Origin of the sequence: Burkholderia aenigmatica, from assembly GCF_902499175.1 — a bacterium.
Lineage (GTDB): Bacteria > Pseudomonadota > Gammaproteobacteria > Burkholderiales > Burkholderiaceae > Burkholderia > Burkholderia aenigmatica.
The window spans coordinates 1-114995 of the sequence record NZ_CABVQC010000008.1 but is presented as its reverse complement, the minus strand read 5'-3'; the positions used below and the strand labels follow the sequence as shown (position 1 = coordinate 114995).

Below are 114995 nucleotides of genomic sequence, written 5' to 3'. Positions count from 1 at the left end.
TTGAGCATGTGCGAGAAGCTGATCGCGCCGAGCACCGGGTAGACGGTGCGGGCGACGGGTGGCGCGGACGGTTGGGTGGCGGCTGCGCCGGCGGAGCCGGTGTCGAGGCTGGTTTCCATGTGAGAGCTGAACGAGTTGAGGTGGCGGGCGCGCTCTGCTGGGGATCGGCGCGTCTTGAATCGTTGCTGCGTCAAAGAAGTGTAATGTGGCGTATTGGGAATGTCAGGACAAGTTTTGTCGTGAATCGGACATTCATCCGACGGATCGGCCGATGCCGGTTTTTTTGACCGGGTATAACGCTGGCGGCGCGCCCGCCTGTCGGCAGGGGCGCGCGCCCTGGGCCGGTGCGTGGTTTACCGGACTCAAGAAACGGTGATGGCGGCCGTAGAACGACCCAATGACAACAGGCGCGCCGCGTCCGGCACCGGCTATCCGCCGTGCGGGCGCAGGACGCGCGGCATGGCCAGCCATCGCGGGAACGCCGGGACCGACCTTTCCGGCCGCGTGATCAATACGGGGATAGTTCGATGAAAGCAGCATCTTTGCATCCACAGCCCGGTGCGGCCGCCGCCGCACCCGACGTTACCGCCGGTCGCACCGCCCGGCGCCTGCGCGCGGCGCGTCGCGAGCGCCGGCCGTGGACCGTCAAGGCGACGTTGCGCGCCGCATTCGCGATCCTGCTCGCCGGCACGCTGGCGATCGGCATGTTTTCGCTGTGGCAGATCAGCCGGCTGAACGCGTCGATCGCGTCGGTCTACGAGCAGGGCCACGTCGCGAGCCGCGCGGCCGAGGAGGTTCGGGCCGAAGTGCTGCGCGCGAGCCGTGCCCAGAAGATGCTGCTGACGGCGAGCACCGCGAAGGAGCGCGACGAATTGGGCGCCGAAGTCGGCGCGGGGCTCGCGTCGATCGGCCAGGCGCTCGGCACGCTGCAGCGCTACGCGGATCCGGGCGACGTCGACGATTCGGCGCGGCTGCGCGCCTTCTCGACGGCGGTCGGCACGTGGAGCACGCATCTGCGCGATTTCGTCGCGCTCGTGCGCGCGCAGCCGCTCGACCTGTCGCAGATGAACTGGCAGGTCGGCACGCAGGACGTGTCGTTGCTGGTCGAAACCGGCAAGCTCGAGAAACTCGTTGCCGAACTCGTGAAGACGCGCGGCGCGAAGTCGAAGGCCACGCTCGATGCGTCCGCCACCATTTTCTCGTCGTCGTTCGCGATGATCGCGGCGATGACGGCTGCGCTGATCGTGCTCGCGATCGTCATCGCCGAGCGCGTGGTGCGCCGTCTCGCGTCGCAGCTCGGCGGCGAGCCCGCGCATGCGAAGGCGATCGCCGCGGACATCGCGCGCGGCGACCTGACGCGACCGATCAAGCTGGGCCGGCACGACCGCGACAGCATGGTGCGTGCGCTGGCCGAGATGCAGACGGGGCTCGCGGCGACCGTCGGCGAGATCGCCGTCAGCGCCGAGGCGATCGCGGCCGCGTCGGGCGAGATCTCCACCGGCAACCTCGATCTGTCGAAGCGCACCGAGCAGCAGGCCGTCGCGCTCGAGCGCACCGCGGCCAGCATGGAGCAGCTCACGTCGACCGTACGGCAGAACGCCGAGAATGCGCGTCAGGCGAGCGCGCTCGCGGCCAATGCGTCGGCCGTCGCGGAGACGGGTGGGGAAGTCGTCGGGCGTGTGGTGGCGACGATGAGCGAGATCGACGACAGCGCGAAGAACATCCGCGACATCATCGGCACGATCGAGGGGATCGCGTTCCAGACCAACATTCTCGCGTTGAACGCGGCGGTCGAGGCGGCACGTGCCGGCGAGCAGGGGCGCGGCTTCTCGGTGGTGGCGGGCGAGGTCCGCCTGCTCGCGCAGCGCGCGGCGACCGCAGCGAAGGAAATTCGTGCGCTGATCGGCGCGTCGGTCGAGCGCGTCGCGAACGGTGCGGCGCTCGCGCACGATGCGGGCCGCACGATGGGCGACGTCGTGCGCGCGGTCAAGCGCGTGACCGACATCATCGGCGAGATTTCCGCCGCATCGGACGAGCAGAGCGCCGGGATCGACGAGATCGGCCGCGCGGTCACGCAGATGGACGCCGGCACCCAGCAGAACGCGGCACTCGTCGAGCAGGCGGCCGCCGCGGCGAACGCGCTCGACGAGCAGGCGCAGGCGTTGAAGTCGCTGGTCGGGCGTTTTCGCATCGCGGCCTGAGCGCGCCCGGCCGTTCGGGTATTACGACTTCTTCTGCTTGTCGGGATCGATGATGACCGTGCAGGTCGTGCCCGCCGACAGCACCACGTCGGCCGGGACTTCGTCGATCCTGATGCGCACCGGCACGCGCTGCGCGAGGCGCACCCAGTTGAAGGTCGGGTTCACGTCGGCGACGAGGTCGCGGCTTTGCGGGTTGTCGCGATCGTAGATGCCGCGCGAGATGCTCTCGACGTGGCCCTTCATCACGCCGCCGCTCATCAGCCGCATCTCGGCCGGCGCGCCGATCTTCACGCGCGGCAGCTTGGTTTCCTCGAAGTAGCCGTAGACCCAGAACGAGTGGCTGTCGACGATCGCGAGCTTGGCCTGGCCGGCCACCGCGTAGTTGCCCTTGAAGGTCTGCAGGTTCGTGACGTAGCCGTCGACCGGCGCGACGACGCGCGTGCGTTCGAGGTTGAGCTTCGCGGCGTCGAGCGCGGCGATTGCCTGCTGGTACTGCGCATCGGCGCTCGATGCGCTGTGCGCGGCGTTCTCGCGGTTTTCCTTCGACACGACGAGCGCGTCGAGGTCCGCGCGGCGGGCCGCGTCGTCGCGGCGCATCTGCAGTTCCGCGCGACGGGCGGCGACGGCTGCCTGCGCCTGCTCGACCGCGATCTGGTAGTGCGACGGGTCGATCTGCATGATCAGGTCGCCTTTCTTGACGAGCTGGTTGTCATGCACGGGCAGCTCGACGATCGCGCCCGACACGTCCGGCGCGACGTTGACGATCTCGGCGCGCACGCGCCCGTCGCGCGTCCATGGATCGTCCATGTAGTGCACCCACAGCGAGCGCCCGATCAGGATCGCGACGATGAGAATGACGGCGGTCGCGACGAAGCCGAAAAGTTTTCTGAGCATCATGATTGTTCTGGATCAACGATAAACGGCAAGACTCAGTCCGCCGCAAATACAGACGAGAAGGCAGGCCCGGAACAGCGACGGGTGCCAGACGAGACGGTAGAGGCCCGTGTAGGCGAGCAGGCGATCGACGGCCCACGTGGCCAGCGCGCCGATGACGAACATCAGCACCACCGTGGGCATGTAGGCATCGAGAATGGCGATTTCACGCGGCATCATGACGAGGCTCCGGGTTGGGTGCGCGCGGTCGTGGCGCGGTTTCGGTTGAGCGCATCGAGCGGCGATTCGGGATCGAGCAGCGCCGTGCGCACGAAATGCAGGTGGCTCAGGATGCGCTGCAGCCGGTGGCGTTCGTCACGCGTCGGCGTGAACGCGTCAAGCGTCTGCCGGGTCGCGTCGATCGCGTCGTTCACTGCCGCGAGCGTCGCGTCGAAGCGTGCGGCGTCGGGCTTGGTGAACAGCGACGACAGCGCGGTGCGCATCGTCTCGATCGCACGTCGCCACGGCATCGTCGGCGCAAAACGCGGGTCGGACGGCAGTGCCGCCAGCTCGTGGCGCAGGTCGATCGACGCGTTGCCGGTCTCGAGCACCGCGAACATCCAGCGCAGCGCGTCGCGCTGCACGTCGGGCTGGTCGGCCGACAGCGTGTGCGCCTGGTACATCAGGTCGCGCGCGCCGCTCTCGAAGCGCGTGCGCAGGCCGGCGAGCCGCGCATGACCGGCCGCGACGGCCTGGTGGCGCAGGTCGGCGAACAGCCGCTTCTTGAGCCACGGCGCGGTCGGCGGGAACAGCACCGCGAACGCGATCGCCGATACCAGCATCGACAGCACGAGTGCGAGCGCGTCGTTCATGAAGCTCGACGGATCGTAATGCGTGATGTTGTCCGGGCCTGCGAGGAAGCAGAAGAAGATCAGGTAGCCCATCCCGTAGCCCGCGAGCTTCGGCTTCAGCGTCATGTAGATGCCGATCGCGAGCAGCGGCGCGAGCGCCACGCACAGCAGCACGAAGCCATCGATCCGCGGATAGATGCCGAACATCAGCACGAAGCCGGTGCAGACGGCCAGCGCCGTGCCCATCCCCATCTGGGCGGACATCGCGGTCGGGCGCGGCGTCGACGACGCGAGCGCGCAGGTCGCCGCCGCCGTCAGCACCAGCGTGACGCCGTTCGGCCAGGCCGTTTCGATCCAGAACCAGCCGAGCGTGAGGATCACCACCGCGGTGCGGATGCCCGCGATCAGCGCGGCCGTCATGTTGGTGCGCGGCTCGTAGCGTTCGATCCAGCGTTCACGCTCGTGCGTCGCGCTCGACAGCGACGCGTAGGTCGCCGCGTATTCCTGCAGGTCGGTGATGAAGCGGTACAGCAGTTCGGCCGCCGTATCGAAGTCGAGCAGCGGGAAGTCCGGGCGCGTTTCGAGTTCTGCGCGCGTCGCGCGGATGCGGCGCGGCAGCGCGTCGCGCCACGCGAGCAGCTGCTCGGCCGCGTGCGCGGCGTCGACCGACGTGCGCACGGGTTCGCCGTTGCGCGTGAGCAGCGGCGCGATTTCACGGAAATACGGTTCGATCGCGTCGATCGCGGCTTGCGCGCCGGCCGCGTGCAGCCGGTTCATCAGCTGATGCAGCGCGTGGAAGCGGCTCGACGCGCTCATGAACTCGCTGTTCAGCCGCGCGAGCCGGCCGCTGCGCATGCGCGTGCCGGGATCCTCGAACACCGCCATGCTGCGCGCGGCCTCGAAGCCCACCACGTCGGCGACGAAGCGCGTATGAATGGTCTCGATGTGCGCGCGGTCGAGCTGGCCCGACAGCGCCGACGCGACATAGTCGACGAAGCTGCCGAAGCGCTTGCGGACCGTCGTGCGCATCTGCTCGCCCGTGTACTGCGGAAACACGAGCGCGCTGACGACGCCGGCCGACACGATCCCGATGATGACCTCGGACACGCGCGTCATCGCGCTCATGAAGGCGCCGTCCGGGTGTTGCGACGCGGGCAGGCCGATCAGCGCGGTCGTATAGCCGGCGAGCAGGAAGCCGTAGCTGCGGAAGTTGCGGTTGCGTGCGGCGCCGGCCGTGCACAGCGCGATCCACAGCGCGATGGCCAGCAGGAACAGCTGCGGCTGCTGCGGGAACAGCCCGACGAACGTGAGCGTCGCGATCAGCCCGAAGATCGTGCCGGCGACGCGGTAGAAGCTCTTCGCGAGCACCGCGCCGCTTTGCGGCTGCATCACGATGAACACCGTGGTCATCGCCGTCTTCGGCGCGGGCAGGTCGAGCCGCATCGACACGCCGGTCGCGATGAACGCGGCGAGCAGCGCCTTGAACAGATAGAGCCACGCGGCGCCGTCGGTACGGGCCCAGTCGCCGAACGCGGCGGTCCAGGCCGCGAACGGGCCGCCGGCGTGCGTGGAAGCGGGGGAGGAGGCTGACATGGCGTCGCTCCGCGTTATCGTGCGGCCGGCACGCCGGACGCACCGGCGGCCGCGACCTGCGCGGGCCGGGCGGCGGCTGCCACCGGCTTCGCATTCGACGCGGCGGCAGGCCCGGCTGCGCCCGCGGCGGATTCGTCATGAGGCACATCGGTACCCGTCTCGACGCCGCCGCCGAGCGCGGCCATCAGCTGTGCGTGCGCGGCGAGGCGTTCCGCGTCGATGCGGGCGGCCGTCTCCTGCGCGCGCAGCAACTGCTGCTGCGCGACCAGCACGTTCACGTAGTCGGTCAACCCGCGACGGAAGCCTTCGCGCGACAGCTGGTAGCTGCGGTCGTTGGCGGCCACCGAGCGTGCGGCGTCCTTCTTCTGCGTATCGAGCGAACGGATCCGCACGACCTGGTCGGCGATGTCCTTGAGCGCGCCGACGATCGTCTGGTTGTAGCGCTCGACCGCCTGGTCGTAGCCGGCGTTGGCCGCACCGAGCTGCGCGCGCAGCCGGCCGCCTTCGAAGATCGGCAGCGACAGCGCGGGGCCGGCCGTCCAGCCGCCGTTCATCGCGCGCAGGAAGTCGGTGAACGGCGCGGTCACGCCGAAGCCGCCGACCGTCGCGAGCAGGTCGATGTTCGGGTAGAACGACGCCTTCGCGACGTCGATGCCGCGCGCCTGCGCGTCGACCGTCCAGCGCGCCGCGACGACGTCGGGACGGCGGCCGAGCAGGTCGGCCGGCATCGCCGACGGCAGGCCGGCCGGTGCGTCGAGCGCCAGCTGCGGCCGCTTGATCGTGTCGCCGGCGCCCGGGCCCTTGCCGGCCAGCGCGGCGAGCTGGTGCCGCGCGAGCTGGATCGCTTCCTCGTAGCTGTCGATCTGGCGCTCATAGTCGGGCAGCGTCGACTCAGCCTGGCTCACTTCGAGCTGCGTGCCGAGGCCGGCCTGCAGCCGCTTGCGTGCGAGATCGGCGAGCGAGCGCTGGCGTTCGAACGTTTCGTGCGCGAGGTCGAGCAGTGCGTAGTTCATCGACATCTGCACGTATGCACGCACGACGTTGACTTCGAGCTCGAGCTTTGCCGCACGGGCATCGGCGGCGGTCGCGTGAGCGGTGTCGAGCGCGCGCTCGGTCGCGTTCTTGTCCTTGCCCCACAGATCGAGGTGGTACGACAGGCCGAGCGTGCCGGTGTTGTTCCAGGTATCGGCGTTCGCGAGCGGGCCGGGGCCGTAGTACACGTTGTCCGGCCAGTGCTCGCGCATCAGCGACAGGTTGCCGTTGATCTGCGGCAATTCGGCCGAGCGTGCCACGCGTGCCATTGCCTGCGCTTCGCGCACCCGGGCCTCGGCGGCCGCGAGCGTCGGGTTGCCGGCCTGGGCATTGGCGATCCAGGCGTCGAGTTGCGGATCGCGGTAGGCGCGCCACCAGTCGGCCGCGGGCCAGCCCGCGTCACGGTCGGCCGCGCGGATCGCGGCGCCGGCATCGAGCGCGTTCGCCTCGATGCGGGCCGACTGCGGCTTGTTGTCGCCCATGCTCGCGCATCCGGCCATTATTAATGAGACTGCAAGAACCGCCAGTGCGAGCGTCCCTTTTTTTGCCGGAGACTGCACGATTTTCTCCCTTTCGGATATAGATGAGTCGGATGCGATTATATTTTTCAGCGATTCCTGAATAAATGGACAAGGGTGCAAGTCATTTTTACGAATCCTGAGACAATACTTGTTCGCCTCTGTGCAACAATCCGTCCGGATTCAAACGGGTAATGGGATGGATACGTTACAAAACATGCGGGTGTTCGTCCGCGTGGTCGATGCGGGAAGCTTTACCGCAGCGGCCCAGCAGATGAATTCGACCACTGCCTACGCGTCGCGCGCGGTCTCGGATCTCGAGGCGCACCTGCGCACGCGCCTCCTGAACCGCACGACGCGCCGGATCGCGCTGACCGAAGCCGGCGAGCGCTATCTGCAGCGCTGCGAGCAGATCCTCGCGTACGTCGACCAGGCCGAAGCCGAGGCGGGCGACGCGCATGCGCGCCCGTCGGGCAAGCTGAAGGTTCATTGCTTCACGAGCCTCGGCCAGCACTACCTGGTGCCGGCCATCGCGCGCTATCGCGAGCGCTACCCGGACGTGCACGTCGAGCTGACACTCGCGCAGCGGATGCCAGACCTGCTCGACGAGGGGTATGACGTCGCGATCGTCGTTGGCCGCGACCTGCCGGATTCGGGGCTCGTGTCGCAGCGGCTCGGCGAGAGCCACAGCGTGGTGTGCGCGTCGCGCAGCTATGTCGATGCGCATGGCGTGCCGCAGCGGCCCGCGGATCTCGCCCAGCACATCTGCCTCGGGATGGCCGCGCCGGGCTTTCAGTTCGACGAATGGGCGCTGTCGGGGCCGAACGGCGACGAGGTCGTCCCGATCGCGGCGCCGCCGTTTCGCGTGAACGTCGCCGAGGCGCTCGCGGTGGCCGTGCGGGAAGGGATGGGGATCGGCGGCCTGCCGCTCTATTCGGCGATCGGCTGGTTGCGCAGCGGGCACATCGTGCGCGTGATGCCCGAATACCGGTCGCACGTGATGAACATCTACGCGCTGTATCCGTCGCGCCAGTACCTCGACGCGAAAATTCGCACCTGGGTCGATTTCCTGCGCGACGAACTGCCGGCCACGCTCGCCGCCGACGAAGCCGCGCTCGAGCAGTACACGCGTGCGACATGACGGCGCGGTTGACCGCAATCTGACGAGATTTGTCCTTCACGCAACATTTTTTTACGAACGCGTGTCAGACAGTTTGATATTGTGGGAATTAACGAGATACGCAACCCCGGAGCAGCAATGGATACGCACCTGATGATCGGCCTTGGAGTCCTGCTGGGCGCGGCCGCGGCCGCCGCGGCGACTCGCGACCTGCTGCGCGCGATGAAGGCGAAGGCGCAGATGAAGCCGGTGCCGGTGCGAGTGCGCGAGCCGCGTCGCCCGGGCCGCTGACCCGCGGTCACGCTCCGGGTCGAAACAAGGCCGCGCAATGCGGCCGGGCGGGCCGGCGTTCAGCCGAGCTCGACGACCTTGTCCCACGCGAACGCGGTATTTTCCAGTTCGCCGGTGCGCCGGTGGATGTAGCCGCGCGGATTGCACACCACGCGTGTGCCACCGTCCGCCACATAATCGAATGACGTATGCGTGTGGCCGTGGAGCCACAGATCCACCGGCGGCCGCACGAGTTCCGCCATATCCGTGACGAATCCCGCCGACGCCAGATCTTCCGCATAGCGCTCTGCCAGCGAGCGCCGGTGCGGCGCATGGTGGGTGACGACGATCGTTTGGCCCGCGAACGGCGTCGCGAGCTGCGCTTCCAGCCAAGCACGGCTGCGTCGATGCAGCGCGATTGCGTCGGCCGGCGAGAAATCCCGTTCCGGCGTGCCCGGCGCCGCATGCAGCGCCGCGTCATGCGGCCAGGTCACCTGGATCAAGCCCTTGAAATCGAGCATCACGCGCAGCCCGGCCTCGATCGAGCCGGCAAGGCTGGCTTCGTCGGCGCCGAACAGCGAAAAATCGGCCCAGAGCGTCGTGCCGAGCACGCGGAAACGCTGCCCGGGATCGACGTAGACGTCGTTGTTCAGGTAATGCACGTTGTCGAGCGCCTGCGCCGCGTCGCGCATCGCCGTCTCCAGCGCGCCGAATTCCCCGTCGTAATACTCGTGGTTGCCCGGCACGTAGACCACCGGCACGGCCGGGTCGAACGTTTCGGCGGCCCAGCGCAGGCCTTCCGCGTGATTGTGGATGTCGCCGGCCAGCACGACGAGATCCGCATCGGCATGCGGGATCGCGTCGGGCAGGTTGCTTTCGAGATGCAGGTCGGACAGGACGCGGATTTTCACGGGCTTGGCTCCGGGGTGGGCGGCTTCAGCGCAGGACCTTGCCGGGATTCATCAGGCCGCGCGGGTCGAGCGCGGTCTTCAGCGTACGCATCAGCGTCGTTTCGACCGGCGACTTGTAACGCTGCGCGTCGTCGATCTTCAACTGGCCGATCCCGTGCTCCGCGCTGATCGTGCCGCGGTGGCGGTGCACGTTGTCGTAGACGATCCGGTTGATCGGCGCCTGGAACGCGGCCAGGAACGCTTTCGGATCGCCGCCTTCGGGCATCTGCACGTTGTAGTGGAGGTTGCCGTCGCCGAGGTGGCCGAACGTCACCATTCGCGCGCCCGGCGCGGCCTGCTGGATCGCCGCGTCGGTCTCGTCGATGAAGCGTGCGATCGACGAAATCGGCACCGCGATGTCGTGCTTGATGTTGAGCCCCTCGTCGGCCTGCGCGAGCGGGATGTGCTCGCGCAGGTCCCAGAACGCGCGCGACTGCGCAAGATTCTCCGCGACCACCGCGTCGACCACGAGCCCGGCCTCGAACGCTTCTTCCATCAGCTTCTCGAACAGCGCGCGCGCATGCGATTCGCTTTCGTTGTCGGACAGTTCCAGCAGCACCGTCTGCGCATGCGTCTGCGCGAACGGGTAGCGTAGTTGCGGGTAGTGCTTGCCGACGAGCTGCATGCAGAAGTCCGACATCAGCTCGAAACCGGTCAGCAGCGGCCCGGCGGCGCGCTGCGCGAGCGCGAGGAAGTCGAGCGCCGCGTGCGGCGATTCGAGCGCGGCGAGGGCCGTGACCTGCGCGGCCGGCAATGGGTGCAGCTTCATCACGGCCGCCGTGATGATGCCGAGCGTGCCTTCCGCGCCGATGAACAGGTCGCGCAGGTCGTAGCCGGTGTTGTCCTTGCGCAGTCCGCGCAGTCCATCCCAGATCTCGCCCTGCGGCGTCACGACTTCGAGCCCGAGACACAGCTCGCGCGCGTTGCCGTAGCGCAGCACCGCGGTGCCGCCCGCATTGGTCGACAGGTTGCCGCCGATCGTGCAGCTGCCTTCCGCCGCGAGGCTCAGTGCGAACAGCCGGCCGCCTTCGCGGGCGTGCGCCTGCACGTCGGCGAGGATTACGCCGGCTTCGACGGTGATCGTGTTGTTGTGCGGATCGAGTTCGCGCACGCGGTTCAGCCGCGCGACGCTCAGGACGGCCTGGCTGCCGCTCGCGTCGGGCGTGGCGCCGCCGGCGAGGCCGGTGTTGCCGCCTTGCGGCACGAGCGCGATGCCGTGTGCGTTGGCCAGCTTGACGAGCGCGGCGACTTCGGCCGTGTTCGCGGGCTTCAGCACCGCGCACGCGGCCCCCTTGTAACGGCGGCGCCAGTCGGTCAGGAACGGTTCGGTATCGTGCGGGTCGGTCAGCACATGATCGGCGCCGATCGCATCGCGGCACGCGGAAACGAAAGCTTCGGAGGACATCATCACCTTGTCGCGTAAGGGTCAGGGCGCGGCGCGCGATTTTTTCGCCGCGCGCTTGAACGGCGCGACGTACGCCAGCGCCGCCACGAAGAAGCCGACGGCGAGCGCGGTCTCGCACCAGCCGAGCGTCGCGGATAGCCCGCGATCGGACATGCCGCGCACGACGCCTTCGGCGAAATAGGCGAGTATCAGCATGCTCGCCCACTGCATCGTATAGATGTTACGCCGCCAGACGCCGGGCAGCGCGAGCGCGAGCGGGACCGCCTTGAGCATCAGCGCGGAGCCGCCCGGACGCAGCGGCGCGAGCCACAGCTCCCACGCGAGCGACAGTGCGATCAGCGCGACGAGGCACGCGGTGGCGATCAGCGCGTAGCGCGGCCGGGCCGCGACGGCGGGGCGGGCGGGGGCGTTCATGCGGCCTCGGCGGCCTGGGCGCTGGAGAGGGCGGCCGCTGCGCGTGCGAGCCGCACGCCGAGCGCGGCCGCGAGCGCCTTTTCGTCCGCCGACAGCCCGGCGGCTGCCGAGCGGTCGTGCTGCGCGACGTGCGACGCGCCGTACGGCGTGCCGCCGGTGCGCGTCGTGGTGAGCGCGGATTCCGTGTACGGAATCCCGACGATCATCATCCCGTGATGGAGCAGCGGCAGCATCATCGACAGCAACGTCGATTCCTGGCCGCCGTGCAGGCTGCCCGTCGACGTGAACACGCTGGCCGGCTTGCCGGTCAGCGCGCCCGACAGCCATTGCGGTGTGGTGCCGTCGAGGAAATACTTGAGCGAGGCGGCCATGTTGCCGAAGCGGGTCGGCGAGCCGAGCGCGAGGCCCGCGCATTCCTCGAGATCCCGTAGTTCCGCGTACGGCGGGCCATCGGCGGGGATGTCGGGAGCGGTGGCTTCGCAAACGGCCGACACGGGCGGCACGGTGCGGATGCGGGCCTGCATGCCCGGTACGCTGTCGATGCCGTTCGCGATCGCGAGCGCGAGATCGCGCGTGGCGCCGTGACGGCTGTAATAGAGGACGAGGATGTCTTTCATGGGCGACGGAGCCGCGTGCGGCCGCGCGCGTGCCCGGTGCAGTCGGCCCCTGCTGGAATCGAGCGGCTATTATAGGGGCTGAAGCCGTCGCGCAGCGCGGCGGCGGCGCGCCGTCGGGCGCGCGGCATCAAGAAGGAGAAGTCGTTTGCCGAAGTTGAGCGTCGATCTCGACACCATCAAGCGCCTCGCGCAGTTCGCGGCCCGGCGCAGCGCCGAGGATCGCATCCCGCAAGTGGCGGGCAGCCTGACGTTCACGACGATGCTGGCCCTCGTGCCGCTCGTGACGGTCGCGTTCGCGCTGTTCACCGCGTTCCCGATGTTCGCGTCGTTCCAGATCTCGCTGCAAGGGTTCCTCGCGGATCACCTGATGCCCGCGCAGTTCAACATCCAGATCTTCAAGTACCTGAACCAGTTCGCATCGAAGGCGAAGGGGCTGACGACGGCCGGCCTGATCGTGCTCGTCGTCACGTCGGTGATGACGATGATGACGATCGAGTCGGCTTTCAACCTGATCTGGCGGGTGCGCAAGCCGCGACCGTTCGCGCAGCGCGTGCTCGCATACTGGGCGCTGATCACGCTCGGCCCGCTGCTGTTCGGCGTGAGTCTGTCGATCTCGTCGTACCTGTTCACGCAGTCGCTGGCATTTACCGGTGCCGCACCGTCGACGTCGATCGTCGAGTGGCTGCTCGCGCTCGTGTCGCTGCCGCTGACGGTGCTCGCGTTCACGCTGCTGTACGTGTACCTGCCGAATTGCACGGTCGCATGGCGCGACGCGGTGATCGGAGGGCTGTTCGCGGCCGTCGCGTTCGAACTCGCGAAGCGCGGCTTCGGCTACTACGTGCGGCGCATTCCGACCTATACGGCGGTCTACGGCGCGTTCGCCGCGTTGCCCGTCTTCCTGCTGTGGGTGTACCTGAGCTGGTTCATCGCGCTGCTCGGCGCGATGGTGGCCTCCGCGCTGCCGGCGATCCGCGTCGGCCAGTTCCACCGCATCCACTATCCGGGCAGCGACCTGCTCGACGCGCTGGAAATGCTCGCGCGGCTGGCCGAAGCGCGCGCGGCCGGCAAGCGCGGCTACACGGCGATGCGGATCGCGGCCATGCTGCGCTGCGACATGGAAACCGCGCAGCGCTTGCTGACGACGATGGAGGAGCGGGAATGGATTGCGCGGCTCGACGGCGGTGGCGAGACTACGCTGCGCTACATCCTGCTCGCGAATCCGGAGCAGTTGACGCTCGCGCAGCTGTTCGACGTGCTGGTGATCGACCGCACGAAACTCACTTACCAGTTGCAGCGGCGCCGCAGCCATGTCGATGGCGCGGCGCTGCTCGCGGTGCTGTCGAGCGACCGGTTCGACGTGTCGCTCGCGTCGCTGATCGCCGCCCACCGGCCCGCTGGCGCACAGCCAACGGGTGTTCCGGGGCAGGCGCCGAGCGGCGTGTCCGATCCGCATGCGCGGCCGCCGCGGCCCGCGTGAGCGGGGCGCCCGGCCATTACAGCGGGATCTTGCCGGTGCAGATGTCCTTGAACATCACCCAGTCGCCCATCAGGCTGTAGATCGGGTGCCGGAACGTGGCCGGTCGGTTCTTCTCGAAGAAGAAGTGTCCGACCCACGCGAACCCGTAGCCGCAGACGACCGCTGCCGGCAGCCACAGCCAGTCGCCGGTCGCGATCGCCATCGCGACGCAGCCGATCACGCCGAGCGAGCCGATGAAGTGCAGCCGCCGCGAGGTCAGGTTCTGGTGTTCATTCAGGTAATACGGGTAGAAATCAGCGAAGCTGGCGAATTGCTCCGAATGCGTATGCGCCATGGCCGTCTCCTCGGGCCGCTGTTCATGGGGCCATTGTGCTGCCGGCGGCCCGCTTCCGCAAGCGGGGGGCGGCCCGCCGCGCGGGCTCGCGCTTTCCTTTTGACAGGCTTTCCGATAGGATCGAAAGAGGTTTTGTATTCAAGCATGAGGGGACTACGATGCGCGTCAGCGATATTCTGAAAGTGAAGGGCAACACGCTGTTTACGGTGACGCCCGATATGCCGCTGCGCGAAGCGGTCGATACGATGGCCGAGCACGACATCGGTTCGCTCGTCGTGATGGAGTACGGCGATCTCGTCGGGATGCTGACGTTCCGCGAGATCATCCTGCGCCTGCATGTGAACGGCGGCGCGATCGGCGACGTGCAGGTGCGCAAGGTGATGGACGAGCCGCTCACGTGTACGCCGGAAACGGACGTCAACGAAGTGCGCCGGATGATGCTCGAGCGCCACGCGCGCTACATGCCGGTGCTCGACAAGAAGGTGCTGATGGGCGTCATTTCGTTCTACGACGTCGCGAAGACGGTCGTCGAGGCGCAGAGCTTCGAGAACCGGATGCTGAAGGCGTACATCCGCGACTGGCCGGAATCGGAAGCCGAAGCGCACAAATCGTGAATCACGCCGCGCCCGTCGCCGTCATGCGCGGGCGCCGCCACCCGGCACGCGGCGGCGCAGGCTTGTCCTGCGCCGCCGTTTTTTCAACGACCACACAAGGCCCGCGCAGCGTCGCCCAGATGGCGCGCGCGTATTCCGCATGAGCGATCAAACGCAAGCCACTTCCCGGCAGCGTGACGACCAGCACGCCCACGCGTCGCAGTTCGACCTGCTGCGCGAGCGCCGTTTCGCGCCGTTCTTCACGACCCAGTTCCTCGGCGCGCTGAACGACAACGTCTTCAAGATCGGCTTCACGTCGCTCGTCACCTATCACACCGCGCGATTCTCCGGCGTTGATGCGAAGACGGCCGCCTTCCTGATTTCCGCGATCTTCATCCTGCCGTTCGTGCTGTTCTCGGCGACGTCCGGCCAGATCGCCGACAAGTACGACAAGGCGACCCTCACGCGCTTCGTGAAGACCTTCGAGATCGTGCTGATGCTGGTCGGCGCGGCCGGCTTCGTCACGCACAGCGCGACGCTGCTGTACCTGTGCACGTTCATGATGGGCATGCACTCGACGCTGTTCGGGCCCGTCAAGTATTCGTACCTGCCGCAACATCTCGGCGAACATGAGCTGGTCGGCGGCAACGGCCTCGTCGAGATGGGCACGTTCATCGCGATCCTGATCGGCACGATCATCGGTGGCGCGGCGGCGGGCATCGAAGGCAGCGGCGAGCGCGTGCTCGCGGCGAGCGTCGTCGTCATCGCGCTCGCGGGGCGGCTCGTCGCGCAGCGCGTGCCGTCCACGCCGGCGCCGCAGCCCGATCTCGTGATCAACTGGAATCCGGTCAGCGAGACCTGGCGCAACCTCGGCCTCGCGCGCCAGAACCGCACCGTATTCCTGAGCCTGCTCGGCATCTCGTGGTTGTGGTTCGTCGGCGCGACGTTCCTCACGTCGTTCTTCAATTTCGCGAAGGACGTGCTGTCCGCGAGCCCCGACGTCGTCACGATCCTGCTCGCGACGTTCTCGGTCGGCATCGGCCTCGGCTCGCTGCTGTGCGAACGGTTGTCGCAGCGGCGCGTCGAGATCGGCCTCGTGCCGCTCGGCTCGATCGGCATCAGCGTGTTCGCGATCGAGCTGTATTTCGCGAGCCACGCGCTGCCGTCGCCCGGGCACCTGCTGTCGGTCGGCGAGTTCCTGGCGGGCGCGCGCCACTGGCGTATCCTCGCCGACCTGTTCCTGCTCGCGATGTTCGGCGGCTTCTACAGCGTGCCGCTGTACGCGTTGATCCAGAGCCGCAGCGCACCCACGCACCGTGCGCGGATCATCGCCGCAAACAACATCCTGAACGCGCTGTTCATGATCCTGTCGGCCGTGATGGCGATGGGGCTGACCAAGGCCGGCGTCGACATCCCGGGGCTGTTCCTCGTCACGGCGCTGCTGAACGTCATCGTCGCCGCGTATATCTATCTGCTCGTGCCCGAGTTCCTGCTGCGCTTCGTTGCGTGGGTGCTCGTGCACACCTTCTACCGGATTCGCCTCGTGCATGCCGAGCGGATTCCGGCGGAAGGGGCGGCCGTGCTCGTGTGCAACCACGTCAGCTACGTCGATGCGCTCGTGCTGGCCGCCGCGAGCCCGCGCCCGATCCGTTTCGTGATGGATCACCGGATCTTCAAGACGCGCTTCGCGAGCTGGGTGTTCCGGCATGCGAAGGCGATCCCGATCGCGCCGCGTCACGAAGATCCCGCGATGCTCGCGCGCGCGTACGACGCCTGCGAGGCTGCGCTGAAGGAAGGCGAACTCGTGTGCATCTTCCCCGAAGGCAAGCTCACGAAGACGGGCGACATCAACACGTTCCACCACGGCATCACGGAGATCCTGAGCCGCACGCCGGCGCCCGTGATTCCGATGGCGCTGCGCGGGCTGTGGGGCAGCTATTTTTCGCGGCATTCCGATGCGCGGATGCCGCGCCCGATCAAGCGCGGCGTGATGAGCCGGCTGACGCTGGCGGTCGGCGAGCCGATCCCGGCGTCGGTCGCGACGCCCGAGTCGCTGCAGGCCGCGGTCACCGAACTACGCGGTGCGCGGAAGTAGGCGGGTGGGGCGGGCCCGGCAGGATCGTGCCGGGTCGCGCCGCCGCGTGCGAACGGCCCGTTCGAACGGAACGGCGCGGATCGCCGACCGTCGCGCCGGGCCGTTTCCGTGGCCGGCCCGTGTGGTCTGAACGGTTCACACGACCCGCGGGCCCGGGACGGCTGGCATAATAGCGGTTTACCTCTTTTTCTCGACCGGCGAACGATCGGCCTGCCTGCAGCCCTGGCAGCGCATCGGTTTGCGCATTTCTCATTGGGCGGTTCCATCATGTCCGGCAATACCCTCGGCACGCTTTTCACTGTCACGACCTTCGGCGAATCGCACGGTCCCGCGATCGGTTGCGTGATCGACGGCTGCCCGCCGGGAATGGGGCTGACTGAAGCCGACATCCAGGTCGAACTCGATCGCCGCAAGCCCGGCACGTCGCGTCATGTGACGCAACGGCAGGAGGCCGACGAGGTCGAGATCCTGTCGGGCGTGTTTGAAGGCGTGACGACCGGTACGCCGATCGCGCTGTTGATCCGCAACACCGACCAGCGCAGCAAGGACTACGGCAACATCGTCGAGACGTTCCGTCCCGGCCACGCCGACTACACCTATTGGCAGAAATACGGCATCCGCGACTACCGTGGCGGCGGCCGTTCGTCCGCGCGCCTGACCGCGCCGATCGTCGGCGCCGGTGCGGTCGCGAAGAAGTGGCTGCGCGAGCGCTTCGGCGTCGAGGTGCGCGGCTACATGAGCGGCCTCGGCGAGATCGACGTGCCGTTCGTCGACTGGTCGCACGTGCACGAAAATCCGTTCTTCTCGCCGAATGCGGCGGTCGTGCCTGAGCTCGAGGCGTACATGGATGCATTGCGCAAGGACGGCGATTCGATCGGCGCGCGCATCGACGTCGTCGCGTCGGGCGTGCCGGTCGGTTGGGGCGAGCCGGTGTTCGACCGTCTCGATGCGGACATCGCCAAGGCGATGATGAGCATCAACGCGGTGAAGGGCGTCGAGATCGGCGCGGGTTTCGACAGCGTCGCGCAGCGCGGCTCGGTGCATGGCGACGAGCTGACGCCGGGCGGTTTCGTCGGCAACCATGCGGGTGGCGTGCTCGGCGGGATTTCGACGGGGCAGGACATCACCGTGTCGATTGCGATCAAGCCGACGTCGAGCATCCGCACGCCGCGCCGTTCGATCACGAAGGCGGGCGATGAGGCGACGGTGGAAACGTTCGGGCGCCACGACCCGTGCGTCGGCATTCGTGCGACGCCGATCGCCGAGTCGATGCTCGCGCTGGTGCTGATCGATCATGCGCTGCGCCATCGCGCGCAGTGCGGGGACGTCGAGACGCCGACGCCGAAGATCGCGGGCAGCGCGACCTGACACAAGCGGGCGTGGCGCAGCGCGTCTCGCCCGGCAGGGGTGCGGAGCATGCAAAACGGGGCGCTGCTTGAAGCAGCGCCCCGTTTCGTTTGCGGCAGCCAAAAAAACGCGCCGCTCGTGGCGGCGCGCTTCGGCAATTACATGTTCGGGTAGTTCGGTCCGCCGCCGCCTTCCGGCGTGACCCACACGATGTTCTGCGTCGGGTCCTTGATGTCGCAGGTCTTGCAGTGCACGCAGTTCTGCGCGTTGATCACCAGGCGGTCGCTGCCGTCGTCGTTCTTCACGAATTCGTACACGGCCGCCGGGCAGAAGCGCCCCTCCGGCCCCGCGTACGTACGCAGGTTCACGTTCACCGGCACGCTCGCATCCTTCAGCGTCAGGTGCGCCGGCTGGTTCTCCTCGTGGTTCGTGTTCGAGATGAACACCGACGACAACCGGTCGAACGTCAGCTTGCCGTCCGGCTTCGGGTACTCGATCGGCTCGCATTGCGACGCCGGCTTCAGCATCTCGTGATCCGCATGCTTGTGGTGCAGCGTCCACGGCACGTTGCCACCCATCACCTTCTGCTCGAGCCCGACCATCAGCGTGCCGAGATACAGCCCCTTCGCCATCCACTGCTTGAAGTTGCGCGCACGATACAGCTCCGTGTACAGCCACGACTGCTTGAAGGCGTCCGGATAGGCGTTGAGCTCGTCGCTCTGGCGGCCGGCCTGCACCGCGTCGAATGCGGCGTCGGCCGCGAGCATGCCGGTCTTGATCGCCGCGTGGCTGCCCTTGATCCGCGATGCGTTCAGGAAGCCCGCGTCGTCGCCGATCAGTGCGCCGCCCGGGAACACCGTCTTCGGCAACGACAGCAGCCCGCCCGCGGTGATCGCGCGCGCGCCGTACGACACGCGCTTGCCGCCTTCCAGGAACGCACGGATCGACGGGTGCGTCTTGTAGCGCTGGAATTCCTCGAACGGCGACAGGTACGGGTTCGTGTAGCCGAGGCCCACCACGAAGCCGACCACCACCTGGTTGTTGTCCATGTGATACAGGAACGAGCCGCCGTACGTATCGGACTTCAGCGGCCAGCCGGCCGTGTGGATCACGAGGCCCGGCTTGTGCTTCGCCGGGTCGATCTCCCACAGCTCCTTGATGCCGATCCCGTAAGCCTGCGGATCCGCGTTCGCGTCGAGCTTGAACTTCGAGATCAGCTGGCGGCCCAGGTGGCCGCGGCAGCCTTCGGCGAACAGCGTGTACTTCGCGTGCAGCTCCATGCCGAGCTGGAAGTTCTCGGTCGGCTCGCCGTCCTTGCCCACGCCCATGTTGCCGGTCGCGACGCCCTTCACCGAGCCGTCGTCGTTGTACAGGATCTCGGCGGCCGGGAAGCCGGGGAAGATCTCGACGCCCAGGGCCTCGGCCTGTGCCCCAAGCCAGCGCGTGACGTTGCCCAGCGAAATCACGTAGTTGCCGTGGTTCTGGAAGTTGGCGGGCAGCGCCCAGTTCGGCGTGGTGACGGCGCCCTTCTCGGACAGGAACAGGAAGCGGTCTTCCGTCACCTCGACGTCGAGCGGTGCACCGCGTTCCTTCCAGTCGGGGAACAGTTCGTTGATCGCGCGCGGGTCCATCACCGCGCCCGACAGGATGTGCGCGCCGATCTCGGAACCCTTCTCGAGCACGCACACGCCGATCTCGGTGCCTTTCTCGGCGGCCAGCTGCTTGAGCCGGATCGCCGCCGACAGCCCGGCGGGGCCGCCGCCGACGATCACGACGTCGTATTCCATCGATTCGCGCGGGCCGTATTGCTCGATGAGGCTTGCGGGGGTCATGGGCGTTCCTCTAACCGTTAGAATGCTTTTATTCGGGAGCGTATTGTCTGCGAAACGAAACGCTTGCCGCAACAGCATGCGGCTAGATTAGCACGATCGTTCTATTTTCGTGCTAGGGTAATGCCGCTCGGGCCGTACTGTCCGTGGCGGCGAAACGACATCGAAAGGGGAAGTGCAAATGGGTCGGTCGATCAATCTGGAAGGCAAGGTTGCGCTGGTCACGGGCGCGTCGAGCGGCCTCGGGCAGCGCTTTGCGCAAGTGCTGTCGCAGGCCGGCGCGAAGGTCGTGCTCGCAAGCCGTCGTGTTGAGCGCCTGAAGGAACTGCGTGCCGAGATCGAGGCGGCGGGCGGCGCCGCGCACGTCGTGTCGCTCGACGTCACCGACGTCCAGAGCATCAAGGCGGCGGTCGCGCACGCGGAGACTGAGGCCGGCACGATCGACATCCTCGTGAACAACTCGGGCGTGTCGACGATGCAGAAGCTCGTCGACGTGACGCCGGCCGATTTCGAGTTCGTATTCGACACCAACACGCGCGGCGCGTTTTTCGTCGCGCAGGAAGTCGCGAAGCGAATGATCATGCGCGCGAACGGGAGCGGCAACGGCAAGCCGCCGTGCCGGATCATCAACATCGCGTCGGTGGCCGGGCTGCGCGTGTTCCCGCAGATCGGGCTGTACGCGATGAGCAAGGCCGCGGTCGTGCAGATGACGCGTGCGATGGCGCTCGAGTGGGGGCGCCACGGGATCAACGTCAACGCGATCTGTCCGGGCTATATCGATACCGAAATCAATCATTACCTGTGGGAAACCGAGCAGGGCCAGAAGCTGCAGTCGATGCTGCCGCGCCGGCGCGTCGGCAAGCCGCAGGATCTCGACGGGCTGTTGTTGCTGCTCGCGGCCGACGAGTCGCAGTTCATCAATGGCTCGATTATCTCCGCCGACGACGGCTTCGGCCTCGCCTGAGCGGATGACATTCAGCAACAAAGAAGACTGCAATGAGCGATTATTCCCCCGTTTTTGAGATGTCGATGCCGATCCGCTGGGGCGACATGGATGCGTTCGGCCATGTGAACAACACGGTCTATTTCCGCTACATGGAGCAGGCACGGATCTCGTGGTTCGAGGAGCTCGGCATTGCCGGCGGCAACGGCGAGGGGCAGGGGCCCGTCATCGTCACGGCGTCGATGGAGTTTCTGAAGCAACTGCACTATCCGGGCGACGTGATCGCGAAGATGTCGGCTGCGAAACCCGGTCGTAGCAGCTTCGACACGGGTTTCGAGCTGACGCGCGCCGACGATCCGCAGCATGTCTATGCGCGCGGCAATGCGCGCTGCGTGTGGGTCGACTACGCGCTCGGCAAGTCGGTGCCGCTGCCCCAGTTGCTGCGCGACACGATCGAGCGTGCGCTCGCGACGAAGGTCGGCTGAGCGTCGATACGGCGAGGCCGGCGCCAGGGCGCCGGCGGCACGCGATGCCCGTTGTTTCCCGAATCGGCCGCCATGCGCGGCCGATTGTCATCCGGGAGCCGTCATTCACTGCCCGAGCAGGCGCTGCAGCAGCTCCGGCGTATTGTTGGTCCCGTACTTGCGCATCAGCCGCGCGCGGTAGATGTCGACCGTGCGCGAGCTGATGTCGAGCACGCGCCCGATCTGCTTGCTGGTCTTGCCGGTCGCGAGCTGCGCGGCGATCTCGCGCTCGCGCGGGGTCAGTTCCACGGCGACCCGGCGCGTCGCACTCAAGTCCTCGAAGGTCCAGACGCCCGCCGCGAGCGGCGCGGTGCGGTCGAGTGCGCGGCCCGTCACGTGGCACCAGAACAGTTCGCCATCCGCGCGCTTCATGATTCTGTCATCCGAGTAGATACCGTTCGCGGCCATCACGCGCGCGATGCGTTCGCCGATTCGCTGGAATTCGTCCGTCGACGGGTAGAGCACCTCGTACGATTTCCCGATCAGGTCGGCCCGCACGCAGCGGAAGATCGACGCGAGCGCGTCGTTGCAGTCCTCGATCACGCGGTCGCGCGACAGGACGAGGCCGAGCGGCGCAAGGTGGAAGGCGGTCTGGTAATCGAGGGCGGTCATGGACGCGGGCAGACGATGGCAAATGCTTATGTATTTTTGCGTATTGTGCCGCATCCGCGCCGCATCGTACCCTTTCAGGCATCTCGCGGCGGTTGGCTGCGACATAAAAACAGCGCGCCTCGACGCAGGCATCGCCGTGCATGCATAGAATGATGCGGCGGGCTTGCGGGCCACGTGGGCGCGTGAACCGGTTTCGCTGGTTTCCATAGAGGAAGGGACAACAGATGAACAAAGTCTATCCAAGCGCGGCTGCCGCGCTGGAAGGGATCGTCCGCGACGGACAGACCTTCGCGGTGGGCGGCTTCGGCCTGTGCGGGATTCCGGAGGCGCTGATCGCGGCATTGCGCGATTCGGCCGTCAAGGGCATCACCTGCATCAGCAACAACGCGGGCGTCGACGGCTTCGGCCTCGGCCTGTTGCTGGAAACGCGCCAGATCAAGAAGATGATCTCGTCGTACGTCGGCGAGAACAAGGAGTTCGAGCGCCAGTACCTGGCCGGCGAACTTGAACTCGAATTCACGCCGCAGGGCACGCTGGCCGAAAAGCTGCGCGCGGGCGGTGCGGGCATCCCGGCGTTCTTCACGAACACGGGCTACGGCACGGTGATCGCGGAAGGCAAGGAAACGCGCCAGTTCGGCGATCGCCACTACGTGCTCGAGCCGTCGCTGACGGCCGATGTCGCGCTCGTGAAGGCCTGGAAGGCCGACAAGTCCGGCAACCTGATCTTTCGCCGCACCGCGCGCAACTTCAACCCGATGTGCGCGATGGCCGGCAAGATCACCGTTGCGGAGGTCGAGGAGATCGTCGAGAACGGCGAGTTCGATCCGGACCATATCCACACGCCGGGGATTTTCGTGCAGCGCATCGTGCTGAACGCGACGCCCGAAAAACGCATCGAACAACGCGTCGTACGCGCGAAAGGAGACTGACATGGCCTGGAATCGTGACCAGATGGCCGCGCGCGCGGCGAAGGAACTGCAGGACGGCTTCTACGTGAACCTCGGCATCGGCCTGCCGACGCTCGTTGCCAACCACGTGCCGGAAGGCGTCGAGGTGTGGCTGCAATCGGAGAATGGCCTGCTCGGCATCGGTCCGTCGCCGACCGAAGACGAAGTCGACGCCGATCTCATCAACGCCGGCAAGCAGACCGTCACGACCCTGCCGGGCTCGTCGATCTTCTCGTCGGCCGATTCGTTCGCGATGATCCGCGGCGGCCACATCAACCTCGCGATCCTCGGCGCGATGCAGGTCAGCAAGCAGGGCGACCTCGCGAACTGGATGATCCCCGGCAAGATGATCAAGGGGATGGGTGGCGCGATGGATCTCGTCGCTGGCGTGAAGCGCGTCGTCGTGCTGATGGAGCATGTCGCGAAGGGCGACCAGCACAAGATCCTCGAGGAATGCAACCTGCCGTTGACGGGTGTCGGCGTGGTCGACCTGATCATCACCGATCTCGGCGTGATCGAAGTGACACCGAACGGCCTGAAGGTCCTCGAACTCGCCGACGGCGTGAGCGCAGACGAGATCAAGGCGAAGACGGGCGCACCGCTCGACGTGAGCGCGGTGGGCTGAGTTTTTCGGCGCGAAGCGATTCGCCCCGCATGCCGGCAGGCATGCGGGGCGTTTTCGTTTCCGGGCCGCTGCAGTGGCGCTCCGGAGGTTGCGGCGGACGCGTCAGACGGCGACCCGCAACGAGGCGACGCTGCGCCCGGTTGCCGGCGTGTCGTCGTCGGCGTCAGGCGAGCCGAGCTGCAACGCATGAAACAGGAAGCGCTGCAGCGTGGCGGCCGCCGACGTGCGGTCGCCGGCATCTGCATGGCTGAATAGACCGAAGTCGGCGGCAGGCGGTGTGGGTAGCCCGGCGGCCTGCGGGTCGAGCACGTGCATCGTGTCGCCGCGCACGTTCCGGTCGAGCAGCACTGCGACGCCGAGGCCGGCTTCGACCGCCGACTGGATGGCGGACAGGCTCGTGCTCGTGCAGACGACGCGCCACGCGAGGCCGGCTTCACGCAGCGCCGTGAACAGTTTCTCCTGCCACGGGCACGTGCCGCCGAATGCGACGATCGGCAACGGTTCGTCGCGCGGCAGCGCGTCCTGCGCACGTGCGGCGGCCCAGCGAAGCGGATGCCGCCAGGTGGCGAGCGGTTCGGCCCGGATCAGCGCGGGATCGCCGATGACGAAGTCGAGCGTATGGGTCGCGAGCCGCTGCGACAGCGAGGGGCTCGAATCGACGACGATCTCGAGCGCGACGCGCGGAAACGCTGCCGCGAACTGCCGCAGCGCATGCGGCAGATGGCCGACGGCGATGTCCTCGAGGATGCCGAGCCGGACGGTGCCTGAGATGTCGCCGGCATTGAGCGCGGCGCGCGCGGCGAGCCCGACGTCGAGCAACCGGTGCGCATAGGGCAGCAGCACGCTGCCGGCCGCCGTCGGCTTCACACCGCGCGACGAGCGTTCGAGCAGGCGCTGGCCGACTTCATCCTCGAGTCGGCGCAGCGCCATGCTGACGGCTGCCTGCGTGCGATGCAGCGCCGTCGCCGCATCGCTGACGCTGCCTGTTTCGACCACCGTCACGAACGTGCGCAGCAGCGTGCTGTCGAGATCGCGGATCATCAATTTTCCTGATGCGAGCATAAGAATTATCAGCTTATATCAAGCGTGCGACCGCGGTTAGCATCGTCGTGTCAACGATCTGGAGCGACCGAATGAGCGACGAATTGAGCACCGCACGACCGAATGGCGCCGAGCGCGCGGCCCCGTCGTTTGCGCATGCGGTCGCGCCGTTGCTTGCCGTTGCGTCGATGTGCAGCGTGCAACTCGGCGCCGCGCTGTCGCGGCCGGCGACGATCGAGTACGGCACGGTCAGCACGACCTGGTTGCGGCTTTGCTTCGCCGCCCTCGCGCTGGCGCTCGTCGTGCGGCCGCCGCTCCATACGTATTCCCGGCAGCGCTGGATTGCCGCGATCGCGCTCGGCGGTGCGATGGCCGCGATGACGCTGTGCTTTTTCGCGGCGGTCAGGCGCGTGCCGCTCGGGCTGGCCGTTGCGATCAACTTCCTCGGGCCGTTGGCGGTCGCCACGTTCGGCGTGCGCAAGCCGGCGATGCTGGTGTGGCCGGTGCTTGCGCTGACGGGCGTGCTGCTGCTCGCGCGGCGGGACGGCATGTGGGTGGCGACGCCGGCCGCGCTCATCTTTCCGGTCGGCTCGGCGCTCGGCTGGGCCGCGTACATCCTGCTGATGAAGCGCGTCGGTACGCTGTTCGACGGATTGCAGGGGCTCGCCACGTCGCTGATCGTGGCCGCGCTCGTGACGACGCCGTTCGGGCTCGCGCAGAGCGGCGGCCATCTGCCGGCCGGGCAACTGGTCGATGCCGCGTATCTGGCGGTGCTGGTCCCGCTGTTCCCGTATGTGCTGGAACTGATCGCGCTGCGACGGATGAGTGCGTCGGCATTCGGCATTCTGATGAGCGCCGAGCCCGCGATCGCGGCGGCGATCGGCTTCGTCGTACTGGCGCAGCCGATGGGGGCGCTGCAGATTGCCGGGACGCTGTGCGTGGTCGGCGCGAGCATCGGCGCGGTCGTGCAGAAGTGAAGATGAAGTAGCCGGGACGTTCGGGCCATGGCAAGCCGGCGCGAGGACGGTGCGTTCGCGGCGCTGTGCGTGCAGCCGCGCAATCTTTTTCCTGTCGGATTCGCGATCGGTACGACGCTGCGCAGCTTCCGTAACACGCCGGCCGGCGCCGCGGTGCCGAGCCGTCGGGGCTGGCCGCGCGACCGCTTGGCGGAAGCGCCGCTCGCGACGGCATGGGCGAGGCACGGCGGGACGCGAGGAGGAGGCAGCGTGTCGCCGCCCGCCGGTTTCTTTCTACTCCGCCGAGCATGCAGTACGACGCCCGACTCGCCGGTGCCGGATGTGACTCGAACGCCTGCGGGCGCGATGAACCGACTCGCGATCCGGAACGGGTTTACAATCGGTTGCGTCCCCGCCCACCCTTCGGGCCGGCCCGGCGCACGTCATCGCGTCGCACCGCACCGTTCGACAGGATGCCTCCGATGCCCACTTCTTCCGTGAATTCCTCGATCCCCCGCCAGCGGCGCGTGCAGTGCGCGAGCGCGGCCGGCCTTCACCACGTCGCCTATACCGAATGGGGCGACCCCGCCAATTCGCGCGTGCTGGTCTGCGTGCACGGGCTGACCCGCTCGGGGCGCGATTTCGACCGGCTCGCCGCGGCGCTGTCCGATACGTATCGCGTCGTGTGCCCCGACGTCGTCGGGCGCGGTCGCTCCGACTGGCTCGCCGATCCGCGGCTCTATGCAATTCCGCAATACGTGGCCGACATGGTGACGCTGATCGCGCGCACCGGCGCCGAATCGGTCGACTGGTTCGGCACGTCGATGGGCGGCCTGATCGGCATGGCGCTCGCGGGGCTGCCCGGTACGCCGGTGCGCCGGATGATCGTCAACGACGTCGGCCCGCGCATCGAACCCGATTCGCTCACGCGCATCGGCGAGTATCTCGGCGTGCAGCCGCGCTTCGCGACCGAGCAGGAGGGCGTCGACTACCTGACGTCGCTGTCGCTGCCGTTCGGCGCGCTGACCGGCGACGAGTGGCGCGAGATCAACGCGCCGCTGCTGCGTCAGTTGCCCGAAGGCGACTGGACGATGCGCTACGATCCGCGCATCGCCGAACCGTTCAAGACGACGACGCCCGAACTCGCGGCGCTCGGCGAGGCTGCGCTGTGGCGTGCGGTCGAGACGACCGAAGCGTCGCTGCTGGTCGTGCGCGGTGCCGAGTCGGATCTGTTGTCGCGCGAGACCGTCGCCGAGATGGTGCAGCGCGGCCGCCACGTGACGCAGGCGGAAATTCCCGGCACCGGGCATGCGCCGGCGTTCCTGAATGCCGACCAGATCGCGCTCGCACGACGGTTTTTCGTCGAAACCGGCGCATAAACGCGTCATAATATGCGGTTCGACGGCGCGCGGGCCGCGTCGTCGCCGAACGCTTCACTCATTCATCAAACGACCGGAACATTCCATGGCAGTCATTCGTCATCACGTCGGGGCCCGTCTCTCCGAAACCGCGATCCACAACGGTACCGTGTATCTGGCCGGCCAGATCGCCGAAGACACCACGCAGGACATCAAGGGCCAGACGCGCGAAGTGCTCGGCCACATCGATCGCCTGCTCGCCGAAGCGAACAGCGACAAGGCGCATCTGCTGTCCGTGCAGATCTACATCTCGGATCTGGCGAACTTCGACGGCATGAATGCGGAGTGGGATGCATGGGTCGCGCAGGGCAACACGCCGCCGCGCGCCACCGTCGAGGCGAAGCTCGCGGATCCCGCGCTGCTCGTCGAGATCGTGGTGGTCGCCGCGCAGCGGAGCTGAGCTGAACGTAATCCGACGATGACCGCATTCCGCCAGGCCGAGCAATGACCGAGTCCGTTTCCGCTTCCCCCGTCGCGGCGCCGTCGTTCGACGACGTGCTCGCGTTCGTGCGCGAGCGGGCCGGCGACGTGCGCCTGTCGTCGGGTGAACTGCTCGCCGATCACTCGGCGGGCACGGCGTCGATCATGCGCACGCTGAATGTCGATCCGCCCGCGATGCAGGCGGCCGCGCTGTTCGTGCTGACGCCGCACCTGAGCGACCCCGAGCGTGAACTCACCGAGCGTTTCGGCGACGAAGTGGCGCGGCTCGTGTCCGACGTGCGCAAGCTGTTGCGGCTCGGCACCGTCAGCCTGCGTGCCGCGCAGAACGCGGTGCCCGACGCGGGGCGCGACAGGGCGGAAGAGCGGCGTACGCAGATCGAGGCGCTGCGCAAGATGCTGCTTGCGTTCGCGCAAGACATCCGCGTGGTGCTGATCCGGCTCGCGTCGCGCTTGCAGTCGCTGCGCTACTACGCGGCCGCGAAGATCGATCCGCCGCCCGATGTCGCGCGCGAGACACTCGAGATCTATGCGCCGCTCGCGAACCGTCTCGGTATCTGGCAACTGAAGTGGGAGCTCGAGGATCTCGCGTTCCGCTTCGAGGATCCCGTCACCTACAAGCGGATCGCGAAGCTGCTCGACGAGAAGCGCATCGAGCGCGAAGCGTACGTCACGCAGGCGATCGACCGGTTGCGGCAAGAGCTGGCGGACGCGCACATCCAGGCCGACGTGAGCGGCCGGCCGAAGCACATCTACAGCATCTGGCGCAAGATGCGCGGCAAGGAGCTCGATTTCTCCGAGCTGTACGACGTGCGCGCGTTTCGCGTGATCGTGCCGGACATCAAGGATTGCTACGCGGTGCTCGGCATCGTGCATCACCTGTGGCAGCCGGTGCCGAAGGAATTCGACGACTACATCTCGCGGCCGAAGCCGAACGGCTACAAGTCGCTGCACACGGTCGTGATCGGCGACGACGGCCGTGCGTTCGAAGTACAGATCCGCACGCAGGAGATGCACCGTTTCGCCGAGTACGGCGTCGCTGCGCACTGGCGCTACAAGGAGGCAGGCGCGCGCGGCTACGGCGGCCAGTTCTCGGCGAGCGACAAGTACGACGAGAAGATCGCATGGCTGCGCCAGTTGCTCGCGTGGAAGGATGACGTCGAGGACGGCGCGGAAAAGTCGGGCGACAAGGCGTGGGCGCAATTGCGCGAGACGTCGCTCGACGACGACCACATCTACGTGCTGACGCCGCAGGCGCGCGTGATCGCGTTGCCGCAGGGCGCGACGCCGGTCGATTTCGCGTACCACCTGCACAGCGAACTCGGCCATCGCTGCCGCGGCGCGCGCGTCGACGGCGCGATGGTGCCGCTCAACACGCCGCTTGCCAACGGTCAAACGGTCGAGATCGTCGCGGTGAAGGAGGGCGGGCCGTCGCGCGACTGGCTGAACCTGCAGCTCGGCTATATGAAGAGCCCGCGCGCGCGACAGAAGGTGCGTGCGTGGTTCAACTCGATCGAGCAGGAAGAAAACGTCTCGCACGGCCGCGCGCTCGTCGAAAAGACGCTGCAACGCGAGGGCAAGACGTCGGTCAATCTGGACAACCTCGCGGCGAAGCTCGGCTTCAAGTCGCCCGAGGAGCTGTTCTCGGTCGTCGGCAAGGAAGAGTTCAGCCTGCGTAATGTCGAGCACGCGCTGTCCGATGCGCCGCCGCCCGAACCGGCGCCCGAAGCGCCTGCCGATTTCGAGAAGCGTAGCAGCGGCGCGAGCGTCGCGCACGGCGCGTCGACTGGCGTGCTGGTTGTGGGCGTCGATGCGCTGCTGACCCAGCTCGCGCGCTGCTGCCGTCCGGCGCCGCCCGATCCGATCAGTGGTTTCGTCACGCGCGGCAAGGGCATGTCGATCCACCGCACCGATTGCCCGACGTTCCGCCGGATGGTCGAGCGCGCGCCGGAGCGCGTGCTGCAGACGACCTGGTCGGCCGACGTGCTCGGCGGGCGCGGTGCGTCCGTCTATCCGGTCGACCTGATGATCGAGGCGAGCGACCGGCAAGGGTTGCTGCGCGATATCTCCGAAGTGTTCGCGCGCGAGAAGATGAACGTGGTGGGTGTGAAGACGCAGAGTCGCCGCAATGCGGCATTCATGCAGTTCACGGTCGAGGTGTCGAATTCGGCACAGGTGCAGCGCGCGTGCACGCTGCTCGGTGAGATACAGGGTGTCGTGCGGGCCGGGCGGAAGGCGTGATGTGGGGTTCGAGCACCGTTATTTTGCTGCGACCGCATAAAAATACTTGCCAAGCGGGTAGCGGCTCCATATAATCTTAGCTTCACTAGGCTCGTAGCTCAGCTGGTTAGAGCACCACCTTGACATGGTGGGGGTCGTTGGTTCGAGTCCAATCGAGCCTACCAACGAATTGAGAATGCCCGGTCTCCGGGTGTTCGATGCAGCAAATAACTCAACGCGAACAAGGCGAATACGGTTATGACACCGCGAACGTTGACCGAAACCTTTTCGGAGCGACGCTAGTCGAGGAACCCTTTCGCCCTTTCAGTTTGAGTGAAGTATCGAATGCGGCCCCTCGAAAGCGGGGCCGCATTTTTTTTGTCGCGAAATTTTCCCGCGTGATTTTTGAATCGCGTACCTGGTCTGCCGCCCACTGTCGGCATCACGGAGATTGCTATGGTTTCGATACGCTTGCCTGACGGCTCAGTTCGACAATACGAGCATCCGGTGACAGTTGCCGAGGTTGCAGCCTCGATCGGTCCCGGCCTTGCGAAGGCTGCGCTTGGTGGCAAGCTCGATGGCGAGCTCGTCGATACGTCGGCCGTGATCGACCGCGACGCGTCGCTCGCGATCGTGACGGACAAGGATGCCGATGGCCTCGACATCATCCGCCACTCGACGGCGCACTTGCTCGCGTATGCGGTGAAGGAGCTGTATCCGGACGCGCAGGTGACGATCGGTCCGGTGATCGACAACGGCTTCTATTACGACTTCTCGTACAACCGTCCGTTTACGCCTGAAGATCTGGAGAAGATCGAAAAGCGCATGCAGGAGCTCGTGAAGAAGGATGAGCCCGTGACGCGCCGTGTCGTGTCGCGCGACGAAGCGGCGGGCTACTTCCGCAGCATCGGCGAGAAGTACAAGGCCGAGATCATCGAATCGATTCCGCAAAGCGACGAAATCAAGCTGTATTCGCATGGCGGCTTCACCGATCTGTGCCGCGGCCCGCACGTGCCGTCCACCGGTAAGCTGAAGGTCTTCAAGCTGATGAAGGTCGCGGGTGCGTACTGGCGCGGCGACTCGAAGAACGAGCAGCTGCAGCGCATCTACGGCACGGCCTGGACGAAGAAGGAAGACCAGGACCAGTACCTGCACATGCTCGAGGAAGCGGAAAAGCGCGACCACCGCAAGCTGGGCAAGCAGCTCGACCTGTTCCACATGCAGGAAGAGTCGCCGGGCATGGTGTTCTGGCATCCGAAGGGCTGGGCGCTGTGGCAGCAGGTCGAGCAGTACATGCGCCGCCGCGTGAATGAAGCCGGCTACCTTGAGATCAAGACGCCGATGATCATGGACCGCTCGCTGTGGGAAGCGTCGGGCCACTGGCAGAACTACCGCGAGAACATGTTCACGACGGAGTCGGAGAAGCGCGACTACGCGATCAAGCCGATGAACTGTCCGGGGCACGTCCAGGTGTTCAAGCACGGCCTGCGCTCGTACCGCGACCTGCCGCTGCGTTATGCGGAATTCGGCTCGTGCCACCGCAACGAAGCGTCGGGCGCGCTGCACGGCCTGATGCGCGTGCGCGGCTTCGTGCAGGACGATGCGCACATCTTCTGTACGGAAGAGCAGTTCATCTCCGAGTCGATCGCGTTCAACACGCTCGCGATGAGCGTGTACAAGGATTTCGGCTTCGAGCATATCGACATCAAGCTGTCGCTGCGCCCCGACCAGCGCGCGGGTACGGACGAAACCTGGGATCGTGCCGAGCAGGGTCTGCGCGATGCGCTGACGGCCTGCGGCCTCACGTGGGAAGAGCTGCCGGGCGAAGGCGCGTTCTACGGCCCGAAGATCGAGTACCACATCAAGGATGCGCTCGGCCGTTCGTGGCAGTGCGGCACGCTGCAGCTCGACATGGTGCTGCCGGAGCGCCTCGGCGCCGAGTATGTCGCGGATGACAGCAGCCGTCGGCGTCCGGTGATGCTGCACCGTGCGATCGTCGGTTCGATGGAGCGTTTCCTTGGCATTTTGATCGAGCACCACGCTGGTGCGATGCCGGCCTGGCTCGCGCCGTTCCAGGCAGTTGTGCTCAATATCGCCGAAAGTCAGGCTGAATATGCACAATCTCTGGCCCAATCGTTGCAAAAACAAGGGGTTAGAGTGGCGGCCGATTTGCGTAACGAGAAGATTAGCTATAAAATACGCGAGCACACGCTGGAAAAGGTGCCTTATCTCCTCGTCGTGGGCGATAAGGAGCGTGATGCGCAAACGGTAGCCGTGCGTGCCCGTGGCGGCGTCGATCTTGGCGTGATGCCGGTCGAAGCCTTCGTTGAGCGTCTGCAGGAAGACCTGCGCTCGTTCAAGTAACCGCCCTGGCAGCGCGGCTCGTTTTTTTAATTTTTAGAGGAAACGTAACATCGCTACTGATAAGTCGTCGCATCGCATCAACGGTGAAATCACTGCGCCGGAAGTGCGTCTGGTCGGGCTCGAGAACGAACCGCTCGGTATCGTAAAACTCCTTGATGCTTTCCGTAAATCGGAAGAACTTGATGTCGATCTGGTGGAAATCGCGCCGCAAGCGGTTCCGCCGGTCTGCCGCCTGATGGATTACGGCAAGTTCAAGTATCAGGAGTCGAAGAAGCAGCACGAAGCAAAGCTGAAGCAGAAGGTCATCCAGGTGAAGGAAGTCAAGTTCCGCCCGGGTACCGATGACGGGGATTACAACGTCAAGCTCCGCAACCTCGTGCGCTTCCTTGAGGAAGGCGACAAGACGAAGATCACGTTGCGTTTCCGCGGCCGTGAAATGGCTCACCAAGAGATCGGCATGCGGATGCTTGAGCGTCTGCGCACGGATCTCGAGGAAGTCGGCCAGGTCGAGCAGATGCCGAAGATGGAAGGGCGCCAGATGATCATGGTGCTCTCGCCGAAGAAAAAGAAGTAACGAGCCCGCGCGCTTCGCGCGCAGGTTCGAAGTGGTTCGGCGCGTGGCCCGGTCAGGGCGGCGCGTCAACAATGACGGCGGCTGCGCAAGCGGTTGCCGTACACAAGTGGACTGGGTTTCGAAGGGCGGGTCAAGGGCGCAAGCCAACCGCACACCCATCGCCATCTAATAAACTGGAGTTGTTCGTCATGCCTAAGATGAAGACCAAGAAGAGTGCTGCAAAGCGCTTCGTGGTGCGTCCGGGCGGTACCGTCAAGCGCGGTCAAGCCTTCAAGCGTCACATCCTGACCAAGAAAACCACGAAGAACAAGCGTCACCTGCGCGGCGCAACGGCAGTTCATGATTCCGATCTGAACTCCGTCCGCGCGATGCTGCCGTTCGCGTAACCCCTAACTGATACTCTAAGGAGAGAAACATGCCTCGAGTCAAACGTGGGGTAACCGCACGGGCCCGCCACAAGAAGATCATCAACCTGGCCAAGGGTTATCGCGGCCGCCGCAATAACGTCTACCGCATCGCCAAGCAGGCGGTGATGCGCGCTGGTCAGTACGCGTACCGCGATCGCCGCAACAAGAAGCGTGTGTTCCGCGCACTGTGGATCACGCGTATCAACGCGGCAGTTCGCCAGCACGACATGACCTACAGCGTGTTCATCAACGGCCTGAAGAAGGCGTCGATCGAACTCGACCGTAAGGTGCTGGCCGACATGGCGGTGTTCGACAAGGCTGCTTTTGCTGCGATCGTCAAGCAGGTGAAAGCCGCCGTTGCAGCCTAATTGCGAAATTAGCACTGCGTGGTTAGTTGCAGCGACGTTCCGGTAGTCTCGGCCGCTGCAGCGAAAACGGGGCTCTTCCGAGCCCCTTTTTTGTTTGGTGGGCGATTTCGCTCGCCAAGACCGAATGACGTTGGAAATGATGGGATCTATGGATCTGGACCAGATTGTCGCCGACGCGCAGCAGTCCTTCGAACAGGCTGCCGACATCACCACGCTCGAAAACGAGAAAGCCCGATTTCTCGGCAAGTCGGGTGCGCTGACCGAGTTGCTGAAGGGCCTCGGCAAGCTCGATCCCGAAGCACGCAAGACCGAAGGCGCACGCATCAACGTCGTGAAGCAGCAGGTTGAAGCCGCGCTGACCGCGCGCCGTCAGGCACTCGCCGACGCGCTGCTGAACCAGCGCCTCGCTGCCGAGTCGATCGACGTGACGTTGCCGGGCCGCGGCGCCGGTGCAGGCAGCCTGCACCCCGTGATGCGCACGTGGGAGCGTGTCGAACAGATTTTCGGCTCGATCGGCTTCGATGTGGCCGACGGCCCCGAAATCGAGACTGACTGGTACAACTTCACGTCGCTGAACAGCCCGGAGAACCATCCGGCGCGTTCGATGCAGGACACCTTCTACGTCGAAGGCAAGGATGCCGACGGCCGCCAGCTGCTGCTGCGCACGCACACGAGCCCGATGCAGGTGCGTTACGCGCGCATGAACCGTCCGCCGATCAAGGTGATCGCGCCGGGCCGCACGTATCGCGTCGACAGCGATGCGACCCACTCGCCGATGTTCAATCAGGTCGAGGGGCTGTGGATCGACGAAAACATCAGCTTCGCCGATCTCAAGGGCGTCTATACCGACTTCCTGAAAAAATTCTTCGAGCGCGACGACATCCTCGTGCGCTTCCGTCCGTCGTATTTTCCGTTCACGGAACCGTCGGCCGAGATCGACATGATGTTCGAGCAAGGCAAGAACGCCGGCAAGTGGCTCGAAATCTCCGGTTCGGGGCAGGTGCATCCGACCGTGATTCGCAACATGGGCCTCGATCCCGAGCGCTACATCGGCTTCGCGTTCGGCAGCGGCCTCGAGCGCCTGACGATGCTGCGCTACGGCGTCCAGGATCTCCGGCTGTTCTTCGAGAACGACCTGCGTTTCCTGCGCCAGTTCGCGTAACGCCGCGCGCCGCGCCGACCTGTGCCCGTGCACGCCCCGACGGACGATCCGACGGGGCCCGGGCGTCGATCTAACCTGTTTCGAACGTAGACATCCATGCAATTCCCTGAATCCTGGTTGAGAACCTTTGTCGACCCGCAGCTGACGACCGACGAACTGTCGCACGCGCTGACGATGGCGGGGCTCGAAGTCGAATCGCTGAGCAAGGCTGCGCCGCCGACGTCGAAGATCGTCGTCGGCCGCGTGCTCGAAGTCGTCAAGCATCCGGATGCGGACAAGCTCAATGTCTGCCAGGTCGACGCCGGCACCGGCGCGACGCTGAATATCGTCTGCGGCGCACCGAACGTCGCGCCCGGCATCAAGGTACCGGTCGCGCTGGTCGGCGCGGAACTGCCGCCGGCAGAAGAGGGCGGCAAGCCGTTCGCGATCAAGCTGTCGAAGCTGCGCGGCGTGGAGAGTCAGGGGATGCTGTGCTCGGCGCGCGAACTGAAGCTGTCCGAGGATCACAGCGGCCTGCTGGTGCTGCCGGAAGACACGCCGGTCGGCCAGGACATCCGCGAGACGCTCAATCTCGACGACACGATCTTCGAAATCAAGCTGACGCCGAACAAGGCTGACTGCCTGTCCGTGTTCGGTATCGCCCGCGAGACGGCCGCGATCACTGGCGCGCCGCTGACGCCGGTCGACATCCGCCCGGTGCGCGTCGAGCTCGACGAAACGCTGCCGGTGCGCATTGCCGCGCCCGATCTGTGCGGCCGCTTCTCGGGGCGCGTGATCCGTGGCGTGAACGCGCATGCGAAGACCCCGCAGTGGATGGTCGAGCGCCTCGAGCGTTCCGGCCAGCGCAGCGTGTCGGTGCTCGTCGACATCTCGAACTACGTGATGTTCGAGCTCGGCCGTCCGTCGCACGTGTTCGATCTCGACAAGATCCACGGCGGTATCGAGGTGCGCTGGGGCAAGCGTGGCGAATCGCTGAAGCTGCTCAATGGCAACACCGTCGAACTCGACGAAACGGTCGGCGTGATTTCGGACGACCGCCAGGTCGAAAGCCTGGCCGGCATCATGGGCGGCGACAGCACGGCCGTCACGCTCGATACGACCAACATCTACCTGGAAGCCGCATTCTGGTGGCCGGACAGCATCCGCGGCCGTGCGCGCAAGTACAACTTCTCGACCGATGCGGCCCATCGCTTCGAGCGCGGCGTCGATTACGCGACGACCGTCGAGCACGTCGAGCGCATCACGCAACTGATTCTCGAGATCTGCGGCGGCAAGGCCGGCCCGGTCGACGATCAGTCCGTGAACCTGCCGCAACGCGCGCCGGTGAAGATGCGCGTGTCGCGCGCGAACCGCATCATCGGCGTGCAGATCGGTGGCGACGAGATCGCCAGCATCTTCACGCGCCTTGACCTGCCGTTCGAGCGTGAAGACGACGCGTTCCTCGTCACGCCGCCGTCGCATCGCTTCGACATCGAGATCGAAGAAGATCTGATCGAGGAAGTGGCGCGCATCTACGGCTTCGAGAAGATCCCGGCGCGTCCGCCGGTTGCGACGAGCGAAATGCGCGCGACCAACGAAACGCGGCGCTCGATCCACAACATCCGTCACGCGCTCGCCGCGCGCGACTACGCGGAAACCGTCAACTTCAGTTTCGTCGATGCGGAGTGGGAGCAGGATTTCGCGGGCAACGATCAACCGATCCGCTTGCTGAACCCGATCGCGAGCCAGCTATCGGTGATGCGCACGACGCTGTTCGGCAGCCTGATCTCCGTGCTGCGCCACAACCTGAACCGCCGTGCAGATCGCGTGCGCGTGTTCGAGGCCGGCCGCGTGTTTCTCACCGATGCGTCGGCGAAGGCCGGTGAGCTGACGGTCGAGGGCTATGTGCAGCCGAAGCGTGTCGGTGCGCTTGCCTACGGTCCGGCGCTCGACGAGCAGTGGGGCGTCGCGACCCGTGCGGTCGATTTCTTCGACGTGAAGGGCGATCTCGAGGCGCTGTTCGCGCCTGCCGCTGCACGGTTCGTGAAGGCGGAGCATCCGGCCCTCCATCCTGGCCGCAGCGCGCGCATCGAAGTCGAAGGCCGTGCGGTCGGCTGGATCGGCGAACTGCACCCGCGCCTGATGCAGAAGTACGAGCTGCCGCACGCGCCGGTGATGTTCGAGGTCGATGCGGACGCGCTGATTGCGCGTGCGTTGCCCGCGCCGACCGATGTGTCGAAATTCCCGCCGGTTCGTCGCGATATCGCCGTGGTCGTCGATCAGGCGGTCGAGGTTCAGGCACTTTTCGACGAAATGAAGAAGGCGCTTGCCGAAGAGGCCTGCCGATTCGTTCAGAAGGTTGTACTCTTCGACGAATTTCGTGCAAAATCAAATACTTCCGGTGGTCTTGCCGCGCACGAGAAGAGCCTTGCCTTCCGCGTGACGCTGCAGGACGCGGCTGGCACGCTACAGGATGAGGTCGTCGATCAGGCGATCCAGACGCTGGTCGAGCGGATGGCTCGTGCTGGTGCGCGTCTGCGCGGCTAAGGAGAAGGTCCGCCCGCTCGCGGGCGGCTTTTTCCGATCGTAAGTTTTGATTTAACGCGCTGTATGGCAGATATGAACGACATGACCTCGAGTGAATTCGAAGCCCTCCTGACGGCGCAACGCAGCGCCATGAACCGCGACGCTTCAGCGCCGGCGTCCACCGAGACGCCCACGCTGACGAAGGCGGAACTGGCGGAGCTGCTGTTCGATAGCGTCGGGCTGAACAAGCGTGAAGCGAAGGACATGGTCGAGGCGTTTTTCGAAGTGATCCGCGACGCGCTCGAAAACGGCGAAAGCGTCAAGCTGTCGGGGTTCGGCAATTTCCAGTTGCGCGACAAGCCGCAGCGTCCGGGCCGCAATCCGAAGACGGGCGAGGCGATTCCGATCGCGGCCCGCCGGGTGGTAACCTTCCACGCGAGCCAGAAGCTGAAGGCGCTGGTCGAAAACGGCGCGGAGTAAGCCCCGCGCGCTGACGTCCCCGCGCGGCCGCCGCGCACCCTTTACCGACGGTTAACCGACGATGACCACTACGGTTGAGAAAGTCGTCTTGCCTCCGATTCCCGCGAAGCGCTACTTCACGATCGGTGAAGTCAGCGAACTGTGCGGGGTCAAGCCGCATGTGCTGCGTTATTGGGAACAGGAATTTACTCAACTGCGGCCGGTGAAGCGGCGCGGCAATCGTCGGTATTACCAGCACCACGAAGTGCTGCTGATCCGGCGGATTCGCGAGTTGCTGTACGAGCAGGGATTCACGATCAACGGCGCGCGCAACCGGCTCGATTCGCCGGGCGGCGAGCGAGGTGCGGCGGCACCTGTCGAACCGGAAGTGCAGGCCACCGATGCGCGCGTGTCGGCCAAGCCGGGCGTATCTGTCGACGTCACTGCGTTGCGGCAGGCGCTGCTCGATGTGATCGACGGACTGAAGCACGACTGAGCGCGAAGCGCGAATGAGATGAAACAAAAAGCCCGGTTGGCGATGTGCCAACCGGGCTTTTTCATGGGCGTTGCCCATGCGCATCAACGCGACGCGAGCGGATTCTTTTGCCCCATGTCGACGACCAGCGTGCCGTCCGGCAGCATCCGCACCGAGCCTTGCGCGACCTGGCTGCGGTAGCCGTACAGGTCGAAACGCATCGGGCCGGCCTCGGCCGAATTCCGGATCAGCGCGCGCACGTTCAGTTCGAGCACGTTGAACATCTTCATGTCGCCGCCTTCCATCCACATGTAGCTCGGCGCATCGATCTGCGGCCGTTGCGGTGCGGGCGCGCCGGCCAGGCGCTTGAACGTGAGGCGCAGTCCGTCCCGCTCGACCGTTGCCTGTCCGAGCTTGCCGTTCAGCATGGGTGGCGGGAACACGGTGTATTGGTCGAGCACGAGCGTGTCGCCGCGCAGTTCCGCGCCGCGCCGCTGCAATGGCGTCAGCGAAGCGAGCTCGATGCCGAGCGAACGCAGCAGCTTCGCCTGCGGGATGCCGAGCACCGACACCTGGGACGGGTTGAACGCGAGGTGCCGGTCGTCGAGCACGGACAGCGAACCCTTCATGTCGGTCGGCAGCCAGACGCCCGGCACATGGTTCCACAGCTTGATGCCGCCCTGGACGCGCAGATTGGTGCCGTCCGCGCTCAGTTGCAGGTCGTTCAAAGAACGCGGCGCGTAGTCGAGCAGATAGTTGTTGAAGAGCGCGGACATCGCCTTCCACGACTCGACGACCGTGCCGCCGAGAATCCGGATGTCGTACTGGTTCGGATCGTCGAGGTCGACGGGTTCGCCGGGCCGCCTCGATACGAGTTCCACGTCGAGATCCTCGACGTGAAAGCCGATATCGCCGGACAGGTTGAAGTCGACGTTGCGCAGATGGATCGTCGGGTTGCGGTTCGACACGTGCCGTTCGTTGAACGGCGTGGTCGACGTGCGCCGCATCGCGACCTTCTGCATGCCGGGGTGAACGGTGTTCGCTGCGAGTGCGTAGGCTTCCCAGTGCTGGCGAATGTCGCGCAGCGCATTCTGCTGCGCGGCGAGGAAGCTGTCGTTCAGGCGCGCGGCCGCGTTGCCGAGCAGCGCGCCACTGGCCGGGCCCGCGTACGAAGGCATCCGGATCGCCATCGCACCGTTTTCGTCGAAATTGAAGTAGCCGGCCGAGACCTGGTCGCGATAGTGATACAGGTCGAACACGAAAGTCTGGTCGCGCTTCGCTGGATCGACCGGGCCGATCAGGATGTCCGCGTTCATCGGCATCGAGCGCATGAACTTCACGTCGCCGCCGCGAATGTACATCGCTTGCTGCGGTGCGTTTGCGGGCATCGCGAAGCCGGCATGCGTGCCGTCGTCGAGCTTCAGGTCGAGGCCGGCCGGCGTTACGCGCAGCGCGGTGATCGTGAGCTTCAGGCGTGGCGGCGGCATCAGCTTGTCGACCGACATCACGAGATCGTCGCCGGCGAGCTGCGCGATCGGCGTCTGGACTTTCAGCAGGTCGGCCATCTTCACGTTGGCCGCGTGCATCACCGGCTGCGCGTTGATGCCCGAGACGCGCACGCCCGTCGGATGGAACACGAGTTGACTGCCGTCGCAGATCGCGAGCGTGCCGGTCAGCGAGAACGGCACCCAGCCGTCGCGCTGCATCTCGCCTTGCAGGTGAATCACGCCGTCGCCGGCCGACACGGCGAGCTTGCGCAGCGGCGCGTTGCGATAGCCGAAGATGTAGGTGTTGAAGAGGGCGGTCAGCTTCGCGTTGTCGAGCGTGACCGTGCCTTCATGCACGTCGATCTCGAAACTCGTCGGATCATCGAACACGATCGGCGCACCAGCCTGCGTCGGCACGAGTGTGGCTGACAACTGATGGATGAAGAAGCCGAGGTTGTTGACGATGCGGAAGTCGACATCGCGCAGGAACGTCATCGCGCCATTCTGGCCTGAATCGCGTAGCGTGAACGGGCGCGGCTGCGTGAGGTTGATCGATGCGAGCGACGGTACGGTGCGAGCGACCTGCTGCTCGCGGGCGAGGCGTTCGGCTTTCGCGCGTTCGATTTTGGTCGACGCGATCGACGTGTTGCCGTCGCGCTGCGCGGACGATTCCGCGCAACCGGCACACAGCAGCGCGAGCGCCAGCACACCGCAGCCGAACACGCGGGATGGCTTGGGCGAGATGGGGCGGGCCGCGCGATGCGGGCCGGAAATCCAGTCGAAAATTGCCAAAGGCGAGCGATGGCCGCGCCGGACCGCATTCCGCATCGTCTGTCTCCATGTCTTGTCGTGATCGACGGCAGCGCGCGCCATTGCACGGCGCGAGCGTCGATGCCGTGCAGTGTGGCATAGCGTGCTAGAGCGGCGTTACCAAACAACGGCCGCCCGGGCAGGGTAGGCCGGCGGGCTGCGGGGCAACGGATTCGGGGTGGTGGGGCGGCCAGATCAAACGGTCGTTTGGTTTGCGCGGTCGGTCGTCGGCGGATGTTTCCGCGCCCGGACAAACCCGCTCCAGCCTTGACCAGTGCGGGTTTCGCCGGATACGAGGTTTGAGGGGCAGTGCGGTCGAAGCACGGATGCGATCCGGCCCCGACGCAGCGGCCCGCGGGCCGACCAGGTCAGCATGTGCTCCCGGATCGCGTTCAGCGTCACCTGGTCGAGTTGCAGGCCGTTCGCGATATACGACGTCGTCGAGCCGTACGATGCGATGACCTGGTTAGCGATTTGCGGCGAACCGGCCATCGTCCTTTTCGATGCGGGCGGAGTGCGCGTTGCCGGAATTGGCTGCGCGTCGGGACGGATAGGAGCGGTGGCGCCGGCAAGGTAAGATCGGCATCAGTGGCTGGACGACCAAAGCACAGTAGCCATCACGGGGAAACGTCATGGATCTCAAGGAAGTCGACGTATTGGGTGCGGGCGTGGGCGATCACTGGTACTACGCGTCGAAGGCGAGTGCGATCCGTCGATTCCTGGGGGCGCCGGGCGCGAACCGGATACTCGATGTCGGTGCAGGCTCCGGATTCTTCTCGAAGCACTTGCTCGAGCGTACGCAGGCGTCGGAGGCGTGGTGTGTCGATACGAGTTACGTCGACGATACCGACGGCGAGGCGGCTGGCAAGCCCATCCACTTCCGGCGATCCGTTGATCGATTCGACGCCGATCTCGTGTTGCTGATGGACGTGCTCGAGCATGTCGACGACGATGTCGGCCTGCTGATGCAATACGTAAAGGGCGCGCCGTCGGGCAGCCGGTTCCTGATTACGGTTCCCGCGTTCCAGTTCCTCTGGAGCGGCCATGACGATTTTCTCGAGCACAAGCGCCGATATACGCTCGGCAGTCTCGAGGACGTGGTGCGTCGCGCGGGGCTCGACGTCGAGCACGGCGCCTACTATTTCGGTCTCACGTTTCCACTTGCGGCAGCGTTGCGGCTTGGCGAGCGGGCGCGTCGGCATCCGCGCGAGCCGGTATCGCAATTGCGCCGCCACCATCCGGTCGTCAACGGCCTGCTCAAGACGATCTGCCGGATCGAGTTGCCGATGTTTCGCTTCAACCGCGTCGCCGGCCTGACGGTCATCTGTGTCGCGCGCAAGCAGTGACGGGATGCGGGGCCGTGCGGGCCGTGCGCAAGTCGCCAGGCCATGCGCGTCGTTGCTTGCATCGGCGCTGTCGCGCAAAAAAATTCACAAGAACATTCACAAAATGCATGCGACCCGTTCTAAATCGGGAAACCGTCTGTTATACTTTCTTTCTTTCGGGGCGTAGCGCAGCCTGGTAGCGTACCTGCATGGGGTGCAGGTGGTCGGAGGTTCAAATCCTCTCGCCCCGACCAGACAAGAACCCGCACAGCGTAATGCTGTGCGGGTTTTTTATTTGGTGCTCATTTTTTGGGCAAATTAGAGACCATATTGGAGAATCTCTAATATCGGGCTGCATCCTATGCCGATTTCGGCGTCGGCAGGGGCGGGACGACATTCGATCGCGGCACCTCGGGCGACTTGATGTAGGGCTTGGTCGTCGCGGTGTCGGTGTGAGCGCCGGCGATGCGCTGTTCCTCAATCGCGTAGCCGGCCGGCTTCGCGTCCGTCGGCGCCTTCGCGCGGATATATTTGATCGACGCATCAAACTTTTCGACGCGCTCGATGGCGCCATCCCATGCGTCGCAGTAAACCTGGTTCGCCTTCGGATTGCCTTTCTTGCCTCTGATCACGAACGAGGCGACGCACGTCGCGTTCGATAGTCTGAATGGGGCAACGATTGTGCGAGTGCCAACCGACTACGCGGGTTCCTTCGAACGACGCATGGCGGTCGTGGCGCGGCAACGCCATCTACAACGATGGATATACCGTAACCGCTTCCGTTCCGGGTGCCGGTCCCGCGATGACTGATTCGATGGAGTCCATGACAAACGCCCGGTGAAATTTTTTGCAGGACGTGATTGAATATGTGCCAACAGGGCGGACCCACCGTCAATAACAATTATGGCCGGGGAAAATATGAAAATGAGGGTATTGGGGGCGTTTTCGATTGCGTGGATTCTGACCGTTGTAATGTTCGCTGTCGATTTCGCGACCATGGGCCGGTTTGGGCTATCCATCATTCCTGAATGGTATCTGCAATCGGTCGAGACATGCTTCATGACGCTGCTAATTTGCGGTGTCCTGGTCGGTATCGGACGTATCCCGCGATACCGGATAGTTGCGGAGAAACTTCGCTGCCAGGATGTCGCGCTTTCGATCCTTTGCTTTCGGATTATCGCAATGTATGGGCAGGCTGTAGCGGTTGCGACGTATATCGGAGCGGCCGTTGGCCGTCCCGAGGTTCAGGATGCGCTTCTGGCGTGGGAGCAATCATTTGGATTCGATTGGTTGAGAGCCTATCAATGGATCGTCCGCTCCAATATTCTTCAGCAGGTGCTTGAGTTTGCATATCGAAGCATGGCATATCAGATGGTTTTATTATGCTTCTTGTTCGGAATACTGCGTCGTAGGCAAGAGCTTTGCGAGATGATGTTGATATTCGTGATTTCGCTGCTATTCGTGGTTGCGATTTCGACATGGTATCCGGCGGCGAGTGCGTTCCCGCATTTCGGTATTAAAGATTCGGGGCCGGCATCTCATCTTTCGGATTACTTCAGTGCTAGAAGTGGTGCGCCCATGGTAATGAATCCTATGGCGATGCAGGGAATCGTTTCGCTGCCGTCATTTCACGCGGTCGTCGCGCTGATGTTGATCTTTGTCACGCGTAACCTGCGCTTCATTTTTCCCGTCACGCTCACGCTGAATTTTGTAATGTTGGTATCGACGTTCTCGATAGGTGGCCATTACCTGGCAGATATCGGTGTCGGCGTGATCGTGGGTATCGTGACGATAGGGCTGGTGCGTCGCTGGTTCTCGGTATATGGAACGGTGCGGCGACCGATCCTGACGTAATCTCCTACCTGCTGCATGCAGACACGTGCGCGATCAAATGATTCGCGCACGACGCATTTTTTGCCGCACAGGTGATAGCGCTTTTGAGTGGCCGCATGGGCCACCGAGGGCATCTTGGGTTCCTCGTGTACAGGGAACTGCGCGGAGCGTCTTCTAATATTGACATCTGTGTTTCCCGGAATGCTGCGTCGCTTCGTGCCTGTTTTTTGTGCAATTGATTGGAGGTGGAAGCGAACAACCCTATACAGATCGGCTTCGATGGTCGGTGCAGGCAATTTCGATACAGCGCGAAGAGGCCTGCTTACGCGGGTGCGTCACCGTCCGGCGAGGCATCGCAGCTCACTTATGAGTATGACGCCATTGGGCGCCAACCGGCCAAGATCCAGTCGCATCACGGTCGCGTCTGACGGCTACAACACCGACTGGGCCCGGTGGTAGGTCGCAAGGAAACGCATGTTGTGGGCATGAGTGCCGTGGCTTGCAGCGTTACGGTAGCGGTCATATCCATGGTCTTTACGGAGTTTTCCCTGGAGACTCCTGGGGTGGCGTTTCAGTCTGTCGAATACGTGCATCAACTGTTCGGTGGTTTGCCTGGGCAATGGAAATGAATCTAAAGTATAAAATTCTTTATGTTCTCTCAGCTTTAATTTGTTTGGTATTTGTTTTTGTGGGGCGAGAGGATTTTGTAAATTTTTTGATTGGAGCGAAAAAACGAGATCGCGATTTCGACGCTCAAGATGGAGTTTGGCAAGATAAAAATCCGTGATGGAGATAATTGGAGTTATTTCCCGCAATCGTTCGAGAAAAATTCGGTCAACGCTGTGAGTGGTCATCTTCAGTCGAGCGCTGGCGTAAATGATGTCTTGGGCTATTGCAGAGCGACTTTGCCTGGGTTGGGCTGGATCGAATCTGGTGAGAAGGATAAATATGGCGAGAAAACCGTTAATTTCTGCAAGGGCGGGATGAGTCTTAACATCATTGCCTCGCGTGATGCCGCTGGGGTTGATTATTATATGGGGGTGGCATGGACGGCATCGAAGGGGCTTGATTCATATTTTCCGCAATAAAGTAAGCGATTTTTGGAAAATTAATGGTATTGGCTGCGCTGAATTCCGGTAAGCCGTCAAAAATTTCCATGCTGAGCACATTGTTTGTGTTCGTATATCTCGCATCTGGCGACGGAAAATATTGCTGCTGTGAAAGCCATTGTTCGTAAAGGTGACTCTACAAATCACGGTGGTATTGCGCTCGAAGCTGCTGGCCATGCGAACCTGGATGGCATGGCCTGCGACCGGTGCCGGTCACATGGTTTCGTGCCCTAAATGCGGCGACTCCTATCCGATTGTCCAAGGGGCGAACCGGTGCGCGATAGATGACGGCGCCGTGGCGCTGGATGGCATGAAGACGGCTTGTGGGGCCAAACCAAAGCGGGTGACGCCAATGGATCCGGAGCAGTAATCGATACGACCGGGCGCGGTGACAAGGTGATTTCGAGAGGAGTCCATCGTCGACCCGAGGCACGACAGAGGTTCTCATTGCAAGCAAGGAGAACCGCGGACTCCACCTACTTTGAGCGCCACGCCTGCTTGAGATTGCGGAGGGCTTGGATGGTGGGATTTCGGGCCGCCGATGACCCTCGAGGGCCATAAGACGACCATCGATGAGAGGGGGTCCCGTGCCAAGGTGTGCGACTCCGTGTCAATTGCCATGACGGCCTAGGCCGACGCACCGCCCGGAAAGCCTTGTCCCAACGAGGGTTTGATGAGGTTCAAATCCTCTCGCCCCGACCAGACAAAAAACCCGCGTCAGCTCAGGCTGACGCGGGTTTTTTCTTGCCGGTCGCTTTTTTGCACATCGCGGCGCGGCCCCGGTAAAATGCAAGGTTGATCCACGGAAAGCGCCGTGATTTAGCGGAAGAGGATTCCCCGAACATGACTGATCTTCGTCTTACCATGCGGTTCGCTGCAGTGCTCGCCACCGGCGCGCTCGTCGCCGGTTGCGGTACATCGTCGCCCACGAAAGTGGACTACAAGAGCGATTCGAAATCGAAGGAAGCGTCGCTCGCAGTGCCGCCCAACATGCTCGACGAGACGGCCGATCAGCGTTCGCTGCCGCCCCAGGGCGGCGCGACTTCCCTGTCCGCGCTTCACCAGGTCCAGCAGGCGGCGCCTGCGCTGGATACGGTCGCTCCGGCCGTGGCCGGCATGCATATCCAGCGCGACGGCACCGAGAGCTGGCTCGTGATCGACGGCAAGCTGCCGGCCGATGTCTGGCCGCAGGTCCGCCGCTTCTGGCAGGAGCAGGGCTTCCTGCTCGTCGTCGACCAGCGCGACAAGGGCGTGATGGAAACCGACTGGAACGAAACCCATCCGCAGATCAACGACGGCCTGATCCGTAGCGTGATCTCGAAGGCGATGGGCAACTCGTACGTGACGGCCGAGCGTAACAAGTACCGCACGCGTCTCGATTCGGCACCGAATGGCGGCACTTACGTGTTCATCAGCCAGAAGGGCATGCGCGAAGCGATCACGGGCGCGAACAACGATTCGAGCAAGTGGGAACCGAAGCCGAACGATCCGGCGCTCGAGACCGAATACCTGAAGCGGTTGATGGCCGTGCTCGCCCAGAACGAGCAGCGTGCGAAGAACGGCGAGCCGCCGATCGCGAACATCAAGGACAACACGGTAGCGAAGGACAAGAAGGCCGACACCGACGCATCGTCGAAGGCCGCTGCAGCGATTGCCGCGCAAAACGTCACCCGCACGTCGGCGCAGGGTAACGATGCGGCCGACGCCGCCGTGCCGTCGGAAGTCACGCTCGGCGAGCCGTACGACCGGTCGTGGCTGCACGTCGGTCTCGCACTCGATCGTGCGAACTTCACGGTTGACGATCGCGATCGCACGAAGGGCCTGTATTTCGTGCGCTATGTCGATCCGAAGGATCTGAGTTCGGCCGAGCAGGGCTTCTGGAGCCAGCTGTTCCACGGCAAGAAGGAAAAGCAGGCGAAGCAGTACCGTGTCAATGTGAAGGCGCTCACGGCCGACCAGACCCGCGTTGCGGTCGTCGACGATTCGGGTTCGGTCGACACGTCGTCGGCGGCTCGTCAGATCATGGGGCTGCTCGTGAATCAGCTTCGCTGATTTCGACGTTTCTCCGTGCCCGTGAAAAGCCCGCCACATGGCGGGCTTTTTTCATGGCCGCTCGTCTGCGCACGCGTGTGCGGGAGGTTCGGTCCCTCCTCGTGACGTTACGTAACATCCGCGCGTTACGGCGGCAGAACGTCTGCCACATTGTCACCAACAAAAATTTTGTCCTTATAAATCAATGGGGTGCTCGGCGTGTGGTGGCTGGCATGCAATCTGCTTTATATGTTGGAATCGTTGGAACAGGGAGGATGGCGTCAGATGCCGGGGGTGCGCCGCGAGCGCCCGATCAACGGGATCGACGTCCTCGAATGCCGATGCGACAAGCATCGGCGCAACAGATGACGATCCGCGCCAGCGTGCGGATCTCGATGGCCCCGTCGCCTATCCTCGTAGGGCGACGGTTTCGCCCGCGCTTCTCTGAAGCGCGGGCTATTTTTTTGGGGCCGTCGTGCGGTGCCGTGCTGGCGTAGCCGATGCGCGATTCGCGTATTCTGGAACTTTTCCAGATGAAGGGGGCGGGAATGGCAGAAATTGCAGTCGTGGCGCTGATCGTGGCGAAGCCGGGCGCCGAGGATATGTTGCGCGCCCAGCTCGAAGGGATCGTCGAGCCGACCCGCAATGAAGCAGGCGCATTGCAATACGACCTGCATCGGGACCTGAAGGAGCCCGCGCGGTTCGTATTCGTCGAGCGCTGGGAAAGCGAGGAGGCACTTGCCGCTCATGCGCGCTCCGCGCACATTCTCGCTTATCGCGAAGCGGCCGCGAACTGGATCGAACGTTCCGAAATCCGCGTGCTGTCGAAGCTCGTCTGAGCCGGGTGGGGCGACCGGACGCGTCCGGTCGCGGGGTGCGTCAGTGCGACGTGTTGGGTACGTCGAGGATCAGGATGATCGTCCAGTCGGCGTCGCCGTCGTGATGATACTGGCGCTCTGCGACGATGAACGGTTGCTGCTTGCCTTGGGGGCCGAGGAAAAGCACGTCGCCCTCCATCGGCAGGCACTCGATCGGCGGCAGCGCGAGGAACGCGTCGGCCGAGCCGCGGGGCATCAGTTGCTTGATCTGGCGAGTGGCGGCTTCGGTCCACTCGATGTCGAGTTGAATGTTGCTCATGCTGTCCTCCGCACCGGGGTGCGCACGGGTGGAAAATTTCGGTGCGCGACTTTAGCACAGCGCACGGGCACCGCAACCAAAAAAGCCGAACCCGGTTGCCCGGATTCGGCTTTTCGCTTGTGCGGTGCCGCCGAACTTACTGGCTGGCAGCGTCTGCGGCCTTGGCAGCCTTCTTGCCGGCCTTCTTCGCTGCTGCCTTGTGATGAGCAGCCTTCTTGCCATGATGATGCTCTTCCTGCATCGCCGGCTGTGCGGCTTCGGCCGCTTGCTGCTGCTGCAGTGCTTGTGCGCGCTGCTCGATCTCGGAGATCTTGGCCGGATCGGTGATCGTCTTGATTTCCGTGCTCTCTTGCGCATACGCTGCGCCAGTCAGCGCCGACATCGCTACCAGGATAGCCAGGGACGTCTTCTTCATTGCTTTACCTCCGCTAAGTGGTGATGAACCCGAGTGTTGCCGTTTTGTCTGGCGACTGCAATCGAGTGCGTGTCGAGTGTAACAAAAGTGACGGATCAATGTGCATCCGATCGCGGCACGACGCAAGGCCCCGTTGAAGTCGCGCAACACTTCGTGCAGTTCGTCACGCGCCTGCCATCCTGGGCGCCGCCGCCTTTTTCGTTCCGGTTTGTGCGAGTTGTCAGAACCATCCGAGCCATCGATAGACGTGGAATTGCGCGATGCCGATCAGTTCGTGCAGCGCCTGCTCGGCGTTGGCCACATTGCGCCAGCGCGGTAGCCAGCCCGTTTGCGCGCGTCGGCGATTCGCGTAAACGGGCTGCGGATCGATCCCGAAACGGTGGAAATCGAGCAATGCGCGGCGCATCTGATACGACGAGGTGACGAGAATGCGCGCGTCGTCATACTGTGAGCGTAGTATAGATGCAGTGAATTTCGCATTTTCGTAGGTTGTGCGGCTATCCGGTTCCAGAACGAGATCCGTGGGAGCGATGCCTTCGGCGACGAGTTGGCGCCCGTATACGGCCGCCTCGGTTTCGCCGTGATGCTGCGGGTCACCACCCGACATCACCACGGTGCAGCGCTCGGCCTGCTGCCGGCAAGTGCGATAGAGCGCCGCGACCTTGTGGATGCGTGCGGCTCCGTCAGGCGGTGGCCTTAGCCCGGTGTCGGTGCGCTGCGTTCCGGCGCCGATGAGAATCAGTGTGGTTCGCCCATGCATGTCCGGGTGCTCGACGGGTACGACACCCGCCTCGGTCCAGGCGATCAGCGGCGCGGCGAGCCAGCCTGTCGCGAGCAGCCAGAACACCACAACGGCAACGATCGAGATGATTCGACGCCGCTTGTGGCAGAGCATGAAACAGATGAAGAGAAGTACAAATGAATCGAACAGAATCAATTTGATTGGGGTATGGTGTCTTTTTATGGACGGCTGACGATCCGGCCCTGACGCGACGCCGAACGTCGGCCTCCAGAATCGGTGGCGGTATCGGCTGGCGGAGATTCCGTCCGGCGCGCCGCTTCGCATTGTCGCTGCACTTTAAGAAAGAATCGAGATGGCCACGTATTCCAACGAAGCGGTGCTCGACGCATTGAGACGAGTGCAGTACCGCCAGGTACCGTGGGCACGCCGCCCGGGTGTGTTCGAGTATCTCCGTTCACTCGGGCTGATGGACACGGTCAGGCAGAAAACCGTTGCTCCCGCGCCGGGCTTCCACGCACCGGTCGACATTGCCGTGCTGACCGAAAGCGGTCGAGCCGAATTCTCGCGCCTCGAGCGCGACGAGAAATTACTTTCCTGGACCGATCGCCGCATGGCCGACTACGCATTGAGCGAAGCAAGTGCCGTGGCGATTCTCGAAAGTCGCCTGTAGCGGCCGATCATCCCGTCGCGCGCATCGCCGGGCGGCGGCTGGCGATGCCAAAAAAAAGCCCGTATCGCGAGGATACGGGCGTACCGGATACTTTTGCTGTTGCCACGCTGTGCTCATGGCAACGTTGTGACTCGTCGCATGCGGCGCAGTTCCCGACTGCGGGCATTTTCTTTGGCGAAATCCTTAAATTGGCAGGACTACGGATGGCGCGGTCCGTCGGACGGCTGCGAGCCAATGCGTGCCCGCGCATTGTTGGCGATGTCGCCGCGCAGATCGCCACGCGGCACGGTCTGCCGGCTGGGCGAGTTGGCGGACGGTGGCTGGCGGACGGTGTTCCGGTGATCCTGCTGATGATGGGGCGGCTTCGCGCGATCATCGGCCCGGGCTGGAGCGGACAGCGCCAAGGAAATGACAATGCCGCATGCAACGAGCAGTGACATTGGTTTCATGGCGGGGCTCCCTTCAAGCCGTCGACGCGGCCTGTTGATATGTCGCTAAGGTAAGCGTGGGAGTGCAGGCTTGCTGTAAATATTGGTAAATAGATGTATCTCGGCACGACAACGGTAATCGACGGCAATGCAGGCGTCGCGAACGGGTCGCGTCGCAGAAAGAAACCGGGCGGCCGTAGCCGCCCGATCGAGCATTCGTTACGCCATCTTGACGGGCGCGCGCCAGGATTCCGGATTGGTCCAGAAGGCGCCGCGCAGCCGGTCGCGGCTCGGCGGTGCGGGCGGCTTCGCCGCGCTTGCGCCGATACGCCCGCGCAGGGAGATCTGCCGGCCGCTCGTGCCGAGTCGCTTCACGATTTCGGCGAGCGTGCCGTCCGCCTGCCATTCGTCGAAGCGACGACGGCAAGTCGGCGGCGACGGATAGCGGCCCGGCAGCTTCGACCAGCCTTCACCGGTCGACAGCACCCACAGCACGGCGTTCACCACCGAGCGGGCTTCCACGCGGGGGCGGCCGCGCCGCTCACTCCGTGCGGGTTCCGAGCAAAACAGACCCTCGACCAGCGCCCACTCGTTATCTCTCAAATCGTCGAACAGCATCATGTCCTCACCTCAGCGAAGCTAACTCCGGTGCGCTGCCCTGCGCCGCGCACTCTTCAAGCACTCGATCCTCGAGTGCCGGGTGGGGGCGTCCGGTTGGCCGGCAGCGGCGTTTCTGCTCTTCCGTCCGACGAAACCTGCGCCCTGTGCGCCAGGTAATGCACGAAGCGTGCCATGTCGGAGGTAATTCCCTCGAGAGCCGCTTGGCAGCGAGCTAACGGCTAAGTCAGCTAGGGGCGTATAAGACGCCAAAATAACCCGCCAGCAAATCGGGACAATCACCAATCTTGTGCAGTTCGCCCGCGCCACGTGCGTTCGCGGTTGTATTGCACCGCAGCGAAACATGTGGGGCAGGTGCCTGATTCGCACATCGAAGCCGGATTCGCGCATTAAAATCACGCATCGATATCGACGATTGATGAGGTCGGGAAATGAACGTCACGCTGCGCCAGCTTCGCGTTTTCATCGAGGTCGCGCGGCTCAAGAGCTTCAGTCGCGCGGGCGGCGAGATCGGACTCACGCAGTCCGCGGTCAGCCGCTGCGTGCGCGAGCTCGAAGCCGAGCTCGGGTTGAAGCTGATCGACCGCACGACGCGCGACGTGCAACTGACCGATGTCGGCGCGAACCTGATCGCGAGCGTGTCGCGTCTGCTCGACGATCTCGACGACACGCTGCGTGAGATTCGCGAGATCGGCGAGCAGCGCCGCGGGCGCGTGATCGTCGCGGCCAGCCCGACGATCGCATGCCGGCTGATGCCGCGCGTGGTGGCGTCGTGCGAGCGCCAGTTTCCGTTCGTGACGCTCGGCTTGCGCGACGACGTGCAGAGCGACGTGTTGCGCAAGGTGAAGTCGAGCGAGGTCGATTTCGGCGTCGTGATCGGGCCGCTCACGGTAGCCGATCTCGTCTGCGAATCGCTGATGACCGATTCGTTCTGCCTGGTCGCGCGCGCCGACCATCCGCTCGCGGCGCGTGCCGAGGTGCCCTGGACGGCACTGGACGGCGAGCGCCTCGTGCTCCTCGATCATGCGTCGGGAAGCCGGCCGCTGATCGATGCCGCGCTGGCTGCCCATCGCGTCAACGCGACGGTCATGCAGGAGCTCGGGCATTCGGCGACCGTGTTCGGGCTCGTCGAGGCCGGCGTCGGTGTGAGCGTACAGCCGTGGCTGTCGCTGCCGCTGCCTGCCGGCTCGACGCTCGTCGCGCGGCCGCTCACGCCGCGCACCGAGCGCACGGTCGAGTTGGTGCGCCGCCGCGACCGGTCGTTGTCGCCCGCTGCGCAGGCGATCTGGGAACTCGTGCGACAGATGCCGGCAAGGGCGGAGGATCTCGACTGACGCACAGCGCAGCGCCGCGCGCCGGTCCGGCTTGCGGGCCGGTACACTACGCGGATCGTGTTCCTCGATGGTGGTGCTCGATGACGCATTCCGCAGACTTTCTTCCGGTGGCCGGCGCGCCGGCGGCGCGCGACGCGGTGCACGCGTTGCGACCGTCGTTGATCCGGGAGGTGGCAAACGCCGGCTTTGGCGTGCCGGACATGCTGCCGTTCTGGTTCGGCGAATCCGATCGCGTGACGCCGGACTTCATCCGCGACGCCGCAGCCGCGGCGCTGCGCGATGGTGCAACCTTCTACACGCACAACCTCGGTACTGCGCCACTGCGCGACGCGATCGCGGCCTACGTCAGTGCCCGTCACGGCGCGACGGCGTCCGATACCGTGGCCGTGACGAGTTCGGGCGTGAGCGCGCTGATGCTGGCCGCGCAGATGCTGGTCGGTCCGGGTGAGCGGGTCGTCGCGGTCACGCCGCTGTGGCCGAATCTCGTCGAGATTCCGAAGATCCTTGGCGCGCAGGTCGAATGCGTGCCGCTCGGCTATGGCGATGCGGGCTGGCAACTCGACGTCGGGCGGCTGCTTGCGGCGCTGACGCCCGATACGCGGATGCTGCTGATCAACTCGCCGAACAATCCGACCGGCTGGACGATGTCGCGCGACGACCAGCAAGCCGTGCTCGCCCATTGCCGCCGCCACGGCATCTGGCTGGTTGCCGATGAGGTGTACGAGCGGCTCGCGTTTGGCGCGGGCGGCGCGCCATCGTTCCTCGACATCGCGTCGCGCGACGAGCGGGTCGTCGTCGTGAATTCGTTTTCCAAAGCGTGGGCGATGACGGGTTGGCGCCTGGGGTGGCTCATCGCGCCGGCAGTGGTGATGGGCGACTTGTCGAAGCTCGTCGAGTACAACACGTCGTGCGCGCCCGGCTTCGTGCAGGCCGCAGGCGAAGTCGCGCTGCGCGATGGCGAGCCGTTCGTGCGATCGTTCGTCGCGGCGCTGCGCGATGCGCGCGATCACCTGGTCGCTGCGCTGCGCACTCTGCCGGGCGTCGAGGTGCCACCTCCACCGGGCGCGATGTACCTGTTCCTGCGCCTGCCGGGCGCGGCCGACAGTCTGGCGTTCTGCAAGACACTGGTGCGCGATGCGGGGCTCGGCCTTGCGCCCGGGCGGGCATTCGGCCCGGAGGGGGAAGGGTTCGTGCGCTGGTGCTACGCATGCGATCCGGCGCGACTCGACGCGGGCGTTGAACGGCTGCGCCGGTTCCTCGCGCGCGGCGGAGCCGCCCGCTGAAGCGGGGCCGGAGCGGACACGGCGCGCTGGCGGCAGCCCGTTCGGCTCATCTTTACGCACCGGGCAATTTTGCGTAATATGGCGCTCAGTCACGCGGTTCCGTCGTTGAGCCGTGCTGTTCCGTCCGGTTTGGGCCTGGCCTGAAGTTGGTTCGCCGCCCCCGGTTCGTGCTCCCATCAATATGACCGATCAGAATCGGGCGAGCGCGTCTTCCGTTCCTTTCGTCTGTTTGTTGATCCGGTTCGTTTGACCACAGGGTCTGACCTAGCTGCATGAATACCCAAGAGGCGAAGATCGTCCTCGAGACTGCTTTGATCTGCGCGCAGGAACCGCTGAAACTCGGCGATTTGCGCAAGCTCTTTGCCGACGGCGTGTCGGCTGACACGGTCCGCACGTTGCTCGAAGATCTGAAACAGGATTGGTCCGGCCGCGGCGTCGAACTGGTGGCGCTGGCAACCGGATGGCGCTTCCAGAGCAAGCCGGCGATGCGTCATTATCTGGATCGCCTGCATCCCGAGAAGCCGCCGAAATATTCGCGCGCGGTGCTCGAAACGCTCGCGATCATCGCGTACCGGCAGCCCGTCACGCGCGGCGACATCGAAGAGATTCGCGGTGTGACGGTCAATACGCAGGTGGTCAAGCAACTCGAGGATCGCGGCTGGATCGAAGTGATCGGCCATCGCGACGTGCCGGGGCGCCCGGCGCTGTATGCGACGACCAAGCAGTTCCTCGACGACCTCGGCCTGAAGGCGCTCGATGATCTGCCTGCGCTCGAAGAGCCGGCCGCGAACATCGAGGCTGCGCTGCTGGCTCAGCAGGCAATGGATTTCGACGAGGGCGTGCCGGTTGCCGACGATGCGGCGGGCGATACGTCGCACGCGGACGAGGCATCCGCCGGCCAATCGGCGGGATTGCCGGATGGTCCCGCGGCGGACGTCGCGTCGACGCAGGAAATTCCGAGCCGCGATACGCTCGATGCTGGTCGCGGGCAAACGGAACAATTGGAACAGGCTGGCGCCGAAGCAGTGCCTGCCGGTGTGCAGCCCGAGCCGCTGCGCGCGGATTGGAGCGAGGAAGATCGCAAGCCGGCTGCCGAAACGGTTGCCGGAGACGGAGCGGAAGCGGCCGGCGACATGCCCGGCGAGGCCGGCCAGGCCGACGCCTCCCGTTCCCGTCCCGCGGACGGCGAGATGCTGGACGATACGTCCGACAGTCTCGCCGACGCCGTACGAAGCGCCAGTGCACCGATCGGTGCCGACGCGCTGTCGGACGACGAAGCAGAACCCGAACAGCGTCGCGCCTGATCGCGGCCAACTTCTTGCCGCGCCCGAGCCGGGCGCGAGACCTGACATTTTGAGGTTGTTTTGACAGATATCCACGATATTGAATCGTCCGCGCCTGCCGTGCAGGCAGCGCGTGCCGACGATGCGCCGGAGCAGGGCGCTTCGGCCGAGGGTGGCGACGAGCGTCCCCGCCGCGGTCTGCGGCGAGGCCCGCGTAGCCTGATCGCGCGGCGTCGCGCGGCGGCCAAGTCGAAGGGCGCCGAAGGCGAGCCGCAGAGCGGCGAAAGCGCTGACGCGCAGCCGGCCGAAGCCGACGAAGCGCAGCAGCCGGCGCGTGCGCCGCGCAAGGAAGGGGCGGCCAAGGGTGCTCGCAAGCCTGCTGCCAAGCGCGAAGGTGCGGCCAAGGCCCAAGGCAGCCAGGGTGGCCAGGGCCGTCGCGGCGCTGCGGCGAAGGTTGAAAGCGGCACGGTGAAGGCGGAAGGCGATGCGTCCCAGGACGAGCTGTTCGCCTACGTGACGTCGCCGGCATTCGATGCGGACAATTCCGCGGGCGGTAGCGGCGTGCGTGCGCCGATGCTGCGTCGCGGTCGCAGCCAGCCGGCGAACAAGCGTGTGCTGTCGCCGGACGACGATGCGCCGAAGCTTCACAAGGTGCTGGCGGAAGCGGGCATGGGCTCGCGCCGCGAAATGGAAGAGCTGATCGTCGCCGGCCGCGTGTCGGTGAACGGCGAGCCCGCACACATCGGCCAGCGCATCATGCCGACCGACCAGGTGCGGATCAACGGCAAGCCGGTCAAGCGCAAGCTGCCGAACAAGCCGCCGCGCGTGCTGCTGTACCACAAGCCGACGGGCGAGATCGTCAGCCACGCAGATCCGGAAGGCCGTCCGTCGGTGTTCGACCGCCTGCCGCCGATGAAGACGGCGAAATGGCTCGCGGTGGGCCGCCTCGACTTCAATACCGAAGGTCTGCTGATGCTGACGACTTCGGGTGACCTCGCGAACCGCTTCATGCATCCGCGCTACAGCGTCGAGCGCGAGTACGCGGTGCGCGTCGTCGGCGAGCTGGCCGAAGGCATGCGGCAGAAGCTGCTGCACGGCGTCGAGCTCGATGACGGCCCGGCGAACTTCCTGCGCATCCGCGACGGTGGCGGCGAGGGCACGAACCACTGGTATCACGTCGCGCTGGCCGAAGGCCGCAACCGCGAAGTGCGCCGTATGTTCGAGGCGGTCGGCCTGATGGTGAGCCGTCTGATCCGTACGCGCCACGGCCCGATTCCGCTGCCGCGCGGTCTGAAGCGCGGTCGCTGGGAAGAGCTCGACGACGCGCAGGTGCGCAAGCTGATGGCGACCGTCGGCCTGAAGGCGCCGTCCGAGGAGAAGGGCAAGCGCGGCGGTGCCGGCCAAGCCGAGCGTCGTCAGCCCGATCCGATGCAGACGTCGATGGGCTTCATCGGCCGCGAGCCGGTGCTGACGACGCACGGGCAGCTGGATCAGCCGCGTCGCGGCGGTGGTCGCCGCGGCGGACCGGGTCTGCCGGGTCTGAGCGGCTACGGCAGCCTGCCGGTCGCGCCGTCGGGCTACGGCAATCGCGCTGGCGGCGGCCGGGACGGCAACCGTGCGGGCGGTGGACGCGATGGTAATCGCGCTGGCGGTGGCCGTGGCGATGTCGACGGCAACCGTGCGTCGTATGGCGCAGGCCCCAAGCGCGACAGCGCGGGACCCAAACGCGGCGGCAGTAAGGGCGGCAACCGCAACCCGAACGGCAATCGTGCCGAGGGCGCCGCCAGCAACGGTGGTGGTGCACGCGGCGGCCAGCGTCCGCAGCGCAGCCGCACGCGCAGCCGCTAAGCGTCCAGGCATGCGGCGGTGCAAAGCCGCCGGCGTACCGGAAGGATCGGCAGTCGTCCGGTTCTGTCGGTGCGACGCATTGCGTTTATTGCTTTCGGCTATATATATGTCGCGTGCCGCTGCTTGGCCGTCGGCATAACCGATCACCGGCGTGCCACGATGGCGCCGGTCGATCGGGCAGCCCGATTTCGCATTTTGGGCCCGTAAAGGCAGGCAACGCGCTGCTTTTACCGGCTGGCTTGGCGTTTGCGCCAAAAATCGCTATAATCGCGAAGTCGCTGGGCGTACGGATTCAATGTGCGGCTCAGGTGCGACCACCAGTAAGAAGATGGGCGTTCCGCCCATTTTTTTTTGCTGAAACGGTTAGGCATCTCGGGTAGCGCTTCCTGCGCCGGCTAAGGCGCGCGCCCGCGGGTGAATCGCGAGCGGCGGGCGCGAACACCTGAGAGGACACAGTGCAACTGACGGAACTGATAGAAACCACGGTCACCGGGCTCGGCTACGAGCTGGTGGATCTCGAGCGCACCGGGCGCGGCATGCTTTGCATCTACATCGATCAGCCTGCCGGCATCTCGCTCGAAGATTGCGAAAAGGTCACGCGTCAGCTCCAGCACGTCTTGACGGTCGAAAACATCGATTACGAACGGCTCGAAGTCTCGTCCCCGGGGCTCGACCGCCCGTTGAAGAAGCTGGCCGACTTCGAGCGCTTCGCCGGCAGCGAAGTTTCCGTGACTTTGAAAAAGCCGCTGGACGGGCGCAAGACGTACCGGGGCATTCTGCACGCGCCGAATGGCGAAACGATCGGTTTGGAATTTGAGAGGAAGAAGGGCGAGGCGGCCATGCTGGATTTCACGCTGGCCGATATCGACAAAGCCCGCCTGATTCCGCAAGTTGACTTTAGGAGCCGCAAATAATGAGTCGCGAAGTGTTGATGCTGGTGGATGCGCTGGCGCGCGAGAAAAACGTCGACAAGGATGTGGTGCTGGGCGCCCTCGAGGCTGCGCTCGCGTCCGCTTCCAAGAAGCTGTTCGACGAAGGCGCCGAAATCCGCGTCCATATCGATCGCGAAAGCGGCGAGCACGAAACCTTCCGTCGCTGGCTCGTCGTACCCGACGAGGCAGGCTTGCAGGAGCCGGATCGCGAGATCCTGCTGTTCGAAGCACGTGAGCAGAAGCCCGACGTCGAAGTCGGCGAGTATGTCGAGGAACCCGTTCCGTCGATCGAGTTCGGTCGCATCGGCGCGCAGGCCGCGAAGCAGGTGATCCTGCAGAAGGTGCGCGACGCCGAGCGCGAGCAGATCCTGAACGACTACCTCGAGCGTGGCGAAAAGATCATGACGGGTACGGTGAAGCGCCTCGACAAGGGCAACTTCATCGTCGAATCGGGCCGTGTCGAGGCGCTGCTGCGCCGCGATCAGCTGATCCCGAAAGAAAACCTGCGCGTGGGTGACCGCGTGCGCGCGTACATCGCGAAGGTCGACCGCACCGCGCGCGGCCCGCAGATCGAGCTGTCGCGTACGGCGCCCGAATTCCTGATGAAGCTGTTCGAGATGGAAGTGCCGGAAATCGAGCAGGGCCTGCTCGAGATCAAGGCGGCTGCCCGCGACCCGGGCGTGCGCGCGAAGATCGGCGTCATCGCGTACGACAAGCGGATCGACCCGATCGGCACCTGCGTCGGCATCCGCGGTTCCCGCGTGCAGGCCGTGCGCAACGAGCTCGGTGGCGAAAACATCGACATCGTGCTATGGTCGGAGGATCCCGCCCAGTTCGTGATCGGCGCGCTCGCGCCGGCAGCTGTTCAGTCGATTGTCGTCGATGAAGAAAAGCACTCGATGGACGTCGTCGTCGACGAGAACGAGCTGGCTGTCGCGATCGGCCGCAGCGGTCAGAACGTTCGCCTTGCAGGCGAGCTGACCGGCTGGCAGATCAACATCATGACGCCGGACGAATCCGCCCTGAAGCAGGGTGAAGAGCGCGACCGGCTGCGTGCGCTGTTCATGGCGCGTCTCGACGTCGACGAAGAAGTTGCCGACATCCTGATCGACGAAGGCTTCACGAGCCTGGAAGAGATCGCGTACGTGCCGCTCAACGAAATGCTCGAAATCGAGGCGTTCGACGAGGACACCGTGCACGAACTGCGCAACCGCGCACGCGACGCGCTGTTGACGATGGCCATCGCGAACGAAGAAAAGGTCGAGAACGCAGCGCTGGATCTCAAGAGCCTCGACGGCATCACGCCGGAGTTGCTCGCGAAGCTGGCCGAACACGGCATGCAGACGCGAGACGATCTCGCCGAGCTGGCTGTGGATGAACTGGTCGACATGACCGGGATGGAAGAGGATGCCGCTAAGGCGTTGATCATGAAAGCACGTGAACACTGGTTCCAGTGAGAAATGACCATGGCGCACTGATTTGATGGCGGCCGTATGGCCTGACCCGATGCTAACAGCAAGGAATCGGTCCTTGCACTAAGAGGAATGAATGGCGAGTAACAACGTAGCCCAATTTGCCGCGGAACTGAAAATGCCTGCTGGTGTGCTGCTCGAACAGCTGCAGGCAGCGGGCGTCCAGAAAGCGAGTGAAGACGATGCGCTGTCCGAAACGGACAAGGCGCGTCTGCTCGATCATTTGCGCAAGTCGCACGGCGCAACCGACGGCGACAAGCGCAAGATCACGCTGACCCGCAAGCATACGTCGGAGATCAAGCAATCTGACGCGACGGGCAAGGCTCGCACCATTCAGGTCGAGGTCCGCAAGAAGCGTACGTTCGTCAAGCGCGACGACGCGAGCGAGGGTGCGGAACAGGGTCAGGCGCAGGTCGCCGAAGCGGATGACGATGCAGAACTGAAGCGTCGCGAAGAAGAAGCGCGCCGGGAGGCCGAGCTGCTCGAGCAGCAGGCGCAGGAACTGCGCGAGCGTCAGGAGCGCCTCGAGCGCGAGGAAGCGGAGCGCCGTGCCCGCGAGGAAGCGGCTGAAGCCGAGCGCCGTCGTGCCGAGGAAGAAGCGGCGGCGAAGCGTGCTGCGGCTGAAGCTGCGGCGGCACAGCAGCAGGCAGCCGCACAGCAGCAGGCGGCCGCGCAGCAGGCTGCTGCTTCCGAACAGGAAGCGGCGACTGCGCAGTCCGCGCAGGACGAAGCACGCGCAGCCGCCGAACGTGCGGCACAGCGCGAGGCGGCGAAGAAGGCTGAAGACGCTGCCCGCGAGGCGGCGGACAAGGCGCGCGCCGAGCAGGAAGAGATCAGCAAGCGTCGTGCGGCGGCAGAAGCCGAAGCGCGTGCGATTCGCGAAATGATGAACACGCCGCGCAAGGCCGTGGTCAAGGCAGTCGAGCCGCCGAAGCCGGTCGAGCCGCCGAAGCCGGCCGAAGCGAAGGGCACGCTGCACAAGCCGGCAAAGCCGGAAGGTGCGCAGGCGCGTCCGGCCGTGAAGAAGCCGGCCGGTGCTGCAGCGCCGGCTACGACTGCGCCGGCAGGCGCGGGCGACCGCAACAAGAAGCCGGGCGCAGGCAAGGGCGGCTGGCAGGACGACGCATCGAAGCGTCGCGGCATCAAGACGCGCGGCGATTCGAGCGGCGGCGTCGACCGCGGCTGGCGCGGTGGCCCGAAGGGTCGCGGCCGTCACCAGGACAGCTCGACGTTCCAGGCGCCGACCGAACCGATCGTCCGCGAAGTGCACGTGCCGGAAACCGTGTCGGTTGCCGACCTCGCGCACAAGATGTCGGTCAAGGCCTCCGAAGTCATCAAGGTGATGATGAAGATGGGCCAGATGGTCACGATCAACCAGGTGCTGGACCAGGAAACGGCGATGATCATCGTCGAGGAACTGGGCCACCGCGCGGTTGCCGCGAAGCTGGACGATCCGGAAGCGCTGCTCGTCGAAGGCGAAACGGGTACCGATGCGGAGCAACTGCCGCGTCCGCCGGTCGTCACGGTCATGGGTCACGTCGACCACGGCAAGACCTCGCTGCTCGACCACATCCGCCGCGCGAAGGTTGCCGCTGGCGAAGCGGGCGGCATTACGCAGCACATCGGCGCTTATCACGTCGACACGCCGCGTGGCGTCATCACGTTCCTCGATACGCCGGGTCACGAAGCGTTCACGGCAATGCGTGCACGCGGCGCGAAGGCGACCGACATCGTGGTGCTGGTGGTGGCAGCCGACGACGGCGTGATGCCGCAGACGAAGGAAGCCATCGCCCACGCGAAGGCAGGCGGTGTGCCGATCGTCGTCGCGATCAACAAGATCGACAAGCCGGACGCGAATCTCGATCGCGTCAAGCAGGAGCTGGTCGCGGAAGGCGTCGTGCCGGAAGAGTACGGTGGCGATTCGCCGTTCGTGCCGGTTTCGGCGAAGACGGGCGCGGGTATCGACGATCTGCTCGAGAACGTGCTGCTGCAAGCCGAAGTGCTGGAACTGAAGGCACCGGTCGAGGCGCCGGCCAAGGGCATCGTGATCGAAGCGAAGCTCGACAAGGGCAAGGGCCCGGTCGCGACGATCCTGGTGCAGTCCGGTACGCTGAATCGAGGCGACGTCGTGCTGGCGGGTACGGCCTACGGCCGCGTGCGCGCGATGCTCGACGAGAACGGCAAGCCGACGAAGGAAGCCGGTCCGTCGATCCCGGTCGAAATCCAGGGTCTGTCGGAAGTGCCGGGTGCGGGCGAAGAAGTGATCGTGCTGCCGGATGAGCGCAAGGCGCGTGAAATCGCACTGTTCCGTCAAGGCAAGTTCCGCGACGTCAAGCTTGCGAAGCAGCAGGCCGCGAAGCTGGAAAGCATGCTCGAGCAGATGGGCGAAGGCGAAGTGCAGAACCTGCCGCTTATCATCAAGGCGGACGTGCAAGGCTCGCAGGAAGCACTCGTGCAGTCGCTGCTCAAACTGTCGACCGACGAAGTGCGCGTGCAGATCGTGCACAGCGCGGTGGGTGGCATCAGCGAAAACGACGTCAACCTCGCAACGGCATCGAAGGCGGTCATCATCGGCTTCAACACGCGTGCAGATGCACAGGCGCGCAAGCTGGCCGAGTCGAACGGCATCGACATCCGTTACTACAACATCATCTATGACGCAGTGGATGAGGTGAAGGCGGCGATGTCGGGCATGCTGGCGCCGGAGAAGCGCGAAGTCATCACCGGCACGGTCGAGGTGCGCCAGGTCTTCAAGGTGCCGAAGATCGGTGCAGTCGCCGGCTGTATGGTGACGGACGGTATCGTCAAGCGCTCGTCGTCGGTGCGCGTGCTGCGCAACAACGTCGTGATCTTCACGGGCGAACTCGAATCGCTGAAGCGCTTCAAGGACGACGTGAAGGAAGTGAAGCAAGGCTTCGAGTGCGGTATGTCGGTGAAGAACTTCAACGACATCGTCGAAGGCGACCAGTTCGAAGTCTTCGAAGTGACCGAAGTCGCGCGTACGCTGTAACCCTCGCGCATCGGCTCATGGGCGGGGCAGGCTTGAGCCTGTCCCGCCCATTTTCATGGTGGCGTGCCAACACTGGCCGCCGCTTTATCCTGATAAACGGATCACGGATCGATCATGTCCAGGAAACGTACTTCCCCGAATCGTAACGTGCAGATCGCTGACCAGATTCAGCGCGATCTGTCCGAACTCATCATGCGCGAGGTCAAGGACCCGCGCATCGGCATCGTGACCATCCAGAGCGTGGAACTCACGCCGGATTACGCGCACGCGAAGGTTTACTTCACCGCGTTGACCGGCGATCCGGCCAAGACGCAGGAAGCGCTGAATCATGCGTCGGGTCACTTGCACAACCTGTTGTTCAAGCGCCTGCACATTCATACGGTGCCGACGCTGCATTTCCACTACGACCAGACGATCGAGAAGGCCGTCGAAATGTCGCGCCTGATCAAGGAAGCGAACTCGACGCGCGCGAAGGACGATGACGAGGCCGACGCGGCCGCCAAGGACGACTGAGCTCGACCGGCCTATGACGACTGCAGCACCCCAACGTCCGCGCGTGCCCCGGCGCGTGCTGGACGGCGTCCTCCTGCTCGACAAGCCGATCGGCCTGTCGAGCAACGACGCACTGATTCGCGCGAAGCGCCTGCTGCTCGCGAAGAAAGCCGGTCACACCGGCACGCTCGATCCGCTGGCTTCGGGCTTGCTGCCGCTGTGCTTCGGCGAGGCGACGAAGTTCTCGCAGGATTTGCTCGAAGCCGACAAGACCTACGAAGCGACGATGCGTCTCGGTCAGCGTACGGCCACCGGCGACGCGGAAGGTGAGGTGATCGACACGCGGCCCGTCGAATGCGACCGTGCGGCGGTAGAAGCCGCGCTCGTGCGCTTCACCGGCGATATCGTGCAGGTGCCGCCGATGTATTCGGCGCTCAAGCGCGATGGCAAGCCGCTGTACGAATATGCGCGCGCGGGTCAAACCGTCGAGCGTGAGGGCCGCAACGTGACGATCCTCGCACTCGACCTGCTCGCGTGCGACCTGCCCGACGTGACGTTTCGCGTGACCTGCACCAAGGGCACTTACGTGCGCACGCTGGCCGAGGACATCGGCGAGGCGCTCGGTTGCGGTGCGCATCTGACGATGCTGCGTCGCACGGGCGTCGGCGCGCTGACGCTCGAGCATGCGGTGACGCTGGATGCGCTGTCCGACGCCGACGAAGCGTCGCGCGATGCGTGGCTCCAGCCGGTCGACGCGTTGCTGTCGACGTTTCCGCTGGTTCGTCTCGATGAAACCAGTGCGAAGCGGTTCCTGCACGGCCAACGTCTGCCGCTGTCGGCGCTCGATCCGATCGATGCGGCAGAAGGCGAGCGTGTGCGTGTCTACGACGCGACGCGGCTGCTCGGTGTGGCGCGCAAGGCGAACGGCGTACTGGCGCCCGAACGGCTCGTCGTCACGGCTGGCTGACGCCGCCGAGCGAACGCGCTCCTGTCGAAATAAAAAAGCCCGGTCGAGGTCGACCGGGCTTTTTGTTTGCGTTCTGGCTGCGTGTTCAGTGTGCAGCCGATGCCGCGGCACCTGCGTCGCCGCTACCTGAGCGCTCGGGCTTCGTGATCCAGATCAACCCGATCAGCAGCACGAAGATCGCCGCGGAGATGTAGAACAGGTCGTTCACGCCAAGCTGCGCGGCCTGCTGCGTGGCCATGTTGTTGATCAGCCCGTGCGCCTGGTCCTGCGTCAGACCGAGGTTGCCCATCTGCGTGACGGCCTGGTTGAACGTCGGGTTGTAGACGTTCGTCTGCTCGACCAGTTGCGCGTGATGGAAGTTGTTGCGATGGTCCCAGGCCGTCTGGAAGATCGACGTGCCGATGCCGCCGCACATGATCCGCACGAAGTTCGACAGGCCCGACGCCGCGGGGATACGGTGACCGGGCAGGCCGGACAGTGTGATCGACACCAGCGGGATGAAGAAGCCGGCCATCGCGATGCCCTGCACGAGCGTCGGCAGGGTCAGCGACCATTCGTCGACACCCGTCGTGTAGCGCGACCGCATCCAGAAGCACAGCGCAAACGTCAGGAACGACGCCGTCGAGATAAAGCGCGGATCGGTGCGCGGCAGATACTTCCCGGTGAGTGGCGACAGCAGGATGGCGAACAGCCCGACCGGCGCCATCACGAGGCCGGCGTCTGTCGCGGTGTAGCCGATCTGCGTCTGCAGCCACAGCGGCAACAGCACGAGGTTGCCGAAGTACAGGCCGTATCCGATCGACAGTGCGACCGTGCCACCGGTGAAGTTCCGCATGCGGAACAGCGACAGGTCGACGACCGGGTGTTCGGCGGTCAGTTCCCAGATGACGAAGAACGCGAACGCGATAACGGCGGTCAGCGCAAGCACGATGATGGTCGTCGACTCGAACCAGTCGAGATCCTTGCCCTTGTCGAGCATGATCTGCAGCGAGCCGACCCAGATGACCAGCAATGCGAGGCCCACGCCGTCGATCGGCGCACGTCGCACGGCCGATTCCCGATTGCGGTAGATCGCCCACGTCGCGGCGGCGGCGGCGATGCCGACCGGGATGTTGACGTAGAAGATCCACGGCCACGAGTAGTTGTCCGAGATCCAGCCGCCGAGGATCGGGCCGGCAACCGGCGCGATCAGCGTCGTCATCGCCCATAGCGCGAGCGCCATCGGTGCCTTGGCGCGCGGATAGCTCGACAGCAGGAGCGCTTGCGACAGCGGGATCATCGGGCCCGCAACCGCGCCTTGCAGCACGCGCGACCCAAGCAGGAACGGCAGGTTGGGCGAGAGCCCGCACATCCACGACGAAATCACGAACAGGATGATCGACGCGAGGAACAGGCGAACCTGCCCGAAGCGGTCGGTCAGCCAGCCGGTCAGCGGCACGGAGATCGCGTTCGCGACCGCGAACGACGTGATGACCCATGTGCCCTGGTCGGACGACACGCCGAGGTCGCCCGAGATGGTCGGGATCGCGACGTTCGCGATGGACGTGTCAAGCACGTTCATGAACACCGCGAGCGATACCGCGATCGTCCCGATCACGAGCTGCCCGCCCTGCAAGGGCGGGTGAGAGACAGGAGCCTGTGCCATGTCGGTTGTCTTTCCGGAGTCGGAACGGTTACATCATCTTCGCGATGGCGTTCGACTTCGCCGCGGCCGGTGCCGATGCGTTGCCGCCTGCGTTCTCGGCAACGATGCGGGCGATTTCGGCGTCGGCTTCGTCGCCGTACTTCGCGAACACGTTGGTCTCGTAGACGGTGTTCGGCGCGTTCACGAGCTGGTCGCCGCGTTCGTCCTTGATGTCCACGTCGACCTGCATCGACAGGCCGATACGCAGCGGGTGCTTGTCGAGATCCTTCGGATCGAGTTCGATCCGCACCGGCAGGCGCTGCACGACCTTGATCCAGTTGCCCGTCGCGTTCTGCGCCGGCAGCAGCGAGAACGCCGAGCCGGTACCGGCCGAGAAACCGACCACCTTGCCGTGGTAGACCGCCGACGAGCCATAGATGTCGGCCGTCAGTTCGACCGGCTGGCCGATGCGCATGTGCTTGAGCTGGACTTCCTTGAAGTTCGCATCGACCCACACCGCGTTCAGCGGCACCACCGACATCAGCGGCGTGCCCGGCGACACGCGCTGGCCGACCTGCACCGAGCGCTTCGCGACATAGCCGGTGACCGGCGCGGGCAGCACGTTACGTGCGTTCGCAAGATAGGCATCGCGCACCTTCGCGGCCGCGGCCATCACGTTCGGATGCGATGCGATCGTCGTGTTTGCGGTCAGTGCGCGGTTCGACGCGAGTTGCTGCTGCGATGCGTCGAGCGATGCCTGGGCGGCGCGAACGGCGTCGCGTGCGTGCGAGATTTCTTCCTGCGACACGGCGCCCGTCTGTGCGACGGCGACGCGGCGACGGAGATCGTCCTCGGCTTTCGACAGGTCGGACTGGCGCAGTGCGACTTGCGCGCGGTACTGGTCGTCGTTGACGAACAGGCCGCGCACCTGGCGCACCGTCTGCGCGAGATTGGCTTCGGCCTGCTGCAGCGCGACCTGCGAGTCGGCCGGGTCGAGCACGACTAGCGGATCGCCGGCCTTGACGGTCTGCGTGTCGTCGGCCTTCACCGCGATTACGGTGCCGGTGACTTGCGGCGTGATCTGCACGACGTTGCCGTTCACATACGCGTCGTCGGTCCCTTCATGGAAGCGGGCGACGAGGAAGTAATACAGGCCATACGCGATGGCCGCGATCACGATGACCGCGACGAGCAGCGTCATCATTCGTTTGCGTTTGCCGTTGCTCTGCGGCTGCGCGCTGGCGGCGTTTTGTTGGTCGCTCATGGCGATTTTCTCCGTCCGTTATTTCGAGTGTCTGCGTAGTGGTGGCGCCGGATCAGTTGGCGGCCTGTTTCGTCGGCTTGTCGGCATCGGGCGCGGCGAGCGGCGTACCGGTCGCGTCGAACCCGCCACCCAGCGCCTTGATCAGCGCGAGCTGCATGTCGCGCCGGCGCATCTTCAGGTTGGTCACCGTCTGCTCCGATGCGAGGCGGTTGCTGTCCGCGGTCAGCACCTGCAGTTGCGGCGACAGGCCGGCCTTGTAGCGGATGACCGCGAGGTCATAGGCGCGCGTCGATGCGTCGAGTGCGCGTTGCGCATCGCCCATCTGGCGATCGACCGCGCGGATCGACGCGACCTGCGTCGCGACATCGTTCAGTGCACTGATCAGCGTCTGGTTGTAATTCGCCACCGACAGGTCGAAGTCCGCGTAGCGGCCCTTGAGCTGCGCGCGCAGCGCGCCGGCGTCGAAAATCGGCAGGTGGATCGCCGGGCCGAACTGTGCCTGGCGGCTCGCGAAGTTCAGGAATTTGCCCCAGCCGAACGCATCGAAACCGAAGCCGGCCGCGAGGTTTACGTCGGGATAGAACTCGGCCTTCGCTTCCTTCACGTCGTGCATCGCGGCTTCGACCTGCCAGCGTGCGGCGACGATGTCGGGGCGGCGCGCGACGAGATCGGCCGGCAGGTTGCCGGGCAGCGCGACTTCGCCGCTCGGGTTCATCACGGGCGCGGCGATCTGCAGCCCGCGATCCGGGCCCTTGCCGAGCAGCGCCGCGAGCTGGTAGCGCACGGTCGTGATCTGGCCGTCGAGATCCGACAGCGAAGCCTGGGTCGTCGCGATATTGCCGCGGGCCGTCTGGCGTTCGACGTTGGTGTCGAGGCCGGCCGACACGCGGCCGTCGGTGATCTTGCCGACCGTCTCGCGGTTGGCAATCTCCCGTTGTGCGATATCGCGCAGCGCATAGAGTTGCGCGAGCGAGTTGTAGGTGCGTGCGACCGACGACGCGAGCGTGATGCGCGCCTGCTGCATGTCGGCTTCGGCCGCCTTTTCCTGCGACACGGCGGTGTGCAGGCGTTCGCGGTTCTTGCCCCACAGGTCGAGTTCCCACGATGCACTCGCGAGCGCGTTGTTCTCGCTGTACCACTGGCCGCCGTACGGGGGCGGGAACAGTGCATTCGACGAATATAGCTCGCGTGTCCACGAATAGCTGGCTTCCGCCTTCGGCAGCAGGCTCGAACGCGACGATTCGATGTACGACGACGCCTTGGCGATACGCGCCTGCGCCTGCGCGATCGACGGATTGCCCTGCAGGGCTTCCTCGATCAGCTTCGGCAACTGCGGATCGCCGAACTGGCCGGCCCAGTCGAGCGCCGGCCACTGGCCGCCCTGGGCCGGCAGGCTCTGGGCGGATTCGAATTGCGACGCGGGGGCGATCTGCTTGTCGCTCTTGATGCCGATGTAATTAGCGCAGCCCGCCAGCGCCAGTGCGGCGACCGCGGCGGCGACGGCGGCGCGGCACGACCCGGCGCGCACGGACAACGGGGAGGATTTCATCGCGCTGATCCCTGACTCGGAATGAATGATGGACACTGCAAGGATTTCCTTACATTAATCTGTCAAAAGTAATTGTTATGGCAACTATTACGTGATGCTGCCGCCGGCGGTCTCGCAGTAGTTGCTGAGAATGCGGCGCAGCATGCTCTTCAGGAACCCGACTTCTTCCGGCGTAAACCCGTCCAGCACCTGGTCGAGCACGCTGCGGAAAATGGGCGGCAGCCGCTCGGCGAGCGCACGGCCTTCGTCGGTCAGCTCGAGGCGCACGACGCGCCGATCCTCGATGCTGCGGACGCGGGACAGCAGGCCGCGTTTCTCGACCCGGTCGAGCAGGCGCGTGACAGCGCTCGCGTCGATCCCGTACTCGCGCGCGAGCTCGGCGGCCGTCGAGCATTTGCCGACCGCGATCATGAACAGCATGCTCGCCTGCGTGCCCGTGATGCCGAGCTCTTCCTGCGTGCGTTGCGTGACGAGGTTGGTCATCACCGACTTCACGCGCGACATCAGATAGCCGACGCTATCGTTCATCTGATACGAAGACAGCGGCGAAACGGGCGGTTGGGTAGAAGAATCCGACATAAAACCCTGAAGCTGCAATAGTTGACTAGGCAGCAGTATAGGCACAGTTGCTTGCCGCGGCAAATGTTAATCGAACGGCAAAGGGCGCGCTTCGCGTCAGACAAATCCCTTGTGCGGATAAGGTTTTTGACCTCGCCGGCGATGCGGCTTCGGCATGATTGATGCGTTCGAGGGGAGGGCGTGCCGGCCAGCTTGTCGCATCGCAACGTGCCCGTCAGCTTTCGACATTCTCACGTGCTATAATTTGTGGCTTTCCAAGCTGCAATGCGCGCGCCCGTGAAAAACGAGCGGGCGCTTTTGCGCGTTCAAACGATTTCCAGGTTTCTATGACCCGCGCCCTTCGCAATATCGCCATCATCGCCCACGTCGACCACGGCAAGACCACGCTCGTCGACCAACTGCTTCGCCAGTCCGGCACCTTCCGCGAGAACCAGCAGATTGCGGAACGGGTGATGGACTCGAACGACATCGAAAAAGAGCGCGGGATCACGATTCTCGCGAAGAACTGCGCGGTCGAGTACGAAGGCACGCACATCAACATCGTCGACACGCCGGGGCACGCGGACTTCGGTGGTGAGGTGGAGCGCGTGCTGTCGATGGTCGACTCGGTGCTGCTGCTCGTCGACGCGGTCGAGGGCCCGATGCCGCAGACGCGTTTCGTCACGAAGAAGGCGCTCGCGCTCGGCCTGAAGCCGATCGTCATCGTCAACAAGATCGACCGTCCGGGTGCGCGGATCGACTGGGTCATCAACCAGACCTTCGACCTGTTCGACAAGCTCGGCGCAACGGAAGAGCAGCTCGACTTCCCGATCGTCTACGCATCGGGCCTGAACGGCTATGCGTCGCTCGACCCGGCTGCGCGCGAAGGCGACATGCGCCCGCTGTTCGAGGCAGTCCTCGAACACGTGCCGGTCCGCCCGGCGGATCCGGAGGCGCCGCTGCAGCTGCAGATCACGTCGCTCGACTATTCGACGTACGTCGGCCGGATCGGCGTCGGCCGTATCACGCGCGGTCGCATCAAGCCGGGCCAGCCGGTCGCGATGCGCTTCGGGCCGGAAGGCGATGTGCTGAACCGCAAGATCAACCAGGTGCTGTCGTTCACGGGCCTCGAGCGCGTGCAGGTCGAATCGGCCGAAGCGGGCGACATCGTGCTGATCAACGGTATTGAAGACGTCGGTATCGGTGCAACGATCTGCGCGGTGGATACGCCGGAAGCGCTGCCGATGATCACCGTCGACGAGCCGACGCTGACGATGAACTTCCTCGTCAATTCGTCGCCGCTCGCCGGCCGCGAAGGCAAGTTCGTCACGAGCCGCCAGATCCGCGACCGCCTGATGAAGGAACTGAACCACAACGTCGCGCTGCGCGTGAAGGACACCGGCGACGAAACGGTGTTCGAAGTGTCGGGCCGCGGCGAACTGCACCTGACGATTCTCGTCGAGAACATGCGTCGTGAAGGCTACGAGCTGGCCGTGTCGCGTCCGCGCGTCGTGATGCAGGAAATCGACGGTGTCCGTCACGAGCCGTACGAGCTGCTGACGGTCGACGTCGAGGACGAGCATCAGGGCGGCGTGATGGAAGAGCTCGGTCGCCGCAAGGGCGAGATGCTCGACATGGCGTCGGACGGCCGCGGCCGCACGCGTCTGGAATACAAGATCTCGGCGCGTGGCCTGATCGGCTTCCAGAGCGAGTTCCTGACGCTCACGCGCGGCACGGGCCTGATGAGCCACATCTTCGACTCGTACGCACCGGTCAAGGACGGCTCGGTGTTCGAACGCCGCAACGGCGTGCTGATCTCGCAGGACGACGGCGCTGCCGTGGCCTACGCACTGTGGAAGCTGCAGGATCGCGGCCGCATGTTCGTGAAGCCGGGTGACGCGCTGTATGAGGGCATGATCATCGGTATCCACAGCCGTGACAACGACCTCGTCGTGAACCCGATCAAGGGCAAGCAGCTGACCAACGTGCGTGCGTCGGGTACCGACGAAGCCGTGCGCCTCGTGCCGCCGGTCCAGATGTCGCTGGAATACGCGGTCGAATTCATCGACGACGACGAACTCGTCGAAGTGACGCCGCAGTCGATCCGTCTGCGCAAGCGTCACCTGAAGGAACACGAGCGTCGCCGCGCGAGCCGCGAAGGCGCGGTCGACTAAGCATTTCGACCCTTCGCTGCATCACGGAAAAGGCTGCCTGCGGGCAGCCTTTTTTGCATCTGCGCGACGTGCAATCGGGTTGCCTGCAAAACACTGTTTCTGCCGGTCGCGGCAATCCGGCAAAACCCCGTCGGGCGGGCTTTCAGGCGCATTTCACCGTGAACTCCGGTATCGGTTCTGTGATATGCTGCGCGCACGCAAGTTTAGGTCCTTCCAAGCAAGACTTGATTCGCAATCCGCTAAACGGTCAGGCCGTGTCGCGGAAGGTTGAGTAACCCGCTATTTCTCGAGAAGCTCGAAGAAAGGTGAGCGTAAAATGTCAGATGTAATGAAGCAGTTTCAGCTGAACTCCTATCTGTTCGGCGGCAATGCTTCGTACGTTGAAGAACTGTACGATGCATACCTCAACAATCCGGCATCGGTGCCGGAGAACTGGCGAGAGTATTTCGACGCGCTGCAGAACGTACCTGCAACGGACGGTTCGAATGCCAATGACGTCGCCCATTTTCCGATCGTCGAATCGTTCGCCGAGCGCGCGAAGGCCAATGCCTTCATTCCGCGCGAAAGCACCAGCAATCTGGCTGCGGCACGCAAGCAAGTGCACGTCCAGTCCCTCATCAGCGCCTATCGCTTCCTCGGCTCGCAATGGGCCAATCTGGATCCCCTGAAGCGTCGCGAACGTCCCGCCATTCCCGAGCTCGAACCCGCGTTCTACGATTTCTCCGAAGGCGACCTCGACCAGACGTACAGCGCAAGCAACCTGTACTTCGGTTTCGATCAGGCTTCGCTGCGTGACATCGTCAAGGGTCTGCGCGACACGTACTGCGGCACGATCGGCGCCGAATACATGTACATCAGCGACCCGGAACAGAAGCGCTGGTGGCAGGAGCGCCTGGAGTCGATCCGCGCGACGCCGAACTTCTCGGCGGACGAGAAGAAGCACATCCTGAATCGCCTGACGGCAGCGGAAGGCCTCGAGCGCTATCTGCACACCAAGTACGTCGGCCAGAAGCGCTTCTCGCTCGAAGGCGGCGAAAGCTTCATCGCGGCGATGGACGAAGTCGTCCAGCACTCGGGCAAGCGCGGCGTCCAGGAAATCATCATCGGCATGGCCCACCGTGGCCGTCTGAACGTGCTGGTCAACACGCTGGGCAAGATGCCGGCCGACCTGTTCGCCGAATTCGAAGGCAAGCACGTCGACGACCTGCCGGCCGGTGACGTGAAGTACCACAAGGGCTTCTCGTCGGACGTGTCGACGGAAGGCGGCCCGGTCCACCTGTCGCTCGCGTTCAACCCGTCGCACCTCGAAATCGTGAACCCGGTGGTCGAAGGTTCCGCGAAGGCGCGTATGGATCGTCGCGGCGACGAAGACGGCCTGCAAGTGCTGCCGGTGCAGATCCACGGTGACGCGGCCTTCGCTGGCCAGGGCGTCGTGATGGAAACGCTGAACCTCGCGCAGACGCGCGGTTACGGCACGCACGGCACGCTGCACATCGTCATCAACAACCAGATCGGCTTCACGACGTCGGACCCGCGCGATGCGCGCTCGACGCTGTACTGTACCGACGTGGTCAAGATGATCGAAGCGCCGGTGCTGCACGTGAACGGCGACGATCCGGAAGCGGTCGTCCTCGCGATCCAGATCGCGATCGACTACCGGATGCAGTTCCACAAGGATGTCGTGATCGACATCGTCTGCTTCCGCAAGCTGGGTCACAACGAGCAGGACACGCCGGCGGTTACGCAGCCGCTGATGTACAAGAAGATCGCACAGCACCCGGGCACCCGTGCGCTGTACGCCGAGAAGCTCGTGCAGCAGGGCGTGATCGCCGCGGAAGACGTCGACGGCTACGTGAAGGCGTACCGCAAGGCGATGGACGACGGTCACCACACGGTCGACCCGGTCCTGTCGAACTACAAGAGCAAGTACGCGGTCGACTGGGTTCCGTTCCTGAACCGCAAGTGGACGGATGCAGCCGACACGGCCGTGCCGCTCGCAGAACTGAAGCGCCTCGGCGAACGCATCACGACGGTCCCGGAAAACTTCAAGGTTCACCCGCTCGTCGAGCGCGTGATCAACGACCGTCGCAACATGGCGCGTGGCGACCAGCCGCTCGACTGGGGCATGGGCGAGCACCTCGCGTTCGCGTCGCTCGTCGCATCGGGCTACTCGGTGCGCCTCACGGGCCAGGACTCGGGTCGCGGCACGTTCACGCACCGTCACGCGGTGCTGCACGACCAGAACCGCGAGCGCTGGAACGACGGCACGTACGTGCCGCTGCAGAACATCGCTGAAGGCCAGGCGAAGTTCACGGTGATCGACTCGGTGCTGTCGGAAGAAGCGGTGCTGGGCTTCGAATACGGTTACTCGACCGCCGAGCCGAACACGCTCGTGCTGTGGGAAGCGCAGTTCGGCGACTTCGTCAACGGCGCACAGGTCGTGATCGACCAGTTCATCTCGTCGGGCGAAGTGAAGTGGGGCCGCGTGTCGGGTCTCACGATGCTGCTGCCGCACGGCTACGAAGGCCAGGGTCCGGAACACTCGTCGACGCGTATCGAGCGTTTCCTGCAACTGTGCGCAGATCACAACATGCAGGTCGTTCAACCGACGACGCCGGCGCAGATTTTCCACCTGCTGCGTCGCCAGATGATCCGCCTGTTCCGCAAGCCGCTGATCATCGCGACGCCGAAGTCGCTGCTGCGTCACAAGGAAGCGGTGTCGGACCTGTCGGAGCTCGCGAAGGGTTCGTTCCAGCCGGTGCTGGGCGAAACCGACGGCGGCATCGACGCGAAGAAGGTCAAGCGCGTGCTGGCATGCTCGGGCCGCGTGTATTACGACCTCGTCGCCCATCGCCGCGAAGCGAAGGCGAACGACGTCGCGATCATCCGTATCGAGCAGCTGTATCCGTTCGCGCACAAGCAGTTCGAAGCCGAAATGAAGAAGTACGAGAACGCGACTGAAGTGGTCTGGGTGCAGGACGAGCCGCAGAACCAGGGCCCCTGGTTCTACGTCGAGCACCATCTGAAGGAAGGCATGAAGGAAGGGCAGAAGCTGGCATACAGCGGTCGTCCGGCTTCGGCCTCGCCGGCGGTTGGCTACTACGCGAAGCACTACGAGCAGCAGAAGGCCCTCATCGAAGGTGCATTCGGCCGCCTGAAGAGCGCATCGATCGCGAAATAACCGACGGAAGCGAAACGGGAAGGCGTCATGCGCTTTCCCGTCTCTTTTGGCCCGCCGGGCGCGTAGCGCGCCGCACCGGCCGAAGGAATCGCACGAACCTCGTCATTACCCAGATTAAGCATCCAGGAAAATCACATGGCTATCGTAGAAGTCAAAGTCCCCCAGCTTTCGGAGTCGGTTTCGGAAGCCACCATGCTGCAGTGGAAGAAGAAGCCGGGCGAAGCAGTTGCTCAAGACGAAATCCTGATCGAACTCGAGACCGACAAGGTCGTGCTCGAAGTGCCGGCGCCGGCCGCGGGCGTGCTCGCGCAAGTGCTGCAGAACGACGGTGACACCGTCGTGGCCGATCAGCTGATCGCAACGATCGACACCGAAGCGAAGGCAGGTGCAGCCGAAGCCGCGGCGGGTGCCGCCGAAGTCAAGCCGGCAGCAGCGCCTGCTGCAGCCGCACCGGCAGCACAGCCGGTTGCCGCAGCCGCATCGTCGACCACCGCATCGCCGGCTGCATCGAAGCTGCTGGCCGAGAAGGGCCTGTCGGCGGGCGACGTCGCAGGTTCGGGCCGTGACGGCCGCGTCACGAAGGGCGACGCGCTGGCAGCAGTCAGCGCACCGAAGGCTGCTCCGGTTGCCGCACCGGCGAAGACCGCCGCTGCGAAGCCGTCGCTGCCGGACGTGAAGGTGCCGGCGTCGGCGACGACCTGGCTGAACGACCGTCCGGAGCAGCGCGTGCCGATGTCGCGCCTGCGTGCGCGTATCGCCGAGCGTCTGCTCGAGTCGCAGCAGACCAACGCGATCCTGACGACGTTCAACGAAGTGAACATGGCCCCGGTCATGGAACTGCGCAACAAGTACAAGGACAAGTTCGAGAAGGAACATGGCGTGAAGCTCGGCTTCATGTCGTTCTTCGTGAAGGCGGCCGTCCACGCGCTGAAGAAGTTCCCGCTCGTGAACGCGTCGATCGACGGTAACGACATCGTCTACCACGGCTACTTCGACATCGGTATCGCTGTCGGCTCGCCGCGTGGCCTCGTCGTGCCGATCCTGCGCAACGCGGATCAACTGAGCCTCGCCGAGATCGAAAAGAAGATCGCCGAGTTCGGCCAGAAGGCGAAGGACGGCAAGCTGTCGATCGAGGAAATGACGGGCGGTACGTTCTCGATCTCGAACGGCGGCGTGTTCGGCTCGATGCTGTCGACCCCGATCATCAACCCGCCGCAGTCGGCAATCCTCGGCGTGCACGCGACGAAGGAGCGTCCGGTCGTCGAAAACGGCCAGATCGTGATCCGTCCGATCAACTACCTCGCGCTGTCGTACGACCACCGCATCATCGACGGCCGCGAAGCCGTGCTGTCGCTCGTCGCGATGAAGGATGCGCTGGAAGATCCGGCACGCCTGCTGCTCGACCTGTAAGCCGAGTTTCACCGCATTGACCCGCTCCGCACGGGCGCGCGACACGCGCTGCCCGTGCGGTTGCACAAGAAGAAAGGATTGTCATGTCCAAGGAATTTGACGTCGTCGTGATCGGCGCCGGCCCCGGCGGCTACATCGCCGCGATCCGCGCTGCGCAGCTCGGCAAGACCGTTGCCTGTATCGAGAAGTGGAAGAACCCGGCCGGCGCGCTGAAGCTCGGCGGCACGTGCCTGAACGTCGGCTGCATTCCGTCGAAGGCGCTGCTCGCATCGTCGGAAGAGTTCGAGAACACGTCGCACCACCTGGCCGACCACGGCATCACGGTCGACGGCGTGAAGATCGACGTCGCGAAGATGCTCGGCCGCAAGGACGCGATCGTCGAGAAGATGACGAGCGGGATCGAGTTCCTGTTCAAGAAGAACAAGATCACCTGGCTGAAGGGCCATGGCAAGTTCACCGGCAAGACCGACGCCGGCGTGCAGATCGAAGTGAGCGGCGAAGGCGAAGCCGAAGTCGTGACCGCGAAGAACGTGATCATCGCGACGGGCTCGAAGGCGCGTCACCTGCCGGGCATCCCGGTCGACAACAAGATCGTGTCGGACAACGAAGGTGCGCTGACGTTCGACGCGGTGCCGAAGAAGCTCGCCGTGATCGGCGCAGGCGTGATCGGCCTCGAGCTCGGCTCGGTGTGGCGTCGCCTCGGTGCCGAAGTGACGGTGCTCGAAGCGCTGCCGGCGTTCCTCGGCGCAGCCGACGAAGCGCTCGCGAAGGAAGCGGCCAAGCTGTTCAAGAAGCAGGGCCTCGACATCCATCTCGGCGTGAAGATCGGCGAAGTGAAGACGACCGCGGACGGCGTGTCGATCGCCTACACGGACAAGGACGGCAACGCGCAGACGCTCGACGCCGACCGCCTGATCGTGTCGGTCGGCCGCGTGCCGAACACCGACAACCTCGGCCTCGAGGCAATCGGCCTGAAGGCGAACGAACGCGGCTTCATCGACGTCGACGACCACTGCCGCACGGCGGTGCCGAACGTGTTCGCGATCGGCGACGTGGTGCGTGGCCCGATGCTCGCGCACAAGGCGGAAGACGAAGGCGTGCTGGTCGCGGAAGTGATCGACGGCCAGAAGCCGCACATCGACTACAACTGCATTCCGTGGGTGATCTACACGTACCCGGAAATCGCATGGGTCGGCAAGACGGAGCAGCAGCTGAAGGCGGAAGGCCGCGAGATCAAGTCGGGCAAGTTCCCGTTCTCGATCAACGGCCGGGCACTCGGCATGAACGCGCCGGACGGCTTCGTGAAGATGATCGCGGATGCGAAGACCGACGAACTGCTCGGCGTGCACGTGATCGCTGCGAACGCGTCGGACCTGATCGCGGAAGCCGTGGTCGCGATGGAGTTCAAGGCGGCGTCGGAAGACATCGCCCGTATTTGCCATCCGCACCCGTCGATGTCGGAAGTGATGCGCGAAGCGGCGCTCGCCGTCGACAAGCGCTCGCTGAACAGCTGAGCGCGGTATAGCGCCGGCCGGCCAACGGCCGGCGCAGCCGTCTCATGACGAAGGCGGGCGGGGTTTCCCGTCCGCCTTCGTTTTTTCTGGTTTGCCCGATGAACGTCACCGAATACTACACGCGCGAATTGACCACGCGCGGCTATCAGTCCGATCCCGCGCAGCGCGCGGCCGTCGATCGCCTGCAGCAATGCTTCGACGAGTGGGTCGAGTACAAGGCGCGCCGCTCGAACGCATTCAAGAAGCTCATCAATCATCCCGACCTCCCGCGCGGCGTCTACATGTGGGGCGGCGTCGGTCGCGGCAAGAGCTTCCTGATGGACAGCTTCTACGCGGTCGTGCCCGTGCAGCGCAAGACGCGCCTGCATTTCCACGAATTCATGCGCGAAGTGCACCGCGAGCTCGAGGAACTGAAAGGGCAGGCGGATCCGCTCGACGAACTCGCACGGCGTATTGCGAAGCGCTACCGGCTGATCTGCTTCGACGAGTTCCACGTGTCGGACATTGCCGATGCGATGATCCTGTATCGTCTGCTCGACCGCCTGTTCAACAACGGCGTGCAGTTCGTGATGACGTCCAACTACGACCCCGACGACCTGTATCCGGACGGCCTGCATCGCGACCGCATGCTGCCGGCGATCGCGCTGATCAAGTCCAGGCTCGACGTGCTCAACGTCGATGCGGGCGTCGATTATCGCCAGCGCACGCTCGCGCAGGTGAAGATGTATCACACGCCGCTCGGCGCTGACGCCGATCGCGAACTGCGCCATGCGTTCCAGAAGCTCGCTGCCGTTCCTGACGAAAGCCCGCTCCTGCATATCGAGAAGCGCGAGCTGAAGGCGCTGCGCAAGGCGGACGGTGTCGTCTGGTTCGATTTCGCGACGCTGTGCGGCGGCCCGCGCTCGCAGAACGACTATCTCGAACTCGCGAGCCGCTTCCACGCGATCGTGCTGTCCGAAGTGCCGCAGATGTCGCCGCGGATGGCGTCCGAGGCGCGTCGCTTCACGTGGCTCATCGACGTGCTGTACGACCACAAGGTCAAGCTGCTGATGTCCGCGGCGGTGCCGGCGGAGCAGTTGTATGTCGAAGGCCCGATGGCCAACGAGTTTGCGCGGACGGTCTCGCGAATCGTCGAAATGCAGTCGAAGGAATATATCGAAACACCCCGCCGCATCGTCGATACGTCGCTGACCTGATTGCGATTTTCGGGAATGGGCGGGATTCAAACGTCAATTCCGGTCAAATTGGGGCGATCTCGGGGTATTTTCGGATTTGTCTTATATTCATTGTTGAGGTGAGCCGATATCGTTGTGTCATGGTTACCAAGGCTGGAGATGTCCATGACACCGTATCGCGATTTGACCGATCAAGAGTGGCGCTGCGTCGCGTCGCTTCTGCCCGAAATGCAGCCGCGCACCGAGTTGCGCGGCCGGCCGTTGGCCAATACGCGTGCCGTGCTGAACGGCGTGCTCTGGGTAATCTACAGTGGCGCAACGTGGTCGGCCATGCCGCGCCGTTACCCTTCGTATCAGACTTGCCATCGACGCTTCAAGGTCTGGCACGAGACGGGTACGTTGATGAGTGTCATGCGCGAACTCTATGGCGATGCAGGCGTGAATCTGTGCAACGAGTTGTCCACGCGGATGCGCAAGCACACGCAATCGAAGGCGGCGGAAGCGCGCAGCAATGTGGCGCCCGCGTATCGCGCACCTGGCAGCTATGCGTCGGACACGCTGAAGCATGCAGCGTGAAATCCATCAGTTCCAGCTACACCTGCACCAAAAGAAAATCGGCCTGGCGACATTGTCGCAGGCCGATTTTTTCATTGAGCCGCGCGTTTAAGCCCGAGTCGCATTATTGAGAGCGAACCCAGGTCTGCGAACGACCGAGCAGCGACACGCCGATGTAACCGCGCACGACGAGTTTCTGGCCGCCGTCTTCAAGCGTCATCTTGCACTTGTAGACCTTGCCGTTCTCCGGGTCGAGAATGTTGCCGCCGTCCCAGTGGTCGCCTTCCTTCTTCATTGCCTTGATGATCGTCATGCCCTTGATGAGCTGATCCTTGCGCTCGTCCGTGCAGGCGGTGCAGCGGCGATCCGGCGTATCGTTCGCGCCGAGGCCCTTGACGACTTTGCCGGTCAGCGCACCGTCGCTGTCTTCGGCGATCTGCACGAGCGCCTTCGGCTGATGGGTGTTGTCGTCGATCGTCTGCCACATGCCGATGGGGTTGTCAGCTTGTGCGAACGTGGGGGCGGCGCAAGCGAGCAGTGCGCCGGCGACGGCGATTGCACGCAACGGGCGGGTCAGTTGAATCATTGTCGTCCTCCTTGTTTTGCATGTCGTGTTCGATTTGCACGCACAACCGTCTGCATGGGGCGGGCATGTTGCGAGCTTCGCCAGAATACGTGAAACCGCGCGCCACGTTTGATAGAGGGGACTCTAATCGAAACAGCCCGCGTGGCGCGGGCTGTCGGGTGACCGATCAGTTGAGCTGATACGAAAATGCGGCGTTGATGCGCGGGCTGCGCGATGCGCTTTCGACGGGCGCGTCTCCCACCGGCTTCGCGACGTTCAGATCGAGGCTGTAGAAGCGGCTGTCCGAGAAACGCACGCCGATGCCGACCGACGACATGCGGTTCGGTGACGGTGTGCCGGCATGCAGGTACACACGTGCCATGTCGTAGGCGATGTATGGCGTAACGGATTTCATATACGTCCAGCCCGGTGTGAAGCCGCGGTTGACCTCCAGCGACATCCCCCATCCCGAGTCACCCGACGCTTCGCCCGGCTGATAGCCGAGCGCGTAGCGCGTCGAGCCGAACGAAATCTGCTCGGACGTCGGCAGCGAGTCGGGGCTGTATTGCCCGGTCAGCGAGATCGACGTACCGATCCGGAACGGCCATTCGTTGGTTTGCGTGAAGGTCGCACCGGTACGGACGAAGGTCAGTGAAATCGGGTCGGCGTACGTAATCGTCGAGCCATTCGCCTGGGCGGTCTGCGATTTCGACGCACCGAGGATGTCGAACGCCTTGGCCACGTTGACACTGAACTTTCGCACCTGCTTCGGCTGGACGCTCGTGTAGTCAAGCTGCAGCTGCATCACGCGAACCTGCGACCGATTGTTGAGCGTCGCGCCGGTGATCTGGTTCTGGTAATTGTCCTCGTTGTGCGCCGCATAGCCCGATACGGTACCGAGCAGGCTGCGCTGATTGTTCAGCAGTATTGGATAGGATGCCGAAAGACCCAGTTTTTCGTTCTTGACCGTGCGCTGGATGTACGACGGCAGGCCGGGATTGTCAGTCGGCTTGCCGCGATAGGTGCTTGCGTCGAGGCGCGTGATCAGGCCGCTGCTGCCGACGGGGAGCGCACCGCTGAATGCGAAGTAAGTCTGCTTGTCGCGCCCCGGCGGCGCCAGCGCGGAAATGCTCAGTTGCTCGCCGAACGACGTGAGGCCGTTTTCGGTCGCGGTGATGAGACCCTGGACGCCCGGGTGGTTGAAGTCGATGCCGGTGCTGACGTTGAACGGCTTGCGGTCGACGGCGAGTTCGAGCGTCGTCGCACCGTCGGTGGTTTGCGGCGGCGGTACGTTCGCCTTTACCGTGAGGCCGGGCAACAGGCCGAACGTGTTCACGTAGCGTTCGAACGTCGCGCGGCGCAGCGGGCGATCGGCAGTGATATGCGCGGCGATCGAACGAATCTTCGATTCCATCGCACCGGGCTTGCCGGTGACCTTGACGTCCGACACGTAGCCTTCGACAACCGTGATGCGCACGACGCCGTTCTCGAACGTCTGCGCAGGAATGAACGCGAACGACAGCGCGAAACCGCGATCCTGGTACAGCTTGGTCACGCCGTTGGCGGTTTCGATCAATTCGCCGATCGTGATGTCCTTGCCGACGAGAGGGGTGAAGCGACGCGAGATTTCCTCGAACGGCACGGACTTTACGCCTTCGACCTGGAACGTCTTCGGTGTCACGTGGCGCGATAGCAACTCCTGCAACTGCGGTGCTTGCGGTGCGACCTGCACGGTCACGTTCGGGCCGGTTTTCGGCGCGTTGATCTGGGGCAGGGAGTCGAGCGGGTTACCTCCGACGCGCGTTTGTGCATGTGCCGTGCCTGCTGCCGCGATGGCGAGCAGCATCATCCATCTGTCGAGTCTGGATTTCATTGTTCTTCCTCGTAGGCCTTGCTTTTCGTCTTCTTTGTAATGCCGGCGCGCGACACCAGGGTGTCGCGCGCCGCGTGCCGCAATGCCGGTTGTGTTTGTATGGCCGCGCCATTCGCTCCGGCTGCGAAGATGCGACCGTCCTCCTTACTTGCCAACGCTACCCAGCAACCCCGTGACCGGTGCCAGCAGGCCCGTCGAGCTGCCGCCCGACGCTGCCGTACCCGTGACGCTGCCGACCAGCGACGTGACCGGCGCGAGCGGGCTAGCGCCCCCCGATCCTGCTGCACCACCCACTGCTCCGGTGACAGTATTCAGCAAACCGGTGACCGGCGCGAGAGGGTTTGCACTGCCTGTGCCGCCCGTTGCGCCGCCGAGCGTGCCTGTCACCGTCGACACGAGATTCGTGACGGGGGCGAGCGGGCCGCCGCTGCCGCCTGCTGCGCCACTGAGCGCTCCCGTCACCGTGGAGACGAGGCCCGTGACCGGTGCGAGCGGGCCGCTGCCCGAACCACCGGTCGCGCCGCCGAGTGAGCCCGTGAGCGAGCCGAGCGGCGTCGAGCCGAGACCCGACAGCAGGCCGCCGAGCGGATTCGTCGAGCCGGAACCCGACGATGCGCCGTTTTGTACGGTCGCCGTCGAGCCGCCGACGAGGCTCGTGATCAGGCCAGGGATCGGTGCTGCGCCGTTCGGGCCGTTCGGGTTGACGAGGCCGCCCGCGTTGGTCACGGTGTTGCCGACCGCGGTCACGAGCTGACCGACGTCGCCGACGAGCGGCTGGCTCGACGTGCCGCCGACCTGCTTACCGGCCGAGCTGATCGCGCCGCCAACCTGGCCGAGCAGGCCCGAGACGGGTTGGCCGAGGCCGGTCGTCGTGCCGACCTGTTGCGTGACCTGGCCGGCGGTGATCACGAGCGGCGTGATCGCCGAGCTGAGCGGCTGCGTCACCTGCTGTACGGCGCCCGACGACAGCGTCGAGCCGATCGTCGTGCCGGCGGCTGTCAGGCCGTTGGCCACCGTATCGAGCACGGTGCCGACCGGCGTCGTGACAGGAGCGAGCGGCGCGAGCTGGCCCGTGCCGAGCGCCTTGACCGTCGAGCTCAGGCCGGACACCGTGTTGCTCGTCGCGCCGACCACATTGCCGAGGCCTGCAACGGTCGTGCCCACCGGATCGTTAGTCGTGCCGATCTGTCCCAGTCCGTTGCTCACGGCATCGGCGGCTGCGCCGACGATCGTACCGGTGCTGGAGATCGTGCTGCCGACACCCTTCGTCACGCCGTCGCCGAGGCCCGGCAGGCTGATGTTGCCGACCGTGCTGCCGAGGTCGGTGGCCGTCTGGCCAACCGTACTGACGACTCCCTTGGTACCGGTTGGCGTGCCGCTGGTGCCGCTCGTGCTCGGCGTACCGCTCGTGCTGGGGTTGTTGTTGCTGCTGGTCGGCGGCGAGCTGACGCCGCCGCCGCCGCAGGCGGCCAGCAGGCAGGCTGCGGCGAAGGCCGTGAGGGGCACGCGCCATTGGCGCAGGGTGGCTGTCGTGAGAGAACGTTGCTGGGACATGAGTGACTCCTCGCTGTCTTGTCGATTGATGGATCTTGGTTTACTTGCCGTGCGTGCCGCCGAGCAGGCCGCCGATCAGCGACGTGACCGGCGCGAGCGGATTCGACGCCGAGCCCGAGTTCGTGACGGCGCCCGTACCGCCGGTCAATGCGGGCGCACCAACCGTGCTGGTCACCGTGGACACTGCGTTCGTCACCGGGGCGAGCGGGCTGCTGCCGCCCGTCGCGCCGCCGAGTGCACCCGTCACCGTGCCGAGGAGACCCGTGACCGGCGCGAGCGGGCCGCCGCTCGTGCCGCCCGTTGCGCCGCCGAGCGCGCCGGTAACCGTGGAGACGAGGCCGGTGACCGGTGCGAGCGGGCTGCCGCTGCCACCCGTTGCGCCGCCGAGCGCGCCCGTGACCGTGGAGACGAGGCCGGTGACCGGTGCGAGCGGACCGCCGCTGCCCCCCGTTGCGCCGCCGAGTGCGCCCGTTACCGTGGAGACAAGGCCGGTGACCGGTGCAAGCGGGCTGCCGCTGCCCCCCGTTGCGCCGCCGAGCGCGCCCGTGACTGTCGAGACGAGGCCGGTGACCGGTGCGAGCGGGCCGCCGCTGCCGCCCGTTGCGCCACCGAGTGCACCGGTAACCGTCGAGACGAGACCAGTGACCGGTGCGAGCGGACCGCCGCTGCCGCCCGTTGCACCACCGAGTGCGCCGGTAACCGTCGAGACAAGGCCCGTGACCGGGGCAAGCGGACCGCTGCTGCCGCCTGCTGCGCCACCGAGTGCGCCCGTCACCGTGGAGACGAGGCCGGTGACCGGTGCGAGCGGACCGCTGCCGCCACCCGTCGCGCCGCCCAGTGCGCCGGTGACCGTCGAGACGAGGCCGGTGAGCGGAGCGAGCGGGTTGGTCACGCCGCCGGTGCCGCCCGTGAGCAGGCCGCCGACGGCCTTCACCGTGTTGCCCGTCGACGAGACCGTGTTGCCAAGGCCCGTCGTGACGGGGTTGCCGCCGGTCGACGCGAGCAGGGCGCCGGCCTGGTTCAGGCCGTTGCCGACCGTGCCGAGCAGCGTGTTGACGGGCGCGCCGAGGCCGGTCGCCGTGCCGACCGTCTGGGTCGTCTGGCCGACCATCGTCGTGATCGGCGTGATGGCCGAACTGACCGCCTGCGTGACCTGCTGGATCGGGCCGGTCGACAGTGCGTTGGTGAGGGTGGTGCCGCCGTTCGATACGGCGCCGCCGAGCGTCGATACGAGTCCGCCGACGGCGCCCGTGACCGGCGCGAGCGGCGTCAGCGGGCCGCTGCCAAGGCTCGAGACCAGGTTGCCCGTCTGCGTGACCGCGCCGCCGAGTTGGTTGACCACGCCGCCCGTGCTGGCGAGCGTGGTGCCGAGCGGATCCTTCGTCGCGCCGAGCTGGCCGAGACCGTTGCCAAGGCCGTTGCCGAGTGCGGTCACGGCGCCGCCGACGTTCTGCACGATGCCGCCAGCGGCCTGCGTGGTGGCCGGGTTGACGCCCGGCAGCGACTGGTTGGCGATGACGGAGCCGAGACCCGAGACGGTTCCGCCGACACCCGTGACGATGTTGCTGCTGCTTGCGAGGACAGTTCCCACTGGGTTCGACGACACACCCGAGGTGCCGGAGGTACCGCTCGTACCCGACGTACCGCTGGTGCCGGAGGTACCGGAGGTGCCACTCGTGCCCGAGGTTCCGCTGGTGCCGGAGGTACCGCTCGTGCCCGAACTTCCGCTGGTGCCGGAGGTGCCACTCGTGCCCGACGTACCGCTGGTGCCGGACGTACCGCCACCCGACGTGGAGATCGAATCGCCGGCGCCCGAGCTCGAGCCGCCGCCGAGCCCCTGGCTGATGGAGCCGGAGCCGCCGCACGCGGAGAGGGAAAGCATGGCTGCAACGGTGGCCGCGATCAGAGTCGTCCGGAACACGCCATGAGGGATAACCTTAATGTCCATTTTGTCCTCGCATTAAAAATGTGTTGTGAACTGCGTTGTGTTGAGTGGTGCGCGGACTACTCTGCAACAGTCGTGCCATTTCGATGCCCGACGGTTCGACAACAGGTTTTAAACGGGGCAATTCCTTGTTGGAAAAGGAAGTTATGGAAATTGAAAGATTGTTGAATCTGTTTAAGTACAGATAAATGAGAACGGTTTCGACCGTTTCGTAACGTAACGTCACAACATTGGCGTTACGCGTGGGGCGTAACGTGGTGGCCGCGCAGGCTTGGTGGACGAGGCAATTGTTTTACTGGTGGATTAGGTGTGCACATCTAACCTATCGTAAATCCTATGTGTAAGTCATACCGAAACGCCGTACAAATACGCTGTGCTGCTGGTCATTTTTTCGATCCGAGTCGTTAAAAGAGGTTGGAAGTTAAATAGGATCGGATATAGAATCCGGAGCAGATGTAAGCAAATGTACGGTTCGGTACACAACGTTCGAGGAGGGGCACTATCGCGAATGTTAACTTGCATCAAATGTTGAGCCATGCCCCTCGGGGCAATCTATAAAGAAAGCGCACCTGGTTGTCGTTACAGCAAATGTGGCGAACAGCGTGGGGCAAGCGGCCAGATATGCGGGGACGTATACGTATAAAAGGCCAAAAAACGTAAATACAGGCACGAGGAATAAAATGAAAGCACTCATCAAGCGCTTCCTTAAGGAAGAAGACGGGGTTACCGCAATCGAGTATGGTCTGATCGCGGGTCTGATTGCAGTTGCCATCATTGCTGGCGCCTCATCGGTGGGGACTAGCCTCAGCAGCACCTTCACGAAAATCGGAACCTGTGTCTCGTCGCCGAGCGCCGCGTGCTGGACGACGCCTGCTACCTGACAAGTAAAAACTGCCGGTTCCGAAAACACCTTGCGGCTTTGCGGCGGGCGAATTATTGACGTAATTCGCCCGCTGTCCTGGTCGCGGCAGGTCGCGACGTGATGGCTCATCTTTTCTTCATCGGGGCATTCCTGTGCTGGGCGGCATTCGTCGCGTCTAGCGATATCCGCTTTCGGCGTATTCGAAGCTCGCTGGTCGTCGCGGGGTTGGTCGGCGCATTGGTGGCTGCGACCATCGATCGAAATCCGTTCGGAATCTCGTTGTCCCAATCATTGGTCGGTGCGGCTGTGGGGCTGGTTTGTTTTTTTCCCTTGTTCGCATTGCGTGTAATGGGTGCGGCCGACGTCAAGGTATTCGCCGTACTGGGTGCATGGTGTGGTGCGCCAGCGCTGTTGTGGCTCTGGATTGTCGCGAGCCTCGCCGCAGGCGTGCACGCGCTCTGGATGATGCTTCTGTCGCGTACGCCAGTCTCCGCACTGTACAAGCGCGCGACGCCCACGATGACGCTCGGTGCCCGTCGAGCGACGCCATACGCGGCGCTTCTGGTGATGCCTGCGGCTGCATGGCTACTGCATCTTGTGTATGTGAGGGGGATGTGATGGCTCGGGGGACGCAAGCACGCCAGCCGTCCGCATGGCGGCGGCAACGGGGGGTGGCGGCGGTCGAGTTCGCTGTCGTGTTTCCTTTGTTCTTTCTGATCTTTTACGCGATCGTCACGTTCGGGATGGTTTTCATCATCCAGCAAAGTTTGACATTCGCGGCATCCGAAGGCGCACGCGCCGCGTTGAACTACACGTCTGTGCCGTGTGACCGGCTGCAGGTCAATGCGCGGAATGCGGTGACGCAAGCGTTGGCCGGCGCGCCCTGGTCGAGTAACGTCAGTTTCGCCGCGCAGGTTTCCACGTCGGCGCCGGCACCCACATCGACGCCCGGCGTGACCTGCGGCACGGCATTCGTATCGACGTCCACGTCCGCATTCAACGTGATGGTGACGACGACCTATTCATACGCGGCGAATCCGCTGATTCCGTGGATATTCCTGTTCAATGCGCCGCAGTTGCAGAGTAGCGCGACCGTGCAGGTTCAGCCCAGCATGCTTTGAATCGCACACCTATTGAATGTAGTCACCCGACCGTTGACACGCTCCAGAACCTGATTCCGGCATTCCCATACCAACATGGCCAACAATCTGACAAAAATCATCGCGGGGTTGCTGATTGCGATCGCTGTTCTGCTTGGAATCTACGCATGGATGCTCGGGCGCAGTACGTCGCGCCCCGTCCCTGTACAACCGACCGTCGCTGCGAACCCGGTACCCGTGGTCATTGCGACGCGCACGCTGCCGGTCGGTCAGCCGATTGCCGCCGATGCACTGAAGGTTCAACCGACGGCTCCTGCGCCGGCCGGCGCGTTTGCCGATCCGGCCACGCTGGTGGGTCGCGTCCCCGCGAGGGACATCCCGGCGTCGATGCCGGTCGTGTCGGACGCACTGGTGTCCGGGCTCGCCGAGGACGTTCAGCCGGGCGAACGCGCGATTGCGGTTCGCGTCGACGAGACCAATGCGGTCGGCAACCGTCTGCGGCCCGGCAACTTCGTCGACGTATTCGTGAACCTGAAGCGTGAAGGCGGCGGCGGAATGTTCGATGGCGAAGTGTCGCAGACGCAGGCGCGGCTGCTGATGTCGAAGGTTCGCGTGCTGTCGTTCGGCGATGCGACACCGGAGCGCGACAGCGGCAGCAACACGAACGGCAATAACGGCCAGCCGAGCAACACGCGCATCGCGGTACTCGCGATACCGACCGCGCAGGTCGATGCACTGACGCTCGGCGAGGCGAGCGGCCGGCTGACGCTCGCGCTGCGCAACCCGCGCGACGACGAGCTTGCGACGCAGACGGTGGCGGTGCGCACAGACAACAAGCTGTCGCCGTCGGCGCTCGCCGCCGCCGGCGTATCGCTGCAACAACTGTCCGGCACGTCGAGGACCGCAGCGGCCAACGTGAATGTGCCGCCGCTGCCGTCGCGCCTGCCGCCTGCGGTGCGGCCAGGCGGCAGCGGTAGCAGCGGTGGCAGCGGCAGCATCGAGGTAATCCGAGGCGGCCGGTCGGAAACGGTTGCGTATTGAACAACATCGATGGCCATCGATATCAGCGACGACAAGTAACGGCCGTGCGACGGTCCAATAAACAATGAAAAACTCACTGATTGCATTCGCGATTGCTCTCTGGGCCCTGACATTCGCCTCCTTTGCAAGCGCGAGCAGCACGATCGAGCTCGCGGTTGGCGCGCAGCGGCAGATTTCCGCCGGCCGCGCGCTGCAGCGGGTCGCCGTCGGCGATCCGGCGATCGCCGATGTGCTCATCATGAAGGGCAGTCGTGCCGGTTCGGTGCTGCTGATCGCGAAAGCGCCGGGGGCGACGAACGTGATGCTGTGGGAGCGCGGTCACGACGAACCGACGGTCTGGAGCGTCGAAGTCGTCGACGCGGCTGCGCAAGCGGTACTCGACGGCTCGACGCCGCAGGTGAAAGCGTACGGCGGGACGTCGGTGCTGCGGGGAACGTCGGCATCGCTCGATGCGCACGAGCGGGCCGCGGTGGTTGCCAAAAACATGAGCCCCAAGGGCACGGTGATCGATCGCTCGACGCTGGTCGGCAAGAACGTGGTGCAGGTCGACGTGCGGGTGGTGGAATTCAGCCGCTCGGTGCTCAAGCAAGTCGGCTTCAACTTCTTCAAGCAGAGCAACGGATTTTCGTTCGGCTCGTTCTCGCCGGGCGGTGTGCAATCGTACAGCGGCGGATCGGGGCCGGGCACGGGCGGGTACATTCCCACGCTCGGCGCACCGGTTGCCTCCGCATTCAATCTGGTTGTGAACGCCGCGGGACGTGGCATCTTCGCTGACCTGTCGCTGCTCGAAGCAAACAACATGGCGCGCGTGCTCGCGGAGCCGACGCTCGTCGCGCTGTCCGGCCAGAGCGCCAGCTTCCTCGCAGGCGGCGAGATTCCGGTGCCGTCGCCGCAGGGGCTCGGCTCGACTGCGATCCAGTGGAAGCAATACGGCGTCGGGCTGTCGCTGACGCCGACGGTGCTTAGCCCGAGCCGGATCGCGCTGAAGGTCGCACCGGAATCGAGCCAGCTCGACTTCGTGAACAGCGTGACGATCAGCGGCGTTGCCGTGCCGGGCATCACAACGCGCCGTGCCGATACGACGGTCGAACTTGGTGACGGCGAGAGCTTCGTGATCGGCGGCCTGATCGACCGCCAGACGATGTCGAACGTGAACAAGGTGCCGCTGCTCGGTGACCTGCCGATTATCGGCACGTTCTTCAAGAACCTGAACTACCAGCAGAACGACAAGGAATTGCTGATCATCGTGACCCCGCATCTCGTCGCACCGATTGCGAAGGGGGCGGTACTGCCGGCGACGCCCGGCGAGTTGTCCGAGCAGCGTGATGGGCCGGTGTGGCGATCCTATCTGGGCGGCGCGGCGTCGCCGGATGCAGCACCGGGGTTTTCGAGATGAATGTGAAGCATTGCGCGTTGCGGCACATCGCTACGCCTTGCGTAATCGGGGGTGTTCGACATGAATGCACGAACTCAATCATTGTGTGAACCCGCCGTGACCGACTACTTCGTTTGCGCATCGACAAAGGAAGCGCATGTGCGCTGGCTGGCCGATACGCTGGTGTCGGCCGGGGCGGTCGAGGCCGCGTCGCTGGAGCCGGGTGCGCTTGCGCAGCGCATCACGGGGCTCAATCCGGCCCTGGTGTTCATCGATTTCTCCGAACGCAGCGATGCGGCGAGCGTCGCCGCTGCCACGGTACGCGCAGCGCATCCGGGGTTGCCGATCGTTGCGCTCGGCTCGCTCGCCCAGCCGGAAAGCACGCTCGCTGCACTGCGTGCGGGCGTGCGCGACTTCATCGACGTGTCGGCCTCGGCCGAGGATGCACTGCGGACGACGCGTGGTCTGCTGACTCACGTCAGCGAGCCGACGAGCCGCCACGGCAAGGTCGTTGCGCTGCTCGGGGCGCGTGCCGGCATGGGCGTCAGCACGTTTGCCGCGAATCTCGCGGTCTGGCTGCAGAAGCGGGCGCTCGGTCCAGGGGCGACAGGCAGCCCGGACGGCGGCGTGCCGGCCGGTCGCCAAACCGCGCTGATCGATCTGGGGTTGCCAGCCGGTGACGGTGCGCTGTTCCTGAATACGCGCTGCGAATTCCATTTCATCGACGCCGTGCAGAACCTGCGCCGCATCGATCGCACGTTCGTCAACACCGCACTCACGCGGCACCAGAGCGGCGTCGCACTGACGACACTGCCGCCGGACCTGGGCGCGTTGCGCGACGTGTCTTATGCGTCATGCATCGGTTTGCTGAACCGTTTTCGCGCGTTCTTCGACCAGCAGGTCGTCGACCTCGGCGGGTTCTCGAATCGCGAGTTCGTCATGCAGATCGCCGCATCGGCAGACGAGTCGTGGCTTGTGTGCGATCAGGGTGTCGCATCGATCGTGTCGGCGGCCGACTTGCTCACCGGGCTGCGCGATGCGGGTGTCGATACCGACCGCGTCAAGCTCGTGGTCAATCAGTACGATCCGGCGCTGGACCTGATGCCGGGGCAGATCGCCGAGCGTCTCGGCTTGTCGCTGGTCGGCACCTTGCCCGCGCGTCGCGTCGCGATCGGCCATGCCGCGAACCAGGGACGGCTCATCGTCGATGCGGCGGAGCGCGATCCGTATGTACGCGCACTCGAATCCCTCGCCGCGCGGCTGCCCGGCGTATCGGGCATGGCGGGCGCGTCGCGCACCGCGCCGGGCCTGTCCGCGCTCAAGCGTTTCATTAAACCCTCGTCCAAGCGGTCATAACCGATGGCACACGACATTCAATTTGCCGACGGCGCAGCGCCGTTCTCCCAGACGCAGCAATTCCACGACATCAAGAATGCCGCGCACGAGCATCTGCTGACGCGTATCGAGGAACTGGGCGCCGAGTTCGGCCGATGGTCCCGCGAGGCGATCAATCAGTTCGTCGATCTCGAGATTGACAGCTTCGTGCGTCTGCGTCGCATTCCGCTCAACGAGAACGAGGTGCGCACGATCGCCGAAGCGCTGACGAAGGAGCTCGCGGGCTTCGGGCCGATCGAGGATCTGCTCGCGGATCCGGCGGTCGAGGACATCCTGATCAACGGCTATAACGACGTGTACGTGTCGCGCCACGGGATTCTCGCGAAGCTGCCGGTGCGCTTCACCGACAACGCGCACTTGCTACGCATCGTGCGCCGGATTCTTGCGCCGATCGGGCGTCGTCTCGACGAGTCGAACCCGATGGTCGACGCGCGACTGCCGGATGGCGGACGCGTGAACGTCGTGATCGAGCCGCTGTCGATCGACGGCCCGATTGTGTCGATCCGGAAATTCCGCAAGGATCCGCTCAAACCCTCGGACCTTCTCGGCAACGGCACATACAACGAAGAGATCGGCGCGTTGCTCGAGGCGGCGGTCGAGGCGCGTTGCAACGTGCTCGTGTCGGGTGGCACGAGCTCGGGGAAGACGTCGCTGCTTAACGCGCTTGCATTCCACATTCCGGAGGCCGAACGTGTCGTGACGATCGAGGATACGGCCGAACTGTCGCTGAATCACCCGCACGTCGTGCGTCTCGAGAGCCGTCCGGGCGGTTTCGACGGAACCGGCGTCGTGTCGATTCGCGACCTGCTGCGCAATACGCTGCGAATGCGCCCGGACCGGATCATCGTCGGCGAAGTGCGCGGCGGCGAAGTGCTGGAAATGCTGCAGGCGATGAACACGGGCCACGACGGCTCGATGGGCACGGTGCACGCGAGCTCGCCGCGCGAGTGTCTGTATCGTCTCGAGATGCTCGCCGGTTTCGCGGGCTTCCAGGGGACCGAGTCGAGCCTGCGTCGCCAGATCGCGAACGCGATCGACTTCATCGTGCAGATCGGGCGACTGTCGAATGGACGCCGCCGGATTCTGTCGATCACCGAGGTGACCGGGTTGTCCGACAACATCATCGCGACGCAGGAGCTGTATCGCTACGAAGCGCGCGTGACGCCGGAGGGCGAGGAGGTCGATAACTGGGAGTCGCTGGGTATCCATCCGCATTCGCCGAAGCTTGCACGTTTCCGCCAGACGTTGATGAACAGCGGATTGGGTGGCGCCGGGTTCGGCGGCGGCGGTTTCGGTCGCGGCGGGGGCTTCAATGTATAGCGCGATGGTCTGGATGCTCGCGGTCGCAATGGTGTGCGTGGCATCGGCGCTGATGCTGTGGCGACATGCGGAAACTCGGCGCGTGCGCACCGATGCAAAGCGCTTCATCGACAGCCGGCTTGAACCCGGTGCACGCGCGACGTCGCCGTCCGCAAGACCGGCGTCATCCGCTGCGTCGCGGACAGTGGCGTCATCCGGTGGCGTGCGCAACGCGACATCTCGTGCTTTCTGGGCGCACTGGTACGCGGTCGCGACTGAGTATCTGACCAACCTCGTGAACCGCGCCGGGATCGAAGGCGCGCGCGGCAAGGCGATCGTCGCGCTGGCCGTGCTCGTCGCGATTGCGTCCATCGCGGGCAGCCGCGGTGGCGCGCTCGCGTGCTTCGCCGCGCTGGTCTGCGGGGCTGCGATTTTTGGCATCTGGATCGCTTCGCGCATCCAGCGGCGGCGCCTGAAGATCGTCCGGCAGATCCCGTCATTTCTCGACGGGATCGTGCGACTGGTGACGCTTGGCAACAGCGTGCCAGCCGCATTTCAGGCAGCGCTGCTGACGACGGAGGAACCGCTGCGCGGGTGCCTCGATCACGTGTCGCGAATGTTGCGGACGGGTGTCGAGATCGACCGCGCGATGCTCCATATTGCGAAGATCTATCGGGCGCAGGAATTCGAACTGCTCGGGTCGGTGCTGCGCTTGTCGGTCAAGTATGGCGGTCGCGCGGACGTGATGCTCGAACGCATGGCCGTGTTCATGCGTGACCTCGAGCAGGCGGAGCGCGAGCTGACGGCGATGTCGGCCGAGACGCGGCTATCGGCGTTCGTGCTTGTGATGTTGCCGATCGCGATCGGCAGTTTTGTCGTGATGACCAATCCGAAGTATCTGGAAGGGATGTGGATCGACCCGGGCGGAAGAACGCTCCTCATCTTCGCGTTCCTGATGCAGGTTGCGGGAACCGTGTGGTTGTATCGAATGGCTCGACTCAGGTGATGCGATGACGGCGACTCAGATCGGATCGGTTGCTCTGGCGCTTGGCGCGCTAGGCGTACTGTTGTTTGGACTGATTGCGTTGATGCGTGCGAGCGCAGCGTCGCGTGCTGAACGCGCGCTGGCCGATGCGCTCGACCAGCGCATGGCGACACGCGACGCGGCCAAGGTACGGCCCGCGGCGGAGGACGCGACCGACGCGAAACCGGTCTCTCCCGGCCGTCAGCGCATCGAGCGCATGCTTGCGCGACTGTCCGCGGCGGGGATGCGCTGGCTCGATACCGGGTTCGGCAAGCACATTGTCGCGGAAGAGGATCGCCGCATTCTCGAGCAATGCGGCTACGTCGATACGCGCACTCGCGGACTGTTCCTGAGCGCGCGGATCGCTTGCGGGATCGGGTTACCGCTTCTGTTTGCGATATTCGCCAGCGGACGAATGAAGGGCGCGTACTGGATGATCGGGATGTTTGCCGCATTCGGGCTCGGTTTCATGCTGCCGAAGCTTTACGTGCAACGCCGTGCCGCCGCTCGTCGCCAAAGCGTCGTCGATGAACTGCCGTTGTTCGTCGACATGCTGCGCCTGTTGCAGGGTGTCGGGCTGTCGCTGGATCAAAGCCTGCAGGTCGTGACCAACGATTTCCGCGGGATGATGCCGGTGCTGTCGTCGGAGGTCGGCATCGCACAGCGTCAGTTCGCAGCAGGCCGCACGCGCGATCAGTCGATGCAGCGGTTGTCGGGCGGGTTCGAAAACGAGGACTTGCGTGCGATTGCCCGGTTGATGGTGCAGGTCGACAAGCACGGCGGCGCGGTGCAGGAGCCGCTCAAGCAGTTCGGCGACCGGCTGCGGGAGACGCGCCGCGCGATGCTTCGCGAGCGGATCGGCCGACTGACCGTGAAGATGACGGGTGTCATGGTCCTGACGCTGTTACCCGCACTGCTGATCGTGACGGCAGGGCCCGGGTTGCTGGCCGTGATGCATGCGCTGTCGGCGCATCAATGATGGGTGGAAGGGACGACGATGAAGCGGATCATCAGGATGACGAGGCACGCAAGTATGGTGGCGGCGGTGCTGCTGCTGGGTGCTTGCGCGTCCAAGGAAAGCGGCTACGGCATCGGTGCGCAGACCGAACGCGCGGCGCTGATTCATGCGGCTGACCAGAAACAGACAGTGCCGGATACGCCCGCGATGTATCTCGGTCTGATCCAGCGGATGCAGGCACAGGGTCTCTATTACGCGTCGCTTGCGCATATCGATGCGTACGACAAGGCGTACGGCGTGTCGCCGGACACGATCCTGCTGCGCGCAGACGCACTGCGCATGACCGACCAGCCTGCTGCCGGTGCGGCCGCCTATACGCAGTTGCTGAAGACGCCGCTCGCCGCTCGCGGTTACCGCGGGCTCGGGTTGATCGCCGGTGCGGCCGGCGATTTCGGTCACGCGGTACAGGCCCTGACGCAGGCGACCGAACTCGAGCCGACCGACGCGTCGCTGCTGTCCGATCTCGCCTACGCGAAATTGCGTAGCGGCGATGTGGTCGGCGCTCGGGTGCCGCTGATGAAGGCGGCGGAGCTGGATCAACGCAATCCGAAAATCGTCAGCAACCTCGCGCTGTATTTGCTCGCGGCAGGGCGCACACAGGACGCGCAGCGGCTGATGAACCAGCAGCATCTGTCAGCGGATATTCGCAAGGACATCGTCGGCGATGCCGCAAAAATTACGGCTGCTGCACATGCACAGCAGCGTGCGGTCGCAACGCCACCGGTGGTGTCGCGGCGCACCGCGACCGCGCCGATCACGCCGATGGCAAACAATTTTGGCTATGACCAGACCGTGCCATTGCTGCAACGGTTTGCACAATGAACAGAACAGACAGGCGGGGAACGACATGAATAACAACCATCAGCGGGCTATGCGTGCGGGGCGGATCGCGGTACTGGGCGCGATCATTTGCATGGCAATGGGCACCGCAGTCGTACATGCGCAACAAGGTACGGCGCCAGCCGCATCCGACGTCGACCGTTCGACCAGGGCATGGCTTTCGATGCAGCGAGACAACCGTGCGGCGGCACCGGTGCAGCCGATGCTCGGCGATGTTGCGTCGCTCGTTTATCAGCGTTATCTCGATTCGTTCAAGAACAAGATTCCGCAGTCGATGATGAGCACACTGGGCAGTTCGTCCGGCGGCATGTCGGGTAGCGGGCAGAGTGCGCAGTAAGCGAGATGACGATGCGGGCAGATCAAGCATATGGGTCTCGGCGGCGCGGCGCTCGCTCGCCGGGCAAACGACGTCAACGCGGCTCCATCATGGTCATGGCCGCGATCTGGGTCATGGTCGCGATCGTTGTGCTCGGGGTGATCGACATCGCGAATCTGTATTTGCAGAAGCGGGATCTGCAGCGTATCGCGGACATGGCCGCATTGGCGGCCGTGCAGCCGATGTCGAACGATCCGGTCAGTTGCCTGAACGACGCACAAAACAATGTGACGACGAGTGCCACCATCAACGACAAGGGTTATGCATTTACGTTGATAGGTGCCACGGCGACGGGAAATCCTACCGCGGGAAACGACCAGATTGCCGTCAGCTGCGGAAGTTGGGATTCGTCGAACGCTTACGTGACGCCGGCGTCGACTGCGGCGAATGCGGCGCAGGTAACGGTGTACCGGCAGGTGAACTACTTCTTCCTGGGGCTGCTGATCCAATTGAGCGGGCGACAGACCTCTGTCTCCGCGACGGCTACTGCACGTGCGTCGGCAATCGACACGTTCAGCGTGGGTTCGACGCTTGCGAGCCTGAATACCTCCTCGTCCGCGATACTCGATCCGCTACTCACCGGATTGCTGGGGGCCTCGGCCAACGTCAACGTCGGCCTGGCCAACTACCAGGCGTTGGCCGGAGCAAACGTTACGCTGGGTCAGTTGGCGACGGTGGCGACCCAACTCGGCACGGCGGGCATGTCGAGCCCCGCCAGCATCGGGAAGTTGCTCGGTCTTAATCTGACCGTCTCGGATATCCTGAACCTCACCGCCACGGCGGTGGGCAGCAATACCACGGTGGGCACGGTGCTCTCTGCGCTAAGCAACAGCGTTGGCGCCAATGTCAATGTCAACAAGATTTCTTTGGGGAGTCTCCTTCAATACTCGGGCAGCAATGCGGAGGCGGCGGCGAACGCGAGCATCAATGTGCTTCAGTTGTTGCTCACGACGGCGGAGATCGGTGCATACAACAGCGGGCTGACACTGTCGGTCAATTCAACAAGCTGCCCCGGTAGTGCGTTCTGTCCGCTCATTTCAGCGGTGTCGTCGCTGGTTCGAGTCAATAGCTTGCAATTGCAGGTGCTGGCGCCGCCGTCGATCGGAATAGGCGAAGCCGGACAAGTGAACGGCATATGGCGCACGCAGGCGTCGCAAGCGGAGATCGGGCTCCTCGTCGACGTGCAGGTGCTGGCGGATCCGCCACCGGTGGGAATTCCCTACGTATTGACGTTTCAGCTGACAGGGCCACATTTGCCCCTCTACATCATCCTGGGCGGGCCGGGTCGGGCCTGGCTGGCCAGTACGAGTTGCCAGTCGACCCCGGCATCGAGCACCGCGACGTTCGGCGCGCTGCCGGGCGTGGCGATGATTTGCGCCGGACAGACTACCGGGGGTAAGTTGAACCTCAATTCCCCGAGCTGTGCGACCAGCAGCGGTACGCTTTCTGTGGCGAAACTGTCGGGGTCAGGGGTGGTGAATTTCTCGCTTCTGCAACTCAGTCTGTCGCTGTCGAACCCCGTAGCGTACGTTGGGAGCAGCACCAGCACGCCGATCTACAGCGGGCCGCCATTGCCTTCGACTCCAGGTGCGCTGAGCACCAGCCTGCCGTTGTCGGGGACGGGAATCGTGTATCCGAACAATTCGCAATACTCGTTCTGCAATACCAAGCCGAGTAACGGCGCATGCACGTCGTCCGCATGGTCTCCGGGACCCAATTGGACCACGTCGTCGACAGCAACCAACACACTCAACGTGCAACTGACCAATCTGTTGAGCGGAACGCCGCTCCAGCTCAGCGTGGCAGGACTGGATCTATCGATCCTGACCTTGATACTTCAGCCGCTCACGGATCAGCTCATTCCTCTGCTGCTCGGGCTCGTCAACCCGTTGCTCAACCTGTTGGTCACACCGTTGCTGACGGCATTAGGATTGCAAATCGGCCAGGTGACCGTGATACAACATGGCCTGACTTGCAATGCCCCGCAAATCGTTCATTGAAAGCATCAACAATGAGAAACACCTCCGCAATCGAAGAGCTCGACCTGTACGTCTGGGAAGGCAAAGCGGACATTGTCGACCGCGTTGCCCGCTGCATGGCGAGCTTCGACGTCGAAGTGATCCGCGCCGACAATGCGGAAATCTCGCCGGAGCGCGCCGCCTTGCGGCCGTCGCTGGCGATCATCAGCGTGACGATGATCGAAACCGGCGCGGCGTTCCTGCGCGACTGGCAGGCCAACATCGGCATGCCGGTCGTCTGGGTCGGCGCGGCGCGCGACCACGACGCGTCGCAGTATCCGCCCGAGTATTCGCATATCCTGCCGCTCGACTTCACCTGCGCCGAACTGCGCGGCATGATCGGCAAGCTCGTCACGCAGCTGCGTGCGCATACGGCTGAAACGTCGCATCCGACCGAACTCGTCGCGCACTCGGAATCGATGCAGGCACTGCTGCATGAAGTCGATACGTTTGCCGACTGCGACACCAACGTGCTGTTGCACGGCGAAACCGGCGTCGGCAAGGAGCGCATCGCGCAACTGCTGCACGAAAAGCATTCGCGTTACCGGCACGGCGAATTCGTACCGGTGAACTGCGGCGCGATTCCCGACGGCCTGTTCGAATCGCTGTTCTTCGGTCATGCGAAAGGATCGTTCACGGGCGCGGTTGTTGCGCATAAAGGCTATTTCGAGCAGGCGGGGGGCGGCACGCTGTTCCTCGACGAAGTCGGCGATCTGCCGCTGTACCAGCAGGTCAAGCTGCTGCGCGTGCTCGAGGACGGCGCGGTGCTGCGCGTCGGTGCGGCGACGTCGGTCAAGGTCGATTTCCGCCTGGTCGCGGCGAGCAACAAGAAGCTGCCGCAGCTCGTGAAGGATGGACTGTTCCGTGCCGATCTCTACTACCGGCTCGCGGTGATCGAGCTGAGCATTCCGTCGCTGGAAGAGCGCGGCGCGGTCGACAAGATCGCGCTGTTCAAGTCGTTCGTCGCGCAGATCGTCGGCGAGGATCGGCTCGCTCAGTTGTCCGATCTGCCGTACTGGCTGACGGATTCGGTCGCCGACAGCTATTTCCCCGGCAACGTGCGTGAACTGCGCAACCTCGCCGAGCGTGTCGGTGTGACGGTGCGGCAGACGGGCGGGTGGGATGCCGCGCGGTTGCAGCGGCTGATTGCGCACGCTCGCAATTCGGCGCAGCCGGTACCGGCGGAGAGCGCGGCCGAGGTCTTCGTCGACCGCAGCAAGTGGGACATGAACGAGCGCAGCCGCGTCATTGCGGCGCTCGACGCAAACGGTTGGCGGCGTCAGGACACGGCGCAGCAGCTCGGCATCAGCCGCAAGGTATTGTGGGAAAAAATGCGTAAATATCAGATCTTCGACGAGGAGCCCGAGACCCGCGAAAGTGAGTAATTAATGAGATAAAATCGCGCTGAATTATAACGACTCGGGCGGGAATAGAACTTCATGAGCCATAAGACGGGGTTGGGAAGGGCGTGCGTATTGCTCGCCCTGGTGGGGGGCATGCAGGGCGCATACGCGCAAAGTCTGGCAGACAGCGGTTCGCCGGTAGTACAGCAGGCGTCGGCGCCGGTTGCGGCAATTCCGGTGATCGATTCGCAGACATCGGTGCAGCCGCAGGCGGGCGAGTCGACGGGGCCGAGCACGGTCGACGACCTGCAGCGCCAGATCCAGTCGCACACGCTGACGGAAATGCGCACGAGCTATAACGGCAGCTACGGCGCGAGCCTGCTGTTCAACGTCAAGGACGGCGCGTACTTCGTTGCACTGTTCCAGCAGAAGGCGTTCTGGCGCGTGATCAAGACTTACGACGAAACGCGTGCGGAAGCGATCTATCGCGATTTCTCGCATCAGGCGGAGCGGCTGGCCGTGAACGAACTGCGGGCAGCGAAGCTGGAATCGCAGAAAGCGCAAATGGACAAGCAGATCGAAGTCACGCAGGATCGCGCGCGGCGCCTGCAGGCCGATATCTCGATCGCCCGCCAGCAGCAGGCGGCGGTCGCGGATCGCCAGAAGAGCGTACGCAACGAGACGGCCGCATTGCAGGCGCAGCAGGCCGAGCTGCAGTCACAACTGCGTACGTTGCAGCAGCAGGTGCGTTCGTTGCAGCGCGAGGCCGATGCGGGCCTGCCGACGACGGCACACTGAACCCGATGGCGGTGCGGCGACATGCCGCGCCGGCCGCACAAGTAAAAAGGGCAAGCCGGTTGGCTTGCCCTTTTGTTTTACTGGCCGTCCGGCACGATTCGCCGGCGGCGTGTCACGATCACCGGCCCGTTGCCGCCGCGCGAATCCGACGGCGATGCGCTGCCGGATGCGTCGCCGGCGTCGCGTGGCGCGCCGTAGCTTTCGCGCGGTTCACGGGGTTCGCGCGGGGCGCCGTAGCCTTCGCGCGGCTCACGCGAGCCGTAACCCTCGCGCGGTTCGCGCGAGCCATAGCCTTCACGCGGTTCGCGGGAGCCGTAACCGCCGTCGCCGCGCGATTCGCGCGAGCCGCCGTGCGAGCCGTACGGGCTGTGACCGCCGCCTTCACGGCCACCCGGGCGCCCGCCGGTGCGCGGCCCGCGGGGGCCGCTGCCACCCGGGCGCGAGCCGCCCGTGTCGAGCTGGATCGTGGAAATCGCGTGCTTGTAGATGCCTTGCAGACCCACGGGGGTGCGCAGCATCACCAGGTACTGGTCGAACGACTCGATACATCCCGTCAGACGAATGCCGTTGACGAGATAGATTTCAACGCGCTTACGTTCCTTGCGCGCCGAATTGATGAAGTCGTTTTGCGGATGGGATTCTGCGGGATTGGCCATTGAGGTGCGGCAGGAGCCTGCGTCAGAGAATATGTTGTGCGTGTGTGTGGCGTGTTCGTCCACAAGGTGTTTGGCGGGATTCTACCCTGTTCAATCGGGGAGCGCGCAGTCGTGATTGTGTCGAACCGTAACCCACTATAGACGTTCCAGCGCATTTTCGCGATTCGACCGAACGGCTAATGTCATTTCGTTACGCCGCGTTACGACTCTCGCAGTGCCGTATCACCTTGGTTCGCGCGCCGCACGTACATTGGTCGGGCGAGCCGGGCGGGCCGGCATATCAGGGATTCAGAACATGAACAAGAGACGATGGGCAGGGTGGGTCGGGGCCGTCGCGTTGCTGGCTTCCGGCAGTGCGATGGCGGGGCATGTCGACCTGTCGGTCGGCATCGGCGTACCGGTCGCGCCGGTCTATGTCGAACCGGCACCGGTCTATGTGGCGCCGCAGCCGGCCGTGGTCGCCTATCCAGGCTACGGATACGGCTACTACGGCGATGACGACGACGATCGCTATCGCAAGTGGCGCAAGCACTATTACAAGCGATGGCACCGGCACCACGGCGACGACGATGACGATTGAGCCCGAGGCCGGCCCCGCCGGCGCGCATCAGAACGCGTAGTCGGGGTTTTTCGGGTCGAATGCGGTGTCGTCGAGTGTCGCCGGTGTGATTTTCTCGATGACGATCCGCTCGAAGATCTTGCCGTCGTTGTCATAGGACTCGACGGTCCGGAAATAGGGCGCGTGCAGGTCGAGCCCGAGGACTTCCTTCTTCGCGTAGAACTGCGGCCGGCCGGTCGGCGTTTCGTAGGTGAGCGCGACCACGCGCACGCCGCCGATCGTTCTGGCTTCCACATCGGTCGGCCGCTGCACGCCGGCTTCCACGTATTTCTTCCCTTCGGTCAGGTACAGGTTCGTGATGAACTCGGTGCCGAGATCCGTCACCTGGTGATTCGACTGGGCGCGCGCAAGTGCGCCGTCGAGTGCCGTCCACAGCGGAATCTTGCCGAGCAGGCCGCCGAGGTGACCGTACATCTCGTCCTTGCGCTGCGTCGCGTCGTAGATGGTCTCCTGGCCGGCGTGCGCACCGCCCGGCAGCCATTTCGCATAGACGCGCAGCGGCTCGCGGGTGGTCTTCACGAGCATGTGGTCGGGCGTATCGGACCATTTTCCGCTGATGCGCTCCTGGCGCACCATCGTGAACTGGTATGACGGATAGCCGTTGGGACCGTTACGGATATACAGCGGTACGGCGAGCGGATCGAGTGCCTTGAACAGCGCCGTGAGCGTCGCGTCATCGAATTGCGCGAGCGTGCCGCGCTGTGCGGCCGTGCGCAGCCAGCGCGCCTGCTGCGCGACTGGCTCGCGCGTGACTTTCGCGAGATCCGCCGGCAGTGCGGCACCCGCAGCCGCGCCCGCGGTGGCGGTCGTTTCCTGTGCATGCAGGCCCGCCTGTCCGAGCGACAACAGGCAGGCGACTGCCACGGCGGCGGCATGCCGCGCGTGGCGCTTCTTTCCTTCGTTCATCGACGGCGTCTCCCGGGGCGATGGATCGTTCAGCCTTGCTTCGCGGCCTTGATTTTGGCGAGTTCCTCGTCGCGCAGCGCGCGGCGCAGGATCTTGCCGACGTTGGTCTGCGGCAGCGCGTCGCGGAACTCGACGAATTTCGGCATCTTGTAGCCGGTCAGGTTCTTGCGGCAGTGCGCGAGCACGTCGTCGACCGTCAGCGACGCGTCGCGGCGCACGACGAATACCTTGATCCGTTCGCCTTGTACCTCGTCAGGAATGCCGATCGCCGCGGCTTCGCTGATGCCCGGATGCATCACCAGCACTTCCTCGATCTCGTTCGGATACACGTTGAAGCCCGACACGAGGATCATGTCCTTCTTGCGGTCGATCAGGCGGATGAAGCCGCGCTCGTCCATCACGCCGATGTCGCCGGTGCCGAGCCAGCCGTCGGCGTCGATCACCTTGGACGTCTCGTCGGGGCGTTGCCAGTAGCCGCGCATCACCTGCGGACCGTGCACGCACAGCTCGCCCGGTTCGCCGATGGGCGCCCAGGTGCCGTCCTCGCGGCGAAAGCGCACGATGGTGGACGGCGCGGGCAGGCCGATCGACCCGCTGAACGCGGCCATGTCGTTCAGGTCCACGGGGTTCATCGTGACGATCGGCGAGCATTCGGTCAGGCCGTAGCCTTCGACGACCGGCCGGCCCGTCACTTGCTGGAAGCGCTCCGCGACCGCGCGCTGCATCGCCATCCCGCCCGCCATCGCGAGCTTCAGCTTCGAGAAGTCGCGCTTGCGGAATTCCTCGTTGTCGAGGAACGCGTTGTACAGCGTGTTGATGCCGGTGATGCCGGTGAACGTCTCGTTGCGGATGATCTTCATCACCATCGTCATGTCGCGCGGGTTCGCGATCAGGATGTTGCGCCCGCCGAGCCCCATGAAGATGAATGCGTTCACCGTCAGCGAATAGATGTGATACAGCGGCAGCGGCGTGAGCACGGTTTCGACGTCGCCCGATACCTGATCGGCGATCCACGCCTTCGCTTGCAGCAGGTTCGCGATCAGGTTGCCGTGCGTGAGCATCGCGCCTTTCGCGACGCCCGTCGTGCCGCCCGTGTATTGCAGGAACGCGAGGTCGTCGCGCGTGATCTTCACGGGTTGCGGTTTGCCGCGTGCACCGAGCGCGAGGGCGGAGCGCAACCGGATGGCCTGCGGCAGGTGGTAGGCCGGCACGAGCTTCTTCACGTGCTTCAGCACGAAATTGATCAGGCGTCCTTTCGCATTGAAGCCGTCGGCGAGCAGGTCGCCGAGCGCGGTGACGATGATGTTCTTCACCTGCGTTTCCGGCAGCGCGTCCTGCAGCGTGCGCGCGAAGTTCTCGAACACGACGATCGTTTGCGCGCCGCTGTCTTTCAGCTGGTGCGCGAGTTCGCGCACGGTGTAGAGCGGATTGACGTTGACGACGATCGCGCCGGCCTTCAGCGTGCCGAACAGCGCGACCGGGTACTGGAACGTGTTCGGCAGCATGATCGCGACGCGGTCGCCGGGCTTGACGCCGAGGCTTTGCAGATACGATGCGAACGCGTCGACTTTCTGTGCGAGCGTGCGGTAGGTCATCGATGCGCCTGCGCTCACATAGGCGACGCGCTCGGCGAAGCGGCTCGTGCATTCGTCGAAGAATTGCACAAGCGATGCATATTGCGTGACGTCGATCTCGTGCGGGACGCCGGGCGGGTATGACGCGTACCAGATGCCGTCGGAGTTCGGCGGAACCTGGGCCGCTGCGGGTGCTGCGGAAGATGACATGACATGTCTCCGGTCTTTGCTCTCGGCGACGGCGGGTGCTTCAGCACCCGCCCGTGCCCCGTGCCGCACGGTCGATCGACGGGGACGTCTCGACGCCCCGCGTGACCGCGCGTTTCAATCAAATCGTGAACAGGAAGCCGCGCGTGGCCTCGCGCGCTCAGTTCGTGGAATGCAGCGTCGCCGTATCGGCGGTGGTCGCGCCCGACTGCGGCAGCCCGAACGCTTCGCTCGCGCCTGCGTCGTCGAGCACGGCCGCGAAGATCGACAGTTGCGCGCTGTCGGGCATCGGCGCTTTCAGCGCGGCGACGATCAGCGACGACAGTCGCGCGATCATCTGCACGTCGTTCATCGTGCGGCCTTGCGAGAACTCGTCGATCAGGCTTTCCGTTTCGGCGCCGGCGAGCGCGCCGGACAGCGCGCCGATCGCGAAGTGCAGGCGCCAGCCGAGCTCCGTGCGCGGCAGGTGCGGCAATGCCCGCTGGAACGCGTCGAAGAAGCGGCCCGCGACGCTCGCGTAGTGCGCGGTCAGGAAGTTGCGCACGAACGGCGACGGATCGGTGTACGCACGGCCGATCAGGCGCAGGAACCCGGGCCCGCCGCGCTCGGGATTGCGCGATGCCTTCAGCGCGGGAATGAACATCGCGCCGAGCACGTGCTCGCAGGTGATGTGCGAGCCGAGTTGCGCATCGAAGCGGTCGAGGATGCCGAGGCGTTCCTGGTTGAGCTGGTCGAGCCGGCGCGACAGCATCGCGTGAATCAGCGCTTCCTTGCTGCCGAAGTGGTAGTTGACCGCGGCCAGGTTGACCGCCGCGCGCGAGGTGATCTGGCGCATCGACATCGCCTCGAAGCCATGCTCGATGAACAGATCCTCGGCCGCATCGAGGATGCGTGCCTTCGTCCCGCCGGTCTGCCGAGTGCCGGATGACCGCGCCCCGGACGGCCGTCCCGCGGATGGCCGTCCTTCCTGACTTACTGCCATGTCCCGCCTCCCATGCCGGTCGCCCGGCCGCGAACTGGTGATTTGTTTGTCTGATTCAAACAGTCGTTTTTATTAAGATAAAAAAGGGCAGGCGGAGCGGGCAAGCGGGGAATCTGGACAAATTCCTCTAGTTCGATGTGCGGATGCGGAAAGTATCGCGCGTGCCCTCGGCAGGGCGGGGCACGCGCGATGGTGCGATGCGGCAATGCGCGGGGTTAGCTGACCGTGCTACGCGTATTGACCGATTGCGTCATGTCGATGCCGCGCCGTTCGCGGCTGAACAGGATCAGCACGGCGATCACGACGGCGACGATGCCGGCCACGAGCGCGAGCGCGAAGCTGTAATTGTTGTTGTTCGACACGGCGAGCGAGGCCTGCATTGTCGCGTTGCCCGACGCGAGCAGGTTGCCGAGCTGGTAGACGACGCCGGGGAAGGTCGCGCGGATTTCGTCGGGCGAAATCTCGTTCAGGTGAACCGGGATCACGCCCCACGCACCCTGCACTGAGATCTGCATCAGGAACGCACCCGCGGCGAGCGCAACCGGGCCGCTCGAAAATGCCCACAGCGGCAGCACGGGCAGTGCAATCAGCGCAGCGATGAAGATGGCGCGACGCCGGCCGATCCGCTCCGAGATCGCACCGAACGACAGGCCGCCGACGATGGCGCCGATGTTCAGCACGATCGTGATCCACGACACGGTATGCGGATCGAAGTGATGCTGCTCGCGCAGGAACGTCGGATAGAGATCCTGCGTGCCGTGCGAGAAGAAGTTGAACGCGGTCATCAGCACGATCGCGTAGATCGTGAGCTTCCAGTTCTGCCGCATCGTGGTGCCAAGGCTCGGGCGCGGGCGCTTCTCCATCTGCTTCCACGCCGGCGATTCGGGCACATGTGCGCGCACGTAGAGCACGAGCAGCGCGGGCAGCACGCCGACCATGAACATCCCGCGCCAGCCGATGTACTGGTAGAACAGGCCGAACACGACGGACGCGAGCAGGTAGCCGCTCGGATAGCCGGCCTGCAGCAGCCCCGACACGAAGCCGCGCGCATGGGTCGGCACGGTTTCCATCGTCAGCGCGGAGCCGACGCCCCATTCGCCGCCCATCGCGACACCGAACAGCGCGCGCAACACGAGCAGCGCGGTCAGGCTCGGCGCGAAACCCGACGCGAGTTCGAGCAGCGAATAGCATGCGATGTTGACCATCAGCGTCGGGCGCCGGCCGAAGCGGTCGGCGAGCCGGCCGAAGATCAGCGCGCCGAGCGGGCGCATCGCGAGCGTCAGCGTGAGCGCGAACGCGACGGCGGGGATCGTCGACCCGAATTCGGCGGCGATGTCCTTCAGCACGAAAACCATCAGGAAAAAATCGAACGCATCGAGCGTCCAGCCGAGGTAGGCGGCGATCGTGACGTTGCGTTGTTCGCGGGTCCAGCTCATGTCCGAGGTCTCCTCGTTGGCTTGCGCGCTCACGATGTGCATGCGGATGCGGGCCCGGCTTGCGCGCGGTGCGGGGGCATTGATCGAGTGTAGGCCGCGGCGCCGGGCGATGTAGGGCGCGATAACGTCGAATCGGGAATAATCCCTAGGAAATGAACTGTTTCGGAAATGGAAACGGCGTCGCACGAAACAGGCGACAGGCATCTGTATCATTCCGGCAGGCTTTTTGTAGTTGTTTTGTAATGCGCCCGATGCACATCGTCACCGAATCAGGAGTCCAGATGACCGAACCTTCCGCCGCCACGCTGCCGGTGCTCGATACGGCCCGGCTGTGGCTGCGTCCGCGTGTGCTGGCCGACCTCGACGCGTGCATCGAGATGGATCGCAATCCCGAGGTCACGCGGCACATCGCGGGCCCGTGGCACGATCCGGTCGAGCATCGACGCTTCGTCACGCACCGGATCACCCGCGACTATCCGCCGGGCCTCGGCTACTGGTCGATCTTCGAGAAGGCCGCGCCCGATGCGTTCATCGGCTGGATCCTGCTGATTCCCGACTATGCGGACGGCGCGCGCGACGTCGAGATCGGCTGGCGGCTGGTGCGTACGACATGGGGGCGCGGCATCGCGAGCGAGGCTGCGTCAGCCGTCGTGCGTCATGCCTTCGACACGGTGCGGCTGCCGCGCGTGATCGCCGATATCGCGGAGGCCAACAGAGGCTCGCTGAATGTCGCGCGCAAGCTCGGGATGCGTCGCGTGAGCATCGTGCACGACGGTATTCCTTACATTCGACATCGTCTCGAACGCAACGATCTGCGCGCGTAGCGCGGCACCGCGCATGCGCAGGAGGGTGTCAGAGATCGTCAACCGGATGCGTATCGAGGTCATGATGTATTAACGGCTCGCGCGATCAGGAGTATCGTTGCCGGAATTTCGCAACATGGGGTACGACCATGGCACTCGGCAATGATGTTCATCTGATTCCCGTCAAGCTTGAAGAACTGCGTCCCACGCAGATGACGGTCGGCTATCGCGAAGTCAAGGCGAAGCGCAAGCACTGGAAGGGGCTCAGCAAGCGTGCGCGCAAGGCCGCGATCGAATCGCACTGGTTCCCGGCCGTGCTCGGCCCGGACGGGCTGCACTACATCACCGATCACCACCACCTCGGCCTCGCACTGATCGAGGAAGGCGAGGCGCGCGTGAACGCGATGCTGCTGAAGGATCTTTCGTGGCTCGACCACACGATCTTCTGGCGGATGATGGAACACAATCAGTGGGTGCATCCGTTCGGCGCGGACGGCACGCGCCGCGACTACGAGAATCTGCCGAAGGCGCTGACGGGGCTCGTGGACGATCCGTACCGCAGCCTTGCCGGCGAGCTGCGCACGGCGGGCGGCTATGCGAAGGACGCGACGCCGTTCAGCGAATTCCTGTGGGCCGACTACCTGCGCCAGCACGTGTCGCTCGACCAGATCCGCAAGAATTTCGCGAAGGCGCTCGATATCGCACTGCATCGCGCGCATGAGCAGGATGCACGCTATCTGCCCGGCTGGTCGGGCGTCATCGCCGTCAAGCCCTGACCGCCTCATGACGACCGCCCCGATCCGTCCCGAGGCCGGCCCGCAGCATGCCGACCATTTCGCCGTGCTCGACGCGACTTCGCCGCCACCCAAGCGACGCATCGGCCTCGATGCGCTGGCCGGCCTGTCGATCGCGGGCCTGCTGATACCCGAGGCGGTCGCGTACGCGGGGTTGGCCAACCTGCCGCCGCAGGCCGGTCTCATCGCGTTGCTGTCGGGGCTCGTCGTCTATGCGCTCACCGGCAGCAGCCGCTTCGCGATCGTGTCGTCGACGTCGTCGTCCGCCGCCGTGCTGGCCGCGACGGTGCTCGCGGAGTCGGGGATGGCGCTCGCCGCGCAGCTCGCGCTCGCGGCGGCGCTCGTCGCGATGACGGGCGTGCTGTTCATCCTGGCGGGCGCCGCGCGGCTCGGCGGCATGTCGGATTTCGTCGCTCGGCCGGTGCTGCGCGGCTTCACGTTCGGCCTCGCGGTGACGATCGTCATCAAGCAGTTGCCGAAGATTCTCGCGATTTCCGTGCAGCACAGCGATGCGCCGCATGTCGCGCTCGACCTGATCACCGGCGCGCCGCATGCGAATCTCGCCAGCGTCGCGCTCGGTGCGACCGCACTGGCGTTGCTGTTCACGCTCGGGCGGAGCTCGCGCGTGCCCGCGACGCTCGTCGTGATCGTGCTGTCGATCGTGGCCGGCTATGCGATCGACTGGCAGCGATACGGGATCGCGATCGTCGGCCACATCGATTTCAAGCACATCGAGTTCGGCTTGCCGACCCTCGACCGCAATGCGTGGATGCAGACCATCGAGCTTGCGTTCGCGCTGATGCTGATCCTCTACGCGGAATCGTACGGATCGATCCGCAACTTCGCGCTGAAGCATGGCGACAGCGTGTCGCCGAATCGCGACCTCGTCGCGCTCGGCTGCGCGAATCTGGTGTCGGGCCTGCTGCACGGGATGCCGGTCGGTGCGGGCTATTCGGCGACCTCGGCGAACGAAGCGGCCGGCGCGCAGTCGCGCTTTGCCGGCCTGTGGGCGGCGGGTGTGGTCGCGCTGATCGTCTGGCTGCTGCTGCCGCAGCTCGCGCGCACGCCGGAGCCCGTGCTCGCGGCGATCGTGATCTTCGCGGTCAGCCACTCGCTGCATCCGTCGGTATTCCGGCCGTATTGGGCCTGGCATCGCGACCGGCTCGTCGTGATCGCCGCGCTGCTCGCGGTGCTCGTGCTCGGCGTGCTGCACGGGCTGCTCGCGGCCATCGGCGTGAGCCTGCTGCTGACGCTGCGCAAGCTGTCCGAGCCGAACGTCAGCGTGCTCGGCCGGCTGCGCGACAGTCACGACTTCGTCGACGTGGCGAGCCACGCCGATGCGAAGCCGGTGTCGGGCGTGCTGATCGTGCGGCCCGAGGCGCAGCTGTTCTTCGCGAATGCGGACCGGATGCTGAACCGCGTGCGTGCGCTGATGAAGACCGCGCCGGACACGCATACGGTGATGCTCAGCCTCGAGGAAACGCCGGATGTCGACGGCACGACGATCGAATCGTTGCGCACGTTCGCGGCTGAATGCACGGCGCGCGGGTTGCGCCTTGCGATCGTACGGCTCAAGGTGCACGCGCTGCATGCGTTGCGCCGCGCAGCGGACGAGACGCTGCACGACGACGCGATGTCCGAATTGAGCGTCGACGAGAGCCTGCAGTTGCTGCAGGCCGGGATGCCGCCGAACGGTAGCGGCGGAACGACCGCCGCTTGACGGTGCCGGGGCGGCGCGCCGGTGCGTGTTATTGCGAAACGACAGCGTCGGCCGAGCGCTCGATCATGTCGGTCACTTCGGCTGCGGTCGGTGCATAAGCGCCTGCATGCGCACAGGCGACCGCCGCGCACGCGGCTGCGTAGCGCAGATGCTCGGCGGCTGACGCATCGGGCCGCGCAAGCTGGCTCGCGAGCCAGCCCCCGATGCTCGCATCGCCGCAGCCGACGGTGTCGGCAACCTCGGTCGGGAACGCGGGCTGGAACAGCACGGTGTCGCGATGCAGGAGCTGCATGCCGGACGCGCCGCGCGTGACGAGCATCGTCGCGTCCGGCGCCCACGTGCGCAGTTGCGCGAGCGCGGCGGCTTCATCGAGTTCGGGAAACAGCCCGTGCAGATCCTCGTCGGATACCTTGATCCAGTCGGCGAGCCCCGCCAGCCGGCGTAGCGTGTCGCGATACGATGGCGCGGCCATCGGCGCACGGAAGTTCGGGTCGAACGAGATCCGCTTGCCGGCCGCCCGCGCAGCTTGCGCAACTTCGATCAGGCGCGACGCGAGCGGCTCGCGCACGACACCGAGCGAACCGACATGCACGATCTCGGCCGCGTCGAGTGCGCCGGCGGGCAGGTCCGCCGGATCGAACGCGAGATCGGCGCTGTGCTCGCCGATGAAGAAATAGTGGGGCGGCTGCTTCGACACGACCATCGCAAGCAGCGGCGCGCGATCGACCTGCCGGACGAAGCGCAGGTCGAGCCCCGCGTCGGCGCTCTTGCGCATCAGCTCGTCGCCGAAGATGTCGCGGCTGATCGTGCCGGCGAAGGCCGTCGGCACGCCGAGTCGCGCACCGACGCGCGCGACGTTCCAGCATGAGCCGCCAGCGACGCTGTGCCAGCGCTGCGCGTCGTCGCGGATGAAATCGGTCAGTGCTTCGCCGAATACGATCAGGCGGGGAAACGTCGTCGTCATGTCGAAACCTTGTGCCGCGACGTTGCGCGCGGCCATGCACGGGGGGAAGTCGGCAGGCGGGTGGGGCCGGCCGTCGCGTGCGGCGATGCGGCCGGGCACCGCCCGGTTTTGCGGCGGGGCGGCGCGATCAGCGCGGGGTGCTCCAGCCCTTGTAGCTCTTCACGTTGTCGCGCGTGATGAGCGTCGGTTCGATCAGGATCATCGGGTTGGCCGGCTTCTGGCCGTTCATGATCCCGTAGCCGACGTTGACAGCCTGCTGCGCCATCGCCCACGGATCCTGGCTCGACGATGCCTGCACGAGCGTGTTGGTCTTGAGCGCGACTTCGATGTCGGGCGCGCCGTCCACCGACGTGATTACGATGCCCGGACGGTTCAGCTGTTTCGCGGCGAGATCGCTGCCGATCGCCTGCGGGTCGTTGATCGTGAATACTGCATCGAGCTTCGGAAAGCGCGTCAGGTAGCCCTGCATCGCATTCATCCCGCCTTCGCGCGAGCCCTTGCCGTCCTGGTCGCTCGACAGTACCTTGATGCCGGCATTTTTCGCGAGCACGGTCTTGCAGCCGTTGACGCGATCGATCACGGCGGACACCTGCGGGCCGTTCTCGATGATCACGTTGCCCTTGCCATTGAGTTTCTTCGCGATGTAATCGCATGCCAGCTCGCCGGCCTTCACGTTGTTGGTCTGCACGGTCGCGTTCGCGCCGGCCGCTGCGACGTCGACCGCGACGACCGTGATGCCGGCCGCCTGCGCTTTCTTCACCGCCGGCTCGATCGCCTTCGGGTCGGTTGCGTTGAGCAGGATCATGTCGACGTGCGCGGAGATGAAGTTGTCGATCTGCGTGAACTGCTTGTTCAGGTCATAGTCGGCCGACACGGCCGTGACCTTCGCATTCGGGTTGAGCTGCTTGGCACGCGCCTCGGCGCCCTTGACGATCGTGACGAAGTACGGATTGCCGAGCGACCCGACCGTGACGCCGATCGATTTGAGCGGCTTGTCGGCCGCGTGCGCGGCGGAAGCGCCGAAGGCGAGTGCGCAGGCAGCGGCGGTCAGGACGGCTTTGTGTTTGAACATGTCGTTGTGTCTCCGAGAAGTGGGCTGGCGAGCGGGCGCAGGGATCGGCCTGCGCCGCAAGGTCGAATGAGCGGGAAGGGGTTCAGGTACGTGCGGAATCGCGCTGGCGGTAGCGGTCGAGCGCGACGGCGCCGATGATCACGAGCCCCTTGATGATGTACTGCCAGATGTCGGATACGCCGAGCAACACGAGGCCGTTCGTCAGCACCGCGATGATCAGCGCGCCGATCAGCGTGCCGACGATCGAGCCGACACCGCCGACGAAGCTCGTGCCGCCGAGGATCACCGCGGCGATCGCGTCGAGTTCGTACGACTGGCCGAGCTGCAGTCCGTTGGCCGCATAGAGCCGCGCGGCCGACATCACCGCGCCGAGGCCGGCGAGCAACCCCGACGCCGCGTACACGAACAACTGGATCGCCCGCACGTTGATGCCGGACAGGCGGGCGGCTTCCGGGTTGCCGCCGACCGAATAGATGCGCATCCCGAGCACCGTGCGGCGCAGGATGAACCACGAGATCGCGATCACCGCGCACGCGATCACGACGAGCCACGGCACACCGAGGATCGTGCCGTTGCCGATGAATGCGAACGGCAACTGCGGATTGAACACGGTCGTGTCGTTGCCGATCAGGCGTGCGACGCCGCGCACGGCCGTCATCGCGCCGAGCGTGACGATGAACGGCGGCAGGCGCAGGAACGAGATCAGGCCGCCGTTGATCGCGCCGAACACGAGGCCGACGACGAGCGCGAACGGCACGCCGAGCCAGCCCCAGCCCGGGATGGTCGACGCGAGCAGCGCCGCGACGGCCGCGGCGGCGAGCACCGAGCCGACCGACAGGTCGATGCCGCCCGTGAGGATCACGAAGGTCATGCCGGCGGCGAGCACGATGTTGATCGACGCCTGCTGCGTGACGATCGACAGGTTCTGCAGCGTGAAGAAACCGTCGGTCAGGAAGCCGAAGCCGATGCACAGAACCAGCAGCACCGGCAGCATGCCGGCGGTGCGGATCAGCGATTGCATGCGGGCACGGTGATCGGTGCCGCGCAACAGCGGCGTACGGTTGCCCACCGGCTGGGCCGTCGCGGAAGCGAGGTTCCGCTGCTTGGTCGGGTTGATCATTTCGGTAACCTGAATGTAAAAGTGAAATGAAAGGGCGGGTTCAGTGCGCGTCGGCGAGTTCGGCCTGCGAGCCGGTGGCGAGCGCGATGATGGCTTCCTGCGTGATGGGCGCAGGCGTATGGCCGCCGAGTTCGCCCGCGATCTCGCCTTCGCGCATCACGAGCACGCGATCCGCGACGCCGATGATCTCCGGCAGTTCGCTCGAGATAACGATCACGCCCACCCCGGCCCGGGCGAGCTCGTTGATGATCCGGTAGATCTCGGATTTCGCGCCGATGTCGACGCCGCGCGTCGGTTCGTCGAGGATCAGCACGCGCGGCTTCGTTTCGAGCAGGCGCGATAGCAGCACTTTCTGCTGGTTGCCGCCCGACAGCGCGCCGACGTTGACGTTCGCGTCGGGTACGCGGATCGACAGCGACGCAATGGCGTCGCGTGCGCGTTCGGCGCCGCGTGCGAGGTCGAGCGCACCGAGCCGCGCATCGCGGCTGCAGACCGAGATGTTGATGTTGTCGCGCACGCTCATGTCGAGGAACAGGCCCTGGCGCTTGCGGTCTTCGGTCAGGTAGACGAGGCCCGCGTCGATCGCGTCGCGCGGCGAGTGTGAGCCGAACGTGCGGTCGCCCACCTTCACGTCGCCGCGCACGCGCGGTTCGGCGCCGAAGATCAGCCGCGCGAGTTCGGTGCGGCCTGCGCCGACGAGCCCCGCGACGCCGAGCACTTCGCCGGCGTGCAGGTCGAAGCTGCAGCCGCGCACGCGCGCGCCGTCGGCGATGTCGCGGACCGACAGCAGCAGGTGGCCGGGATCGTACGGCGCGTGTTCCTTCTTGTAGAAGCCGGAGATGTCGCGGCCGACCATCATCGCGACGAGACGCTCGGCCGACAGCGATGCGCGGTCGAGCGTGCCGACGTACGCGCCGTCGCGCAGCACCGATACACGGTCGGACAGTTCGTAGATCTCCGCCATCCGGTGGCTGATGTAGATGATCGCGAGACCTTCTTCGCGCAATTGGCGGATCAGGCGGAACAGGTGCTCGGTCTCGCGCGACGACAGCGGCGTGGTCGGCTCGTCCATCACGAGGATGCGTGCGCGGGTGTGCACGGCGCGCGCGATCTCGACGAGTTGCTGTTCTGCGATCGACAGCGTGTCGACGAGCGTGTCGGGCCCGAACGATGCGCCGAGGCGCGCGAGCACGTCCTCGCAGCCACGCGCCATCGCCGCGCGGTCGATCGTGCCCCAGCGCCGGTTGCCGCGCCGCAGTTCGCGGCCGATATAGATGTTTTCCGCGACGGTCAGGTTCGGCGACAGGCACAGCTCCTGGTAGATCACCGCGACGCCCGCATCGCGTGCGGCAAGCGGGCCGTCGATGTCGATGCGTGCGCCGTCGATCAGGATCTCGCCACCGGCATCGGCGCGGTATGCGCCCGACAGGATCTTCATCAGCGTCGATTTGCCCGCGCCGTTTTCGCCCATCAGCGAATGGATCTCGCCGGGATAGACGGTCAGGCTGACGTTGTCGAGCGCGCGCACGGCCGGGAACGTCTTGCTGATCCCGTGCATCTCGAGCAGCGGGCGGGGCGACTCAGATCGTGACATGGCTGGCCTCCTGCGAGTCGGTGCGGGCGCCTTTGAGGATGCCGGCCCGCGGGGAGAAGTTGAAGAACATCGGCAGCGTGGCCGCGCCGATCGCACCGGCGTCGGCGCCGAACGTGCCGCGTACGAGCACCGGCGTGCCGCGCGCTTCGGGCGCGGTGGCCACGAGCGCCGCACGCAGACGGGTCGTGACCGCGTCGAGCAGGCCCGCGTCGGTATCGGCATCGAGCACGACTACCGGCGCATCGACCACGCACAGCACCGCTCGCAACGCCGGCGCAAGCGCGTCGACGCAATCGTCGATCCATTCGTCGACGGCAGGCAGGCCGCGGGCGATGCACGCTTCGAGATCGGCCCGGTTGTCGACCGTCTCGCCGTGATGGCGCAGATGGCGCACGAGCGCATGCAGCGACGCGCGCGCGAGGAGGATGTCCCACGGGCCGCGCGGCGGCGGTGCGGATGCCAGCCGGCTCGGCGGCACGGGAATCACGGCGATGTCACCCGCATTGCCGGTTACGCCGCGCAGGCAGTCGCCGTCGATCGCGATGCCGCCGCCGATCGCCGGCCCGATGAACAGGTAGACGAAGTCGTCGCACTGCCGGCCGTATCCATAGAACAGCTCGGCGATCGCGGCAGCGTTGCCGTCGTTTTCTCCGAATACCGGGAGCGATAGCGTGCGACCGAGGTCGGCCGCGAAATCGACGTCTTCCCACGCGCGGAACGTGTCGGGTGCAAGGCCGAGCTCGCGCATCCACGCACCCAGGTTGTAGGGCTGCGCGACGCCGATGCCGGTCAGGCGGGCGCGCTCGTGGTCGGGGAGCAGGGCCTGCATCGCGTCGATGTCGTGGCGGACGATCTCGAGCACGTCGGCGGGCGGAGGCAGCAGCGTGTCGTGCGAGCGGCGGCCGAGCACGTCGCCCGCGAAGTTGACGAGCGCCGTTTCGATGCGCATGCGGTCGAGATGGACGCCGATGCCGAACGCGCCGCGCGGGTCGAGGCGAATCAGCGAGGCCGGCTGGCCGCGCTGGCCTTCGGTGCGGCCCGCGAATTCGATCAGCTTTGCGTCGGCGAGCGACGCGATGATGCTGCCGACCGCCGTGCCCGTCATGCTGGCGAGACGGGCGAGATCGGCCTTCGACGCGCTGCCGGCGCGGCGCAGCGTCTTCAACAGCAGGCGCTCGTTGTAACGGCGCACGTTGGCCGAGTTGCTGCCTTGGCCGAAGTGCGGGCTTCTCATGGCGTCTCCTTCCATGGTGCGCCGTTTGGTGGCGCATTAAATAAATCACGTTGATTTATTTAACCGCGTGAGCGCCGGCATGTCAGCCTAGGGAAATCCCGGTTTTGGGTGGAGGCGGGGATGGCGGAGTGAGGCGTCGGGAATCGGGGGCGGATTGAGGCGCGCTGGAAAGTCAGGCGCAACGTGATACCGGTGGTGGCATTCGCGCGGGACAAATGGCTGTCGTCGGGTTCGCGGCACGCCGTCACGGCTCACCGGTGCTGATCGCGCAAACGGAACCGATGGGTTCGTTCGTGAAGATGGGGGATGTGTTTCCGGAGCCGGAAATGAAAAAAGGCCGGCTAGAAGCCGACCTTTTTAAATACAGATGGTGCCCAGGAGAGGACTCGAACCTCCACGATGTTGCCACCGCTAGGACCTGAACCTAGTGCGTCTACCAATTCCGCCACCTGGGCACGTTTCGCTTGTTGCTGCATCGCGAAAGAACGCAATTATAGCGTGTCCGAAGGGGCTGTCAACACAATTTGAGGTCGCGAACGAAAATAATGTGGCGGACCTGTTCGAGGCATCGGGCGGCGGGGTGCGCAAACATTGCGGCGGTCGACGCGTATCGTCGAACTTGGGATGCCGACCAGGAACTCGAGGGCATCATTTCCGGATGCCGGAAATGAAAAAAGTAGAAAGCAGATGGTGGTTAGCAGGAGGGGCTTGATCGCGCCTGCAAGCGCAGCCTTTCAAGATCTCGCGCGAAGCGAGCAGGCGCTTTGTTTCCTGCGCCGGTGTCAAGTCCTGGAATAGGTTGACAGTATCCAGACGCTAGAACGCCCGATGCACCGCATCGGGCGTTTTGTATTTCAGGGCGGCATGTGGCCGCTCGTGGTTGTAGATGCGCACCGACTGTTCGACCATCTTGGCAGCCTGTTCAAGGTCAGCGGGACGCTGCAGCAGGAACTCCCCCTTGAGGATGCCGTTGACCCGCTCAGCCAGCGCGTTCTGATAGCAGTCGTAGCCGTCGGTCATCGAACAGCGCAGGCCGTGACGTCGATGGATGTCCTGATAGTAGGTCGAGCAGTACTGAACCCCGCGATCGGAGTGATGGAT

The 114995-nt window shown here is 64.9% G+C and carries 102 protein-coding genes, 3 tRNA genes and 1 pseudogene (1 of these 106 running past the window's edge); 65 read left to right on the top strand and 41 right to left on the bottom strand.

Features of this window, described 5'->3' with window-relative positions:
* A protein-coding gene (locus tag BDO18943_RS08380) for an MFS transporter (RefSeq protein ID WP_175021927.1) crosses the window boundary here: on the bottom strand, window positions 1-119 show its 5' end (the start). The gene continues 1120 nt to the left of window position 1, outside the view; 119 of the gene's 1239 nt are visible here — the first part of the coding sequence; its start codon is at window positions 117-119; its stop codon lies beyond the left edge, outside the window.
* A 408-nt stretch (window positions 120-527) separates the two neighbouring features.
* Between BDO18943_RS08380 and BDO18943_RS08375 the strand changes: the two genes are divergently transcribed.
* Window positions 528-2201 carry a methyl-accepting chemotaxis protein gene (locus BDO18943_RS08375; RefSeq protein ID WP_175021926.1) on the top strand — a complete coding sequence of 558 codons (1674 nt, stop codon included), beginning with the start codon at window positions 528-530 and terminating at the stop codon, window positions 2199-2201.
* Window positions 2202-2222: 21 nt separating this feature from the next.
* Here BDO18943_RS08375 and BDO18943_RS08370 read toward each other — a convergent pair whose 3' ends face one another.
* The 4 genes from BDO18943_RS08370 to BDO18943_RS08355 are packed head-to-tail and all read right to left on the bottom strand — an operon-like array spanning window position 2223 to window position 7110.
* Window positions 2223-3098: an efflux RND transporter periplasmic adaptor subunit gene (locus BDO18943_RS08370; RefSeq protein ID WP_043182521.1), complete on the bottom strand. Its 876-nt coding sequence runs from the start codon at window positions 3096-3098 to the stop codon at window positions 2223-2225.
* A 12-nt stretch (window positions 3099-3110) separates the two neighbouring features.
* Window positions 3111-3314 (bottom strand): DUF1656 domain-containing protein, encoded by a 204-nt coding sequence (locus BDO18943_RS08365; RefSeq protein WP_043182522.1) that lies wholly within the window; start codon window positions 3312-3314, stop codon window positions 3111-3113.
* Window positions 3311-5518: an FUSC family protein gene (locus BDO18943_RS08360; RefSeq protein WP_175021925.1), complete on the bottom strand. Its 2208-nt coding sequence runs from the start codon at window positions 5516-5518 to the stop codon at window positions 3311-3313. The genes BDO18943_RS08365 and BDO18943_RS08360 overlap by 4 nt, the downstream gene beginning before the upstream one ends.
* A 14-nt stretch (window positions 5519-5532) precedes the next feature.
* Window positions 5533-7110: an efflux transporter outer membrane subunit gene (locus tag BDO18943_RS08355; protein WP_175021924.1), complete on the bottom strand. Its 1578-nt coding sequence runs from the start codon at window positions 7108-7110 to the stop codon at window positions 5533-5535.
* A gap of 157 nt (window positions 7111-7267) precedes the next feature.
* On the opposite strand from BDO18943_RS08355, the gene BDO18943_RS08350 reads away from it, so the two are divergent.
* Window positions 7268-8209 (top strand): LysR family transcriptional regulator, encoded by a 942-nt coding sequence (locus BDO18943_RS08350; protein WP_175021923.1) that lies wholly within the window; start codon window positions 7268-7270, stop codon window positions 8207-8209.
* Between the two features lie 117 nt (window positions 8210-8326).
* A complete protein-coding gene (locus BDO18943_RS08345; RefSeq protein WP_006476208.1) occupies window positions 8327-8479 on the top strand; it encodes a hypothetical protein in 153 nt (50 codons plus the stop codon).
* Between the two features lie 59 nt (window positions 8480-8538).
* On the opposite strand, the gene BDO18943_RS08340 is transcribed toward BDO18943_RS08345, so the two are convergent.
* From BDO18943_RS08340 to wrbA, 4 genes are read right to left on the bottom strand one after another with little or no spacing between them, the layout of a single operon-like run.
* A complete protein-coding gene (locus tag BDO18943_RS08340; RefSeq protein ID WP_175021922.1) occupies window positions 8539-9369 on the bottom strand; it encodes a metallophosphoesterase in 831 nt (276 codons plus the stop codon).
* A gap of 25 nt (window positions 9370-9394) precedes the next feature.
* Window positions 9395-10816 carry an FAD-binding oxidoreductase gene (locus BDO18943_RS08335; RefSeq protein WP_175021921.1) on the bottom strand — a complete coding sequence of 474 codons (1422 nt, stop codon included), beginning with the start codon at window positions 10814-10816 and terminating at the stop codon, window positions 9395-9397.
* Between the two features lie 18 nt (window positions 10817-10834).
* The gene (locus BDO18943_RS08330; RefSeq protein WP_175021920.1) at window positions 10835-11227 is read right to left on the bottom strand and encodes a DUF2069 domain-containing protein; all 393 of its coding nucleotides are present in this window, start codon (window positions 11225-11227) and stop codon (window positions 10835-10837) included.
* Window positions 11224-11844: an NAD(P)H:quinone oxidoreductase gene (wrbA, locus tag BDO18943_RS08325; RefSeq protein WP_011351764.1), complete on the bottom strand. Its 621-nt coding sequence runs from the start codon at window positions 11842-11844 to the stop codon at window positions 11224-11226. The genes BDO18943_RS08330 and wrbA overlap by 4 nt, the downstream gene beginning before the upstream one ends.
* Window positions 11845-11989: 145 nt before the next feature.
* On the opposite strand from wrbA, the gene BDO18943_RS08320 reads away from it, so the two are divergent.
* Window positions 11990-13321 carry a YihY family inner membrane protein gene (locus BDO18943_RS08320; RefSeq protein WP_175021919.1) on the top strand — a complete coding sequence of 444 codons (1332 nt, stop codon included), beginning with the start codon at window positions 11990-11992 and terminating at the stop codon, window positions 13319-13321.
* Between the two features lie 16 nt (window positions 13322-13337).
* Here BDO18943_RS08320 and BDO18943_RS08315 read toward each other — a convergent pair whose 3' ends face one another.
* Entirely contained in the window at window positions 13338-13655 is a 318-nt protein-coding gene (locus BDO18943_RS08315) for an Mpo1-like protein (protein ID WP_043182533.1), read from the bottom strand.
* A 158-nt stretch (window positions 13656-13813) separates the two neighbouring features.
* Here BDO18943_RS08315 and BDO18943_RS08310 point away from each other — a divergent pair, with 158 nt between their 5' ends.
* The 3 genes from BDO18943_RS08310 to aroC all read left to right on the top strand — a co-directional run bounded on the left by BDO18943_RS08310 (window position 13814) and on the right by aroC (window position 17711).
* Window positions 13814-14269, top strand: a complete 456-nt coding sequence (locus BDO18943_RS08310) for a CBS domain-containing protein (protein ID WP_043182535.1) — start codon at window positions 13814-13816, stop codon at window positions 14267-14269.
* Window positions 14270-14408: 139 nt separating this feature from the next.
* A complete protein-coding gene (locus tag BDO18943_RS08305; RefSeq protein WP_175021918.1) occupies window positions 14409-16343 on the top strand; it encodes an MFS transporter in 1935 nt (644 codons plus the stop codon).
* A 267-nt stretch (window positions 16344-16610) separates the two neighbouring features.
* Window positions 16611-17711 carry a chorismate synthase gene (aroC, locus tag BDO18943_RS08300; RefSeq protein WP_043183141.1) on the top strand — a complete coding sequence of 367 codons (1101 nt, stop codon included), beginning with the start codon at window positions 16611-16613 and terminating at the stop codon, window positions 17709-17711.
* 137 nt (window positions 17712-17848) lie between these two features.
* Here the strand turns inward: aroC and BDO18943_RS08295 are convergent, their stop codons facing one another.
* On the bottom strand, window positions 17849-19522 hold the full coding sequence (locus BDO18943_RS08295) for an electron transfer flavoprotein-ubiquinone oxidoreductase (RefSeq protein WP_175021917.1): 1674 nt from the start codon (window positions 19520-19522) through the stop codon (window positions 17849-17851).
* Between the two features lie 178 nt (window positions 19523-19700).
* On the opposite strand from BDO18943_RS08295, the gene BDO18943_RS08290 reads away from it, so the two are divergent.
* Together BDO18943_RS08290 and BDO18943_RS08285 are read left to right on the top strand one after the other, a co-directional pair.
* Window positions 19701-20483: an SDR family oxidoreductase gene (locus tag BDO18943_RS08290; protein WP_011351770.1), complete on the top strand. Its 783-nt coding sequence runs from the start codon at window positions 19701-19703 to the stop codon at window positions 20481-20483.
* Window positions 20484-20515: 32 nt separating this feature from the next.
* On the top strand, window positions 20516-20947 hold the full coding sequence (locus BDO18943_RS08285) for an acyl-CoA thioesterase (protein ID WP_043182542.1): 432 nt from the start codon (window positions 20516-20518) through the stop codon (window positions 20945-20947).
* Window positions 20948-21052: 105 nt separating this feature from the next.
* Here the strand turns inward: BDO18943_RS08285 and BDO18943_RS08280 are convergent, their stop codons facing one another.
* A complete protein-coding gene (locus BDO18943_RS08280; RefSeq protein WP_043182545.1) occupies window positions 21053-21598 on the bottom strand; it encodes a LuxR C-terminal-related transcriptional regulator in 546 nt (181 codons plus the stop codon).
* Between the two features lie 224 nt (window positions 21599-21822).
* Between BDO18943_RS08280 and BDO18943_RS08275 the strand changes: the two genes are divergently transcribed.
* Window positions 21823-22527 (top strand): CoA transferase subunit A, encoded by a 705-nt coding sequence (locus BDO18943_RS08275; protein ID WP_175021916.1) that lies wholly within the window; start codon window positions 21823-21825, stop codon window positions 22525-22527.
* Between the two features lies 1 nt (window position 22528).
* Window positions 22529-23170 carry a CoA transferase subunit B gene (locus BDO18943_RS08270; protein ID WP_043182550.1) on the top strand — a complete coding sequence of 214 codons (642 nt, stop codon included), beginning with the start codon at window positions 22529-22531 and terminating at the stop codon, window positions 23168-23170.
* A 102-nt stretch (window positions 23171-23272) separates the two neighbouring features.
* Here BDO18943_RS08270 and BDO18943_RS08265 read toward each other — a convergent pair whose 3' ends face one another.
* A complete protein-coding gene (locus BDO18943_RS08265; RefSeq protein ID WP_175021915.1) occupies window positions 23273-24211 on the bottom strand; it encodes a LysR family transcriptional regulator in 939 nt (312 codons plus the stop codon).
* Window positions 24212-24303: 92 nt separating this feature from the next.
* Here BDO18943_RS08265 and BDO18943_RS08260 point away from each other — a divergent pair, with 92 nt between their 5' ends.
* From BDO18943_RS08260 to BDO18943_RS08200, 13 genes are all read left to right on the top strand, one after another.
* Complete coding sequence (locus BDO18943_RS08260) at window positions 24304-25188, top strand: EamA family transporter (RefSeq protein WP_175021914.1); 885 nt, start codon at window positions 24304-24306, stop codon at window positions 25186-25188.
* A 461-nt stretch (window positions 25189-25649) separates the two neighbouring features.
* Window positions 25650-26546, top strand: coding sequence for an alpha/beta fold hydrolase (locus BDO18943_RS08255; RefSeq protein ID WP_175021913.1), 897 nt, complete (start codon window positions 25650-25652; stop codon window positions 26544-26546).
* A gap of 85 nt (window positions 26547-26631) precedes the next feature.
* On the top strand, window positions 26632-26985 hold the full coding sequence (locus BDO18943_RS08250; RefSeq protein WP_021162422.1) for a RidA family protein: 354 nt from the start codon (window positions 26632-26634) through the stop codon (window positions 26983-26985).
* Between the two features lie 44 nt (window positions 26986-27029).
* Window positions 27030-29264: a RelA/SpoT family protein gene (locus BDO18943_RS08245; RefSeq protein ID WP_175021912.1), complete on the top strand. Its 2235-nt coding sequence runs from the start codon at window positions 27030-27032 to the stop codon at window positions 29262-29264.
* An 87-nt stretch (window positions 29265-29351) separates the two neighbouring features.
* Window positions 29352-29428 (top strand) — tRNA-Val (locus BDO18943_RS08240).
* A 271-nt stretch (window positions 29429-29699) separates the two neighbouring features.
* On the top strand, window positions 29700-31607 hold the full coding sequence (gene thrS, locus BDO18943_RS08235; protein ID WP_043182557.1) for a threonine--tRNA ligase: 1908 nt from the start codon (window positions 29700-29702) through the stop codon (window positions 31605-31607).
* Window positions 31608-31656: 49 nt separating this feature from the next.
* Window positions 31657-32181 (top strand): translation initiation factor IF-3, encoded by a 525-nt coding sequence (infC, locus tag BDO18943_RS08230; protein WP_080741557.1) that lies wholly within the window; start codon window positions 31657-31659, stop codon window positions 32179-32181.
* A 188-nt stretch (window positions 32182-32369) separates the two neighbouring features.
* Window positions 32370-32567 carry a 50S ribosomal protein L35 gene (gene rpmI, locus BDO18943_RS08225; RefSeq protein ID WP_004191477.1) on the top strand — a complete coding sequence of 66 codons (198 nt, stop codon included), beginning with the start codon at window positions 32370-32372 and terminating at the stop codon, window positions 32565-32567.
* Window positions 32568-32596: 29 nt separating this feature from the next.
* Window positions 32597-32956, top strand: a complete 360-nt coding sequence (gene rplT / locus BDO18943_RS08220) for a 50S ribosomal protein L20 (RefSeq protein ID WP_004192938.1) — start codon at window positions 32597-32599, stop codon at window positions 32954-32956.
* 148 nt (window positions 32957-33104) lie between these two features.
* Entirely contained in the window at window positions 33105-34118 is a 1014-nt protein-coding gene (pheS, locus tag BDO18943_RS08215) for a phenylalanine--tRNA ligase subunit alpha (protein ID WP_043182559.1), read from the top strand.
* Window positions 34119-34214: 96 nt separating this feature from the next.
* Entirely contained in the window at window positions 34215-36644 is a 2430-nt protein-coding gene (pheT, locus tag BDO18943_RS08210) for a phenylalanine--tRNA ligase subunit beta (protein WP_175021911.1), read from the top strand.
* A 72-nt stretch (window positions 36645-36716) separates the two neighbouring features.
* On the top strand, window positions 36717-37103 hold the full coding sequence (locus tag BDO18943_RS08205; protein ID WP_006486093.1) for an integration host factor subunit alpha: 387 nt from the start codon (window positions 36717-36719) through the stop codon (window positions 37101-37103).
* A 61-nt stretch (window positions 37104-37164) separates the two neighbouring features.
* Window positions 37165-37578 carry a MerR family transcriptional regulator gene (locus BDO18943_RS08200; protein ID WP_175021910.1) on the top strand — a complete coding sequence of 138 codons (414 nt, stop codon included), beginning with the start codon at window positions 37165-37167 and terminating at the stop codon, window positions 37576-37578.
* 83 nt (window positions 37579-37661) lie between these two features.
* Here BDO18943_RS08200 and BDO18943_RS08195 read toward each other — a convergent pair whose 3' ends face one another.
* Both BDO18943_RS08195 and BDO18943_RS08190 read right to left on the bottom strand, forming a co-directional pair.
* Window positions 37662-39872 (bottom strand): hypothetical protein, encoded by a 2211-nt coding sequence (locus tag BDO18943_RS08195; RefSeq protein WP_175021909.1) that lies wholly within the window; start codon window positions 39870-39872, stop codon window positions 37662-37664.
* 177 nt (window positions 39873-40049) lie between these two features.
* Complete coding sequence (locus BDO18943_RS08190) at window positions 40050-40346, bottom strand: hypothetical protein (protein ID WP_175021908.1); 297 nt, start codon at window positions 40344-40346, stop codon at window positions 40050-40052.
* Between the two features lie 140 nt (window positions 40347-40486).
* On the opposite strand from BDO18943_RS08190, the gene BDO18943_RS08185 reads away from it, so the two are divergent.
* Window positions 40487-41200 (top strand): class I SAM-dependent methyltransferase, encoded by a 714-nt coding sequence (locus BDO18943_RS08185; protein WP_175021907.1) that lies wholly within the window; start codon window positions 40487-40489, stop codon window positions 41198-41200.
* 156 nt (window positions 41201-41356) lie between these two features.
* Window positions 41357-41433, top strand: a tRNA-Pro gene (locus BDO18943_RS08180).
* A gap of 105 nt (window positions 41434-41538) precedes the next feature.
* On the opposite strand, the gene BDO18943_RS08175 is transcribed toward BDO18943_RS08180, so the two are convergent.
* Complete coding sequence (locus BDO18943_RS08175; protein WP_175021906.1) at window positions 41539-41811, bottom strand: hypothetical protein; 273 nt, start codon at window positions 41809-41811, stop codon at window positions 41539-41541.
* Window positions 41812-42097: 286 nt separating this feature from the next.
* Between BDO18943_RS08175 and BDO18943_RS08170 the strand changes: the two genes are divergently transcribed.
* The 5 genes from BDO18943_RS08170 (at window position 42098) to BDO18943_RS08150 (ending at window position 46991) form a co-directional block, all read left to right on the top strand.
* Window positions 42098-43033, top strand: coding sequence for a phosphatase PAP2 family protein (locus BDO18943_RS08170; RefSeq protein WP_175021905.1), 936 nt, complete (start codon window positions 42098-42100; stop codon window positions 43031-43033).
* A 737-nt stretch (window positions 43034-43770) separates the two neighbouring features.
* Window positions 43771-44100, top strand: coding sequence for a hypothetical protein (locus tag BDO18943_RS08165; protein ID WP_175021904.1), 330 nt, complete (start codon window positions 43771-43773; stop codon window positions 44098-44100).
* A gap of 196 nt (window positions 44101-44296) precedes the next feature.
* Window positions 44297-44491: a PAAR domain-containing protein gene (locus BDO18943_RS42580; protein ID WP_321533530.1), complete on the top strand. Its 195-nt coding sequence runs from the start codon at window positions 44297-44299 to the stop codon at window positions 44489-44491.
* Window positions 44492-44964: 473 nt separating this feature from the next.
* Window positions 44965-46173, top strand: coding sequence for an outer membrane protein assembly factor BamC (bamC, locus tag BDO18943_RS08155; RefSeq protein WP_043182564.1), 1209 nt, complete (start codon window positions 44965-44967; stop codon window positions 46171-46173).
* A gap of 527 nt (window positions 46174-46700) precedes the next feature.
* Window positions 46701-46991, top strand: a complete 291-nt coding sequence (locus BDO18943_RS08150; protein WP_175021980.1) for a putative quinol monooxygenase — start codon at window positions 46701-46703, stop codon at window positions 46989-46991.
* A 40-nt stretch (window positions 46992-47031) separates the two neighbouring features.
* Here BDO18943_RS08150 and BDO18943_RS08145 read toward each other — a convergent pair whose 3' ends face one another.
* The 3 genes from BDO18943_RS08145 to BDO18943_RS08135 all read right to left on the bottom strand — a co-directional run bounded on the left by BDO18943_RS08145 (window position 47032) and on the right by BDO18943_RS08135 (window position 48641).
* Entirely contained in the window at window positions 47032-47289 is a 258-nt protein-coding gene (locus BDO18943_RS08145; RefSeq protein WP_021162409.1) for a hypothetical protein, read from the bottom strand.
* A gap of 136 nt (window positions 47290-47425) precedes the next feature.
* The gene (locus BDO18943_RS08140) at window positions 47426-47704 is read right to left on the bottom strand and encodes a hypothetical protein (protein WP_011351789.1); all 279 of its coding nucleotides are present in this window, start codon (window positions 47702-47704) and stop codon (window positions 47426-47428) included.
* A 220-nt stretch (window positions 47705-47924) separates the two neighbouring features.
* Window positions 47925-48641, bottom strand: a complete 717-nt coding sequence (locus BDO18943_RS08135; RefSeq protein WP_175021903.1) for a YdcF family protein — start codon at window positions 48639-48641, stop codon at window positions 47925-47927.
* Between the two features lie 157 nt (window positions 48642-48798).
* On the opposite strand from BDO18943_RS08135, the gene BDO18943_RS08130 reads away from it, so the two are divergent.
* A complete protein-coding gene (locus BDO18943_RS08130) occupies window positions 48799-49116 on the top strand; it encodes a hypothetical protein (RefSeq protein ID WP_011351791.1) in 318 nt (105 codons plus the stop codon).
* Window positions 49117-49313: 197 nt separating this feature from the next.
* Here the strand turns inward: BDO18943_RS08130 and BDO18943_RS42575 are convergent, their stop codons facing one another.
* Together BDO18943_RS42575 and BDO18943_RS08120 are read right to left on the bottom strand one after the other, a co-directional pair.
* Entirely contained in the window at window positions 49314-49565 is a 252-nt protein-coding gene (locus BDO18943_RS42575; RefSeq protein WP_235995884.1) for a hypothetical protein, read from the bottom strand.
* Between the two features lie 201 nt (window positions 49566-49766).
* Window positions 49767-50162: pseudogene (locus BDO18943_RS08120) on the bottom strand (transposase); the annotation flags it as partial.
* 431 nt (window positions 50163-50593) lie between these two features.
* Between BDO18943_RS08120 and BDO18943_RS08115 the strand changes: the two are divergent.
* From BDO18943_RS08115 to truB, 9 genes are all read left to right on the top strand, one after another.
* Window positions 50594-51496: a LysR family transcriptional regulator gene (locus BDO18943_RS08115; protein ID WP_089450360.1), complete on the top strand. Its 903-nt coding sequence runs from the start codon at window positions 50594-50596 to the stop codon at window positions 51494-51496.
* A gap of 80 nt (window positions 51497-51576) precedes the next feature.
* Window positions 51577-52779: a pyridoxal phosphate-dependent aminotransferase gene (locus BDO18943_RS08110; protein WP_175021901.1), complete on the top strand. Its 1203-nt coding sequence runs from the start codon at window positions 51577-51579 to the stop codon at window positions 52777-52779.
* A 272-nt stretch (window positions 52780-53051) separates the two neighbouring features.
* A complete protein-coding gene (gene scpB / locus BDO18943_RS08105) occupies window positions 53052-54083 on the top strand; it encodes an SMC-Scp complex subunit ScpB (RefSeq protein ID WP_175021900.1) in 1032 nt (343 codons plus the stop codon).
* A gap of 60 nt (window positions 54084-54143) precedes the next feature.
* Entirely contained in the window at window positions 54144-55910 is a 1767-nt protein-coding gene (gene rluB, locus BDO18943_RS08100) for a 23S rRNA pseudouridine(2605) synthase RluB (protein ID WP_175021899.1), read from the top strand.
* Between the two features lie 455 nt (window positions 55911-56365).
* Complete coding sequence (gene rimP / locus BDO18943_RS08095; protein ID WP_014897219.1) at window positions 56366-56824, top strand: ribosome maturation factor RimP; 459 nt, start codon at window positions 56366-56368, stop codon at window positions 56822-56824.
* Window positions 56824-58299: a transcription termination factor NusA gene (gene nusA / locus BDO18943_RS08090; RefSeq protein WP_043182579.1), complete on the top strand. Its 1476-nt coding sequence runs from the start codon at window positions 56824-56826 to the stop codon at window positions 58297-58299. The genes rimP and nusA overlap by 1 nt, the downstream gene beginning before the upstream one ends.
* Before the next feature lie 91 nt (window positions 58300-58390).
* Window positions 58391-61324, top strand: coding sequence for a translation initiation factor IF-2 (gene infB / locus BDO18943_RS08085; protein ID WP_175021898.1), 2934 nt, complete (start codon window positions 58391-58393; stop codon window positions 61322-61324).
* Window positions 61325-61438: 114 nt separating this feature from the next.
* Entirely contained in the window at window positions 61439-61837 is a 399-nt protein-coding gene (rbfA, locus tag BDO18943_RS08080) for a 30S ribosome-binding factor RbfA (protein ID WP_011351799.1), read from the top strand.
* Between the two features lie 13 nt (window positions 61838-61850).
* Window positions 61851-62783, top strand: coding sequence for a tRNA pseudouridine(55) synthase TruB (truB, locus tag BDO18943_RS08075; RefSeq protein ID WP_175021897.1), 933 nt, complete (start codon window positions 61851-61853; stop codon window positions 62781-62783).
* Between the two features lie 85 nt (window positions 62784-62868).
* Here truB and BDO18943_RS08070 read toward each other — a convergent pair whose 3' ends face one another.
* The 4 genes from BDO18943_RS08070 to BDO18943_RS08055 form a co-directional block, all read right to left on the bottom strand.
* A complete protein-coding gene (locus BDO18943_RS08070; protein WP_175021896.1) occupies window positions 62869-64428 on the bottom strand; it encodes a DHA2 family efflux MFS transporter permease subunit in 1560 nt (519 codons plus the stop codon).
* Between the two features lie 28 nt (window positions 64429-64456).
* Window positions 64457-65671, bottom strand: coding sequence for an HlyD family secretion protein (locus tag BDO18943_RS08065; RefSeq protein WP_043182585.1), 1215 nt, complete (start codon window positions 65669-65671; stop codon window positions 64457-64459).
* Between the two features lie 52 nt (window positions 65672-65723).
* Complete coding sequence (locus tag BDO18943_RS08060) at window positions 65724-67220, bottom strand: efflux transporter outer membrane subunit (protein ID WP_175021895.1); 1497 nt, start codon at window positions 67218-67220, stop codon at window positions 65724-65726.
* A gap of 87 nt (window positions 67221-67307) precedes the next feature.
* On the bottom strand, window positions 67308-67799 hold the full coding sequence (locus tag BDO18943_RS08055; RefSeq protein ID WP_011351804.1) for a MarR family winged helix-turn-helix transcriptional regulator: 492 nt from the start codon (window positions 67797-67799) through the stop codon (window positions 67308-67310).
* 326 nt (window positions 67800-68125) lie between these two features.
* Here BDO18943_RS08055 and typA point away from each other — a divergent pair, with 326 nt between their 5' ends.
* From typA to BDO18943_RS08025, 6 genes are all read left to right on the top strand, one after another.
* The gene (gene typA / locus BDO18943_RS08050; protein WP_043182588.1) at window positions 68126-69952 is read left to right on the top strand and encodes a translational GTPase TypA; all 1827 of its coding nucleotides are present in this window, start codon (window positions 68126-68128) and stop codon (window positions 69950-69952) included.
* 316 nt (window positions 69953-70268) lie between these two features.
* Complete coding sequence (locus BDO18943_RS08045; RefSeq protein WP_175021894.1) at window positions 70269-73133, top strand: 2-oxoglutarate dehydrogenase E1 component; 2865 nt, start codon at window positions 70269-70271, stop codon at window positions 73131-73133.
* Between the two features lie 135 nt (window positions 73134-73268).
* Entirely contained in the window at window positions 73269-74543 is a 1275-nt protein-coding gene (gene odhB, locus BDO18943_RS08040; RefSeq protein WP_175021893.1) for a 2-oxoglutarate dehydrogenase complex dihydrolipoyllysine-residue succinyltransferase, read from the top strand.
* Window positions 74544-74626: 83 nt separating this feature from the next.
* On the top strand, window positions 74627-76057 hold the full coding sequence (gene lpdA / locus BDO18943_RS08035; RefSeq protein WP_175021892.1) for a dihydrolipoyl dehydrogenase: 1431 nt from the start codon (window positions 74627-74629) through the stop codon (window positions 76055-76057).
* 98 nt (window positions 76058-76155) lie between these two features.
* Window positions 76156-77253 carry a cell division protein ZapE gene (gene zapE, locus BDO18943_RS08030; RefSeq protein ID WP_041492816.1) on the top strand — a complete coding sequence of 366 codons (1098 nt, stop codon included), beginning with the start codon at window positions 76156-76158 and terminating at the stop codon, window positions 77251-77253.
* A gap of 144 nt (window positions 77254-77397) precedes the next feature.
* The gene (locus tag BDO18943_RS08025) at window positions 77398-77808 is read left to right on the top strand and encodes a transposase (protein ID WP_043182594.1); all 411 of its coding nucleotides are present in this window, start codon (window positions 77398-77400) and stop codon (window positions 77806-77808) included.
* 103 nt (window positions 77809-77911) lie between these two features.
* Here the strand turns inward: BDO18943_RS08025 and BDO18943_RS08020 are convergent, their stop codons facing one another.
* The 4 genes from BDO18943_RS08020 to BDO18943_RS08005 all read right to left on the bottom strand — a co-directional run bounded on the left by BDO18943_RS08020 (window position 77912) and on the right by BDO18943_RS08005 (window position 83727).
* On the bottom strand, window positions 77912-78373 hold the full coding sequence (locus BDO18943_RS08020; protein ID WP_175021891.1) for a DUF2147 domain-containing protein: 462 nt from the start codon (window positions 78371-78373) through the stop codon (window positions 77912-77914).
* A 166-nt stretch (window positions 78374-78539) separates the two neighbouring features.
* Complete coding sequence (locus tag BDO18943_RS08015; RefSeq protein WP_175021890.1) at window positions 78540-80225, bottom strand: ShlB/FhaC/HecB family hemolysin secretion/activation protein; 1686 nt, start codon at window positions 80223-80225, stop codon at window positions 78540-78542.
* A 144-nt stretch (window positions 80226-80369) separates the two neighbouring features.
* Window positions 80370-81779: a collagen-like triple helix repeat-containing protein gene (locus BDO18943_RS08010; RefSeq protein ID WP_175021889.1), complete on the bottom strand. Its 1410-nt coding sequence runs from the start codon at window positions 81777-81779 to the stop codon at window positions 80370-80372.
* Window positions 81780-81819: 40 nt separating this feature from the next.
* Window positions 81820-83727: a collagen-like triple helix repeat-containing protein gene (locus BDO18943_RS08005; protein WP_407649796.1), complete on the bottom strand. Its 1908-nt coding sequence runs from the start codon at window positions 83725-83727 to the stop codon at window positions 81820-81822.
* A 677-nt stretch (window positions 83728-84404) separates the two neighbouring features.
* Here BDO18943_RS08005 and BDO18943_RS08000 point away from each other — a divergent pair.
* The 14 genes from BDO18943_RS08000 to BDO18943_RS07935 all read left to right on the top strand — a co-directional run bounded on the left by BDO18943_RS08000 (window position 84405) and on the right by BDO18943_RS07935 (window position 98213).
* Window positions 84405-84605, top strand: a complete 201-nt coding sequence (locus BDO18943_RS08000; protein ID WP_175021888.1) for a Flp family type IVb pilin — start codon at window positions 84405-84407, stop codon at window positions 84603-84605.
* Between the two features lie 101 nt (window positions 84606-84706).
* Window positions 84707-85204, top strand: a complete 498-nt coding sequence (locus BDO18943_RS07995; RefSeq protein ID WP_175021887.1) for an A24 family peptidase — start codon at window positions 84707-84709, stop codon at window positions 85202-85204.
* Window positions 85204-85707, top strand: a complete 504-nt coding sequence (locus tag BDO18943_RS07990; RefSeq protein WP_175021978.1) for a TadE/TadG family type IV pilus assembly protein — start codon at window positions 85204-85206, stop codon at window positions 85705-85707. The genes BDO18943_RS07995 and BDO18943_RS07990 overlap by 1 nt, the downstream gene beginning before the upstream one ends.
* Window positions 85708-85782: 75 nt before the next feature.
* On the top strand, window positions 85783-86727 hold the full coding sequence (gene cpaB, locus BDO18943_RS07985; RefSeq protein ID WP_175021886.1) for a Flp pilus assembly protein CpaB: 945 nt from the start codon (window positions 85783-85785) through the stop codon (window positions 86725-86727).
* Between the two features lie 64 nt (window positions 86728-86791).
* Window positions 86792-88123 carry a type II and III secretion system protein family protein gene (locus BDO18943_RS07980; RefSeq protein WP_175021885.1) on the top strand — a complete coding sequence of 444 codons (1332 nt, stop codon included), beginning with the start codon at window positions 86792-86794 and terminating at the stop codon, window positions 88121-88123.
* 60 nt (window positions 88124-88183) lie between these two features.
* On the top strand, window positions 88184-89458 hold the full coding sequence (locus tag BDO18943_RS07975; RefSeq protein ID WP_175021884.1) for a fimbrial protein: 1275 nt from the start codon (window positions 88184-88186) through the stop codon (window positions 89456-89458).
* Between the two features lie 3 nt (window positions 89459-89461).
* On the top strand, window positions 89462-90817 hold the full coding sequence (locus BDO18943_RS07970; protein WP_175021883.1) for a CpaF family protein: 1356 nt from the start codon (window positions 89462-89464) through the stop codon (window positions 90815-90817).
* Window positions 90810-91802, top strand: a complete 993-nt coding sequence (locus BDO18943_RS07965) for a type II secretion system F family protein (protein ID WP_175021882.1) — start codon at window positions 90810-90812, stop codon at window positions 91800-91802. Before BDO18943_RS07970 ends, BDO18943_RS07965 begins: the two co-directional genes overlap by 8 nt.
* 4 nt (window positions 91803-91806) lie before the next feature.
* A complete protein-coding gene (locus BDO18943_RS07960) occupies window positions 91807-92799 on the top strand; it encodes a type II secretion system F family protein (RefSeq protein WP_175021881.1) in 993 nt (330 codons plus the stop codon).
* Window positions 92800-92817: 18 nt separating this feature from the next.
* Window positions 92818-93660: a tetratricopeptide repeat protein gene (locus tag BDO18943_RS07955; protein WP_175021880.1), complete on the top strand. Its 843-nt coding sequence runs from the start codon at window positions 92818-92820 to the stop codon at window positions 93658-93660.
* A 25-nt stretch (window positions 93661-93685) separates the two neighbouring features.
* Window positions 93686-94015, top strand: a complete 330-nt coding sequence (locus tag BDO18943_RS07950) for a DUF3613 domain-containing protein (RefSeq protein WP_175021879.1) — start codon at window positions 93686-93688, stop codon at window positions 94013-94015.
* A gap of 5 nt (window positions 94016-94020) precedes the next feature.
* Window positions 94021-96054 (top strand): pilus assembly protein TadG-related protein, encoded by a 2034-nt coding sequence (locus BDO18943_RS07945; RefSeq protein ID WP_321533529.1) that lies wholly within the window; start codon window positions 94021-94023, stop codon window positions 96052-96054.
* A gap of 11 nt (window positions 96055-96065) precedes the next feature.
* On the top strand, window positions 96066-97457 hold the full coding sequence (locus BDO18943_RS07940; RefSeq protein ID WP_043182617.1) for a sigma 54-interacting transcriptional regulator: 1392 nt from the start codon (window positions 96066-96068) through the stop codon (window positions 97455-97457).
* A 54-nt stretch (window positions 97458-97511) separates the two neighbouring features.
* A complete protein-coding gene (locus BDO18943_RS07935) occupies window positions 97512-98213 on the top strand; it encodes a DUF2968 domain-containing protein (RefSeq protein WP_175021878.1) in 702 nt (233 codons plus the stop codon).
* Between the two features lie 77 nt (window positions 98214-98290).
* Here BDO18943_RS07935 and hfq read toward each other — a convergent pair whose 3' ends face one another.
* The gene (gene hfq, locus BDO18943_RS07930) at window positions 98291-98869 is read right to left on the bottom strand and encodes an RNA chaperone Hfq (RefSeq protein WP_175021976.1); all 579 of its coding nucleotides are present in this window, start codon (window positions 98867-98869) and stop codon (window positions 98291-98293) included.
* Between the two features lie 295 nt (window positions 98870-99164).
* Here hfq and BDO18943_RS07925 point away from each other — a divergent pair, with 295 nt between their 5' ends.
* Entirely contained in the window at window positions 99165-99449 is a 285-nt protein-coding gene (locus BDO18943_RS07925) for a hypothetical protein (protein WP_175021877.1), read from the top strand.
* Window positions 99450-99476: 27 nt separating this feature from the next.
* Here the strand turns inward: BDO18943_RS07925 and BDO18943_RS07920 are convergent, their stop codons facing one another.
* The 4 genes from BDO18943_RS07920 to BDO18943_RS07905 all read right to left on the bottom strand — a co-directional run bounded on the left by BDO18943_RS07920 (window position 99477) and on the right by BDO18943_RS07905 (window position 104593).
* Window positions 99477-100394, bottom strand: a complete 918-nt coding sequence (locus tag BDO18943_RS07920; RefSeq protein ID WP_175021876.1) for a DUF1571 domain-containing protein — start codon at window positions 100392-100394, stop codon at window positions 99477-99479.
* A 29-nt stretch (window positions 100395-100423) separates the two neighbouring features.
* Entirely contained in the window at window positions 100424-102178 is a 1755-nt protein-coding gene (locus tag BDO18943_RS07915; protein ID WP_175021875.1) for an AMP-binding protein, read from the bottom strand.
* A gap of 157 nt (window positions 102179-102335) precedes the next feature.
* Complete coding sequence (locus BDO18943_RS07910; RefSeq protein WP_175021874.1) at window positions 102336-103157, bottom strand: TetR/AcrR family transcriptional regulator; 822 nt, start codon at window positions 103155-103157, stop codon at window positions 102336-102338.
* 215 nt (window positions 103158-103372) lie between these two features.
* A complete protein-coding gene (locus BDO18943_RS07905; protein WP_175021873.1) occupies window positions 103373-104593 on the bottom strand; it encodes an MFS transporter in 1221 nt (406 codons plus the stop codon).
* Between the two features lie 281 nt (window positions 104594-104874).
* Between BDO18943_RS07905 and BDO18943_RS07900 the strand changes: the two genes are divergently transcribed.
* The 3 genes from BDO18943_RS07900 to BDO18943_RS07890 all read left to right on the top strand — a co-directional run bounded on the left by BDO18943_RS07900 (window position 104875) and on the right by BDO18943_RS07890 (window position 107910).
* A complete protein-coding gene (locus tag BDO18943_RS07900) occupies window positions 104875-105417 on the top strand; it encodes a GNAT family N-acetyltransferase (RefSeq protein ID WP_175021872.1) in 543 nt (180 codons plus the stop codon).
* 128 nt (window positions 105418-105545) lie between these two features.
* Window positions 105546-106172, top strand: coding sequence for a ParB-like protein (locus BDO18943_RS07895; RefSeq protein WP_175021871.1), 627 nt, complete (start codon window positions 105546-105548; stop codon window positions 106170-106172).
* Window positions 106173-106179: 7 nt separating this feature from the next.
* Complete coding sequence (locus tag BDO18943_RS07890) at window positions 106180-107910, top strand: SulP family inorganic anion transporter (protein WP_175021870.1); 1731 nt, start codon at window positions 106180-106182, stop codon at window positions 107908-107910.
* Between the two features lie 28 nt (window positions 107911-107938).
* Here BDO18943_RS07890 and BDO18943_RS07885 read toward each other — a convergent pair whose 3' ends face one another.
* From BDO18943_RS07885 to BDO18943_RS07855, 7 genes are all read right to left on the bottom strand, one after another.
* The gene (locus tag BDO18943_RS07885) at window positions 107939-108874 is read right to left on the bottom strand and encodes a carbohydrate kinase family protein (protein WP_175021869.1); all 936 of its coding nucleotides are present in this window, start codon (window positions 108872-108874) and stop codon (window positions 107939-107941) included.
* Window positions 108875-109001: 127 nt separating this feature from the next.
* The gene (locus BDO18943_RS07880) at window positions 109002-109946 is read right to left on the bottom strand and encodes an ABC transporter substrate-binding protein (RefSeq protein ID WP_175021868.1); all 945 of its coding nucleotides are present in this window, start codon (window positions 109944-109946) and stop codon (window positions 109002-109004) included.
* 82 nt (window positions 109947-110028) lie between these two features.
* Complete coding sequence (locus BDO18943_RS07875) at window positions 110029-111066, bottom strand: ABC transporter permease subunit (protein ID WP_043182633.1); 1038 nt, start codon at window positions 111064-111066, stop codon at window positions 110029-110031.
* Between the two features lie 40 nt (window positions 111067-111106).
* On the bottom strand, window positions 111107-112660 hold the full coding sequence (locus BDO18943_RS07870) for a sugar ABC transporter ATP-binding protein (protein ID WP_175021867.1): 1554 nt from the start codon (window positions 112658-112660) through the stop codon (window positions 111107-111109).
* Window positions 112647-113894, bottom strand: coding sequence for an ROK family protein (locus BDO18943_RS07865; protein WP_175021866.1), 1248 nt, complete (start codon window positions 113892-113894; stop codon window positions 112647-112649). Before BDO18943_RS07865 ends, BDO18943_RS07870 begins: the two co-directional genes overlap by 14 nt.
* 368 nt (window positions 113895-114262) lie before the next feature.
* Window positions 114263-114349 (bottom strand) — tRNA-Leu (locus tag BDO18943_RS07860).
* Between the two features lie 361 nt (window positions 114350-114710).
* Window positions 114711-114995 (bottom strand): integrase core domain-containing protein (locus BDO18943_RS07855; protein WP_175021865.1); only part of this gene is annotated, 285 nt, incomplete at its 5' end.

Coding starts and splice junctions, on each gene's coding strand:
- BDO18943_RS08375 (WP_175021926.1), top strand. CDS start 528: ATGAAAGCAGCATCTTTGCATCCACAGCCCGGTGCGGCCGCCGCCGCA.
- BDO18943_RS08370 (WP_043182521.1), bottom strand. CDS start 3,098: ATGATGCTCAGAAAACTTTTCGGCTTCGTCGCGACCGCCGTCATTCTC.
- BDO18943_RS08365 (WP_043182522.1), bottom strand. CDS start 3,314: ATGATGCCGCGTGAAATCGCCATTCTCGATGCCTACATGCCCACGGTG.
- BDO18943_RS08360 (WP_175021925.1), bottom strand. CDS start 5,518: ATGTCAGCCTCCTCCCCCGCTTCCACGCACGCCGGCGGCCCGTTCGCG.
- BDO18943_RS08350 (WP_175021923.1), top strand. CDS start 7,268: ATGGATACGTTACAAAACATGCGGGTGTTCGTCCGCGTGGTCGATGCG.
- BDO18943_RS08345 (WP_006476208.1), top strand. CDS start 8,327: ATGGATACGCACCTGATGATCGGCCTTGGAGTCCTGCTGGGCGCGGCC.
- BDO18943_RS08335 (WP_175021921.1), bottom strand. CDS start 10,816: ATGATGTCCTCCGAAGCTTTCGTTTCCGCGTGCCGCGATGCGATCGGC.
- BDO18943_RS08330 (WP_175021920.1), bottom strand. CDS start 11,227: ATGAACGCCCCCGCCCGCCCCGCCGTCGCGGCCCGGCCGCGCTACGCG.
- wrbA (WP_011351764.1), bottom strand. CDS start 11,844: ATGAAAGACATCCTCGTCCTCTATTACAGCCGTCACGGCGCCACGCGC.
- BDO18943_RS08315 (WP_043182533.1), bottom strand. CDS start 13,655: ATGGCGCATACGCATTCGGAGCAATTCGCCAGCTTCGCTGATTTCTAC.
- BDO18943_RS08310 (WP_043182535.1), top strand. CDS start 13,814: ATGCGCGTCAGCGATATTCTGAAAGTGAAGGGCAACACGCTGTTTACG.
- BDO18943_RS08305 (WP_175021918.1), top strand. CDS start 14,409: ATGAGCGATCAAACGCAAGCCACTTCCCGGCAGCGTGACGACCAGCAC.
- aroC (WP_043183141.1), top strand. CDS start 16,611: ATGTCCGGCAATACCCTCGGCACGCTTTTCACTGTCACGACCTTCGGC.
- BDO18943_RS08295 (WP_175021917.1), bottom strand. CDS start 19,522: ATGACCCCCGCAAGCCTCATCGAGCAATACGGCCCGCGCGAATCGATG.
- BDO18943_RS08290 (WP_011351770.1), top strand. CDS start 19,701: ATGGGTCGGTCGATCAATCTGGAAGGCAAGGTTGCGCTGGTCACGGGC.
- BDO18943_RS08285 (WP_043182542.1), top strand. CDS start 20,516: ATGAGCGATTATTCCCCCGTTTTTGAGATGTCGATGCCGATCCGCTGG.
- BDO18943_RS08280 (WP_043182545.1), bottom strand. CDS start 21,598: ATGACCGCCCTCGATTACCAGACCGCCTTCCACCTTGCGCCGCTCGGC.
- BDO18943_RS08275 (WP_175021916.1), top strand. CDS start 21,823: ATGAACAAAGTCTATCCAAGCGCGGCTGCCGCGCTGGAAGGGATCGTC.
- BDO18943_RS08270 (WP_043182550.1), top strand. CDS start 22,529: ATGGCCTGGAATCGTGACCAGATGGCCGCGCGCGCGGCGAAGGAACTG.
- BDO18943_RS08265 (WP_175021915.1), bottom strand. CDS start 24,211: ATGATCCGCGATCTCGACAGCACGCTGCTGCGCACGTTCGTGACGGTG.
- BDO18943_RS08260 (WP_175021914.1), top strand. CDS start 24,304: ATGAGCGACGAATTGAGCACCGCACGACCGAATGGCGCCGAGCGCGCG.
- BDO18943_RS08255 (WP_175021913.1), top strand. CDS start 25,650: ATGCCCACTTCTTCCGTGAATTCCTCGATCCCCCGCCAGCGGCGCGTG.
- BDO18943_RS08250 (WP_021162422.1), top strand. CDS start 26,632: ATGGCAGTCATTCGTCATCACGTCGGGGCCCGTCTCTCCGAAACCGCG.
- BDO18943_RS08245 (WP_175021912.1), top strand. CDS start 27,030: ATGACCGAGTCCGTTTCCGCTTCCCCCGTCGCGGCGCCGTCGTTCGAC.
- thrS (WP_043182557.1), top strand. CDS start 29,700: ATGGTTTCGATACGCTTGCCTGACGGCTCAGTTCGACAATACGAGCAT.
- rpmI (WP_004191477.1), top strand. CDS start 32,370: ATGCCTAAGATGAAGACCAAGAAGAGTGCTGCAAAGCGCTTCGTGGTG.
- rplT (WP_004192938.1), top strand. CDS start 32,597: ATGCCTCGAGTCAAACGTGGGGTAACCGCACGGGCCCGCCACAAGAAG.
- pheS (WP_043182559.1), top strand. CDS start 33,105: ATGGATCTGGACCAGATTGTCGCCGACGCGCAGCAGTCCTTCGAACAG.
- pheT (WP_175021911.1), top strand. CDS start 34,215: ATGCAATTCCCTGAATCCTGGTTGAGAACCTTTGTCGACCCGCAGCTG.
- BDO18943_RS08205 (WP_006486093.1), top strand. CDS start 36,717: ATGAACGACATGACCTCGAGTGAATTCGAAGCCCTCCTGACGGCGCAA.
- BDO18943_RS08200 (WP_175021910.1), top strand. CDS start 37,165: ATGACCACTACGGTTGAGAAAGTCGTCTTGCCTCCGATTCCCGCGAAG.
- BDO18943_RS08195 (WP_175021909.1), bottom strand. CDS start 39,872: ATGCGGAATGCGGTCCGGCGCGGCCATCGCTCGCCTTTGGCAATTTTC.
- BDO18943_RS08190 (WP_175021908.1), bottom strand. CDS start 40,346: ATGGCCGGTTCGCCGCAAATCGCTAACCAGGTCATCGCATCGTACGGC.
- BDO18943_RS08185 (WP_175021907.1), top strand. CDS start 40,487: ATGGATCTCAAGGAAGTCGACGTATTGGGTGCGGGCGTGGGCGATCAC.
- BDO18943_RS08170 (WP_175021905.1), top strand. CDS start 42,098: ATGAAAATGAGGGTATTGGGGGCGTTTTCGATTGCGTGGATTCTGACC.
- BDO18943_RS08165 (WP_175021904.1), top strand. CDS start 43,771: ATGGAGTTTGGCAAGATAAAAATCCGTGATGGAGATAATTGGAGTTAT.
- BDO18943_RS42580 (WP_321533530.1), top strand. CDS start 44,297: ATGCGAACCTGGATGGCATGGCCTGCGACCGGTGCCGGTCACATGGTT.
- bamC (WP_043182564.1), top strand. CDS start 44,965: ATGACTGATCTTCGTCTTACCATGCGGTTCGCTGCAGTGCTCGCCACC.
- BDO18943_RS08150 (WP_175021980.1), top strand. CDS start 46,701: ATGGCAGAAATTGCAGTCGTGGCGCTGATCGTGGCGAAGCCGGGCGCC.
- BDO18943_RS08145 (WP_021162409.1), bottom strand. CDS start 47,289: ATGAGCAACATTCAACTCGACATCGAGTGGACCGAAGCCGCCACTCGC.
- BDO18943_RS08140 (WP_011351789.1), bottom strand. CDS start 47,704: ATGAAGAAGACGTCCCTGGCTATCCTGGTAGCGATGTCGGCGCTGACT.
- BDO18943_RS08130 (WP_011351791.1), top strand. CDS start 48,799: ATGGCCACGTATTCCAACGAAGCGGTGCTCGACGCATTGAGACGAGTG.
- BDO18943_RS42575 (WP_235995884.1), bottom strand. CDS start 49,565: ATGAAACCAATGTCACTGCTCGTTGCATGCGGCATTGTCATTTCCTTG.
- BDO18943_RS08115 (WP_089450360.1), top strand. CDS start 50,594: ATGAACGTCACGCTGCGCCAGCTTCGCGTTTTCATCGAGGTCGCGCGG.
- BDO18943_RS08110 (WP_175021901.1), top strand. CDS start 51,577: ATGACGCATTCCGCAGACTTTCTTCCGGTGGCCGGCGCGCCGGCGGCG.
- scpB (WP_175021900.1), top strand. CDS start 53,052: ATGAATACCCAAGAGGCGAAGATCGTCCTCGAGACTGCTTTGATCTGC.
- nusA (WP_043182579.1), top strand. CDS start 56,824: ATGAGTCGCGAAGTGTTGATGCTGGTGGATGCGCTGGCGCGCGAGAAA.
- infB (WP_175021898.1), top strand. CDS start 58,391: ATGGCGAGTAACAACGTAGCCCAATTTGCCGCGGAACTGAAAATGCCT.
- rbfA (WP_011351799.1), top strand. CDS start 61,439: ATGTCCAGGAAACGTACTTCCCCGAATCGTAACGTGCAGATCGCTGAC.
- truB (WP_175021897.1), top strand. CDS start 61,851: ATGACGACTGCAGCACCCCAACGTCCGCGCGTGCCCCGGCGCGTGCTG.
- BDO18943_RS08070 (WP_175021896.1), bottom strand. CDS start 64,428: ATGGCACAGGCTCCTGTCTCTCACCCGCCCTTGCAGGGCGGGCAGCTC.
- BDO18943_RS08065 (WP_043182585.1), bottom strand. CDS start 65,671: ATGAGCGACCAACAAAACGCCGCCAGCGCGCAGCCGCAGAGCAACGGC.
- BDO18943_RS08060 (WP_175021895.1), bottom strand. CDS start 67,220: ATGAAATCCTCCCCGTTGTCCGTGCGCGCCGGGTCGTGCCGCGCCGCC.
- BDO18943_RS08055 (WP_011351804.1), bottom strand. CDS start 67,799: ATGTCGGATTCTTCTACCCAACCGCCCGTTTCGCCGCTGTCTTCGTAT.
- typA (WP_043182588.1), top strand. CDS start 68,126: ATGACCCGCGCCCTTCGCAATATCGCCATCATCGCCCACGTCGACCAC.
- BDO18943_RS08045 (WP_175021894.1), top strand. CDS start 70,269: ATGTCAGATGTAATGAAGCAGTTTCAGCTGAACTCCTATCTGTTCGGC.
- odhB (WP_175021893.1), top strand. CDS start 73,269: ATGGCTATCGTAGAAGTCAAAGTCCCCCAGCTTTCGGAGTCGGTTTCG.
- lpdA (WP_175021892.1), top strand. CDS start 74,627: ATGTCCAAGGAATTTGACGTCGTCGTGATCGGCGCCGGCCCCGGCGGC.
- zapE (WP_041492816.1), top strand. CDS start 76,156: ATGAACGTCACCGAATACTACACGCGCGAATTGACCACGCGCGGCTAT.
- BDO18943_RS08025 (WP_043182594.1), top strand. CDS start 77,398: ATGACACCGTATCGCGATTTGACCGATCAAGAGTGGCGCTGCGTCGCG.
- BDO18943_RS08020 (WP_175021891.1), bottom strand. CDS start 78,373: ATGATTCAACTGACCCGCCCGTTGCGTGCAATCGCCGTCGCCGGCGCA.
- BDO18943_RS08015 (WP_175021890.1), bottom strand. CDS start 80,225: ATGAAATCCAGACTCGACAGATGGATGATGCTGCTCGCCATCGCGGCA.
- BDO18943_RS08010 (WP_175021889.1), bottom strand. CDS start 81,779: ATGTCCCAGCAACGTTCTCTCACGACAGCCACCCTGCGCCAATGGCGC.
- BDO18943_RS08005 (WP_407649796.1), bottom strand. CDS start 83,727: ATGGACATTAAGGTTATCCCTCATGGCGTGTTCCGGACGACTCTGATC.
- BDO18943_RS08000 (WP_175021888.1), top strand. CDS start 84,405: ATGAAAGCACTCATCAAGCGCTTCCTTAAGGAAGAAGACGGGGTTACC.
- BDO18943_RS07995 (WP_175021887.1), top strand. CDS start 84,707: ATGGCTCATCTTTTCTTCATCGGGGCATTCCTGTGCTGGGCGGCATTC.
- BDO18943_RS07990 (WP_175021978.1), top strand. CDS start 85,204: ATGGCTCGGGGGACGCAAGCACGCCAGCCGTCCGCATGGCGGCGGCAA.
- cpaB (WP_175021886.1), top strand. CDS start 85,783: ATGGCCAACAATCTGACAAAAATCATCGCGGGGTTGCTGATTGCGATC.
- BDO18943_RS07980 (WP_175021885.1), top strand. CDS start 86,792: ATGAAAAACTCACTGATTGCATTCGCGATTGCTCTCTGGGCCCTGACA.
- BDO18943_RS07975 (WP_175021884.1), top strand. CDS start 88,184: ATGAATGCACGAACTCAATCATTGTGTGAACCCGCCGTGACCGACTAC.
- BDO18943_RS07970 (WP_175021883.1), top strand. CDS start 89,462: ATGGCACACGACATTCAATTTGCCGACGGCGCAGCGCCGTTCTCCCAG.
- BDO18943_RS07965 (WP_175021882.1), top strand. CDS start 90,810: ATGTATAGCGCGATGGTCTGGATGCTCGCGGTCGCAATGGTGTGCGTG.
- BDO18943_RS07960 (WP_175021881.1), top strand. CDS start 91,807: ATGACGGCGACTCAGATCGGATCGGTTGCTCTGGCGCTTGGCGCGCTA.
- BDO18943_RS07955 (WP_175021880.1), top strand. CDS start 92,818: ATGAAGCGGATCATCAGGATGACGAGGCACGCAAGTATGGTGGCGGCG.
- BDO18943_RS07950 (WP_175021879.1), top strand. CDS start 93,686: ATGAATAACAACCATCAGCGGGCTATGCGTGCGGGGCGGATCGCGGTA.
- BDO18943_RS07945 (WP_321533529.1), top strand. CDS start 94,021: ATGACGATGCGGGCAGATCAAGCATATGGGTCTCGGCGGCGCGGCGCT.
- BDO18943_RS07940 (WP_043182617.1), top strand. CDS start 96,066: ATGAGAAACACCTCCGCAATCGAAGAGCTCGACCTGTACGTCTGGGAA.
- BDO18943_RS07935 (WP_175021878.1), top strand. CDS start 97,512: ATGAGCCATAAGACGGGGTTGGGAAGGGCGTGCGTATTGCTCGCCCTG.
- hfq (WP_175021976.1), bottom strand. CDS start 98,869: ATGGCCAATCCCGCAGAATCCCATCCGCAAAACGACTTCATCAATTCG.
- BDO18943_RS07925 (WP_175021877.1), top strand. CDS start 99,165: ATGAACAAGAGACGATGGGCAGGGTGGGTCGGGGCCGTCGCGTTGCTG.
- BDO18943_RS07920 (WP_175021876.1), bottom strand. CDS start 100,394: ATGAACGAAGGAAAGAAGCGCCACGCGCGGCATGCCGCCGCCGTGGCA.
- BDO18943_RS07915 (WP_175021875.1), bottom strand. CDS start 102,178: ATGTCATCTTCCGCAGCACCCGCAGCGGCCCAGGTTCCGCCGAACTCC.
- BDO18943_RS07910 (WP_175021874.1), bottom strand. CDS start 103,157: ATGGCAGTAAGTCAGGAAGGACGGCCATCCGCGGGACGGCCGTCCGGG.
- BDO18943_RS07905 (WP_175021873.1), bottom strand. CDS start 104,593: ATGAGCTGGACCCGCGAACAACGCAACGTCACGATCGCCGCCTACCTC.
- BDO18943_RS07900 (WP_175021872.1), top strand. CDS start 104,875: ATGACCGAACCTTCCGCCGCCACGCTGCCGGTGCTCGATACGGCCCGG.
- BDO18943_RS07895 (WP_175021871.1), top strand. CDS start 105,546: ATGGCACTCGGCAATGATGTTCATCTGATTCCCGTCAAGCTTGAAGAA.
- BDO18943_RS07890 (WP_175021870.1), top strand. CDS start 106,180: ATGACGACCGCCCCGATCCGTCCCGAGGCCGGCCCGCAGCATGCCGAC.
- BDO18943_RS07885 (WP_175021869.1), bottom strand. CDS start 108,874: ATGACGACGACGTTTCCCCGCCTGATCGTATTCGGCGAAGCACTGACC.
- BDO18943_RS07880 (WP_175021868.1), bottom strand. CDS start 109,946: ATGTTCAAACACAAAGCCGTCCTGACCGCCGCTGCCTGCGCACTCGCC.
- BDO18943_RS07875 (WP_043182633.1), bottom strand. CDS start 111,066: ATGATCAACCCGACCAAGCAGCGGAACCTCGCTTCCGCGACGGCCCAG.
- BDO18943_RS07870 (WP_175021867.1), bottom strand. CDS start 112,660: ATGTCACGATCTGAGTCGCCCCGCCCGCTGCTCGAGATGCACGGGATC.
- BDO18943_RS07865 (WP_175021866.1), bottom strand. CDS start 113,894: ATGAGAAGCCCGCACTTCGGCCAAGGCAGCAACTCGGCCAACGTGCGC.